This window comes from Ideonella sp. FW305-24 (genome assembly GCF_058788035.1).
The window spans coordinates 357278-470415 of record NZ_JBYTAI010000002.1 but is presented as its reverse complement, the minus strand read 5'-3'; the positions used below and the strand labels follow the sequence as shown (position 1 = coordinate 470415).

At 67.2% G+C, this 113138-nt stretch carries 92 protein-coding genes, 2 tRNA genes, 3 rRNA genes, 2 pseudogenes and 1 riboswitch (1 of these 100 cut by a window edge); of the genes and pseudogenes, 66 read left to right on the top strand and 33 right to left on the bottom strand.

Features of this window, described 5'->3' with window-relative positions:
• The 5 genes from AC3WR5_RS07760 to AC3WR5_RS07740 form a co-directional block, all read right to left on the bottom strand.
• Nucleotides 1–237, bottom strand: partial view of a sulfotransferase family 2 domain-containing protein gene (locus AC3WR5_RS07760; protein WP_141286267.1) — the 5' portion only. Its footprint begins 453 nt before the window's first position; the window shows 237 of its 690 coding nt (coding positions 1–237); it begins with the start codon at nt 235–237; its stop codon lies beyond the left edge, outside the window.
• Between the two features lie 6 nt (nt 238–243).
• A complete protein-coding gene (locus AC3WR5_RS07755; protein ID WP_492483258.1) occupies nt 244–1134 on the bottom strand; it encodes a sulfotransferase family 2 domain-containing protein in 891 nt (296 codons plus the stop codon).
• 24 nt (nt 1135–1158) lie between these two features.
• Nucleotides 1159–2070: a sulfotransferase family protein gene (locus AC3WR5_RS07750; RefSeq protein WP_492483256.1), complete on the bottom strand. Its 912-nt coding sequence runs from the start codon at nt 2068–2070 to the stop codon at nt 1159–1161.
• A 294-nt stretch (nt 2071–2364) separates the two neighbouring features.
• Nucleotides 2365–3366: a hypothetical protein gene (locus AC3WR5_RS07745; protein ID WP_492483254.1), complete on the bottom strand. Its 1002-nt coding sequence runs from the start codon at nt 3364–3366 to the stop codon at nt 2365–2367.
• 6 nt (nt 3367–3372) lie between these two features.
• Nucleotides 3373–4428 carry a hypothetical protein gene (locus AC3WR5_RS07740; protein ID WP_492483252.1) on the bottom strand — a complete coding sequence of 352 codons (1056 nt, stop codon included), beginning with the start codon at nt 4426–4428 and terminating at the stop codon, nt 3373–3375.
• Nucleotides 4429–4886: 458 nt separating this feature from the next.
• On the opposite strand from AC3WR5_RS07740, the gene AC3WR5_RS07735 reads away from it, so the two are divergent.
• The 9 genes from AC3WR5_RS07735 (at nt 4887) to AC3WR5_RS07695 (ending at nt 18308) form a co-directional block, all read left to right on the top strand.
• Nucleotides 4887–6335, top strand: coding sequence for a mannose-1-phosphate guanylyltransferase/mannose-6-phosphate isomerase (locus AC3WR5_RS07735; RefSeq protein ID WP_231010275.1), 1449 nt, complete (start codon nt 4887–4889; stop codon nt 6333–6335).
• Nucleotides 6336–6411: 76 nt separating this feature from the next.
• Nucleotides 6412–7302, top strand: a complete 891-nt coding sequence (locus AC3WR5_RS07730; RefSeq protein ID WP_141286257.1) for a hypothetical protein — start codon at nt 6412–6414, stop codon at nt 7300–7302.
• Nucleotides 7292–8521 carry a glycosyltransferase family 4 protein gene (locus AC3WR5_RS07725; RefSeq protein WP_492483249.1) on the top strand — a complete coding sequence of 410 codons (1230 nt, stop codon included), beginning with the start codon at nt 7292–7294 and terminating at the stop codon, nt 8519–8521. The genes AC3WR5_RS07730 and AC3WR5_RS07725 overlap by 11 nt, the downstream gene beginning before the upstream one ends.
• The gene (locus tag AC3WR5_RS07720; RefSeq protein WP_231010274.1) at nt 8518–11208 is read left to right on the top strand and encodes a glycosyltransferase; all 2691 of its coding nucleotides are present in this window, start codon (nt 8518–8520) and stop codon (nt 11206–11208) included. Before AC3WR5_RS07725 ends, AC3WR5_RS07720 begins: the two co-directional genes overlap by 4 nt.
• A gap of 136 nt (nt 11209–11344) precedes the next feature.
• Nucleotides 11345–11626 carry an HU family DNA-binding protein gene (locus AC3WR5_RS07715; RefSeq protein WP_141291881.1) on the top strand — a complete coding sequence of 94 codons (282 nt, stop codon included), beginning with the start codon at nt 11345–11347 and terminating at the stop codon, nt 11624–11626.
• A gap of 95 nt (nt 11627–11721) precedes the next feature.
• Nucleotides 11722–14670 carry a glycosyltransferase family 61 protein gene (locus AC3WR5_RS07710; protein ID WP_492483246.1) on the top strand — a complete coding sequence of 983 codons (2949 nt, stop codon included), beginning with the start codon at nt 11722–11724 and terminating at the stop codon, nt 14668–14670.
• 103 nt (nt 14671–14773) lie between these two features.
• The gene (locus AC3WR5_RS07705; protein WP_492483244.1) at nt 14774–15877 is read left to right on the top strand and encodes a DegT/DnrJ/EryC1/StrS family aminotransferase; all 1104 of its coding nucleotides are present in this window, start codon (nt 14774–14776) and stop codon (nt 15875–15877) included.
• A gap of 109 nt (nt 15878–15986) precedes the next feature.
• The gene (locus AC3WR5_RS07700; protein ID WP_492483242.1) at nt 15987–16790 is read left to right on the top strand and encodes a methyltransferase domain-containing protein; all 804 of its coding nucleotides are present in this window, start codon (nt 15987–15989) and stop codon (nt 16788–16790) included.
• Nucleotides 16791–16799: 9 nt separating this feature from the next.
• Entirely contained in the window at nt 16800–18308 is a 1509-nt protein-coding gene (locus AC3WR5_RS07695; protein WP_492483240.1) for a radical SAM/SPASM domain-containing protein, read from the top strand.
• Here the strand turns inward: AC3WR5_RS07695 and AC3WR5_RS07690 are convergent.
• Complete coding sequence (locus AC3WR5_RS07690; protein ID WP_231010704.1) at nt 18286–18687, bottom strand: sugar 3,4-ketoisomerase; 402 nt, start codon at nt 18685–18687, stop codon at nt 18286–18288. The two genes, AC3WR5_RS07695 and AC3WR5_RS07690, sit on opposite strands and share 23 nt — an antisense overlap.
• Nucleotides 18688–18700: 13 nt before the next feature.
• The gene (locus AC3WR5_RS07685; RefSeq protein WP_492483238.1) at nt 18701–19714 is read right to left on the bottom strand and encodes a GNAT family N-acetyltransferase; all 1014 of its coding nucleotides are present in this window, start codon (nt 19712–19714) and stop codon (nt 18701–18703) included.
• A 100-nt stretch (nt 19715–19814) separates the two neighbouring features.
• On the opposite strand from AC3WR5_RS07685, the gene rfbB reads away from it, so the two are divergent.
• The 15 genes from rfbB to AC3WR5_RS07610 all read left to right on the top strand — a co-directional run bounded on the left by rfbB (nt 19815) and on the right by AC3WR5_RS07610 (nt 37050).
• On the top strand, nt 19815–20879 hold the full coding sequence (gene rfbB / locus AC3WR5_RS07680; RefSeq protein WP_141290311.1) for a dTDP-glucose 4,6-dehydratase: 1065 nt from the start codon (nt 19815–19817) through the stop codon (nt 20877–20879).
• Nucleotides 20876–21772, top strand: a complete 897-nt coding sequence (gene rfbD, locus AC3WR5_RS07675; RefSeq protein ID WP_492483236.1) for a dTDP-4-dehydrorhamnose reductase — start codon at nt 20876–20878, stop codon at nt 21770–21772. Before rfbB ends, rfbD begins: the two co-directional genes overlap by 4 nt.
• Nucleotides 21769–23952, top strand: coding sequence for a glycosyltransferase family 61 protein (locus AC3WR5_RS07670; protein ID WP_492483234.1), 2184 nt, complete (start codon nt 21769–21771; stop codon nt 23950–23952). Before rfbD ends, AC3WR5_RS07670 begins: the two co-directional genes overlap by 4 nt.
• Nucleotides 23953–23985: 33 nt before the next feature.
• The gene (locus tag AC3WR5_RS07665) at nt 23986–24960 is read left to right on the top strand and encodes a hypothetical protein (RefSeq protein WP_492483232.1); all 975 of its coding nucleotides are present in this window, start codon (nt 23986–23988) and stop codon (nt 24958–24960) included.
• A 3-nt stretch (nt 24961–24963) separates the two neighbouring features.
• The gene (locus tag AC3WR5_RS07660; RefSeq protein ID WP_492483230.1) at nt 24964–26013 is read left to right on the top strand and encodes a sulfotransferase family 2 domain-containing protein; all 1050 of its coding nucleotides are present in this window, start codon (nt 24964–24966) and stop codon (nt 26011–26013) included.
• A 92-nt stretch (nt 26014–26105) separates the two neighbouring features.
• Nucleotides 26106–27449 (top strand): UDP-glucose dehydrogenase family protein, encoded by a 1344-nt coding sequence (locus tag AC3WR5_RS07655; RefSeq protein ID WP_492483228.1) that lies wholly within the window; start codon nt 26106–26108, stop codon nt 27447–27449.
• Nucleotides 27446–28456 carry an NAD-dependent epimerase gene (locus AC3WR5_RS07650; RefSeq protein WP_492483226.1) on the top strand — a complete coding sequence of 337 codons (1011 nt, stop codon included), beginning with the start codon at nt 27446–27448 and terminating at the stop codon, nt 28454–28456. Before AC3WR5_RS07655 ends, AC3WR5_RS07650 begins: the two co-directional genes overlap by 4 nt.
• 62 nt (nt 28457–28518) lie before the next feature.
• On the top strand, nt 28519–29406 hold the full coding sequence (gene rfbA / locus AC3WR5_RS07645; protein ID WP_492483224.1) for a glucose-1-phosphate thymidylyltransferase RfbA: 888 nt from the start codon (nt 28519–28521) through the stop codon (nt 29404–29406).
• A 2-nt stretch (nt 29407–29408) separates the two neighbouring features.
• Nucleotides 29409–29948, top strand: coding sequence for a dTDP-4-dehydrorhamnose 3,5-epimerase (gene rfbC, locus AC3WR5_RS07640; RefSeq protein ID WP_492483222.1), 540 nt, complete (start codon nt 29409–29411; stop codon nt 29946–29948).
• A gap of 16 nt (nt 29949–29964) precedes the next feature.
• Entirely contained in the window at nt 29965–30405 is a 441-nt protein-coding gene (locus tag AC3WR5_RS07635; RefSeq protein WP_141287501.1) for a hypothetical protein, read from the top strand.
• A 56-nt stretch (nt 30406–30461) separates the two neighbouring features.
• On the top strand, nt 30462–32993 hold the full coding sequence (locus tag AC3WR5_RS07630) for a glycosyltransferase (RefSeq protein WP_492483220.1): 2532 nt from the start codon (nt 30462–30464) through the stop codon (nt 32991–32993).
• A gap of 22 nt (nt 32994–33015) precedes the next feature.
• On the top strand, nt 33016–33855 hold the full coding sequence (locus tag AC3WR5_RS07625; protein WP_492483218.1) for a sulfotransferase family 2 domain-containing protein: 840 nt from the start codon (nt 33016–33018) through the stop codon (nt 33853–33855).
• Nucleotides 33856–34084: 229 nt separating this feature from the next.
• Nucleotides 34085–34831 (top strand): hypothetical protein, encoded by a 747-nt coding sequence (locus AC3WR5_RS07620; protein ID WP_492483216.1) that lies wholly within the window; start codon nt 34085–34087, stop codon nt 34829–34831.
• A 79-nt stretch (nt 34832–34910) separates the two neighbouring features.
• Nucleotides 34911–36167 (top strand): hypothetical protein, encoded by a 1257-nt coding sequence (locus AC3WR5_RS07615; protein ID WP_492483214.1) that lies wholly within the window; start codon nt 34911–34913, stop codon nt 36165–36167.
• On the top strand, nt 36160–37050 hold the full coding sequence (locus tag AC3WR5_RS07610) for a WcbI family polysaccharide biosynthesis putative acetyltransferase (RefSeq protein WP_492483212.1): 891 nt from the start codon (nt 36160–36162) through the stop codon (nt 37048–37050). The genes AC3WR5_RS07615 and AC3WR5_RS07610 overlap by 8 nt, the downstream gene beginning before the upstream one ends.
• Nucleotides 37051–37078: 28 nt before the next feature.
• Here AC3WR5_RS07610 and AC3WR5_RS07605 read toward each other — a convergent pair whose 3' ends face one another.
• The 4 genes from AC3WR5_RS07605 to cysD form a co-directional block, all read right to left on the bottom strand.
• On the bottom strand, nt 37079–38623 hold the full coding sequence (locus AC3WR5_RS07605; RefSeq protein ID WP_492483210.1) for a DUF1501 domain-containing protein: 1545 nt from the start codon (nt 38621–38623) through the stop codon (nt 37079–37081).
• An 8-nt stretch (nt 38624–38631) separates the two neighbouring features.
• Nucleotides 38632–40551 carry a DUF1800 domain-containing protein gene (locus AC3WR5_RS07600; protein WP_492483208.1) on the bottom strand — a complete coding sequence of 640 codons (1920 nt, stop codon included), beginning with the start codon at nt 40549–40551 and terminating at the stop codon, nt 38632–38634.
• Between the two features lie 328 nt (nt 40552–40879).
• A complete protein-coding gene (cysN, locus tag AC3WR5_RS07595) occupies nt 40880–42784 on the bottom strand; it encodes a sulfate adenylyltransferase subunit CysN (RefSeq protein ID WP_492483206.1) in 1905 nt (634 codons plus the stop codon).
• Nucleotides 42785–42828: 44 nt separating this feature from the next.
• Entirely contained in the window at nt 42829–44316 is a 1488-nt protein-coding gene (gene cysD / locus AC3WR5_RS07590) for a sulfate adenylyltransferase subunit CysD (RefSeq protein WP_492483578.1), read from the bottom strand.
• A 491-nt stretch (nt 44317–44807) separates the two neighbouring features.
• Between cysD and cysQ the strand changes: the two genes are divergently transcribed.
• The 3 genes and pseudogenes from cysQ to AC3WR5_RS07575 form a co-directional block, all read left to right on the top strand.
• Nucleotides 44808–45596: a 3'(2'),5'-bisphosphate nucleotidase CysQ gene (gene cysQ / locus AC3WR5_RS07585; protein ID WP_141291934.1), complete on the top strand. Its 789-nt coding sequence runs from the start codon at nt 44808–44810 to the stop codon at nt 45594–45596.
• 37 nt (nt 45597–45633) lie between these two features.
• Complete coding sequence (locus tag AC3WR5_RS07580) at nt 45634–47736, top strand: capsule polysaccharide biogenesis protein (protein WP_492483204.1); 2103 nt, start codon at nt 45634–45636, stop codon at nt 47734–47736.
• Between the two features lie 367 nt (nt 47737–48103).
• Nucleotides 48104–49216: pseudogene (locus AC3WR5_RS07575) on the top strand (capsule polysaccharide biogenesis protein); the annotation flags it as partial.
• A 56-nt stretch (nt 49217–49272) separates the two neighbouring features.
• Here AC3WR5_RS07575 and metH read toward each other — a convergent pair.
• A complete protein-coding gene (gene metH, locus AC3WR5_RS07570) occupies nt 49273–51993 on the bottom strand; it encodes a methionine synthase (protein ID WP_492483576.1) in 2721 nt (906 codons plus the stop codon).
• Between the two features lie 137 nt (nt 51994–52130).
• Nucleotides 52131–52207, bottom strand: a riboswitch (S-adenosyl-L-homocysteine riboswitch).
• Nucleotides 52208–52412: 205 nt separating this feature from the next.
• On the opposite strand from metH, the gene AC3WR5_RS07565 reads away from it, so the two are divergent.
• Nucleotides 52413–53429, top strand: coding sequence for a DUF3466 family protein (locus AC3WR5_RS07565; protein ID WP_141288615.1), 1017 nt, complete (start codon nt 52413–52415; stop codon nt 53427–53429).
• Between the two features lie 169 nt (nt 53430–53598).
• Nucleotides 53599–54201: a cyclic nucleotide-binding domain-containing protein gene (locus AC3WR5_RS07560; protein WP_141288616.1), complete on the top strand. Its 603-nt coding sequence runs from the start codon at nt 53599–53601 to the stop codon at nt 54199–54201.
• A 19-nt stretch (nt 54202–54220) separates the two neighbouring features.
• Here the strand turns inward: AC3WR5_RS07560 and AC3WR5_RS07555 are convergent, their stop codons facing one another.
• Nucleotides 54221–55672, bottom strand: coding sequence for an HD domain-containing phosphohydrolase (locus AC3WR5_RS07555; RefSeq protein WP_492483201.1), 1452 nt, complete (start codon nt 55670–55672; stop codon nt 54221–54223).
• 137 nt (nt 55673–55809) lie between these two features.
• On the opposite strand from AC3WR5_RS07555, the gene AC3WR5_RS07550 reads away from it, so the two are divergent.
• Nucleotides 55810–56574 carry an alpha/beta fold hydrolase gene (locus tag AC3WR5_RS07550; protein ID WP_492483199.1) on the top strand — a complete coding sequence of 255 codons (765 nt, stop codon included), beginning with the start codon at nt 55810–55812 and terminating at the stop codon, nt 56572–56574.
• Nucleotides 56575–56595: 21 nt separating this feature from the next.
• Here the strand turns inward: AC3WR5_RS07550 and AC3WR5_RS07545 are convergent, their stop codons facing one another.
• Nucleotides 56596–57660, bottom strand: a complete 1065-nt coding sequence (locus AC3WR5_RS07545; protein ID WP_492483197.1) for a homocysteine S-methyltransferase family protein — start codon at nt 57658–57660, stop codon at nt 56596–56598.
• A 162-nt stretch (nt 57661–57822) separates the two neighbouring features.
• On the opposite strand from AC3WR5_RS07545, the gene AC3WR5_RS07540 reads away from it, so the two are divergent.
• From AC3WR5_RS07540 to AC3WR5_RS07515, 6 genes and pseudogenes are all read left to right on the top strand, one after another.
• Complete coding sequence (locus AC3WR5_RS07540) at nt 57823–59133, top strand: cyclic di-GMP phosphodiesterase (protein ID WP_492483195.1); 1311 nt, start codon at nt 57823–57825, stop codon at nt 59131–59133.
• The gene (locus AC3WR5_RS07535) at nt 59130–61256 is read left to right on the top strand and encodes an EAL domain-containing protein (RefSeq protein WP_492483193.1); all 2127 of its coding nucleotides are present in this window, start codon (nt 59130–59132) and stop codon (nt 61254–61256) included. The genes AC3WR5_RS07540 and AC3WR5_RS07535 overlap by 4 nt, the downstream gene beginning before the upstream one ends.
• A gap of 60 nt (nt 61257–61316) precedes the next feature.
• Entirely contained in the window at nt 61317–61634 is a 318-nt protein-coding gene (locus AC3WR5_RS07530) for a DUF1840 domain-containing protein (protein WP_492483191.1), read from the top strand.
• A gap of 2 nt (nt 61635–61636) precedes the next feature.
• A complete protein-coding gene (locus AC3WR5_RS07525) occupies nt 61637–62296 on the top strand; it encodes a histidine phosphatase family protein (RefSeq protein ID WP_492483189.1) in 660 nt (219 codons plus the stop codon).
• Between the two features lie 147 nt (nt 62297–62443).
• Nucleotides 62444–63532: a sterol desaturase family protein gene (locus tag AC3WR5_RS07520; RefSeq protein WP_492483574.1), complete on the top strand. Its 1089-nt coding sequence runs from the start codon at nt 62444–62446 to the stop codon at nt 63530–63532.
• A gap of 118 nt (nt 63533–63650) precedes the next feature.
• Nucleotides 63651–64682 (top strand): annotated as a pseudogene (locus AC3WR5_RS07515) (sterol desaturase family protein); the annotation flags it as partial.
• Nucleotides 64683–64772: 90 nt separating this feature from the next.
• Here AC3WR5_RS07515 and AC3WR5_RS07510 read toward each other — a convergent pair.
• The 6 genes from AC3WR5_RS07510 to AC3WR5_RS07485 form a co-directional block, all read right to left on the bottom strand.
• Nucleotides 64773–65564 (bottom strand): L-iditol 2-dehydrogenase, encoded by a 792-nt coding sequence (locus tag AC3WR5_RS07510; protein ID WP_492483187.1) that lies wholly within the window; start codon nt 65562–65564, stop codon nt 64773–64775.
• 96 nt (nt 65565–65660) lie between these two features.
• A complete protein-coding gene (locus tag AC3WR5_RS07505) occupies nt 65661–66899 on the bottom strand; it encodes a hypothetical protein (protein ID WP_141289539.1) in 1239 nt (412 codons plus the stop codon).
• A gap of 199 nt (nt 66900–67098) precedes the next feature.
• Nucleotides 67099–68595 (bottom strand): choice-of-anchor tandem repeat GloVer-containing protein, encoded by a 1497-nt coding sequence (locus tag AC3WR5_RS07500; RefSeq protein ID WP_492483185.1) that lies wholly within the window; start codon nt 68593–68595, stop codon nt 67099–67101.
• 368 nt (nt 68596–68963) lie between these two features.
• A complete protein-coding gene (locus tag AC3WR5_RS07495; RefSeq protein ID WP_492483183.1) occupies nt 68964–69842 on the bottom strand; it encodes an EamA family transporter in 879 nt (292 codons plus the stop codon).
• On the bottom strand, nt 69839–70402 hold the full coding sequence (locus AC3WR5_RS07490) for a phosphonate degradation HD-domain oxygenase (RefSeq protein ID WP_492483181.1): 564 nt from the start codon (nt 70400–70402) through the stop codon (nt 69839–69841). Before AC3WR5_RS07490 ends, AC3WR5_RS07495 begins: the two co-directional genes overlap by 4 nt.
• Complete coding sequence (locus AC3WR5_RS07485) at nt 70383–71087, bottom strand: phosphonate utilization associated transcriptional regulator (RefSeq protein ID WP_492483179.1); 705 nt, start codon at nt 71085–71087, stop codon at nt 70383–70385. The genes AC3WR5_RS07490 and AC3WR5_RS07485 overlap by 20 nt, the downstream gene beginning before the upstream one ends.
• Nucleotides 71088–71222: 135 nt before the next feature.
• On the opposite strand from AC3WR5_RS07485, the gene AC3WR5_RS07480 reads away from it, so the two are divergent.
• The 6 genes from AC3WR5_RS07480 to AC3WR5_RS07455 all read left to right on the top strand — a co-directional run bounded on the left by AC3WR5_RS07480 (nt 71223) and on the right by AC3WR5_RS07455 (nt 78924).
• Nucleotides 71223–72257, top strand: coding sequence for a putative 2-aminoethylphosphonate ABC transporter substrate-binding protein (locus tag AC3WR5_RS07480; protein ID WP_141290867.1), 1035 nt, complete (start codon nt 71223–71225; stop codon nt 72255–72257).
• Between the two features lie 17 nt (nt 72258–72274).
• On the top strand, nt 72275–73402 hold the full coding sequence (locus AC3WR5_RS07475; RefSeq protein ID WP_492483177.1) for a putative 2-aminoethylphosphonate ABC transporter ATP-binding protein: 1128 nt from the start codon (nt 72275–72277) through the stop codon (nt 73400–73402).
• 12 nt (nt 73403–73414) lie between these two features.
• Nucleotides 73415–75157, top strand: coding sequence for a putative 2-aminoethylphosphonate ABC transporter permease subunit (locus AC3WR5_RS07470; RefSeq protein ID WP_492483175.1), 1743 nt, complete (start codon nt 73415–73417; stop codon nt 75155–75157).
• Nucleotides 75158–75197: 40 nt separating this feature from the next.
• Complete coding sequence (locus AC3WR5_RS07465) at nt 75198–76310, top strand: TIGR03364 family FAD-dependent oxidoreductase (protein WP_492483173.1); 1113 nt, start codon at nt 75198–75200, stop codon at nt 76308–76310.
• Nucleotides 76311–76329: 19 nt separating this feature from the next.
• Nucleotides 76330–77160 (top strand): phosphonoacetaldehyde hydrolase, encoded by an 831-nt coding sequence (phnX, locus tag AC3WR5_RS07460; protein ID WP_492483171.1) that lies wholly within the window; start codon nt 76330–76332, stop codon nt 77158–77160.
• A gap of 63 nt (nt 77161–77223) precedes the next feature.
• Nucleotides 77224–78924, top strand: coding sequence for a Na/Pi cotransporter family protein (locus AC3WR5_RS07455; RefSeq protein ID WP_492483169.1), 1701 nt, complete (start codon nt 77224–77226; stop codon nt 78922–78924).
• A 238-nt stretch (nt 78925–79162) separates the two neighbouring features.
• On the opposite strand, the gene ruvB is transcribed toward AC3WR5_RS07455, so the two are convergent.
• Nucleotides 79163–80227: a Holliday junction branch migration DNA helicase RuvB gene (ruvB, locus tag AC3WR5_RS07450; protein WP_492483167.1), complete on the bottom strand. Its 1065-nt coding sequence runs from the start codon at nt 80225–80227 to the stop codon at nt 79163–79165.
• 221 nt (nt 80228–80448) lie between these two features.
• Here ruvB and AC3WR5_RS07445 point away from each other — a divergent pair, with 221 nt between their 5' ends.
• Entirely contained in the window at nt 80449–81879 is a 1431-nt protein-coding gene (locus tag AC3WR5_RS07445; RefSeq protein ID WP_492483165.1) for a serine hydrolase domain-containing protein, read from the top strand.
• A 35-nt stretch (nt 81880–81914) separates the two neighbouring features.
• On the opposite strand, the gene AC3WR5_RS07440 is transcribed toward AC3WR5_RS07445, so the two are convergent.
• Both AC3WR5_RS07440 and AC3WR5_RS07435 read right to left on the bottom strand, forming a co-directional pair.
• The gene (locus AC3WR5_RS07440) at nt 81915–82283 is read right to left on the bottom strand and encodes a FlxA-like family protein (protein ID WP_492483163.1); all 369 of its coding nucleotides are present in this window, start codon (nt 82281–82283) and stop codon (nt 81915–81917) included.
• A 96-nt stretch (nt 82284–82379) separates the two neighbouring features.
• A complete protein-coding gene (locus AC3WR5_RS07435; protein WP_492483161.1) occupies nt 82380–83393 on the bottom strand; it encodes a LacI family DNA-binding transcriptional regulator in 1014 nt (337 codons plus the stop codon).
• Between the two features lie 400 nt (nt 83394–83793).
• Here AC3WR5_RS07435 and AC3WR5_RS07430 point away from each other — a divergent pair, with 400 nt between their 5' ends.
• On the top strand, nt 83794–84450 hold the full coding sequence (locus tag AC3WR5_RS07430) for a Crp/Fnr family transcriptional regulator (RefSeq protein ID WP_492483159.1): 657 nt from the start codon (nt 83794–83796) through the stop codon (nt 84448–84450).
• A 51-nt stretch (nt 84451–84501) separates the two neighbouring features.
• Nucleotides 84502–84990 carry a copper chaperone PCu(A)C gene (locus AC3WR5_RS07425; protein ID WP_492483157.1) on the top strand — a complete coding sequence of 163 codons (489 nt, stop codon included), beginning with the start codon at nt 84502–84504 and terminating at the stop codon, nt 84988–84990.
• A gap of 12 nt (nt 84991–85002) precedes the next feature.
• Here the strand turns inward: AC3WR5_RS07425 and ruvA are convergent, their stop codons facing one another.
• On the bottom strand, nt 85003–85575 hold the full coding sequence (ruvA, locus tag AC3WR5_RS07420) for a Holliday junction branch migration protein RuvA (protein ID WP_141287093.1): 573 nt from the start codon (nt 85573–85575) through the stop codon (nt 85003–85005).
• A 36-nt stretch (nt 85576–85611) separates the two neighbouring features.
• On the opposite strand from ruvA, the gene AC3WR5_RS07415 reads away from it, so the two are divergent.
• Together AC3WR5_RS07415 and ybeY are read left to right on the top strand one after the other, a co-directional pair.
• A complete protein-coding gene (locus AC3WR5_RS07415) occupies nt 85612–86607 on the top strand; it encodes a PhoH family protein (protein ID WP_141287095.1) in 996 nt (331 codons plus the stop codon).
• The gene (ybeY, locus tag AC3WR5_RS07410; RefSeq protein ID WP_492483154.1) at nt 86607–87077 is read left to right on the top strand and encodes an rRNA maturation RNase YbeY; all 471 of its coding nucleotides are present in this window, start codon (nt 86607–86609) and stop codon (nt 87075–87077) included. Before AC3WR5_RS07415 ends, ybeY begins: the two co-directional genes overlap by 1 nt.
• Nucleotides 87078–87087: 10 nt before the next feature.
• Here the strand turns inward: ybeY and AC3WR5_RS07405 are convergent, their stop codons facing one another.
• Together AC3WR5_RS07405 and hemB are read right to left on the bottom strand one after the other, a co-directional pair.
• Entirely contained in the window at nt 87088–88230 is a 1143-nt protein-coding gene (locus AC3WR5_RS07405; RefSeq protein ID WP_231013158.1) for a magnesium transporter CorA family protein, read from the bottom strand.
• Nucleotides 88231–88240: 10 nt separating this feature from the next.
• Complete coding sequence (gene hemB / locus AC3WR5_RS07400) at nt 88241–89239, bottom strand: porphobilinogen synthase (protein WP_492483152.1); 999 nt, start codon at nt 89237–89239, stop codon at nt 88241–88243.
• Between the two features lie 329 nt (nt 89240–89568).
• Between hemB and AC3WR5_RS07395 the strand changes: the two genes are divergently transcribed.
• The 7 genes from AC3WR5_RS07395 (at nt 89569) to AC3WR5_RS07365 (ending at nt 94729) form a co-directional block, all read left to right on the top strand.
• Entirely contained in the window at nt 89569–90009 is a 441-nt protein-coding gene (locus AC3WR5_RS07395; protein WP_141291068.1) for a CopD family protein, read from the top strand.
• A gap of 13 nt (nt 90010–90022) precedes the next feature.
• Nucleotides 90023–91240: a VanZ family protein gene (locus AC3WR5_RS07390; RefSeq protein WP_231013159.1), complete on the top strand. Its 1218-nt coding sequence runs from the start codon at nt 90023–90025 to the stop codon at nt 91238–91240.
• Nucleotides 91241–91272: 32 nt separating this feature from the next.
• Entirely contained in the window at nt 91273–91599 is a 327-nt protein-coding gene (locus AC3WR5_RS07385; RefSeq protein WP_141287197.1) for a (2Fe-2S) ferredoxin domain-containing protein, read from the top strand.
• 26 nt (nt 91600–91625) lie between these two features.
• Nucleotides 91626–92246: an alpha/beta hydrolase gene (locus tag AC3WR5_RS07380; protein WP_492483149.1), complete on the top strand. Its 621-nt coding sequence runs from the start codon at nt 91626–91628 to the stop codon at nt 92244–92246.
• Nucleotides 92247–92296: 50 nt separating this feature from the next.
• Nucleotides 92297–93457 (top strand): D-alanyl-D-alanine carboxypeptidase family protein, encoded by a 1161-nt coding sequence (locus AC3WR5_RS07375; protein WP_492483147.1) that lies wholly within the window; start codon nt 92297–92299, stop codon nt 93455–93457.
• 31 nt (nt 93458–93488) lie between these two features.
• Nucleotides 93489–94379: a D-amino acid aminotransferase gene (locus tag AC3WR5_RS07370; RefSeq protein WP_492483145.1), complete on the top strand. Its 891-nt coding sequence runs from the start codon at nt 93489–93491 to the stop codon at nt 94377–94379.
• A gap of 71 nt (nt 94380–94450) precedes the next feature.
• A complete protein-coding gene (locus AC3WR5_RS07365) occupies nt 94451–94729 on the top strand; it encodes a DUF493 family protein (protein WP_231013160.1) in 279 nt (92 codons plus the stop codon).
• Between the two features lie 43 nt (nt 94730–94772).
• Here AC3WR5_RS07365 and AC3WR5_RS07360 read toward each other — a convergent pair whose 3' ends face one another.
• Nucleotides 94773–95474, bottom strand: coding sequence for a tetratricopeptide repeat protein (locus tag AC3WR5_RS07360; protein WP_492483142.1), 702 nt, complete (start codon nt 95472–95474; stop codon nt 94773–94775).
• A 72-nt stretch (nt 95475–95546) separates the two neighbouring features.
• Between AC3WR5_RS07360 and lipB the strand changes: the two genes are divergently transcribed.
• Complete coding sequence (lipB, locus tag AC3WR5_RS07355) at nt 95547–96257, top strand: lipoyl(octanoyl) transferase LipB (RefSeq protein ID WP_492483140.1); 711 nt, start codon at nt 95547–95549, stop codon at nt 96255–96257.
• A gap of 77 nt (nt 96258–96334) precedes the next feature.
• Nucleotides 96335–97339 (top strand): lipoyl synthase, encoded by a 1005-nt coding sequence (lipA, locus tag AC3WR5_RS07350; protein ID WP_492483138.1) that lies wholly within the window; start codon nt 96335–96337, stop codon nt 97337–97339.
• A 116-nt stretch (nt 97340–97455) separates the two neighbouring features.
• Here the strand turns inward: lipA and AC3WR5_RS07345 are convergent, their stop codons facing one another.
• From AC3WR5_RS07345 to AC3WR5_RS07335, 3 genes are all read right to left on the bottom strand, one after another.
• A complete protein-coding gene (locus tag AC3WR5_RS07345) occupies nt 97456–99603 on the bottom strand; it encodes a TonB-dependent receptor (protein WP_492483136.1) in 2148 nt (715 codons plus the stop codon).
• Nucleotides 99604–99781: 178 nt separating this feature from the next.
• On the bottom strand, nt 99782–100096 hold the full coding sequence (locus AC3WR5_RS07340; RefSeq protein WP_492483134.1) for a hypothetical protein: 315 nt from the start codon (nt 100094–100096) through the stop codon (nt 99782–99784).
• 123 nt (nt 100097–100219) lie between these two features.
• Nucleotides 100220–100732 (bottom strand): TlpA family protein disulfide reductase, encoded by a 513-nt coding sequence (locus AC3WR5_RS07335; RefSeq protein ID WP_492483133.1) that lies wholly within the window; start codon nt 100730–100732, stop codon nt 100220–100222.
• A 15-nt stretch (nt 100733–100747) separates the two neighbouring features.
• Between AC3WR5_RS07335 and AC3WR5_RS07330 the strand changes: the two genes are divergently transcribed.
• A complete protein-coding gene (locus AC3WR5_RS07330) occupies nt 100748–101428 on the top strand; it encodes a DUF4197 domain-containing protein (RefSeq protein ID WP_492483131.1) in 681 nt (226 codons plus the stop codon).
• A gap of 112 nt (nt 101429–101540) precedes the next feature.
• Here the strand turns inward: AC3WR5_RS07330 and AC3WR5_RS07325 are convergent, their stop codons facing one another.
• On the bottom strand, nt 101541–102677 hold the full coding sequence (locus tag AC3WR5_RS07325; RefSeq protein ID WP_492483129.1) for a hypothetical protein: 1137 nt from the start codon (nt 102675–102677) through the stop codon (nt 101541–101543).
• A 127-nt stretch (nt 102678–102804) separates the two neighbouring features.
• Between AC3WR5_RS07325 and AC3WR5_RS07320 the strand changes: the two genes are divergently transcribed.
• From AC3WR5_RS07320 to AC3WR5_RS07310, 3 genes are all read left to right on the top strand, one after another.
• Nucleotides 102805–103296 (top strand): hypothetical protein, encoded by a 492-nt coding sequence (locus AC3WR5_RS07320; protein ID WP_492483127.1) that lies wholly within the window; start codon nt 102805–102807, stop codon nt 103294–103296.
• A 165-nt stretch (nt 103297–103461) separates the two neighbouring features.
• The gene (locus tag AC3WR5_RS07315) at nt 103462–103911 is read left to right on the top strand and encodes a PTS sugar transporter subunit IIA (RefSeq protein WP_141286253.1); all 450 of its coding nucleotides are present in this window, start codon (nt 103462–103464) and stop codon (nt 103909–103911) included.
• Nucleotides 103880–104149, top strand: coding sequence for an HPr family phosphocarrier protein (locus AC3WR5_RS07310; RefSeq protein WP_141286251.1), 270 nt, complete (start codon nt 103880–103882; stop codon nt 104147–104149). The genes AC3WR5_RS07315 and AC3WR5_RS07310 overlap by 32 nt, the downstream gene beginning before the upstream one ends.
• A gap of 55 nt (nt 104150–104204) precedes the next feature.
• Here AC3WR5_RS07310 and AC3WR5_RS07305 read toward each other — a convergent pair whose 3' ends face one another.
• Entirely contained in the window at nt 104205–105065 is an 861-nt protein-coding gene (locus AC3WR5_RS07305) for a GNAT family N-acetyltransferase (RefSeq protein WP_492483124.1), read from the bottom strand.
• Nucleotides 105066–105199: 134 nt separating this feature from the next.
• Here AC3WR5_RS07305 and ptsP point away from each other — a divergent pair, with 134 nt between their 5' ends.
• From ptsP to rrf, 6 genes are all read left to right on the top strand, one after another.
• On the top strand, nt 105200–107014 hold the full coding sequence (gene ptsP, locus AC3WR5_RS07300) for a phosphoenolpyruvate--protein phosphotransferase (protein ID WP_492483122.1): 1815 nt from the start codon (nt 105200–105202) through the stop codon (nt 107012–107014).
• A gap of 379 nt (nt 107015–107393) precedes the next feature.
• Nucleotides 107394–108922 (top strand): 16S ribosomal RNA (locus AC3WR5_RS07295).
• A gap of 212 nt (nt 108923–109134) precedes the next feature.
• Nucleotides 109135–109211, top strand: a tRNA-Ile gene (locus tag AC3WR5_RS07290).
• Nucleotides 109212–109251: 40 nt separating this feature from the next.
• Nucleotides 109252–109327: transfer RNA gene (locus AC3WR5_RS07285), tRNA-Ala, on the top strand.
• A 335-nt stretch (nt 109328–109662) separates the two neighbouring features.
• A 23S ribosomal RNA gene (locus tag AC3WR5_RS07280) occupies nt 109663–112535 on the top strand.
• 300 nt (nt 112536–112835) lie between these two features.
• Nucleotides 112836–112948 (top strand): 5S ribosomal RNA (rrf, locus tag AC3WR5_RS07275).
• Together the 16S, 23S and 5S rRNA genes with 2 tRNA genes alongside form the textbook arrangement of a ribosomal RNA operon.
• Here the strand turns inward: rrf and AC3WR5_RS07270 are convergent.
• Nucleotides 112943–113138, bottom strand: a 196-nt coding sequence (locus AC3WR5_RS07270) for a hypothetical protein (RefSeq protein ID WP_492483120.1), incomplete at its 5' end; no start/stop codon positions are given. The two genes, rrf and AC3WR5_RS07270, sit on opposite strands and share 6 nt — an antisense overlap.

Below are 113138 nucleotides of genomic sequence, written 5' to 3'. Positions count from 1 at the left end.
TACGCCGCAAAACTTGAAGGCCTGCTGCACTTGCGACTCGGTCAGCAGCTTGTGGTGGATCAGCATCTTGGTCGTCGTGTGATGCTTGCTCAACACGATCTTGCCGTTGCGCAAGATGCCTTGCGAGGGGATTTGTTGACCGTCGAGCTTCTCCAGCAAGGTCTTGGCGATGGCCTTGCTGCCGGTTTGCGGGCTGGCGAGAAAAAGGTAGTTGCGCTTGGCTGAGTAGACGGCCATGACTCATCAAACCACAGACGCGGCGATGGGGGCAGCAATTTCGGTGGACGTGCCGATGGGCAATTGCGCGGATTGCAGGGCAGCAGCCGCTTCCTGCTGCACGGCAGACTTGCGGTCAACGTGGCGTTGCAGGGGCGCAGGCAGGGTGTAGCCGAAGATCCGGAAATCCCGCAGGCAGTGGCGCTTGATCATGGCCCAGGCCAGCGACGAGAGGTCGTCCTCATGCCAGCCGCGGCGCGGCGCGGCGGCCTTGATCGGTTGCGGGGCCGCTTCCTGGCCCGTGCCCAGGCTCTTGTTCTGGACACCGATGGGCGCCGTGATGCCCATGCGGTTCTGAACCTTTTGCCAGTCCTTGTCGATGCGCTCGACATGGCCCACGAACTTGACCAGGCGCTGGCCGTGCTCGTCGCACAGGCTCTGCCATTGCGGTTTGGCGCCGTCGTCCTGCCAACAGCGAGGATCGCGCAGGAAGGCGTCGAAATTCTTGCTGGCAAAGGCGGCCTGCGCGGCCTTGAAGCAATACGGCGGACGGTCTGGCAACGCGCCGTTGAGTGCGTAGGCCTCGGCCTCGGTCAGGGTCATCGGCTTGCGTTCAAGCTGGCCCAGCGCATAGGTGTAGAGCGAATACAAGCGATCGATCGGATGGCGGACGAAGCCGAAGGTGTAGAAGTTCTTCCAGCGCTCGGCACCGATCAGCGCGCGCGCTGCTGCCGCGCCCGAGTGCTTGTGAAGCCCCACCATTTCCCCAAGCAGCTTCTTGTGCTTTTCCCCTTCCGAGGTGGAGCCAATGATCAGGTCATTGGCTGCCAACAGCGGCGCCAGGGCTACCTCGATGCTGGTGCCCGCACACTTGTGGACGTGGACAAAGACGAAACGGCGATTCAGGGAGAGGATCATGGCGCAAACAGCTCACATAGCGCGTTAACCGCCTCCTGCAATTATCGCGCCAGGGGCGGCAATCCCGGTGCTTGTGCCAGGTGTGTCCCACAGCGGCATCTGTTTTGCCATCTGCTGCCGAATCATGGCCTGCGTTTGTGCATCGACAAATTGATCGCTTTCTGAAGCCCGCTTGGAGATGGGCCTGGAGAGCATTTCGTCCACCTTGCGGTCCGGTACCTCCTGGGGCTTCAGGACTGCGTCCACAAAAGGCAGGCCGGCGAACTCGCAAAGCCGCCGCATGGCGATTTCCGGATCGTTGGTGATCCAGGCATAGGGTGCCACAAACACTTGTTCGGGCCAGCGCTGCCGGGCGGCACTGATGTGTTCGGACACGGTGTGGAAATGGGCCAGCAATTGTTCGGCCGTTCGGTCCAGCCAGCCCCACTCATCGCGCGAGCGGCCGAGGGACTGTTCCTTTTTCAGGCGCTTGCGATAGCTGGCCACGACGTCCACCGGGTCGCGCGTGCAGACAATCACCCGAGCTCTCGGGAAGATCTCCAGCATCCGGGCCAGCCTTCTGACGTGGGAAGGCGTCTTTTCGAGCGGCTGCCGCCCCGGGTAGACCTGGTGGGCGCAGTACCAGAAGAAGGCCCGGATGATGTCCGCCTCGGACAACTCCGCGTTGCCCACGCGCAAACCGGCGCACAGTTCGCGGAAGCGCTTGGCATGTTCATCGCCCTGGAGATAGGCTTTGGTCATCGCCGGTGCACGCACTTCCAGTGCCGAGCGCGGATTCGCGAAGATGAAGGTCTCGTAGACATCCTTCACCGGAAACAGCTGCGGATGACGCGAAAACGACACCTGCAAGATCGAAGTGCCCGAGCGCTCCAGCCCGCAAATAAAAACCGGCTGCGCATGAACAGCCCAGGCGCGGATGTCCTGCAAAGTCCTCATTCCTACGTCCCTTGATTCACACGATGTGCGTCGCGCTCTCACCTTCTGACCGGTGGTGGCTTCGCAGCAAGTCTGGCGCAGCGGGTGCCTGGTACCCGGCCACGCGCAGGCGTTAACGTTAAAAGTGTCAGCTTATCAGTCCTTGAACAAAGGACAAAACGGGGCTTGACACGATTTCGTGGCATATGGCAGCAATTTGGCTGGCCATACCACAGCTTGTGATTTTGAACCGCACCGGGGTGACAGGCGGCTGCATGGAGCACCGCAGCGGGAAATGCTGCTTGGCAGCAGCGCTCAGTGCTTGCCGTTCAGGTAGCTCAAATCACCCAGCGTGATCATGCGCATCGCCCTGGCGATGTCGTAGTCGCGCGCCGCGGCGGTGTCGAGGATCAGGTCGTAATCTTCCCGCAGGGTGGCGAAATCGGGAAAAAGCGAGCCCGCCATGGCGCCGCTGCGCTCTGGAATCTCGACGCCATATCGGTCCAGCAAGACCTTGCGATCTCCCTTGTACATGCCCGCCACATAGGCCACCAGCGGGGCATCGACCTGCATCGCGCCGAGAAATTCCGGCTTGAGCTTGGCCAGTTCGGTGGTCTCGTTGACCATGTTGGAGGCCGTGGCCTTGTCCAGCAGATTGTTCAGCAGGCGCTTGATGAACAGCAGATTGCCGGTGACGGACGGGTTGTTTTCATAACGCTTGCGCTGGAAGCGTTCGAGATCGCCCGGCACGCCGACGATTCGCACGAAATCCAGCAATACATCACCACCGGTGAGGGCCTTTCGGTCATAGAGGCGCAAGAACATGTTCTCGCGACCCATGGACTCGGTCCAGGCGTCGGCCAGCGTGTGCAGCGGCTTTCGCGTCAAGTGGCAAAACGTATCAAAGCTGCATGACAAGTGCGAGGCCTGCACATTCTGTTGGTACCAGCTTGCCAGGTAGCTCAGGTGTTCGCGCACATAGAACACCACTTTGACCTGATGACCCGCAAACAGGCGTTTGAGGATGCGCGCTCCCCGCGCGCCATGGGTATGCAGGTCCTCGGAAGAAATGACCACCTTGCTGGCGCCTGCGATCTCCTTGCGCATCGCCAGCACCATGGGCGATTGCTCGAAGTTCCGGTCCGGCTCAGGTGTGCCCAGCCAATAAGACAGCGCGTGATGGGCGGCGCCATCCAGGCCTGCGCGCGGATAGCAGATGCCCTCCTGCGCCATGGCCTCGATGTTGAGGAAGAAGAAATCCTGGATCGACGAGGTGCCGGTCTTGTTCAGGCCAATGTGCAAATAAACGTCAGCCATGGGGACTCAGGATAGGGACATCGGATTGGGTGCGTGCAGGCTGCCGGGATGGCTGAGTCCTGGCACATGCATGGGCGCCTTCAGCGCCACACCCTTGGACAGCACCCTGGCGGCCGTGGCAAAGCCGAAACCGCGAACCTCCGCGGTATGCATGATCAAGGCCCAGTCTTCGGCGAAAGCGTCCAGGTCCGGGGTGGCATGGCCTGCGCGCACGCCGCTGAGTTCGGGAATCTTTGCACCGTATTTGTGCGCCAGGATCCGGCGGTCCTGCTTGTAGCTCTGCACCACCGCGTCGACCACATCGCCTGCGACCAGCATGTGGCCAGAAAAAGTGGGCTTCAGCTTGGACAGCGCCGACACCTCGTGGACATACGAGGCCGCCTGCGACTTGTCGCAGAAGTTGTTGATCAGGCGCTTGGCAAACAGCAGGTTGCCGGAGACCGACGGATTGCTTTCATACGGCTTTCTCTTCAATTTCGCGACGTCCAGCCGTGGATTGACTTGTTCGAGAAAGTCCTGGACGATGTCACCGCCCAGCAATTGCGCACGGTCATAGACACGCACCGAAACATGCTGCTTTCCAAAAACCGCGGCCCAACGGTCGACGATGGCGTGCAAGGGTTTTTTGTTGAAATAGCAGAAGGTGTCAAAGGCGCATGACAGATGAGTGCCCTGCACGTTCTGCTGATACCAGCTCGCCAGGTAATTCAAATGCTCGCGCAGGTACACAACGACCTTCACGCGATGATCCTTCAGGATCTCCTTCATCATTTCCACGCCACGGTCCGTCAAGGTATGGAAATCTTCTGACGACAGCACGGTGATTCTGGTGCCCTCGATTTCCTTGCGAAGCGACTTCACCATTTCGCTCTCAAGCGCCGCCGGATCGTCCTTGTTGACCTTGATCCAGCGTGACAGCGCGTGATGGGCCGTGCCATCGCGGCCGGTGGTCGGATAGCACATGCCATGACGCAGCAGCTTGGCCGCATTCATGTTCATGAAATCCTGAATCGACGAGGTGCCCGTCTTGTTCAGGCCGATGTGCAAAATGATGTCGGACATGGAGAATTCAGCTGCAACAAGAGATTGACACGCGGACCGCCGGCAGGGGCCACATGGTGACTATACGTGAGCGAGCCGCGGGTCGGCGTGTGGCTTCCCCTGCGGCAGGCATGTGCTGGCCGCTGCAGGCAGGTTCCGTGAAAAACGCGCGCTTGCGAACAGAACAGGACAGGACGGATGCTCGCGACCGCTGCCTGTCGCTGTCCCTTCTTGTGGGCTGGTGTCCACGAAGTTGCCCGGCCCAAGCGCGGCAGGGCAGGGGCTCGCTGCGGAGGCGAGGGGGCCTCATGGTATGGTCAAGTCTGCGCCATACTCGACAACATCGGCTGTTATTCAGCGTCCAAAGGGATGGCGCGCGGCTTTGATTTGTTCGATAGTTTTCTCCCGCCGACGTGCTGCCGGCCAGGTCGTGCGAGCTCATGCCGGCCGTGTACATAAATCCACAGCGAGTTTTTTTCATGTCATCTCCCATTCCTGTCCTGCCCGTGATCATGGCTGGCGGCAGCGGCACGCGGCTGTGGCCGCTGTCGCGAGCAGGCTTTCCCAAGCAGTTTCTGGTGCTCTCGGGAGACGACAGTCTTTTCCAGCAAGCGGCGCAGCGCCTGGCCGGCCTGGCAGCAGATGACATCGCCGTGGCGCCGCTGGTGGTGGTCGGCAACGCCGAGCACCGTTTCCTGACGCTGGAGCAATTGCGTGAGATCGGCCACGAGCCGACCGCCGTGCTGCTGGAACCGTCTGGCCGCAATACCGCACCCGCGTTGACGCTGGGTGCGCTGCAGGCACTGGAAGGGGGCGTCGACCCGGTTCTGGTTGTCACGCCGGCCGACCAGACCGTGGCCGATGGCGCCGCCTTCACCGTGGCACTGCAAGACGCGGTGCGCGCTGCGGCCGATGGCGCCATTGTTATCCTGGGCATCACGCCGGACCGGCCTGAAACCGGCTACGGCTACATCCGCGCCGAGGCGTGTGCCGATGGTCTGCACAAGGTGGCGCGCTTCGTCGAGAAGCCGGACGAGGAAACCGCCCGCCGCTACCTGGCCGAAGGCGACTACACCTGGAACAGCGGCATGTTCGTGTTGCGCGCCTCGACCTGGATGAAGGCGCTGGACAAGTTCCGCCCCGACATCGCCACGACCACCCGCGCCGCCTGGGCCGTGCGCCAGCACGACGCCTGTTTTGTGCGCCCCGGCAAGGCAGAGTTCGCCCACGTGCCGTCCGAATCGGTCGACTATGCGGTGATGGAGCAATGCCCGGGCAGCGAGTTCGACATCCGCATGGTCGCACTGGACGCCGGCTGGAACGACCTGGGTGCCTGGGACGCCGTCTGGCAGGCCGGTACCAAGGACGCGGCCGGCAACACCACCACCGGCGACGTGATGCTGGAAGATACCCGCAACACGCTGGTGCATGCCACCAGCCGACTGGTCAGCACCGTGGGCCTGTCCAACATCGTCGTTGTCGAGACGCCGGACGCCGTGCTGGTGGCCGACCGCTCGCGCAGCCAGGACGTCAAGCGCATCGTCAACAGGCTGACCGAAAAAGGCCGCGGCGAGCACACGCTGCACCGCAAGGTGCACCGGCCCTGGGGCTGGTACGACAGCATCGACAACGGCGGCCGTTTCCAGGTCAAGCGCATCATGGTGCACCCGGGCGCTTCGCTGAGCCTGCAGATGCACCACCACCGCGCCGAGCACTGGATCGTCGTGACCGGCACAGCAGAAGTTACCTGCGGTGACAAAAAAGTGTTGCTGACAGAGAATCAAAGCACCTACATCCCCTTGGGTGAGGTGCACCGGCTGGCCAACCCTGGCAAGGTCGATCTGGAAATCATCGAGGTCCAGTCCGGCAGCTATCTGGGCGAAGACGACATCGTGCGCTTCGAAGATACGTACGGCCGTACCAGCTGAGGCTGGCCCTTCGCCTGTGCCGACCTGCCGGGCCCGCCGGCCGGCAACGGCAACACGCTTGCACAGGATCCTGGCTTTGAAACCACAACGCTTGCCGGAACGCGTGAAGCGCTTCACCTTGAGTGAGCTGCTTCACGGCGACATCAACGGCTTCATCATCAATGCCTACCTGGCGATCCAGCACCAGTGGCCGGACGAGGGCGGCTTTCGCCACTACCACTACCTGCTGGTCACCCAGCCCGAGGCCCGCCCGCGGGTGCTGCGCGAACTGGCTTTGTCCACCAGTGCCAAGCGCATCGGCACCGAGCTGGAAGACGACCTGCCGCCGGACCTGCCTTACGACCCGGCCAACAACGACCTGAGCACCTACCTGCGCGTGACGCAGAAGCTGCAGTTGCTGCATGTCATCCACGACGCGCGCGACCTGCGCGAAGCGGTGTCGCGCATCACGCTGGAAGGCATTTCGGAGGCAGTCCAGCTGGTGGTCGAAACGGCCATGGCTTCGCTTGCGCAGATGGACTCCCGCATTGCCCAAGCCGAAGCCGACGTGGCTGCGCTGCGCCAGGTGGTGACCGGGGCGGCCATCGGGGAATCGCCCGAAGCGCGGGTGGCGCCGGCGGCGCTCGCGGGTGGCGATGATCCCGAGCGGGCCTGGCTGCGGCACGAGGTGCTCAGGCTGGGCCGGCGGCTGCACATGCTGGAGCAGCAGGGCGGCGTGGTGTCCCCGGCTGGCGCGCCTGACGCTGCTGCGCCTCAGGCCAGCGTGCCGCAGATCGGCCGGCTGGAAGGCGATCTCGCCGACCTGCGCAACGTCCTGATGCCGCTGCACCAGTTCACCACGGTGGACCTGAAGCGCCACCTGGCGGACTACGTCAACGCGCTGGTGCTGGCCCATGCCAACGCCACCACCTTCGATCCGCCTGGTTTCCCTGGCGCCAGCCCGCAGAAAGTGGACGATGTCCTCTAACCCCCCGACCACCGCGCAGACTGACACCCTGGTCATGTTCTCGCCGCTGCCGCCGCGCAAGTCCGGCATCGCGGCCTACACCGCCGAGCTGTTGCCTTCGTTGTGCCTGAAGCGCCGCGTGGTGCTGGTCAACGAGGAAGGCCTGACACCCGAAGTGCAGGCCGAGCTGCCGTATTGCGGCGACGCGCTGCGCGTGATCTCGCCAGCCGAATACGAAGCCGACAGCAGCCTGGCCGCGCTGCCGCACGTCTACCAGATCGGCAACAACCGCGATCACGTCTTCGCCTACGAAGCCTTCAAGAAGCGCCCCGGCGTGCTGGTCCAGCACGACTTCAACCTGCACTACCTGGTCGAGGACGCGACGCTGGCGCGCGGCGATGCCGTGGGCTATCGCGATGTGCTGCGCGAGGAATACGGCGAACCGGGCGCCGTGCTGGCCGACCTGCGCCGCATCGGCGTGTTCTCCGAGGCGCAGAAGCAGACACTGCCAGTCAACCGCCACCTGCTGCACCTGGCCACCGGTGTGATCGTGCACAACCACTGGGTTTATGACCGGCTGCCAAACGAGGTGAAGGCCCGCACGCTGGTCATCCCGCACCACTTCTCGCCGCTGGTGATCGAGGTCGAAGGCCTGGAGCGCGCCCAGGCCCGGGCTCAGCTCCAGCTGCCCGGGCAGGGCTTCATGGTGCTCTCGCTGGGCTTCATCACGCCGCCCAAGCAGATCCAGGCCACGCTGGCTGCGCTGGCCCGCCTGCGTGATCAGGGCCTGAACTTCTTTTTCGTCATTGCCGGAGAACGCAATGCCGGCTTCGACATCGACGCCGTCATCCGGCAGCACCGGCTCGAAGAGCGTGTCGTCGTCACCGGCTATGTGCCGGAATCGGCGTTTTTCCAGTACATCGTCGCTGCCGACTGCCTGGTCAACCTGCGCCACCCCACGGTCGGCGAAAGCTCCGGCACGCTGGCGCGTGCGTTGGCGCTGGGCTTGCCGGCGGTGGTCCACAACTTCGGCCCGTCCTCCGAATTTCCGGATGACGTGGTGCTGAAAGTGCCGCTGGAACTGGGCGAGCCGCGCCAACTGGCGGCCACGATGGAAATGCTGATGCACAGCGCCGAGCTGCGGGCCGCCCGAGGCCGGCGGGCCGAGCAGTACATGCGGCACCACTGCTCGGTGCAGCACTCGGCCGCGGCGTACCTGCACTTCATCGATCAGCTATGAATGAGCCGGGACCTGCCGACCTGAGCTCTGCTGCACCGCTGCCAGACGCTGCGAGTCCGGCTTCCGCCGCTGCGGGCAGCCCGCCGCCCTCGCTCGAAGCCCTGGCCACCGGCGAAGACCTGCGCCAGCTCTACCGTGCATTCCTCGGGCGCGATCCAGAAGCGCAGCTGATCAAGCGCGGCGGCACGCGGCCGCTGCGCGGGTTGGTGCGGGAAATGGCAGCCAGTGCCGAGGTCAACCAGCAGGTGCTGCATGCGCTGGTGCAACAACGCCCGCTGCCGCACCGCTTGTTGTCGACCGAGGCCCTGGCTGCGCTGGAGGCCTGGCTGGCGGACCGCCTGGGCCTGGAGCCCGCGGCGGACGCAGCGCCACGCAGCCTGCCGGCGCTGCTGCTGGCGCTCTACCAGTTGCCGCAGGTGGCGCCGCACATGCTGCTGGCCCATGGCGGGCTGCACACCCAGGCGCTGGAGGACCTCGCGCTGCTGGTCCAGGCTGGCCACCGGGACCTGACCGGCAAGATCGAGTTTGCCAACCGCGAGTTCATTGCCGGCTGGCTGATGGACCGCCACAGTGGCCAAGGCCAGCTGCCGCTGGAGATCCGCCTGGACGGCAAGCTCATTGCCGCCGGCAGTGCCCACAGCTACCGCGCCGACATCCACCAGCACCATGGCGGCGACGGCATGGTGGGCTTTCGCGTGCGCTGGCACCCGGGCAGCCACCCGGCCGGCCGGCCGCTGGAGCTGCGCCTGCACGAAGCCAGCACCGGCGTGCCGGTCGGTCTGCCCTACAAGTTCAAGAACAGCTTTGTCGACCAGCTCAGCGTGGGCGAACTGCTGGCCAAGGAACTCGAAGAGATCAAGCGCCGGCTCGACACGCTGGCCGGCATGGTGCCGCAAGCGCTGAGCTACAGCGCCTTCCCGCTGGAACACTACGACCTCTACCGCCGCACCCACCGCGTGCCGCCGCCGCCCTGGCGCGTGGCTGCCGAGCAGCCCGGTGGGCGCAAGCCCGGCTGGCGCACTGCCTTCACCGTGCTGCTGGACGCCAGTGCCAACGACCCGATCGCCGTGCGCCAGAGCGTGGACGCGCTGCGCAACCAGGGCTGGCCGAACTGGCAGGCCTGGATCCTGGGCGGTGACAGCCTGATCGACCAGGTCGTGGCCCTGCTTGGTGCCGCCGACCGCCGGCTGCAGCGCGTGCCGGACGGTGAAGCCTTGCGTGGCCTGCTGCATCGCCGCGCCGCCGAACCCGACCATTGGGCGGTCCTGCTGGAAGCGGGCGAACTGCTGAACAGCCAGGCCTTGCCATGGCTGGTGCAGACGGTGCAGCGCAGCGACGCGCTGGCGCTGTACTGGGACGAGGACCAGCTCGAATACCTGGGCGGCCGCCTGCCGCGGCGCGTGCCTCGGCATGTCAACCCCATCCTGCGCGCGCCATTCGACCCGGATGCGATGCTGGAGCTCAATGTCGTGGGCACCAGCTTCGCGGTGCGCGTCGACGCGCTGGAAGCCGCGCTGGGCGCGGTCGCCAAGGCGCCGGGCGGCGATGTGGCCGAACCCGAGGCCGGCCTGGCGCTGGCCGAACGCGAGCGCCTGGTCTGGGCCATCGCCTTGACCGGACCGATGGTGCACATTGCGCAGCCGCTGCTCAGTCGCCCGCTGGCCGGCCGGGCCGAAGACAGCAGCCCGGACCTGACGCGCCTGATCGCCCGTGCCACACCGCAGGCGCTCGCACCGCTGCTGCCGCCTGGCTGGCGCGAGCGCAACTGGACCCGCTTGCCCGACCCGCTGCTGGCGGCCCAGCGCCCGGGCGCCAAGCCGCTGGTGCACTGGCAGGCCACGCAGCCGCAGGCGGTGATCAGCGTGCTGATCCCGACCCGCGACTACGGCGAGCTGGTGCGCGACTGCGTCGACAGCCTGCGCAGCTTCGCGCGTCACCCGGACGCGCTAGAGATCCTGATCGCCGACAACGGCAGCACCGACCCGGACACGCTGGCCTACCTGGCCCAGGCCGAAGCGGCTGGCGAGTTGCGCGTGTTGCGCATTGACGAGCCGTTCAACTGGAGCCGGCTGAACAACCAGATGGCCGCCGCCGCGCGCGGCCCGCTGCTGCTGTTCCTGAACAACGACACCCGCATGCTCACCCGGCACTGGGACGACCTGCTGCGCGGCTACCTGTCGCGGCCCGAGGTGCGCGCGGTCGGTGCCCGGCTGCTGTACGAGGACATGACGCTGCAGCACGCCGGCGTGGTCTTCGGCACCGAGGATTTTGTCGCCCACGAACACATGGGCGCCGCGGTGGACGCACCCGACAACCTGCTCAACACCCAGCTCACGCGCCGCGTCCAGGCCGTCACCGGCGCATTCATCGGCTGTACCCGAGAAACCTTTGAGGCCGTGGGCGGTTTCGACGAAACCCAGCTGACCGTGACCTTCAACGACGTGCAGTGGTGCCTGCGGGCGCAGGATGCCTCGGCGGCAGCCTGCATCCTGTACGCGCCGGCCATCAGCCTGATCCACCTTGAATCCAAGAGCCGCGGCTTCGACTTCGAGGACCTGGACAAGCAGCGCCGCGCCAACTACGAACGCGACGCGCTGGAAGCCCGCTGGCGGCCACAGATGACGGCCGCCATCCGGCTGCACCCGGCGCTGAGTCGCTGGACCTCGGCCGGCACGGCCCTGCGTTAGCGGCCGAGTTGCCACAACATGGGATTGGCTTTGCCCGTTTCGATGGGATGATGCGAACCCGAATTCGATCGCGCCCGGCCACTGCGTGGCACCAGCAGGGCGCTTGTCTTGCCCTACCCACTGACGGAGTACCCTCATGAAAATCGCTGAACTCGCTGCCCAGATCAAGGAAAAGAACCCCGCCGCCGTTGGCAAGCTGGCCGACAAGGCGCTGGAGCGCCTGCTGCGCATTGCGCTGGTTCAGGTCCGCAGCGCGGTCGCCGAGGCCGAAGACAACGTGCAGATCGAAGGCCTGGGCCGCTTTGCCGTGCGCAATGTCGACAAGGTCGTCAAGGGCGAGAAGGTGCCGACCCGCCGCGTGATCTATGTGGCGCCCAAGCCCAAGGCGGCTGCTGAAGCCGAACCCGCGGCTGAATAAGCTGCGCTCGCCCGGCGCCTGTCGCGCCGGTGCCGAGCATCCTCCGGCCGGTCGCCTCGTGCAGGCCGCGGAGGATTCTGGAGAGCCCGCGCCGCATGTCACTGGCCGATCCTGCCGAACCTGGCCTGCCGCTGACGGACCCGGCCTGGCTGCCCGAGGCGCTGCCACCCGCGCTGAAGGCGGCCCTGCGGCAGTCCGGCGCCATCGCGCCCAAGGACTTCCCGGGCGGCCTGGAGCTGCTGCAGCGCCTGCAGGTGCCCAAGCCCGCGCCGCCGGTCTGGATGCGCCTGGCGCATGCGCTCAACGGCGGACCGCTGCGCGGCAAGCCGCACCCCGAAGCCCACTGGTGCCAGGCCTTCCTCGAAGTGCTGGCGCTGGCCTGGGTGGGCCTGAGCGAGGACCAACGCCGCGCGCACGGCCTGTACCCACAGGCGCTGCGCTGCGCCGGGGAACTGCAGCACACAGAATGGCTGGACCAGCAGGTCACGCTGCATGCGCAGGCCTGGCGTGCGGGCGAGCAGCCCGCCGCGGCGCTGGTGCTGCTGCGCATGCTCAAGCGGCTGCAGCGCCTGCAGGCTTGCCAGGCCCTGGTCGAACACCTGGGCACCTGGCTGGCCAGCGTGCCGGCTGGGCAGGTGGACCCGCCCATGGCCGACTGGCCTGCAGAGCTGGCCGGCGGCATCGCTGCCGTGGCGCGCGGTGCCGAATCGCTGGACACGCTGCACTGGGCCCAGGCCTGGCTGCCGCGCCTGCTGCCGAAACTGCTGGCGCGTCTGGCCGAGACGCCCCCTCCCGCTGCCGCAGACCCTGACGCGCCGCCCCCGCACTGGCTGCTGCACCGCGACCTGGCCGTGATCGCCCTGTGCACGCTGGACCTGCCGGTGCTGCGCCAGCTCAGCGAGTTGCTCTGCCGGCGCCCGCAGCTGCCCACGATCTGCGTGCCGATGCTGGTCGACATGCTGGGCCGGCTGGCCCAGTTCGACGCCGCGCAGGACGCCGAAGCGCTGCTGGCGCTGGCCGCGTCAAGGCTGCCACGCCACCCGGTGCTGGCGCTGGAGCGGGCCAAGCGTGCGCTGCTGGACGGCCTGGACGAGCTGGCGCTGTCGCCCTTCTTCGAGCCCATGGACCCCGGCCTGCCCGGCTACCACGCGGCCTGCAGCTGGTTCGCCTCTCAGCTGGCCCAGGCCGGCGCCGAAGCGCTGGCGATGGACTGGTACCGCCGCATCGAGGCGGTTGCGCCACTCAGCAGCCTGGACCAGTTGCGCCTGGCCCAATTGCAGGCGAGGCATGACCCGAACACCCAGGCCGCGCCCGAGTCGCCGCTGTTCGACGAAGGCGTGACGCCGGTGCTGCAGCAAGCGCTGGCCGGCCTGGTCGCGCTGCTGGGCGAAGACCCGTTCCACAACCCCGCGCTCAGCCGAGAGGCCTGGGCCAGCCGCTGCGCCGCCAGCCTGCCGGCCTTTGCGCAGGTGCTGGCCGCGTTGCCGCCGCAGCCGGTCGGCGATGTGCTGGTGGCCGTGCGCCAGCTGCGCCTGCTGGAGCGGGCCCACGCCAGTGCCGCGATGTGGCAGCAGAGCTTCCCGTTCGAATTCGAGCCGGCGTACGGCCGGGTCGACCCCTTGCGCTACCTGGCGCTGCAAGAGGCCTTGTGTGGCCACCTGGTGGCATTGGCCGACCATGTGCTGCGCGGGCCGGCGCCGCTGCACGGCGGCGGCGGGCGCTTGCGACAGCTGATCGAGCTGTTGCGTTTCCGCTGCGAAGGCGCGCTGTCGCAAGACCGGCCGGCCGACGCGCTGGCCAGCGTGAACCGGCTGGCCGAGCGCATTGGCACGATGGCCGAGGCCTACCTGCAGGCCTTGCGCGAACGCTGCGCACTGGCCGAGGGCGACCTGGCCACGGCAGCCGAACTGAGGGCCGGTCTGCGCTGGGGCCGCGAAGCCGAGCTGCAAAGGCTGAGGCCATGGCCCGCATGGCTGGCGGCCGAAGGCGCGGCCGAGCAGCGCGTGCTGGAAGCGCCCGCGGTGCCCGGCCACTTCGAATCGGTGCGGGCCGATGGCGTGGTGCAACGCTTCCCGCACGCCACCGTGGCCACCCGGCTGTCGCTGGTGGCCCTGCGCGAGCTGCGGGTGCGCAATTCGTACCTGCTGATCGCCCGCGAGGGCGGCATGCTGCTGCCCGAGCCCTGGCACCTGTCGATGGGCGACTACCCCTACGAGCACCTGCAGGTGCTCAACCGTGGCCGCCTGGCCTGTTCGCTGCAGCCCTCGGGCGAGACCCGCCGCATCACCGAGCCGGTGCTGGTGCTGGCCAACCTGGACGCCACCTACCACCGTAACTACTACCACTGGATGGTGCTGATCCTGTCGCGCGTGCGCTGGCTGCAGGCTGAAGGCTGGCTGGACCGGCGCCCACTGCTGATGCCGCGCGAGCTCTCGGGCTGGATGCGCAGCTCGCTGCAGGACATCGGCGTGCGCCCGGAGCAACTGGTCGAATACGCCGACGGCGAGACCCTGCAACTGGCCGATGCGCTGCTGCTCTCGCCGCTGGAGTACGCCTGCCGCCCGCTGATGGACGACCTGTGCCGCCACCTGTGGCGCGCAGCCGGGCTGGACCCTGACCAGCCGCCAGCGCCGCAGCGCCTGCTTTACATTTCGCGCCTGAGCGCGCACCGTCGGCCGCTGGTCCACGAAGAAACCATCATGGCGCAGGCCAAGGCGCTGGGCTTCGAGCTGCTGGCGCCGGAAACGCTGAGCCTGCTGGAGCAGGTGCGCTTGTTTGCCAACGCACGTGGCATCGCCGGCCCGCCCGGTGCGGCCTACACCAACCTCAGCTGGTGCCAGCCCGGCACCCGCGTGCTGTCCATCTTCAAGGAAGAAGTCAACTTGCCGACCTTTGTCGACATCTCGGTCCAGCGCGGCCAGCAACACCGCTGGCTGCTCGGCCACAACCTGCCTGGCTTTGATCGCACCCGCGTCGTCGCGGCGCCGTTCAGCGTGTCGCTGGAACTCACGCAGCGCGAGCTGGCCTGGGTGGCCGGCGCATGAGCACCGCTGTGGACGCGTGGCGGGCCGAGCGCCGGGCCGCCCCAAGCCGGTCCGCGCTCCCCTCGGGGGGCCGGCCGACGTACCCGTCGGACGAGGGGCTGACATGATCCCTTTTCTCGACCTGCGTGCGATCTACCAGCAGGACGCCGAAGCCTACGACGCCGCCTATCGCCGCGTGATGGACAGTGGCCGATGGATCCTCGGCCCGGAGCTGGCCGCGTTTGAGGCCGAGTTCGCCGCCTTTTGCGGTGCCGAGCACGCGGTGGGCGTGGGCAACGGGCTGGACGCGCTGACGCTGTCGCTGCAGGTCGCCGGCATTGGTGCGGGCGACGAAGTGCTGGTGCCGGCGCACACCTTCATCGCCACCTGGCTGGCGGTGCAGCAAAGCGGCGCCACGCCGGTTCCGGTCGAGCCGGCTGGCGGCAGCTTCAATGTCGACGCAGAAGGCCTGGCCGCTGCGATCACGCCGCGCACCCGCGCGGTGATGCCGGTGCACCTCTACGGCGAGCCGGCAGACCCGGCGGCCATCGCGGCCTTGTGTGCCCAGCGCAGCCTGCTGCTGATCGAGGACGCCGCGCAGGCCCACGGTGCGCTGCACGACGGCCGCCCGGCCGGCAGCTTCGGCGCCTTGGCCGGCTTCAGCTTCTACCCCGGCAAGAACCTCGGTGCCTTCGGCGACGCAGGTGCCGTCGTGACCCGCGACCCGGCACTTGCCCAGGCGCTGCGCGAACGGCGCAACTACGGCAGCCTGGCGCGCTACCAGCACGCATCGGTTGGCGTGAACAGCCGGCTCGATGAACTGCAGGCCGCCTGGCTGCGCATCCGGCTGCAGAAGCTGCCGGCGCACAACCAGCGCCGTCGGGAGATTGCCGCGTTCTACCAGCAGCGCCTGGCCGATCTGCCGGGCATTGAGACGCCGCAGGTTGCCGCCGGCAACGAACCGGTCTGGCACCTCTACGTGCTGCGCTGCGCCCGGCGCGACGCGCTGCAGGCCGCCCTGGCGGCCGAAGGCATCGAAACCTTGATCCACTACCCGAAACCCGTGTACCGGTTCCCGCCGTTTGCAGCGATGGCGCCAGCCACGCGAAGCCTCAGCGACCAGATTTGCGACGAGGTGCTGAGCCTGCCGATCGGCCCGCACCTCAGCGACGGCCAGGTCGAGCAGGTGATCGAAGCGGTGCGCCGTGTGGCGGAGGCGCTGCGATGAACGGTTGGAAGATGACAGGCCTTACGCGGGCCGAGCGCCGGGCCGCTCCCAAGCCGGCCCGCATCCCCTTGAGGGATCGGCCGGCGTATTCGCGGGGCGAGGGGCAGGCATGACCCAACCGCTTGGCAAACCGCTGGACGCCGACGAATACGCCAGCCGCCACGACGCTCAGATGGACGCCTCGGCGGCCGACTTCGAGTCGGTCTGCCTGCTGGCGCGCCAGCAATGCAACCGCCGCTGGCTGGACAGGCTGCAGCCGCGCCAGGTGCTGGAAGTCGGCTGCGGCCCGCTGCTGCTGGCGCCGGACTGGCTGGCCACGCAGCCGGCCGACAGCCGCTGGGTGGTGGTTGAGCCCGCCGCGCGCTGGGCCGAGGTGGCGCGCGCCGCCGCGGCGCGCGACGACCGCATCAGCGTGGTGCAGGACTACATCGAAAACGCCGCGCCCGCACTGCAGACGCTGGCCGCGCTGCGCGGCGGCACACCGGAAGTCGACCTGGTGCTGGTGTCCGGCGTGATCCACGAAACTGCCGAGCCCGAGGCCTTGCTGCACGCCGCGCTGGCGCTGCTGAGGCCGGGCGGCCACCTGCTGGTCAGCGTGCCGAATGCCGGTTCGTTCCACCGTTTGCTGGCGGTGCAGATCGGGCTGATCCCGGCGGCCAACTCGCTGGGCGAGCGCAACCGCCTGCTGGGCCAGCCCATGGTCTATGGCGCGGCCGAGCTTCGCGCGCTGGTGCTGGGGCTGGGCCTGGAGGAAGCCGGCTTCGAAGGCTATCTGTTCAAGCCCTTCACGCATGCGCAGATGGCGCCGCTGATGCCGCAGCTGGGCCAGGCCGGGCTGCAAGGCCTGATCGAGCTGGGCCGCCAGTTCCCGGACCAGGCAGCCGAGATCTGCCTGGTGGCACGCAAGCGCTGAGCACGTCCCATGGATGCAGCCGCCGCAGCACCCCTGCCGGAAGCGCCCCAGCGCAAGCACCAGGCCGAGGCCGTGGACCCGCTGTTTGCCGCGGCCTTCCAGCAGGCCGTGGCCGGCAACATCGCGGCCGGCCGGGCAGGGCATCTGCGGCTGCATCCGGAAATCTTCTGGCTGCCGGTCAGCGAAAACTGCAACCTGCGCTGCATTGGCTGCGATGACGTCATCACCGGTTTCCGCAAGGAATACCTGGCGCCGGCCGATGTGCGGCGGCTGCTCAGCGCCAGCGCCGGCCAGGCCAGCTTCAGCGAGATCGACCTGACCAGCGGCGAGCCGCTGCTGCACCCGCAACTGAGCGAGGTGATCGACATCTGCCACGAGCTGCATCCCAAGGCCGTTGTCTCGGTGGTGTCCAACGGCACGATTCCCGTGCGTGGCAAGTACCGCGAAGCTTATGCGCGGCTGGACAGCATCGGCCTGTCGATCGATGGTGCCACCGCCGAGGTCTTCGAGGCGGTGCGCGTGGGCGCCTCGTTCGAACGCTTTGTGCAGACAGTCAAGGACGTGGTTGCGCTGCGTGACCAGACCGGCCGGCCAGCCGAGATTCAGCTCTGCTTCACTGCCTGCGCGATGAATCTGCACCAGCTTCCAGAGGTCGTGCGCCTGGGCAAGTCCTGGGGCGTGAACTCCGTCTACGCGCAGCCGATGGAGATGAACATCGCGCCGATCCGCGACGCCATCGGCCACCTGCACCTGGACCACATGGACCCGGCCGAGCGCACCCGCTGGGTGGACGAGGCGGTGGCGCTGGGGCGCGAGCTGGGGCTGGAGGTGGCGGCGTCCGACGGGCTGTATCCGCGCCCGAAAGACGAGGAAAAATCGACCGAACCGCAGGCCGGCCCTTCGCTGGCCTTCGAGGAGAAAGTCGCCAAGCTCGGCGTGGGCGTGCGGCGCCGCTCGCCGGATGGCGAGCTGACGCTGCCGCATGTGCGCCAGTGCCAGTATCCGTGGACCCAGGCGCCCGGCATCCGCAAGATGGGGGCCGCCTGGCACACGACGCTGTGCTGCTACATGAGCGAGGCGGCCAACACCGAGCTGGCCGCGCGCTACGACCTGCACGACATGGATCAGCAGTCCATGCTGGACCTGTACAACGGCGCTGGCTACTGGCAGTTCCGGGAAGACCTGGCCGCCGGTCTGACGCACGAGGCCTGCGGCGACTGCGCCGCGGCGCTGACGCACGGGCCCTCGCTGCTGCAGCACCTGGCCTGGCGCATTGATGCGCTCTGCGTCGAACATGGCTTGAGCTTTCCAGGTGGGGACGCGCTGCGCGAACAGCTGATGCAGCCGCAGGCCACGGTGCACCAGGCGCGCAAGCTGGTGAATCATTTGCACCAGGCCTGGTGGCAACCGCATCCGCAGCCGCGGCCCGTGTGGTTGCAGGAGCTGATGGCGGCGGCGCGCGAACTGGGCCCGCCGAAAGAGACGGCTCCGGCCGCTAGCGGTTCACCCAGCGCATGAAGTCCGCGTGCTCGCGGATGTAGTCGGCCTCGTCGAACAAGGCCGAGGCCAGCACGAGCAGGCCGGCGCCAGGCGTGAAGTGGTGCAGCTCGCGCCAGATGCCGGGCGTCATCAGCAGGCCTTCGCCGGGGTGGGTCAGGCGCACGGTGCGCTGGTGCGTGCCGTCGTCCATCGAGACGTCGAAGGCCCCCGTGACGGCCACGTAGAGCTGGTGCAACTGCAGGTGGGCGTGGCCGGCGCGCGAGGCGCCCGGCGGCACGCCATAGGTCCAATAGGCGCGCAGGATGGGGAAGTCGAAGTCGACGCCGGTTTCGGCAAACGAGATGGAGCCCCGCTCGTCGTGGATGGTGCGGATTTGCACCAGGCGGCAGTCGTCCACATGGGCCAAAGCATCAGTCTCCGTTGTGTGTTTCGGGGGGCGCAGGGCAGGTTAGCAGGTAGTGCTCGTGCACCACCGCAGTGGCGCCGAAGCTTTCCTTGTAGAAAGCCAGGCCTTCGTTCAGCATCCGTCCGCCATCTTCGTTCGAATGGCCGAAGTCGAACCACTTGCCGCGTGCCTGGGCGTGCACGATGGCACGTTCCACCAGCTGATCCAGCGCCGCGCAGCGGCGGGATTGCGCATCGGCCGCCATGTACTGCATGTGGCAGACCGTGGCGGTCTCGAACATCACCAGCCCGGCGCAGACCACGCCTGACCAGCGCGCCAGCTGCAGGCTGATCTCCACAGGGAAACGGCTGGCCAGCAGCCGCAGCTCGGCCTCGCTGTGCGTGGGCCGGCTGGCATGACGGGCCTGCAGCTCGGCCTGCAACACTGCCCAGAATTCGGCCCAGCCGGCGCCTTCGCCGCCGCGCGTTTCCTCGAAGCCCAGCTCGGGCCGCTGCCGCATCGCTTGCGTGATCTGCCGGCGCTGGGCCTTGGGCCAGTGCGCGGCGGTCGGGCCAATCGCGCTCATCACGTCGCAGCGCACCCGCTCGGCGCCACAGCGGAACAGCGCGTAGCGGTCGGCCTCGCTGGGCTGGCGCTGGTAGATGTGCGGCAGGGTCTTGTAGAGCAGGGACGAAATGCCTTGCGAGGGCAGCCAGCGCTGCAGCGCCTGCATCAGCGCCAGCACCTTGGCGGCACCCAGCGGCCGCGCCAGCAGCCAGCCGCCGTAGCTCAGGCCCCCGTGGCTGACGAGCCGTTCGCCCACGCGGTGCGCCGGCAGCAGTGCCAGCAGCGTCTCGCCCTGCCAGGCCAGCAGCGAGTGCTCGTCGAAACGCTCGGCGTGGTAGTCCATGTAGCCGCGGTCGAACAGGAAGCTCTGTGTCGGGCTGGCGGCCACGGTGGCGTTCCAGCGCGCGGCGTCGGCCGCGGTGTAGCGCTGGAAACGAATGGCAGGCGGTGTGAGGTCTTGCGGGGCAGGCACGGTGGCATTGTCGCGTCGGCCACCGGTTTCTGGCGACAATCGCGGTCTGACGCGGGGCAGCGCCGGCTGGGCGCACTCGCAGCATGCAACGGGAGATTCCATGATTCTTGTGACCGGCGGCGCCGGCTTCATCGGCAGCAATTTCGTCCTCACCTGGCTGGCACAAAGCCAGGAGCCAGTGCTCAACCTGGACGCGCTGACCTACGCCGGCAACCTGGCCAACCTGGCCTCGCTGCAAGGCGATGCGCGCCACACCTTTGTGCAGGGCGACATCTGCGACCGTGCCTTGATGGACCAGCTGCTGGCCTCGCACCGCCCGCGGGCCATCGTGCATTTCGCCGCGGAGAGCCATGTGGACCGCTCCATCCACGGCCCCGGCGCGTTCATGAAGACCAATGTTGACGGCACCTTCACGCTGCTGGAAGCCGCGCGTGCCCACTGGAGCAGCCTGCAGGGCGACGAGAAGGCGGCTTTCCGTTTCCACCACGTCAGCACCGACGAGGTCTACGGTTCCCTCAAGCCCAGCGACCCGCCGTTTGCCGAGACGAACGCCTACGAGCCCAACAGCCCGTACTCGGCCAGCAAGGCCGCCAGCGACCACCTGGTGCGCGCCTGGCACCACACCTACGGCCTGCCGGTGGTCACGACCAACTGCTCGAACAACTACGGCCCCTATCACTTCCCCGAGAAGCTGATCCCGCTGATGATCGTCAACGCACTGGCCGGCAAGCCGCTGCCGGTCTATGGCGACGGCCAGCAGATCCGCGACTGGCTGTACGTCGAAGACCACTGCTCGGGCATCCGCGCGGTGCTGGCCGGCGGCAGGCTGGGTGAGACCTACAACATTGGCGGATGGAACGAGAAGGCCAACCTCGACATCGTGAAGACCGTCTGCGCGCTGCTCGACGAGCTGCGTCCCGACCCGGCCGGCCCCTACAGCCGCCTGATCACCTACGTCACCGACCGCCCCGGCCACGACCGCCGCTACGCCATCGACGCCCGCAAGATCGAACGTGAACTCGGCTGGCGACCGGCCGAAACCTTCGACACCGGCATTCGCAAGACGGTGCAGTGGTACCTGGATCACCCCGAATGGGTGGCGCAGGTGCAAAGTGGCAGCTACCGCGACTGGCTGGCGACCAACTACACCGGACGCAGCGAATGAACCGCATCTTGCTGCTGGGGCCGAACGGCCAGGTTGGCTGGGAGCTGCAACGCGCTTTGGCGCCATTGGGCGAACTGCACCTGCGCGACCGCCATCAAGGCGGCGACCTTGCAGATGCCGATGCCTTGGCTGCCACGGTGCGTGAACTCAGGCCCGACGTGATCGTCAATGCCGCCGCACACACTGCCGTCGACAAGGCCGAGAGCGAACCCGCGCTGGCCAGTCGGCTGAATGCCCAGGCGCCGGCGCAGCTGGCCGAGCTGGCGCTAGCGCTGGGCGCCACACTGGTCCACTACAGCACCGATTACGTCTTCGACGGCAGCGGCGACCAGCCGCGGGACGAAACCGCGGCCACCGGCCCGCTCAGCGTCTACGGCGCCACCAAGCTGGCCGGCGAACAGGCCATCCAGGCCAGCGGCTGCCGCCACCTGATCTTCCGCACCAGCTGGGTCTACGCCGCCCGCGGCGGCAACTTCGCCAAGACCATGCTGCGCCTGGCTGCCGAGCGCGATCAGCTGAAGGTGGTGGCTGATCAGGTTGGCGCGCCAACCGGTGCCGAATTGATCGCCGACGTCACCGCGCACGCCTTGCGCACCCTGAGCGCGCAGCCGCAGCTCGCCGGTCTCTATCACCTGGCGGCTGCAGGCGAAACCAGCTGGCACGGGTACGCCAGCCATGTGATTGCGCTGGCAAGGCAGCAGGGCCAGGCGTTGCGGGTGGAATCGATCCTGCCGCTGCCAACGGCGGAGTACCCCTTGCCAGCCGTGCGGCCGCTGAACTCGCGGCTGGACACCGCCCGCCTGCGCCGGGTTTTCGGGCTGCGGCTGCCTGCCTGGCAGCAGGGCGTGGAGCGGATGCTGCGCGAGGTCTTGTCGACCGTGGGGGTCGCATGAGCGACCTGACCAGCCCGCTGCTGACCATGCAGCGCTATTGCGACATCCTGATCTCGCCCGTCGCGCAACTCCTGGCCAGCCCGGGGGGCGGGCGCGAGCACTGCGCCGGGCCGGTGTATCCCGATTTCGAGCAGCAGGGCGCAGCGCGCCACTGCCGCGGCAATGGACCGATTGACCACTGCCCCCCGGTCCCGCCGCCCGCCCAGCCCATTCCGGTGCTGGACGAGACCTTGCTGTGGGGAGGTTGCCTGGTCGCGCATTTCGGTCATTTCACGGCCGAGTTCATCCACCGCCTGTTGCCGTCGGTGCAAGCCTGCCCGGACTTGCGCATCCTCTATGTGACTTCGCCTGGCGAGGCGTCCAAACCATGGCCGGCGTTCATTCAGGCGATCTTCGAGTACCTGGGCGTCGCAGACAGGATTCTGGTGCTGGACCGCTACACGCGCGTCAAGACCTTGCTGGTGATGCCGCAGCAGGAATGCCTGGGTGGGCGGCATGCGCCAAGTGCCGAGTACCTGGCGCAGCTGCGTGCACGGCAGGCCTTGCTGCCTGCGGTGCCGGCCCAGCAGGAAGGCGGCGTGTTGTTCGTCAGCCGCGGACGGGTGGGTAAAGGCTTGCTGGCCGAGTGGGCGCTGGACGAGTTTTTCGAGTCGCTGGGGGCCAAGATCTTCCACCCCGAGCTTCACTCGCTGGAGGCCCAGCTGGCGGCTTACCTGTCGCATGCCAGCCTGGTGTTTTCTGAAGGCAGCGCCTTGCACGGGCTGCAGTTGCTCGGTTCGGTGCCGGCCGATGTCGCGGTGCTGGTGCGGCGCCCCGGCAGGTTCGGCGAGGTGTTCCTGACCCCCCGCGTACGCTCGCTGCGCTACGTGTCGGTCAACGGGCCGGCGGTCTATTGCGAGAGCATGGACGGGCATGAGGCGCGATGGGATGGCCTGGTCTTCATCGAGACGAGCCAGCTTCATGCCCTGGCCCAGTCCTTGTTCCCGACACTGCCAGAGGCCCGGATCGAAGAGGCGCTGGGGGTGCTGCAGCAGGCTTTGCACGCTGCGGAGCAACCCGCGGTGCGCCAGATCCTGAGCGAGAAGCGCCACAACCGGTTCTGGGCAAATTCGGCTCGCCTGCAGCGGAGCCTGGCCAAGCTGCAGCGTTTTCCGCTGGGCGTGCGGATGTCATTTTCCGCGGCGTTGGCAGGCGTCAGCCTGCAGGACCAGGGCGATGGCTGTGAGTCGCAATGCATCGATGTGCGGGCCATGCGCAGCAGCACCGCGCCAACTGCCTGGCTAGCGTTGTTGGCGCAGGTGGCGGCCGGGGACTTGGATCTCGGGTACTGGCGGGCACAGCGTCCGCTGGCGACCCTGGAGTGGATCCGCAGCGATCTGGAAACCGGCATCGTGCTGTGCTTGCTCCACGGGCCGGGCCAGGCCCGGCTCGACCTGAGCTTCATCGCGCTGAACCTGCTGCGTGAGCCCGCTCGCTGGCAAGCGTATCAAGCCATGCTGCGGCGGCTGGTGCTGTTATGGGTTGCGTGTCCCGGGCGCGTGCGTGTCGATCACCAACTGAGCCTGGACGAGGCCCTGGCCGAGGCCCTGCGCAGCAGTGCGCTGCCGACCTGGCAGCGGGTGCTGGTGGCGCTGTTCTATCTGCTGCCGGGTCTGGATGCGCGCAGTGGCGAAGCCGAGGATTGGGCGGGCGCGATGGAGCGCCTGGCCGGCTTGCCCGACCGGCAGGCCGCTGAGCTGGCACCGGAGGCGGCTGCTGCGGGCTTGCAGGCCCTGGAGCACCTGAGCTGGGCGGAACCGCGGCCTGCGAGCCTGTCCCGGGCCTGGGCGCTGCATGCCGGCTCGCCGCGGGAGCCGGCCGCCCATGCGGCCATCTCTCGCATCCACCAGCGGCAGGGCCAGCCGCTGGCCGCGTTGAGCCTTGCGTTGGCGGGCTGGCTGGACGGGGACGGCACTGCCGGAAGCGCGCATCTGGCGGCTTGCCTGGGTGATGCCGGGCACCTCGCGGCGGCGCATCAATTCTGGCGACTGGCCTGCCGGCAGCATCCCGACAGGCCTCAATATGCGCATGCCATGTACGCCATCAGCCAGCGCTTGCTGGCCAGCCGCATGGCCGCTGCGGCCGTCGCGCAGCCAGTCGTGCCGCAAACCGAGCATCGAGATGACACTGATGGCGCATGATTTGCCGGACCACATGCTGGCCGAGATCCTGGCATGAGCAAAATGGTGCCGACGCCCTGGTTGTTCGTGCACGTGCCGAAGACGGCCGGCACCAGTCTGACCCAGGCGGCGCTGCAGGCCTTTGGTGAAGACGGTTGCGAGTTCGACTATGGCGTCGGCAACCCGCACACCACCGCGCGTGTGGCCGAGCTGTCGCACCAGGCCAATGACCTGTTCCGTCTGCGCGAGCGGCTGCAGCAGGACCAGGTGGCGATGCTGGCCGGCCATGTGCCGCTGCCGCGGTATGCGCCGATGTTCCCGGCCACACGCATCGTCAGCTTCCTGCGCGAGCCGCTGGCGCAGCTGCTGTCGCACCATGCGCACATCAACCGCGAGCAGACGCCGCGGTCCTTCGAGGAATTCATGCGCCGGCCGCAAGGTGCGGGCCTGCAGGCTCGCATGTTGACCAACGTGCCGCTGGAGGCGCTGGGCGTGATCGGCATCACCGAGCGCTACGACGACAGCCTGCGAGTGCTCAACGCCAGCCTGGGGTTGGACCTGCAGCCGCAGCAGCTGAACCAGAACCCGCAGCGCGAAAGCGTCACGCAGCCGCTCTACGAACTCCCGCCTGGCCAGGCTGCGCAGGTGGACGCGCTGTTGCGCGACGAGCGCCAGCTCTACGCACGCGCCAACCGCCTGCTGGACAGCCGGCTCGCGATGCTGGATGCCGGCCAGCCCTTTGCCAACGGCGCTGTCAGCGAATGCTCGGCGCAGCAGGTTTCCGGCTTCGCGTTCTGGGCCGAACAACCGCGGCCGGTGGCGCTTGAGCTGCAGCGCAACGGCCAGCCCGTGGTGAACCTGCTCGCCACGCAGCACCAGGCCCGGCTGCGCATGCTGAATGCGCCGCGAGAGGGCTGTGTCGGCTTCGAGCACCGGTTCTCCAAGCCGCTGCAGCCGGGTGACAGCGTGCGCGTTGCAGTGGCCGAAACCGGTCAGCTGCTGGGCGAATGGCGCATGCCGGAGGTCTGAATCATGACGCTGGAAGACCTGCTGGCCCGCATCCAGGCCAGCGAACCCGAGGCCTTGGCCGGGCTGCCAGCGGGCGCGGCGCAGCGGCTGGTGCGTGCCGCCCTGCGTGAGTTGCGGGAAGGCTTGCTTGCTCAGTCCGACGCGGTTGATGAGCCGGTGCAGGTGCCGGTGCTGGGTCGCTTCCGGCGCGTGGCGCCGCCGGGGCAAGGCTGGCGCTTCATCCCGCAGGCCGGAGGCCAGGCTGTGCGCTCCCTGGCTGCCGCAGACGCCGTGCCGCTGTCGCCCGGCCAGCGGGCCTGGCGCCAGGCCTGCAACAGCAGTGAGCCGGCGCTGATCCATCCCGAGCACCGTTTTGTGTTGCTGTTCTCGCCGAAGTCAGCCTGCTCCAGCGCGGTGATCTGGTTCCTGCACACGCTGGGCCTGGCCGAGCAGGCGCGTGCCTACCATGAATGGCCGCACCAGTACCGCATCCACGAACTCATGCAGAGCGACGCCCAGCGTGCGACGCGGCGCCTCCCACCCGAGCAACTGACGGTGCTGCGCGTGGTGCGCGACCCGCTGGAGCGCGCCGTTTCCAGCTTCCGCCATGCGCTGGGCACTGGCTATGCCCGAGCCCAGATCCACGCCCGATTGGGGCGCGACATCGCGGTGCAAGGCCTGTCGTTCCAGCAGTTCATTGACTTCCTGGTGCTGGAAGACTTGGATCGCTGTGATGGCCACCATCGACGCCAGTGCCATGCGCTGGAGCGGATGCGTGCGCCCGATGTGCTGATCAACGTCAGTCAGCAGGATCTTTACACCGAGTTGAATGCCTTCGAGCGCCGCCAGGGCATGCCGGTGACCGACTTTGCCGCGCTGCGCTGGCTGCATGAACTGCAGAGCACGCGCGTGCCGAACCGGGTCGATGACGGGCAGCCGGCCGACCGTGTGGAGCTGACCGCTGCGCATGCCAAGTTCGGCCCCTGGCCGCGTCAATTGCTGACGCCGCTGGCCCGCGAGCGCTTGAGCGCGCTGTACGCAGACGACATTGCCCGCTACGCAGTGCCTCACTGATGCCCGCATTGCCCCTGCCGGTGCCGTCGCCAGTGCAGTGGCCCGAAAACGCTGCGCGACAATTCCGTCCCTGAGCCCCCAAGGAGAAATCAATGAAAGTAACCGTCGTTGGCACTGGCTATGTGGGCCTGGTGACCGGGGCCTGCCTGGCCGACATGGGCAACCACGTGATGTGCCTGGATGTGGATGCCCGCAAGATCGAGATCCTGAACGGCGGCGGCATCCCGATCCATGAGCCGGGCCTGGACGAAGTCGTGCGCCGCAATGCCGCCGCCGGCCGTCTGCAGTTCACGACCGACATCCCCGCCGCGGTGGCACACGGCACGATCCAGTTCATTGCCGTGGGCACGCCGCCGGACGAAGACGGCTCGGCCGACCTGCAGTACGTGCTGACGGCCGCGCGCAACATCGGGCGCCTCGCGACCGACTACAAGCTGGTGGTCGACAAGAGCACGGTGCCGGTGGGCACGGCCGACAAGGTCAAGGCCGCCATTGCCGACGAACTCGCCAAGCGCGGCCTGGACCTGGCGTTTTCGGTCGCCTCCAACCCAGAGTTCCTGAAGGAAGGCGCAGCGGTCGAGGACTTCATGCGGCCGGACCGCATCGTCGTCGGTGCCGAGGACGAGCGCGCGGTCAACCTGATGCGTGCGCTGTATGCGCCGTTCCAGCGCACGCGCGACAAGCTGGTGGTGATGGACCTGCGCTCGGCCGAACTGACCAAGTACGCCGCCAACGCGATGCTGGCCACCCGCATCTCGTTCATGAACGAGCTGGCGCTGCTGGCCGAGAAGATGGGCGCCGACATCGAGCTGGTGCGGCAAGGCATTGGCTCGGATCCGCGCATCGGCTACCACTTCCTCTATGCCGGTGCAGGCTACGGCGGCTCGTGTTTCCCCAAGGACGTGAAGGCCCTGATCCGCACCGCCGCCGACCAGGGCCAGGGCCTGAAGGTGCTGCAGGCAGTGGAAGACGCGAACGACGCGCAGAAGCGGGTACTGGTCGACAAGGTCGTGGCCCGTTTTGGCGCCGACCTGAAGGGCAAGCGCTTTGCCATCTGGGGCCTGGCCTTCAAGCCGCAGACCGACGACATGCGCGAGGCGACCAGCCGCGTGGTGATCGCCGAGCTGCTGGCGCGCGGCGCCACGGTCAGCGTCTACGACCCGGTGGCGATGGATGAGGCCAGGCGCATCTTCGGCGACGAGCCCCGCATTGCCTATGCCAGCGGGCCGATGCAGGCCGCCGCCGGCGCCGAGGCGCTGCTCATCGTCACCGAGTGGAAGGAGTTTCGCAGCCCGGACTTCGAAGGCCTGAAGGCCGCGCTGAAGACGCCGGTGATTTTCGACGGCCGCAACCTCTACGAGCCGGCGCTGGTGCGCGAGTTCGGGCTGGATTACGAGGCCATCGGCCGGCCCGCCGCCGTCAAGCCGGCAGCATGAAAGTCCTGGTGACCGGTGCGGCCGGTTTCATCGGCATGCACGTCGCGCAGGCGCTGCTGGCGCGTGGCGACGAGGTGGTCGGCATCGACAACCTGAACGACTACTACGCGGTGCAGCTGAAGCACGACCGGCTGGCACAGCTCACGCCGCTGCCCGGCTTCCGCTTCCAGCAGCTGGACATTGCCGACCGCGACGGGCTGATGGCGCTGTTCGTCGGCGAGCGTTTCGATCGCGTGGTGCACCTGGCCGCGCAGGCGGGGGTGCGCTACTCCATCACGCATCCGCAGGCCTACGGCGAGGCCAACCTGGTCGGCTTCCTGAACATGCTGGAGGCCTGCCGCCAGCACCCTGTCGCGCACCTGGTCTACGCCAGCAGCTCCAGCGTCTACGGTGGCAACCAGAAGACGCCGTTTTCGGAGGCCGACGCGGTGGACCATCCTGTCAGCCTCTACGCGGCGACCAAGAAGGCCAACGAGCTGATGGCCCACGCCTACAGCCACCTCTACGGCCTGCCGACGACGGGGCTGCGCTTCTTCACCGTCTACGGGCCCTGGGGCCGGCCGGACATGGCCTACTTCAGCTTCACCAAGGCCATCCTCGAAGGCCGGCCGATCCAGGTCTTCAACCAGGGCCAGCTGCGGCGCGACTTCACCTACATCGACGACATCGTGCGCGGCGTGGTGGCGGTGCTGGACCGCCCGGCCGAGCCCGACCCCGCGTTCGATGCGATGGCGCCGCACCCGGGCCGCAGCAAGGCGCCGTACCGCGTGTTCAACATCGGCAACCAGGACCCGGTGCCGCTGGGCGAGTTCATCGCCACCATCGAGGCCGCGCTGGGCCGAGCGGCGAACAAGGTCTACCTGCCGATGCAGCCGGGCGACGTGCTGGCCACGCATGCGGATGTGACGTCCTTGACCGAATGGACTGGCGAGCGTCCCGCGACTCCGCTGGCCGAGGGCATTGCCCGGTTCGTGGCCTGGTTTCGCCGCTACCATCGACTGGATTGAAAAGCCACGCCTCTTGCGCCGGCCCCCTCTGTTCCTTTTGCCCACCTCACAGGGCTCTTCCCATGAAGCAACAACGCAAAGGCATCATCCTGGCCGGCGGCAGCGGCACCCGGCTGCACCCCGCCACGCTGGCGATCAGCAAGCAGCTGATCCCGGTGTACGACAAGCCGATGGTGTATTACCCCTTGAGCGCACTGCTGCTGGCCGGCATCCGCGAGATCCTGCTGATCAGCACGCCGCAGGACACGCCGCGCTTCGAGCAGCTGCTGGGCGGCGGCAGCCGCTGGGGCCTGAACATCCAGTACGCCGTGCAGCCCAGCCCGGACGGCCTGGCCCAGGCCTTCCTGATCGGTGAGCAGTTCCTGGCCGGCGCCCCCAGCGCGCTGGTGCTGGGCGACAACATCTTCTACGGCCACGACCTGGGCCGCCGCCTGGAAGCCGCCTCGGCGCGAGAAGACGGCGCCACGGTGTTCGCCTACCCGGTGACCGACCCCGAGCGCTACGGCGTGGTCGAGTTCGACGCGCAGGGCCGTGCCGTGAGCCTGGAAGAAAAGCCGCTGCAGCCCAAGAGCCGCTACGCCGTCACCGGGCTGTACTTCTACGACAAGCAGGTGGTGGAGCATGCCAAGGCCTTGGCACCCAGCCCGCGCGGCGAGCTGGAGATCACCGACCTGAACCGGCGCTACCTGGAAGCCGGCCAGCTGGACGTGCAACTCTTCGGCCGTGGCGACGCCTGGCTGGACACCGGCACCCACGACAGCCTGCTGGAAGCCAGCGCCTTTGTGCAGACGCTGGAAAAGCGCCAGGGCCTGAAAGCCTGCTGTCCGGAGGAGATCTGCTGGCGCAATGGCTGGATCGGCGATGAACAGCTGGCCGCACTGGCCGCGCCGTTGGCCAAGAGCGGCTACGGCAAGTATTTGCAGCAAATCATGACCGACAAGGTGTTTTGAGCATGAAGGTCATCCAGACCGAAATCGAAGGCGTGTTGATCTTCGAACCCAGAGTGTTCGGCGACAGCCGCGGCTTCTTCTACGAGAGCTTCAACCAGAAGGTCTTCGACGACGCCACAGGCGGCGGTTTCAGCTTCGTGCAGGACAACCATTCGCGCTCGGCACGCGGCGTGCTCCGTGGCCTGCACTTCCAGCACGCCCCGCACGCCCAGGGCAAGCTGGTGCGCGCGGCGGCCGGCGCGGTGTTCGACGTGGCGGTCGACATCCGCAAGGGCAGCCCGACCTTCGGCCGCTGGGTTGGCGCCGAGCTGAATGCCGAGAACCACCGCCAGATGTGGGTGCCGCCAGGCCTGGCGCACGGCTTCGTGGTGCTGAGCGAAACGGCCGACTTTCTGTACAAGACCACCGACTATTACGCCCCGCAGGCCGAGGGCGCCGTGCGCTGGGACGACCCGGACCTGGCGATTGCCTGGCCCGATGTCGGCGGTCCGCCGCAGCTCTCCGGCAAGGACGCCGCGGCGGGATGGCTGAGGGATCTGTAGTCAAGAAGGACTCGACATGAAACTGCTGCGCTTCAACGAACCCATCCGCTTCGGCAGCGAAGGCAATGTGCGTGACTACGCGCTCAGCGGCTGGTCGCTGGACGAAGGCAATGCCTCGCTGAGCTGGACGCAGGCGCTGGAGGCCAAGCTCGAATTCACCGCCCAGGCCACCACCTCGCCGATCACGCTGCAGCTGACGGGCATCCCCTTCCTGGGCAACGGCAAGCTGCCGCGCCAGCAGGTCTGGGTGCACCTGAACGGCCTGTACTGCGGCATGTTCGACGCGGCCGACAACTTCGACGTCGCCATGCCGATCCGCCACAGCTGGCTGGAGCCGCGCCACAACGTGCTGGTGCTGACGATGCCGCTGTCCGCCTCGCCCGAGCAGCTGGAACTGGGCGAGGACCGGCGCCGCCTGGGCGTGGCGATGCAGAGCATCACGCTGCAGCTCGGCTGACACCGGCAGCCGGCACCAGGCTGCGGCTGCCCTTCATTTCCTGAACACGGCTTTCAATGAGCACCTCTCCCACCGTTGCACCGCATGCCGTGGCCGCCCAGCACGGGCTGGGCATCGTCGATGCGATCAGCTTCAACCACATCAGCGGCTGGGTCTGGAACCCGGACTGCCCCGACGAGCCGGTGCAGATCGAGGTGCTGGATGGCGACACCCAGCTGGCCGTGGTGCTGGCCGAGCTCTACCGGCCCGACCTGCAGAAGCTGGGCATGGGCAATGGCCGGCACGGCTTCTCGTTCAACTTCGGCCCGACCATCCTGCCGCTGGCCCGCCACACGCTGCGCGTGCGCCGGCTGTCCGACGGCAGCGACCTCAGCGGCTCGCCACGGGTGCTGGAGCGCGACGGAGGTGCGCTGGATCGCAGCACCCGCATCTACATCGAGCAGCTGATGCAGGCCGAGGTCGCGGTGGCCCGCACGCCCGAGGACCTGAGCTTCGCGCTGGCGCTGCTGGCCGAGCAGATGGGCGTGGTCACCCGCCGCCAGCTGGAACTGGGCCAGTCTCTTGGCCAGGGCCCGGACCTGGGCGTGCTGGGCGAACTGCTGGACCAGGCCGCGCCGGCGCAGTGGATGGGCGCCACCCAGCTGGCCATGTCGCAGCGCTACCCTGCCGTGCTGCTGCCCAGCTTCGACAAGCCCAAGGTCTCGGTCATCATCCCGGTCTACGGCAAGTTCCAACTGACCTACGACTGCATCCGCTCGATCCAGCAGCACCTGCCGGAAGACAGCTTCGAAGTCATCGTGGTGGATGACTGCTCGAAGGACGAGACGCTGCTGGCGCCGCTGGTCTTCGGCGGCACGGTGCGCGTGGTGCGCAATGAGACCAATCTCGGCTTCGTCAAGGGTTGCAACCGCGGCGCCGAGCTGGCCCGCGGCGAGTACCTGTTCTTCCTGAACAACGACACGCTGGTGCACCCTGGCTGGCTGGACACGCTGACGCGCACCTTCCGCGATGTGCCGGATGTCGGCATTGCCGGTTCCAAGCTGCTGTTCGGCGACGGCACGCTGCAGGAAGTCGGCGGCATCATCTGGCGCATGGGTGACGGCTGGAACTGGGGCCGCAATGCCAACCCGGACGAACCGCGCTTTTCCTACCTGCGCGACGCGGACTACGTTTCCGGTGCCGCGTTGATGATCCCTGCTGCGCTGTTCAACGAGCTGGGCGGCTTCGACCTGCACTTCGCACCGGCCTATTACGAGGACACCGACCTGTGCTTCCGCGTGCGCCAGGCGGGCAAGCGGGTGGTCGTGCAGCCGGCCTCGGTCATCGTCCACCTGGAAGGCCAGACCTCGGGCACCAGCGTGACCGGCAGCGGCATGAAGCGCTTCCAGGCCGTCAACCACCGCAAGTTCTACGACCGCTGGAAAGCCGTGCTGGCCACGCACCGCTTCAACGGCCAGCAGCCCGAGCTGGAGTGCGAGCGCACGGTGACCAAGCGCGCGGTCTTCATCGACGACAGCGTGCCCACGCCGGACCAGGATGCCGGCTCGAATGCCGCGATCCAGCACATCAAGTCGCTGCTGCGCCTGGGCTACAAGGTCACCTTCATCCCGGCCGATAACCTGGCCCGCATCGCGCCCTACACCGAGGCCCTGCAGTCGCTGGGCGTGGAGTGCCTGTACCACCCGCACTACTGGAGCGTGGAGGAGTTCTTCCGCAAGAACACCGCGCCGATCGACCTGGTCTACCTGCACCGCTTCAACAACGGCACCAAGTACACCGGCCTGATCCGCCGCCACCAGCCGCTGGCCCGGGTGCTCTACAACGTGGCCGACCTGCACTACCTGCGCATGGAGCGCGAGTCGCAGATCACCTGCGACAGCGCGCTGGCCTTCAAGGCCTCTGCCGTCAAGCGCCAGGAGCTGGCGGCGATTGCCGCGGTGGATGCAACCATCGTGCATTCGGCCACCGAACAGGAAGTGCTGGCCGAGGCCTTGCCCGGCGCGCCGGTGCACGTCGTGCCCTGGGCCTACCCGCTGCGCCCGGTGCAGACGCCGGCGGCCCAGCGCCGCGGCGTGGTCTTCGTTGGCGGCTACCGCCACACGCCCAACGTGGACGCCGCGCTGTGGCTGGTGCGCGAGATCATGCCGCTGGTCTGGCAGACGCTGCCCGACGTGCCCTGCGTGCTGGTCGGCAGCAACATGCCCGACGAGGTCAAGCAGCTGGCCGGCCCGCGCGTGCAGGCAGTCGGCTATGTGCCAGACGTGGCCGAGGTCTACGAGTCGGCCTTGATCTCGGTTGCGCCGCTGCGCTACGGTGCCGGTGTCAAGGGCAAGGTGCTGGAGGCGTTTGCCGCCGGCGTGCCCTGTGTGATGACACCGACTGCCGCCGAAGGCGTGCTGCTGACGCCCAACCTGCGAGGCCTGGTGGCCGAGGACGCTGCCGGCCTGGCGCGGATGATCGTGCTGCTGCACAGCCAGCCGGACCGGGTGGCGGCGGCTGCCAAGGCGGGCCAGGCGATGATGAGCACCGCCTACAGCAACGATGCGGTCGACCACGCCATCCAGGCCGCGCTGGCCATTCCTGCCTGAGCTCCCGTTTTCCTTTTGCGCCATGTCCCGCACCGTCATCCTCCACTACCACCTGTTCAAGAACGCCGGCACTTCGCTGGACCAGGTGCTGAAGCAGAACTTCGGCACGCGCTGGGTCACGCGCGAATTCGAGGCCAGGGCGAATGCCGCAACGCATGCGCAGGAAGTCGCGCAGTGGATCAAGGCCAACCCCGACGCGGTGGCGTTTTCCTCGCACACCATGGAGTTGCCGCCGCCCGAGATGCCGGGTGTCAAGATCGTGCCGCTGATCTTCGTGCGCCACCCGATCGACCGCGTGGCCTCGGCCTACAGCTTCGAGCGCAAGCAGGGCGGCAAGGGCTTTGGCTCGGTGCTGGCGCGCCACACCACACTGGGCGGCTATTGCGAGGTGCGGCTGTCAATGCCGCGCGACCGCCAGTGCCGCAACTTCCAGGCTTCGCGCTTCTCGCGCATGTTCGCCCACGAACAGGGCAGCGAGCTGGAGCGCTCGCTGAAGGCGGTGCGCACGCTGCCGTTTGTCGGCGTGGTCGAAGACTTCGATGTCTCGATGGACAAGCTGGCCGCGCTGCTGCAGCTGGACTTTCCGGATTTCCGCGGCGCCCAGGTGGCTGCCAACGTCAGCCGCGACGTGAGCCGCAGCCTGGCGCAACGGGTTTCCGAGCTGCAGGCTGAACTGGGCGACGAGGTCTACGACCAGCTGATCGCCGCCAACACCGACGACCTGCTGCTGCACCAGGCCGCCACCGAACGCGGCCGGCGCGGGATGGCAGCCGCCGCTGCTGAGGGCGGCACTGAAGCCGTCGATGCAGCCCCTGCGGCACCCGCGCCAGCGTCGGACGAAAGTCAAGCGGGAAGGGCCTGAGGCGGTAAACCCGCAATCCAGCTGAAACAGAAGGTATCTGTCGGCTTGGCGTCGTAACGGACAGGTTTCCGACGGGTATGCTCGGCATACAAGTTCGGCTTCGCCTGCACCCGGTGCGGCCAGGATTCCGTTGCCGGGCGCTCCATCCAGCGCGCCCCGGCCGGCAAGCTGCACCGCAGAGTAGACAGCCCCCGGCCATTCGTTGCCCTGAGGGAGAGGTCTCCGCCGTATGTCGCGCTTGGTCCTGTTTCACTACCACCTGTTCAAGAACGCAGGCACTTCGGTCGACAAGGTCCTGCACGAGAACTTCGGCAGCCGCTGGCTGACCCGCGAGTTCGAGGACAGGCCGGCAGAAGAGCATGCGCAGGAAGTGCAGGACTGGCTGGAAGCGTCACCCGACGCGCTGGCCTTTTCTTCGCACACCGCGCTGCTGCCGCCGCCTCGGCAGCCCGGCCTGCAGGTCTTTCCGCTGGTCTTCCTGCGCCATCCGCTGGACCGCATTGCGTCGGCCTACAGCTTCGAGCGCAAGCAGGTCGGTGACCACGGTTTTGGCGCGATGCTGGCGCAAAGCACATCGCTGGCGGGCTACGTCAGGACGCGCATGGCCATGCCGCAGGACCGCCAGTGCCGCAACTTCCAGACGGCCCGCCTGGCCCCGATGTATGCCGTGGAGGCTGGCAGTGAGCGCGAGCGCGCGGTGGCCGCGCTTCAGCGCCTGCCCTTCGTCGGCATCGTCGAGCACTTCGATGCCTCGATGGCGCAGCTGACCCAGCTGATCGCGCCGGCCTTTCCCGAATTCCGCAGCTTCTCGGTGATGGAAAACAGCTCACGCGGCGCCGACCTGGATCTGCCGGCCCGCCTGGCCCAGCTGAGAGAAGCTGTGGGCGACGAGGTGTACGCCCTGCTCGAAGCCAGCAATGCCGACGATCTCGTGCTGTATGACGCGGCCTGTGAGCTGATGGCCGAGTTCGCCTGAGCGGGCCGGCCGCGGCTGGCTGGCCGCGTGTTAGGGTGAGGGTTGATCCGCCGCGCATGGTGCGCAGCCGCCTTTCCGCATGAGCTTGTTGATTTCGCTGGGCTTCGACGACCGCATCGAGGCCGACTCCTATGAGGCCGGCCCGCTGAGCTGCCTGAACGCCGCCGCGCTGTGGCGCGAGCAGGTGCTGCAAGGCAAGGCGCTCGAAACCCGGCTGGAAGCGGGCATGGACGCGCTGATGCGCGCCAGCCCAGCGGCCGAGCCACAGCGTGCGCTGATGTCCAACGAGCCCTTGCAGCAGGACCTGCGCGCTGCACTGGCGCGTGGCACGGCCGCCGAGCCGGCCTTGCAGCATTGGCTGCAGGACCTGGTGGTGCTCTACACCCACATCGTGCGAAAGCGCCAGTTGCGCACCGAGGCCTTTTTCGAAGTGCCCATGCCGGCGACCGAGCGCTGGGAACCGCGCTTCTACGCCCGCTACGGCAATGTCGAGCTTCGCGTGATCCAGAACTGGATCGAGCGCCAGCCCGAACTGCGCGAGGCATTGCAAACCGTGCAGGCCGGGCTGGACGACACGAACAGCATGTACGCGCCGCGCAAGCTGGGCCGTTGGCTGAGCGCCGATGACCTGGCCTTCAACCTGCGTGCCCTGATGACCAACGCCGGCTTCTACGCCAACCTGGACCAGCCCTGGCGCTCGCTGGCGCCGTGGTGCGAGACCTACCTGGCCGCGCTCGGCGGGGCCGATCACCTGTTCCCTTATCCCGGCGCGTACCCGAACTTCTGGCCAGTGCAGGCCCACCTCTGGCAGCGCGATGGCCGCGTGGCCGGCCCGGTGCGCTTTCCTGCGCCGGACCGCTTCTACGCCACGCTGGCTGGCCGCAAGCTGCTGTTTGTCACGCCCTTTGCTGACGAGATCGCCGGCCTGCGGGACAGCGGCAGGCTGTTTGGCCTCTACAAGGACCTGCCCATCCCCGACTTCGCGCTGCAGACGCTGCCGGCGCCGATGTCGGTCTACCCGCAGCGCCCGGATGCCGGCTGGCACGACAGTTTCGAGCGCCTGAAGCAGCAGGTGGACGAGGCCTTTGCCCGCCACGAGTTCGACCTCTTTTTTGCGTCCTGCGGCTGCTATGGCCTGCCGCTGACCCACCATGTGCATCGCACACACGGCTGCGCGGCGGTCTACTACGGCAACCACCTCAACACCTTGCTGGGCGTGCGACAGAAGTGCAATGACGGCTTCCTGACCGAGCGGCGGCTGGACGCCAACTGGGCCGTGAGCCGGCTGGGCGAGATGGAGAACCTGGCGCGCATCGACGGAGGCCGTTATGCCTGATGCCGAGCTGAAGATTGCCGTCGTCGGCAACTGCCAGGCCAGGCCGCTGGCCCAGTACCTGGGGCAGCTGAGCAGCCGGGTCACGGTGCACAGCGTGGCCGTGGTGCACTTGCTGAAAGATGCCGACGAGTCGGTCTACACGCCCGAGTTCGAGGCTGCGGACCTGATCCTGGCGCAGCAGGTGGCCGACGGCTACCCCTGCGGGTTCGTCACCACCAGCGCCTTGCAGGCCAGGTACGGGGGCAAGCTGCGCAGCTGGATCAACCTCTATTACGCCGGCTACAACCCGGAGCTGACCTACATCCGCCCCAGCACCGGCGGTGCGCTGCATGGTCCGCTGGGGGACTACCACCACCGGTTCATCTTCGAGGGCTGGAAGTCCGGGCAGTCGGTGGCCGAATGCGAGCAGCGATGCCTGGACGTGGCGCTGCACGGCAAGCGCTTTGCCGACGCCGCCGAGGCCCCATGGCCGGAGCTGGAGCGGCGCGAAGCCACGGCAGACGTGAAGATCCTGGACTACCTGCGCGAGCACGTGCTGCGCAGCCGGCTGTTCCACACGATGAACCATCCCACGCGGCAATTGCTGCTGGAACTGGCGACCCGGGTGCTGAAACTGGAAGGCCTGGCGGTGGATGGTGTCGGGCCTGGCGCAGCCGAGCCGCTGGGCCAGTTCCGCCTGCCGGTGAATCCGTTTGTGCGCGCCAGCCAGGCGCCCGGATTCGATGGACCCGACCACTACCGTGGCCTGGCTGCCCAGGAAGAAGGGGGGCGCATCATTGGCTTCAAAGGGCCACACGAGTACGCGCTGGCAGCGCTGATCGAAGGCTTCTACCGCCTCTACGACCAGCGCGCCGAGGTGCTGAAGAACGCCCGCATCCGCTGAAGCGGACGTCGGCGCGGCACCGCGAAGTTCAGCCCAGGAAGCCCAGCGTGCGGTCCGCTGCGGACCAGTTGCCCAGGCGCGGCAGCATGTCCAGCAACTGGGCGTCGCTCAGGCCCAGCCAGCGGCCCATGGTGGCGGCGTAGCGCTCCACCGGCATCGAGGGCAGCAGGGCGCCCTGGCTGAGTTGGTCCGGGCTGTCGAACACGCCGTTGCCGCTGGACTTGCCGTAGACCGGCAGCGTGCCGTAGACATCGCCGCCGCGCACCGCGCCGCCCATCACGAAGTGATGCGCGCCCCAGCCGTGGTCCACGCCGTCGCCGTTGCTGCTCAGGTTGCGGCCGAAGTCGCTGGCGGTGAAGGTGGTCACGCCGTCGTCCACGCCCATGGCTTGCAGCGCCTTGTCGAAATAGCCCAGGCCGTGCGAGAGGCGGGCGAGTGCGAGCGCGTGGCGGTCGGGCTGGGTGTCGTGGGTGTCGAAGCCGCCGATGCCGACAAAGAAGACCTGGCGCGAGACGCCCAGCGTCTGCCGCGCGGCGATCATGCGGGCCACCGCCTGCAGCTGCTGCGCCAGCGGGTTCACGGCCATCGCGCCGGTGCTGGGGTTGGCATGCATCAGCAGCGCGTCGGTGGCCTGGTTGGTGCTGCTGCCCCAGGGGCCGGCGTCCATCGCCGGCAGGGCGTTGCGCAGCGTGCCTTCGGCGGTGGCCGAGCGGCCCACGACCGCGGCATATTCGCGCTCCAGCACCGAGTTGTTGCGGCTGCTGCTCATCAGCGACACCAGTTTCTGTTGCACCGTGGTCGAGCCGAAGGCGGCGCCCGAGCTGCTGCCGATGCGGATCGCGCCGCCCTGCGAGAGCTGGTAGGCACGTGCCTGCTGGCCGGCCAGCCACACGGCGTTGCCGTAGATGGAGGTGGCGGTGAACATCGAGTTGCCGTTGCCGCTCAGCAGCTGGTCGGCCATGCGGCCGCCCCAGCCGGCGGTGGCGCCTTCGGTGGCCAGCGACTGCCAGGTGCTTTGCTGGTCGTTGTGCGAGAACAGCTTGACCGGCTTCTGGCCGGTGCCGGCCATGTACTGGGCCTTGGTCAGCGGTGCGACCAGCGGGCCGACATTGGCGACCACGCCGGCACGGCCCTTGTTGAACAGCGCGGCCACTTCGGTCATCGCCGGGTGCAGCGCCAGCGTGCGGCCTTGCGCATGCACCGGGTTGATGGGCAGCACACCGCCCAGGCGGGTGTGCACGGCGGTGCTGGTCGGGTCGGCCGGCGTGCCGGCGGCGCCCAGCACCAGTGCGTTGTTGGACGCGCTTCGCGCGGCGGCGTAGTTGGCCCAGGAGGCGCTGTCGGTCGCCAGCACGGTGTTGTAGGCGTCGTTGCCGCCGTACAGGAAGACGCAGACCAGCGCGCGGTAGCTGCTGCCGACGGCGGCGCTGGCCTGGCTCATCGCGGCCAGGTTCAGGCCCAGGCCGCCAGCGGTGGAGCCGGCCAGGCCCATGGCGCCAAAGCGCTTGAGCAGTTCGCGGCGGGTGGTGCGGGGCAGGGCGTCCAGCGGGGATTTGGCGGAAGACGAGGACATGATGCGGCTCACTTCTGGACGATGAATTCGGGACTGGTCACGGCCAGCAGCAGCGCAGCGCGCACCCGGTTGAGCTTGGCGGCCGCCACCTTGTCGGCATTGCTGGCGGTGGCCTTGGGAATGGCAATCGAGTTGATCGCCTCGGTCATGCCGGTGATCAGTGCGGCCGGCGGCGTGCCGGTGATCAGCCGGTCGCAGACCTTGCGGGCCAGCGTGTCGGCGTTGGCGGCCAGCGCTACGTCGGCGCTGTAGTCGGTCTGCACGTCCAGGCCGGTGGTCGTGCCGACGGTGACCTTCACGCCGGCGCCGTTGGCCAGGATGTTCATCATCGCGGTGGCATAGCCGGCCACGCTGGTTTCGGTCGTGGCCTGCATTTCCGGCAGCGTCAGGCTGCGCTGGGCCGCTTCGCCGCCTGGCGGCACATAGCCTGGCCGGTAGAAGTTGAAGACCGAAGGCGCCTGCAGCGGCACCTGGCCGATGGTCGCGGCCGGATCGTCCCAGGCGCCGGTCTGCATCAGGCCGCTCAGGGACCTGGTCGGGTAGGCTCGCAGCAGCGCGGTCAGGCGCAGCACAGGCTCGCGCAGCTTGCCGTAGGCATCGCCGCCAGCCAGCGTGACGGAGCGGGCTTCGTCGTCGATCAGGATGGCGCGCACGACGGCCTTCAGGTCGCCGCGCACGCCAGCGCCGTTGTTCGTGAAGACCTTGGCCACGCGCTGCACGTAGGCGGTGCTGGGGTGGCTGGTGACCAGGCGCTGGATCAGCTGGCGGCCAATGAACGGTGCCACGTTGGGATGGTTGAACAGCGTGTCCAGCGCGGCCTTGCGGTCGGCGGCCATGTCAGGCGTGGCCTGCGCGGCTATGACGCTGCCCAGGATGCGCTTCTCGACCGTCGAGTGCTGGCTGGCGTAGGCCTGCATCGGCAGGATCAGCCGGTTGGGCGACAGCGTGACGCCGGAGGCATAAGGGCCGAAGGCGTTCGGGTCGGTGGCGGCCCAGTTGTAGCCGGTGAACACGGCCGACATGCCGAGGATGTCGTCGGTGTTGTAGGTCTCGATGGCGCGGCCGTTGGCGTCCAGCTTGGGTGTGCCGTCCAGGTTCAGCTGCAGCAGGCCGATGGAGAACAGCTGCATCAGTTCGCGGCCGAAGTTCTGGTCCGGCGTGCTGCCGGTCTTGGCATTGGCCTTCTGGCTGCCCAGGTGCGACAGGTACAGACCCATCGCGGGGTGCAGGGCGACGTCGTCCAGCAGCGTGCGGAAGTTGCCCAGCGCGTCGCGGTTGAGCATGTCCAGCCAGCTGGCCACGGCCTGCGAACGGCCGGCGCTCAGCTCCTGCATCGAGACGACGAAGATTTCCGACAGTGCAAACGCCACGCGCTGGCGCAGCTGGTCGTCGTTCTTCAGCGCGGCCGTGTAGAAGGACGCGGCAATGGTCGGGTTGCTGGCGGTGCTCTTGGCGTTGGCGGCCTGGATGCTGGTGTTGTCGCTGGCCCAGCGCGTGGTGTGGGCGGCGCGCACCGGCTTGGCCAGCTGCTCGTCCAGCCAGGCGGCCTGGCCAATGCTCATCGCGCGGCTGAGGTCGGCGTCGGTCGGGCCGAAGCTGGCCTGGGTCAGCAGGCGGAAAGCCTGCGGGCGGGTCGCCGGGCCGCTGTAGGGCGTGGCCGTGGCGGCGGCGACTTCGCTGACCTGGTTGTCCTGGGCCGCGGTGTCGACCGGGGTGTCGGTGGGGGTGGTCTCGGTGGTCGTCGTCGTGCCGGACGTGTCACCGGTGGCCACGGTGCCGGGGTCTGTGCCCGTGGTCGGCGCAGGGGTCGGCTCGGTGGGCGTCGACGTGCCGGCGCTGGCTTCGCCGCCGCTGCTGGCGGTTGCGGTGCCGGTGCCGGCGTCACCGCCGCCGCCGCAGGCGGTCAGCACGGCACACACGGTGGCCATCAGGGTCCAGCGCCACGGTGGGGCGCTGGGGCGCAGGGAGGAAGAAAGGTGGTGCAGTGTGCCGGCCATGAGAAACCCCGGGGTAACAAGAACCTGGGGGCACACATGGGCTGGCCCCCGACCCTTGTGGTTTCGGCGGCGGAGGGTGGTGACTGAAGTGCCGCGGGCGGCAACAGCGGGCCGGTGCGGTCAGATTGCACGCGGCCGGCCGGTACGCAGCCGGCATGAAAAAACCCCGCCGCGGCCAGGGCCGGGGCGGGGTTTGGGGTCAGGGCGTGCCGCGGGGGCCGTGCCTGGCAGCGGTGGCGGGCAGGCCCGCCAGCGGGTCTCAGTCGATCATGCCCAGTGTGCGCAGGCGGGCGATGATCTCGTCGGCGGCCTGGTCGGCGCTGATGACGGCGGTGTTGACGCGCATTTCCGGGTTCTCCGGAACTTCGTATGGCGAGCTGATGCCGGTGAAGTTGGCGATCTCGCCGCGGCGGGCTTTCTTGTAGAGGCCCTTGACGTCGCGGTCCTCGGCCACGTTCAGCGGCGTGTCGACGTGGATCTCGATGAACTCGCCATCACCCAGCAGGCCGCGGGCCATTGCACGTTCGGACTTGAACGGCGAGATGAAGGCGGTCAGCACGATCAGGCCGGAATCGACCATCAGGCGCGCCACTTCGGAGACGCGGCGGATGTTCTCCACGCGGTCGGCCTCGGTGAAGCCCAGGTCCTTGTTCAGGCCGTGGCGGATGTTGTCGCCGTCCAGCAGATAGGTGTGGCGGCCCATCGCGTGCAGCTTCTTCTCGACCAGGTTGGCAATCGTCGACTTGCCGGCGCCCGACAGGCCGGTAAACCACAGCACGCCTGGCTTCTGGCCCTTGGCGGTGGCGCGCGCAGCCTTGTCCACGTCCACGGCCTGCATGTGGATGTTGTGCGAGCGGCGCAGCGCGAAGTGCAGCATGCCCGCGCCGACCGTGTTGTTGGTCAGGCGGTTGATCAGGATGAAGCCGCCGGTGTCGCGGTTCTGGGTGTACGCGTCAAAGGCGATCGGGCGGTCCAGCGCCAGGTTCACGACGCCGATTTCGTTGACCTCCAGCTGCTTGGCAGCCAGGTGCTCCATCGTGTTGACGTTGACCTTGTACTTCGGCTCGGTGACGGTCGCCGTCACCAGCTGGGTGCCGATCTTCAGCAGGTAGGGCCGGCCCGGCAGCATCGGCTCGTCGGTCATCCAGACGATGGTGGCTTCGAACTGGTCGGCCACTTCGGCGGGAGACTCGGCGGTCGAGATCACGTCGCCACGCGAGATGTCGATCTCGTCTTCCAGCGTCAGCGTGACGGACTGGCCGGCCACGGCCAGCGGCAGGTCGCCGTTCATCGTGACGATGCGCTGGACCTTGCTCTCCTTGCCCGAAGGCTGGGCGCGGATGCGGTCGCCCGGCTTGATCATGCCGCCGGTGATGACGCCGGCGAAGCCGCGGAAGTCCAGGTTCGGGCGGTTGACCCACTGCACCGGCATGCGGAACGGTTCCTTCTGCAGGCGCTCCTCGTCGATTTCGCAGGTTTCCAGGAAGCCCAGCAGCGTCGGGCCGTGGTACCAGGGCGTCTTCTCGCTGGCGACGATCATGTTGTCGCCCTTCAGGCCGGACAAGGGGATCGAGGTGATGTCGTTCAGGCCGATCTGCTTGGCGAACTCGCGGTATTCCTCGTCAATCTGCTTGAAGACCTTCTCGGAGTAGTCGACCAGGTCCAGCTTGTTGATCGCCAGCACCACCTTGCGGATGCCGATCAGGCTGACCAGGTACGAATGGCGGCGGGTCTGCGTCAGGATGCCCTTGCGCGAGTCGACCAGGATCACGGCCACGTCGGCGGTCGAGGCGCCGGTGATCATGTTGCGGGTGTACTGCTCGTGGCCGGGGGTGTCGGCGACGATGAACTTGCGGCGGTCGGTCGAGAAGAAGCGGTAGGCCACGTCGATCGTGATGCCTTGCTCGCGTTCGGCGGCCAGGCCGTCGACCAGCAGCGCGAAGTCGATGTCGCCGCCTTGCGTGCCCCATTTCTTCGAGTCGTTCTCGATGGCGGCAAGCTGGTCTTCGAACAGCATCTTCGACTCATACAGCAGCCGGCCGATGACGGTCGACTTGCCGTCGTCCACCGAGCCGCAGGTGATGAAGCGCAGCAGGCTCTTCTGCTCGTGCTGCTTCAGGTACTTCTCGATGTCGACCGAGATCAGGTCCGAGGTGTGGGCCATGGTGATTCCTTGAATTTGGTGCGGTAAAGAAGAACGGGCCCGGCTTAGAAATAGCCTTCCTGTTTCTTCTTTTCCATGGACGCGGCGCTGTCGTGGTCGATCATCCGGCCCTGGCGCTCAGAGGTCTTGGTCAGCAGCATTTCCTGGATGACGTCCGGCAGCGTGGCGGCTTCGGATTCGACGGCACCCGACAGCGGGTAGCAGCCCAGCGTGCGGAAGCGCACGCTCTTCATCATCGGCACTTCGCCTTCGCGCAGCGGGAAGCGGTCGTCGTCCACCATGATCAGCGTGCCGTCGCGTTCCACGACCGGGCGCTTGGCCGCGAAGTACAGCGGCACGATGGGGATGTTCTCCATGTAGATGTACTGCCAGACGTCCAGCTCGGTCCAGTTGGAGATCGGGAAGCAGCGGATCGACTCGCCCTTCTGCTTGCGGCCGTTGTACAGGCGCCAGAGTTCCGGGCGCTGGTTCTTCGGGTCCCAGCGGTGCTGTGCCGAGCGGAACGAGAAGATGCGTTCCTTGGCACGGCTCTTCTCTTCGTCGCGGCGGGCGCCGCCGAAGGCCACGTCGAAGTTGTACTTGTCCAGCGCCTGTTTCAGGCCTTGCGTCTTCCACATGTCGGTGTGGATGGACGAGCCGTGGGTGAAGGGATTGATGCCCATCTCCATGGCTTCCGGGTTGTGATAGACCAGCAGGTCCATCCCGGTCTCGGCCGACATGCGGTCGCGCAACTCGTACATCGCCCGGAACTTCCAGGTGGTGTCCACGTGCAGCAGGGGGAAGGGCGGCGGGGCCGGGTAGAAGGCCTTCCGGGCCAGGTGCAGCATCACCGCTGAGTCCTTGCCAACGGAGTAAAGCATCACCGGGTTGTCGGCCTCGGCGACGACCTCGCGCATGATGTGGATGCTCTCGGCTTCCAGGCGCTGCAAATGGGTCAAGCTCATGGTGGTGGTATCCGTGGTGGGCTGGGAAAAGAGAGAAGGGACAGCGGCCGCCGCCGGGCGGGCCGGAAGGATCGCTGGGTGCGGGCGCGGCGCCAGGAAGGCGGCCGCGGTCTTGGTTGCCACGGCTGGGGCCGCGGACGTGGGTTTGCTGACCGCCGGCACAGCATCTGCTGCGCGCGGCGGCACCTCGGCGGCGCTGCGGGCCTGCGGTGCGACCGGGCAGGTGTGCAGCGCCAGGCGGGCTTGATGCGCGGCCTGCCAGGCCGCGACCGACGGTGCGCGGCTCAGGTCGGGCCCTTGCAGGTAGACGGTCCAGTGGCCGGGCGTGGCGCGCAGCAGCCGGTCGAGAAAGTCGAGGTAGGTGTCGGCCGAGGCCAGCTTGGTCACCGGCAGCCAGCTCAAGGTGCCACGCGGCGAGATCGCGACGATCAGGCCGCCGGGCGCCGGCCGGTCCGGATGGTTCAGCGTGCCGGCCCAGGCCAGGTGGCGCTGGCGGCTGCGGGTGGCGTGCAGCGCCGGATCCCACTGCTCGGCCACCCAGGCGCGGCCGGCTTCGCTTTGGGCAGCCAGTTCGCGCAGCGGGTGCATCGCCAGGCCCCAGCGCTCCAGCAGCCGGGCCAACGCACGCGGCTGCAACTGGGCGCCAAAACGCTGCCCGGCCAGCGCCTGCACAGCATTGGCATCCCATAACAGTGACGGGCTACCGGCTTTTTCGGGTGGCTGGCCCAAAGCGGCGGTGCGCAGTGCCTCTTCCTGTTGCAGACTCAGGACCCGGCCATCGCCCTTGGGCCGTCCGCGGGCGCCGACGTCGATCGCCGCCCAGCCGCCCGCCGTGAAGGCCTGGCAGGCCTTGATGATGGTGGGCACGCTGAGGCCGGTCTCGGTTCGGATCTGCGCCAGGCTGCGGCCGTCCACCCGCAACTGCACCGCGCGGCGACGGCGCAGGTTCAGTTGTTGCATATCGGGGGTGGAGGCGGGCACGAACTGAGGTCAATAAATGTTTTAGGGAGTTTATTCTGCCACTCGACATGCACAATGCCGTATCCCTCATTTGAAAACCTCATCTGAAAGTAACTTCCATGAGCATTGCTACCGCTGACGCCGCCGGCCTGTTGTCCCAACTGACGCCCCTCATCCGCGACGCCGGCAAGGTGATCATGGACATCTATGCCACCGACTTCGATGTGACCAAGAAGGGCGACGAGTCGCCGGTCACCCAGGCCGACCAGAAGGCGGAAGACGTCATCCTGGCCGGCCTCGCGAAAATCGCGCCAGGCGTACCGGTCGTTGCCGAAGAAGCCGTGGCCGCCGGCAAGATTCCCGATGTGAGCGATCGCTTCTTCCTGGTCGACCCACTGGACGGCACCAAGGAATTCATCAGCCGCAACGGCGAGTTCACCGTCAACATCGCGCTGATCGAAAACGGCAAGCCGGTGCTGGGCCTGGTGTTCGCGCCCGCTGTCGGCGGTGCTGCCGGCCGCCTGTTCACCGGCGCGGCCGGCCTGGGTGCCTGGCTGGAAGACGCCGAAGGCAAGCGCGAGATCAAGACCCGCGCGGTGCCGGCCGAAGGCCTGACCGTGGTGGCCAGCCGCTCGCATGGCGACGAAACCGCGCTGGACGCTTTCCTGAACGGCCGCACCGTGGCCTCGCGCACCAACGCCGGCTCGTCACTGAAGCTGTGCCTGGTCGCTGCCGGCGAGGCCGACCTGTACCCGCGTCTGGGCCGCACGATGGAATGGGACATTGCCGCAGGCGACGCCGTGCTGCGCGCTGCCGGGGGCCGCGTCACCGTGGTGGCCGATGGCGCCGACCTGCGCTACGGCAAGCCCGGCTTCGACAACCCGCACTTCGCGGCCTCGGGGTTCTGATCGTTTCCGCGGCCCGCCTCGCGGTGGGCCCTCTCGTGTGACTTCGCCTGACCTGTTGGCTTCGCTGCGCTGTGCCGTGCTGCACGGTCGCGGCGTGGCCGGTGTCAGCACGCTGCCGGCGCTGCTCGCGGATCTGCAACTGGTCCCGCCGCGCCAGGCCGCCACTGCCGGCGCACAGGCCGTGCTGGCCTGGGGCCGCAAGCCCAGTGCCGAGCGGGCGCTGGCCTGGGGCCGGGCGCACGGCCTGCAGCCGTTGTGGCTGGAAGACGGCTTTGTGCGGTCGATCGGCCTGGGTGCCGACGACCCTCCGCTGTCTGTGGTGCTGGACGACGAAGGCATCTATTACGACGCCAGCGGACCGTCAAGGCTGGAGCGGCTGATCCGCCAGCCGCTGAACGATGCGCAACGCACGCGCGCGCTGGCGCTGCAGGCCCAGTGGCAGGCGGCAAGGGTCTCCAAATACAACCAGGCCCGCGAAGCCTTGCCGGCCGGCTTGCGGCTGGACGGTGGCGAGGTGCTGGTGGTCGACCAGACGGCGGGCGACGCCTCGATCGGCTTTGGCGCCGCGTCCGCCGCCAGTTTCGCGCGCATGCTGCAGGCGGCGCTGGATGAGCATCCACATGCGCGCATCCTGCTGAAAGTGCACCCCGACGTGGTGGCCGGCCGCAAGCGTGGCCACTTCGGGGCCTTGAGCGCTGCGCTGCGCGGTCGCGTCACGCTGCTGGGCGAGTCGCTGCACCCGGCCGCGCTGCTGAGCCAGGTCGCAGCGGTGTATGTCGTCACCTCGCAAATGGGTTTCGAGGCCTTGCTGTGGGGCAGGCCGGTGCGCTGCTTCGGCCTGCCGTTTTACGCCGGCTGGGGGCTGACCGGCGATGACCAGCCGGTGCTGGCCCGGCGCCAGCCGGCCGAGGCCGCGGCGCTGGTGCATGCCGCACTGGTCGACTACCCGCGTTACCTGGACCCGGAAACCGGCGCCCGCTGCGAGCCCGAGCGCCTGCTCGCCTGGATGGGCCTGCAGCGGGCCGAGCGCGAGCGTTTCCCGCCGCGCTTGCACGCGGTCGGCTTTTCCGGCTGGAAGCGGCCGGTGCTGCGGCGCTTCCTGGCGGGCAGCGAACTGACCTTCACGCGTGCCGGTGCGGCAGTCGCCAGTGGCGAGCCGGTCGTCGTCTGGGGCCAGCGCGAACTGCCGGCGCCGCCGCCCGGCCGGCCGGCGCCAGCGGTGATCCGGGTCGAAGATGGTTTCCTGCGCTCGGTTGGCCTGGGGGCGGACCTGGTGCGCCCGCTGTCCTGGGTGCTGGACGACCTGGGCCTCTACTACGACAGCAGCCGCCCGTCGGCGCTGGAGCGCTGGTTGAACCAGGCCAGCTTCTCGCCGGCGTTGCGCGAGCGCGCCGCGGCGCTGCGCGCACAGTTGCTGGCGCTGGGCCTGACCAAGTACAACCTGGGCGGCGGGGGCTGGGTCCGGCCCGCGGGCGCCGCGGGCCGGCGGGTTGTGCTGGTGGTCGGGCAGGTCGAGTCGGACGCTGCCATCGTCCACGGTGCGCCCGGAATTCGCACCAACATGGGGCTGTTGCAGGCGGTGCGCGAGCAGCGACCGCAGGCCTGGCTGGTCTACAAGCCGCACCCGGATGTGGTTGCCAAGCTGCGCGCCCAGGGCGACGGCGAGGGCGAGGCCAGGCGTTGGTGCGACGAAATCCTGCCGCAGGCGCCGATGGACACCTTGCTGCGCCAGGTCGATGAGTTGCATGTGCTCACTTCGCTGGCGGGTTTCGAGGCTTTGCTGCGCGAGGTGCCGGTCGTGACCTGGGGCTGCCCGTTCTACGCCGGCTGGGGCCTGACCGAAGACCGGCTGCCGCAGCCTCGGCGCGAGCGCCAGCTGTCGCTGGATGAGCTGACCGCCGCGGTGCTGATCCTGTATCCGCGCTACGTCAGCCGCCGTTCCGGCGCCTTTGCTTCGCCGGAATCGGCCGCCCAGGAATTGCAGGACTGGCGCGACAGCAGCGTGGCCCAGGCCGGCCCGCCCAGCCTGGGCCGGCGCGGCCTGCGTCTGGCCTTGCGCTGGCTGGTCGCCCTGCGGCGCAGCGGGGTGCCGCTGCGCCAGCGCCCGGCGCTGCCGCCGCCGGACACAAAAGACAGCTGAATTTCGCCAGAAGTCTTCACGAGCTGGCGGCTTGTGTCGATAAGCCCCATGAGGGTATCGGCGAATCAGGATTTGTCTGACATGGACGAAAGTCAAGCTCTGACACAGTTTGCATTGCTTGCGTCCCGGTACACCTATTTGAGGGATCGTCAGCACCACTTGCCGCGCATAGACTGCAATCAGTGCTGACTAGAGGGTGTTCCCTTGGTTTGTCGACCCTTCGCAAGGGTTTTGTGAGGTTTTTCGCGTCTGCTGCGGATCATCCCGTGGGTTGAGCCAGCAGTCGGGCATGTTTGTCGCTTTGCGTTGACGCGGCCTTTCCGGCCGCGTCTCGTGGGCACGCTGGTCACACCGTTTTGTCGTTCGCATGATTCCGATTTCCCTAGACCGCCTGCTGTCTCAGCGTCGCACGCTGCTGCTGCAGGGCCCCATGGGCCGGTTCTTTGCCACCTTGGCGAAGACGCTGCGCGACCATGGGCAAACGGTCTGGAAGGTCAATTTCAACGCGGGTGACGAGTTCTATTTTCCCGAACAGGATGGCGCCTGGGCCTTCAATCAGCCACCGGCGGAATGGCCTGCCTGGCTGCGTGAACGCCTGGTCTCGCATCAGATCGACGCGCTGGTGCTGTTTGGCCAGACCCGCGCGATGCATGACACGGCGCTGGCCGAAGCGCGTGCGCTGGGCATCACCGTCTATGTGTTCGAGGAAGGCTACCTTCGGCCGGACTACGTGACGCTGGAGATCGGCGGCGTCAACGCAGAATCGTCCATCCCGCGCGACGCGGCCTTCTACCGCCGGCTCAACATCGAGCCGCAACCGGCGCCGCAGCCCACGCATCAGCAGTTTGGCGAAGTGGCCGACATTGCGATGACCTATGCCACCGAGCTGTGGAAAGGCCGTGCGCGTTACCCGCATTACGAGCACCACCGCTGCCTGCATCCGGTCCGCGAAGGCCTGCGCTGGGTTCGGGGTGGCATGCGCAAGTGGAAAAACCGCTGGCTGGAAAGCGACATGCTGGGCTTCCTCAGCCACCCAGCGCAGCATAAGCGCTACATGCTGGTGCCGCTGCAGGTCCACAACGACAGCCAGATCATCCACCACTCGCGTTTTGGCACCGTGCCGAACTTCATCGAAGAGGTGATGGCCTCGTTCGCGGTGCATGCGCCGGCCGATCAACTGCTGGTCTTCAAGCATCATCCGCTGGACCGGCCGTACAACGACTACCGCCGCCTGATCGCCCGCCGGGCGACGGCGCTGGGCGTGGCGCACCGGGTGCACTACATCCATGACCAGCACCTGCCAACGCTGCTGATGCACGCTGCCGGCGTGGTCACGGTCAACAGCACCACCGGCCTGCAGTCCATGTACCACAGCACGCCGGTGATCACGCTGGGCGAATGCTTTTACGCGGTGCCGGGCATGGTGCATGCCGGTCCGCTGTCCGAGTTCTGGCGCCACCCCGGCACGGTGGACAAGCGCCTGTTCGCGCGCTTTCGCGCCCACCTGCTGCGCGAAACCCAGCTGAACGCCAGCTTCTACGCCGAAACGCCTGGCCTGCCGTCCAGCACCGAGACCAACCGCCGCCGCGCGCTGTCTTCGTCCATGCCCAACGCGTCGGCCCAGGCTGCCAGTTGGTCCTCGCCGACCGTGCCGACGTTGAAATAAGTCGCCTTCGGGTGGGCCAGGTAAAAGCCGCTGACGCTGGCCGCCGGCGTCATCGCCAGGCTTTCGGTCAGGCCCATGTCGATCTCGCCACAGGCCAGCAGCTCGAACATCGGGCCCTTCACGCTGTGGTCCGGGCAGGCCGGGTAGCCCGGCGCCGGGCGGATGCCGCTGTACTTCTCGGCGATCAGCTCGGCATTACTCAGCGCCTCGTCCGGTGCGTAGCCCCACAGCTCCATGCGCACGCGCTGGTGCAGCCGCTCGGCAAAGGCTTCGGCCAGCCGGTCGGCCAGTGCCTTCAGCATGATGGATGAATAGTCGTCCTGCGCGTCCTCGAACTGCTTGGCGCGCGCGTCGGCGCCCAGGCCTGTGGTGACCGCGAACAGGCCGATGTAGTCCGGCTGCGTGCCCTTGGGCGCGATGAAGTCGGCCAGCGAGCGGTTGGGCCGTTTCACGCCATCGACCACCGGCCGCACCGTCTGCATGCGCAGCGGCGCCCAGCGCATCAGCACCTCGCTGCGCGTTTCGTCGGCATAGACCTCGATCACGTCGTCGTCCACCGTGTTGGCCGGCCAGAAGCCCAGCACCGCGTTGGCCTGCAGCCAGCGGCCGTCGATGATGCGCTTGAGCATGGCCTGGCCGTCGGCCAGCACCTTGCGTGCCTCGACGCCGACCACCGCGTCGTCCAGGATTGCCGGGTACGGGCCGGCCAGGTCCCAGGTCTGGAAGAACGGGCCCCAGTCGATGCACTGCGCCAGCTCGGCCAGGTCGTATTGCTTCATCACGCGGCGGCCGAGGAAGCGCGGCTTCACCGGCGCCTGCGACCAGTCCAGCGGCGTCTTGTTGGCGCGGGCCTCGGCCAGCGTCACCAGCGGCGTGGCCTTCTTGTTCGCATGCAGCTCGCGCACGCGCTGGTAGTCGGCGTTCAGCGTCTCGATGTAGGCCGCGGCGCGGTCGTCGCTCAGCAACTCGGCGCACACGCCCACGGCGCGCGAAGCGTCCGGCACGTAGACGATGGGACCGGCGTAGTGCGGCGTGATCTTCACCGCGGTGTGCACCCTGCTGGTCGTGGCGCCACCGATCAACAGCGGCGTGCCGCGCTCGCGGAAATACGGGTCGCGCTGCATTTCGGCGGCCACGTGCTGCATTTCTTCCAGGCTGGGCGTGATCAGGCCCGACAGGCCGATGATGTCGGCGCCTTCCTCGCGCGCCTTGGCCAGGATGTCCTGGCAAGGCACCATCACGCCCATGTTGACGACCTCGAAGTTGTTGCACTGCAGGACCACCGTGACGATGTTCTTGCCGATGTCGTGCACGTCGCCCTTGACCGTCGCGATGACGATCTTGCCCTTGGCCTTCGCGTCGCCGCCAGCGTCCACCAAGGCCTTCTTCTCGGCCTCGATGTAGGGCAGCAAATGGGCGACAGCCTGCTTCATCACTCGGGCGCTCTTCACGACCTGGGGCAGGAACATCTTGCCGGCGCCGAACAGGTCGCCGACGATGTTCATGCCGGCCATCAGCGGGCCTTCGATGACATGCAGCGGCCGGCCGCCATCGGCCTGGATCGCCTGCCACACCTCTTCGGTGTCCTCGTTGATGAACTCCGTGATGCCGTGCACCAGCGCGTGTGAGAGCCGCTCGGTCGCCGGCGCCGCGCGCCAGGCCAGCCGGGCGCTGTCGTCCTTGGCCGCGCCCTTGACCTGCTCGGCCACTTCCAGCAGCCGCTCGGTCGAGTCCGCGCGGCGGTTCAGCACCACGTCTTCCACGCGCTCGCGCAGGTCCGCGTCCAGCTGGTCGTACACGCCGACCATGCCGGCGTTGACGATGCCCATGTCCATGCCCGCCTGGATCGCGTGGTACAGGAAGACCGTGTGGATGGCCTCGCGCACTGGCTCGTTGCCGCGGAAGCTGAACGACACGTTGGACACGCCGCCGGAGACCTTGGCACCGGGCAGGTTTTGCTTGATCCAGCGCGTGGCGTTGATGAAGTCCACCGCGTAGTTGTTGTGCTCCTCGATGCCGGTGGCAATCGCGAAGATGTTCGGGTCGAAGATGATGTCTTCAGGCGGGAAGCCCACGTCTTCGACCAGCACCCGGTAGGCGCGTGCGCAGATCTCGGTCTTGCGCGCGAAGGTGTCGGCCTGGCCTTGCTCGTCGAAGGCCATGACCACGGCCGCAGCGCCATAGCGCCGCACCAGCGTGGCCTGGCGCTTGAACTCGGCCTCGCCTTCCTTCAGCGAAATGCTGTTGACGATGCCCTTGCCCTGCAGGCACTTCAACCCGGCCTCGATCACGCTCCACTTCGACGAGTCCACCATGATGGGCACGCGCGCGATCTCCGGCTCCCCGGCAATCAGGTTCAGGAAACGCACCATGGCGGCCTGGCTGTCCAGCATCGCCTCGTCCATGTTGATGTCGATCACCTGCGCGCCGTTTTCGACCTGCTGGCGGGCGACGGCCAGCGCCTTCTCGAACTCGCCGGCCAGGATCATGCGGGCGAAGACCTTGGAGCCGGTGACATTGGTGCGCTCGCCGATGTTGACGAACAGCGACTGCGCGTCGATGGCCACAGGCTCCAGCCCGGACAGGCGCATCGGCGGCGGTGCCACGGCGGTGTCAGAGCTCGAATCGGGAACGTCGGGAAGGTCGGCAGAGGCGGAGGGCATGGCGCGGTCGTGCGGCAACACGAGGAGATGAAGAAAATCGGCCCGAGCGGGCGGAGCTCACCCAGGTCGGGTGAGCGTCGTTGTCATCTACCCAAGCCTGACAGCGCGGGATCACCGCGCTGCTGCAACGCTCCTTGGAAGCCTGATTTTAGCGGCCTGCGACCCGACGTGCCGGCGCTCGCCCCACCCCCACGATCCAGTGCGGGTCAGCTACCCTTTCGGGTAGGCCGCTCGACGCAGGGGGCTCCTACACTTTTTGGCAGGTCTCCACCCACGTTTTTCACATCAAGGAAACTGCCATCAAACCCCTCACCGCCCCCCTGGCCGCCGCTGCGCTGGCCTGCCTGATGCTCGCCGCCACCTCGGCGCAAGCTGCACCCACCTACCGCATCAAGGACCTGGGCGTCGGGCCGGATGGCTACTCCAGCCAGGGCCTGGCGATCAACGACCAGAACGTCGTCGTCGGCTGGATCCAGAAGGAACAGTACGGCGCCCACATCGCCGTGGCCTTCCAGCCCGACGGCAGCATCGTCACCCTGGGCACGCTGCCCGGCGACACTTCCAGCTTCGCCACCGGCATCAACAACGCCGGCCAGATCGTCGGCTACAGCGGACCGTCCGACTCGCCTGGCGCCTTCCTTTACGACCCCGTGACCGGCATGCAGGCGCTGGGCAGCTTCGACCCCGCGCACCGCTACAGCATGGCCGCCGGCATCTCGGACAACGGCACCGTCGTTGGCCAGAGCAACACGGTGGACGGCGTGCCGCATGCCTTCACCTGGACGGCGGCCACCGGCATGGTCGACCCGTTCCCGAAGAAGGGCGCGGCGGACGCCTCGGGCATCAACGCCAGCGGCCAATGGGTGGGCCACTACGACAAGACCGACGCGACCATCGGCGTGCGCGTCAGCGCCGAAGGCAAGGTCAACCAGCTTGGCGCCTTCAGCCCGCTGGCGCCCTACAGCTACGGCAAGGGCATCAACAGCAAGGGCCAGGTGGCCGGCTACAGCGCCGACCCCGACACCCTCACCAGCCGCGCCTTCCTGTGGGACAAGAAGAAGGGCATGATCGACATTGGCGTGCTGCCCGGCGGTCTCTACAGCAATGCGCTGAAGGTCAATGACGCCGGCCAGGTCGTCGGCATTGCCGACAAGCCCGCCCGCCGCGGTTCCACCAACGTGGCGTTCTACTACGACAAGAAGACCGGCATGGTGGACGTCTCCACCCTGATCGACCCGGCCGACCCGCTCTACGGCAAGGTCCAGTTCGACGCCGGCCAAGGCATCAACAACAACGGCGTCATCGTCACCAACGGCATCCAGGGCGAGGACTATCACGCCTATCTGCTGATCCCGGTGAACTGAAGTGTCACGGGCGGGTCGGTCCGCCTCTGTCCGTAAACCGGTACAAATCGGCGCCATCGCACACTGCGCTGGCGCCTGCTGCGCTTTCGGACCAGTCCAGCCGCTAACCTGACGGGATGTGTGCCTGCCGGGGTTCCGGCGCGAGAATGGGCGCGCCTTGCCGTTGCCCATGAACTCCACCTTACCCGCCGCCCACGACCCCTACCTCATCGAGCTGGCTGCCGAGCTGTTGCGCCGGCCCAGTGCGCTGGCCGACCTGCAGGCCGAGGAGGCCCGCACCGTCGTCAGCTACATGCGGCTGTGGCAGTGCGACGAAGGCGCGGTGCTGCTGCGCGAGGGCGAGCAGGCCGACACCGGCCACATGCTGCTGGTGATCGACGGCGAGGTCAGCGTCGAGAACACCGTCGTCAGCCGCACCGATCCGCTGATCGTCACCGTGCTCGGCCCTGGCAGCCTGATCGGCGAGATGGGTTTGCTGGACGGCGCGCCGCGCGCGGCCTCCTGCATCGCGATGACGCCGGTGCAGGCCGCCTCGCTGTCACGCGGCGCCCTGCGCCGGCTGATGATCGACGAACCGGCGGTGGCCGCCAAGCTGCTGGCCAACATCTCGCAGGGCATGGCCCAGCGCCTGCGCGAAGCCGGTCGCCAGCAGCGCGTCTACAGCCAGCTGGTGCGGGCCATGCAGGAAGAGATCAACGAGCTGAATCACCAGCTGCAGCAGGTGATGGGCGGCGCGTTGAACCGCGCCGCGCGCCAGTCCGACCAGGACTGATCGCTCCAGGCGCCGCGGGCTACAGCAGCCCCAGCGTGAAGGCCTTCAGCGTGGCGGCCGCGCGGGTCGAACATTCGAGCTTGCGGAATACGCTCTCAATGTGGGTGCGCACCGTGCTCGGGCTGATGCTCAGCGCCCGCGCCACCTCCTTGTTGCTTTCGCCCAGGCTGATGCGCCGCAGCACGTCCGCCTCGCGGCCACTGAGTGTCACCGCCGCGCGGGCTGGTGCGCGCGGACGGGCGCCAGCCGCGGCGGCGATGGCGGCTTCAACCACGGCCGGGTCGAACATGCCACGCGTCGCCTCGCCGCACAGCAGCTGCGCAGCGGCGGCAGCGTCATGCGCCAGCCGCCACGGCCGCGGTGAGCGCAGCGCCACCAGCGCGGCTGCGGTGGCCAGCACCCGCTGCGCTTGCGACAACGCGGCACCGGACAGGCTGCGGAAGGCGCCGCTGCCGTCCAGCTTTTCCCAGGCATGCGACGCCAGCTCGGCCTCGGTCTTCAGCCGCTGGATCGCGCCGGCGGCGCGGAAGGTCCAGTAAGGCATCAGCCGCAGGCGTTCGCGCTCGCCGGCCAAGAGCCGGCCCGCCTTGTTCCACAGGTGATTGGGCAGCGCGGCGCGGCCAATGCCGTGCAGCAGGCCGGCGCGGTGCAGCTGTGCCGCGGCGTCTTCGTCCAGTCCGAGCAGGCGCGCGGTGGCCTGCGCCGCTTCGGCGACCTGGCGCGACTGGCCGGCCAGCCAGGGCAGCTTGAGGTCGGCCACGTCGGCCACCAACGCCAGCGGCACGCGGCGATCAGCCTCGTCAACCGTTTCGCGGGCTGGGCTGGGCTCATCGAGCGCCGCCAGCCAGTCCGCCGCCGCGCTGCAAGCCAGCGTGGCCAATGCCGCCGGGTATCGGCTACCGCCCGCGGCGCGCACGCGGGCCAGCGCCTCGGCCTGCCCGTGCACCTGCGAAAGGATTTCCAGCTCGCTGGCAATCGCCACCTGGTAGACCACCGCCGGCACCGCTTCGCCGCCCAGTTGCCCCGGCTGTCCGCCGCCGTCCCAGCGCTCGAAGACCTGGCGCAGGCCGGCTTCCACCGCGGCGCCCATGCCGAGCTGGCGCGCGATGTCGCCAGAAACCTCGCAATGGATCTCGGCCAGCGGCGCCACCGCGCGCTGCTCCTGCAGGCTGAGCGGTCGCAAGGTCTGGGCGAACATCTGCTCGCGGCCGGCCACGTCGTCGCCCAGCAATTGGTCGAAGCCGGCCGCGTTGGCAGTGCAGCCGGACCAGCGCAGCAGCGCCACCGCCTCTGCCGCCTGCTGCTCGGCCGCCTGGCCACCAGACGCGAGCGCCAGCCAGCCGGCCAGGCGCGCGGTGCGGTGGGAATGGTCGGTCGGCCGGCCCATGCTGAGGTCGCCGATGAAGGCGAAGGCGCGCACGGCGTCGCTGACCGCCACGTCGGGGGTGGCCACAGGGGAATCGGCAGGCATGGGGGAGGGAAGCGGAATGCGGCGGAGGGGCGCCAGCCTCGGTCAATCGACCGATGCCGGAAATGCGCCGGAATTTCGACACTGACGGCACGCGTTCAGAACGACGCGCACTCTAACCTCCTCACCGGAACCGCATCATGAACACCCGTCTCGCGCTCTCTTCCCTCGCCCTGGCTGCCGGTCTGATCGGCGGCGCTGCCCCGGCCCTGGCGGCCGAGCTGCCTTCCGTCGTGCTGGTGCATGGCGCCTTTGCCGATGGCTCCGACTGGGCCAAGGTCATCCCGCTGCTGCAGGCCCAGGGCGTGCACGTCACCGCGGTGCAGAACGGCCTGGAGTCGCTGGCCGGTGACGTGGCCGCCACGCAGCGCGCGGTGGCCCTCCAGAAGGGCAAGGTGGTGCTGGTCGGTCACTCCTGGGGCGGCCAAGTCATCACCGAAGCCGGCGTGAACGACAAGGTCGGCGCGCTGGTCTATGTGGCCGCGTTTGCCCCCAGCGTGGGGCAGGCCGCAGGCGAGCTGGGCCAGGGCTACCCCACGCCGCCCGGCATCGCCAAGCTGGTGCCCGACGCACAAGGCTTCCTGTCGCTGCCGCCGCAGGCCATGGCCGAGGACTTTGCGCAGGACGTGCCAGCCGCGCAGGCTGCGGTGATGGCGGTCACCCAGGGCGCCATCCAGGCCAAGGCCTTTGGCGACAAGGCGACCGTGGCGGCCTGGCAGACCCGCCCGTCCTGGTACATCGTCAGCGCCAACGACCGCATGATCGACCCAGACCTGGAGCGCGCGATGGCCAGGAAGATCGGCGCCACCGTGACCACGCTGCCCACCAGTCACGTGCCGCAGCAGTCGCGCCCGGCTGAAGTCGCCGCGGTCATCCTGCAGGCGGTGCAGGCGGTCGCCCGCTGAGCTTGCAGGCCAGCCCTCAGCTCAGGCGGCTTCTTTCAGCAGCGGGCTGAACAGCTTGTCCTGCACATGCCGCGGGCGGTAGTTCTTGACCTGCTGCGCGATGGCGGCGATGTGCGCTGGCGTGGTGCCGCAGCAGCCGCCGACGATGTTCAGGAAGCCTGACCTGGCGAACTCGCCCATCAGCGAGCCCGTCACGTCCGGCGTCTCGTCGAAGCCGGTGTCGCTCATCGGGTTGGGCAGGCCGGCGTTCGGGTAGCAGCTGACGAAGGTGTCGCCGGCAATGCGGCTCAGCTCTTCGATGTAGGGCCGCATCAGCGCCGCGCCCAGCGCACAGTTCAGGCCCACGGCCAGCGGCCGCGCATGGCGCACCGAGTGCCAGAACGCGCCCACGGTCTGGCCCGAGAGGATGCGGCCCGAAGCGTCGGTCACGGTGCCGGAGATGATCACCGGCAGGCGCTCGCCGGTGGCTTCCATCAGCTCGTCCAGCGCGAAGATGGCCGCCTTGGCGTTCAGCGTGTCGAAGATGGTCTCGACCAGGAACAGGTCGCAGCCGCCGTCCATCAGGGCCTGGGCCTGCTCGTAATAGGCGGCGCGCAGCTCGTCGAAAGTCACGTTGCGGGCGCCGGCATCGTTCACGTCCGGGCTGATGCTGGCGGTGCGCGGTGTCGGGCCGAGCGCGCCAGCCACGTAGCGCGGATGCTCGGGCGTGCTGATCGCGTCGCAGGCCTCGCGCGCCAGCCGGGCGGCGGCCAGGTTCATCTCGCGCGCCAGGTGGCCCAGGCCGTAGTCTTCCTGGGCGATGCGGGTCGCGCCGAAGGTGTTGGTCTCGATCATGTCCGCGCCGGCCTGCAGGTACTGGTCGTGGATCTCGCGGATCACGTCCGGCCGGGTCAGCACCAGCAGGTCGTTGTTGCCCTTCAGGTCTTTCGGGTGCCCGGCCAGCGCGGCATTGCGGAAATCGGCTTCGCCCAGCTTGTAGCGCTGGATCATCGTGCCCATCGCGCCGTCGATCAACACGATGCGCTGGCGCAGCAGCGCGGGCAGCGCCTGGGCGCGGGTGTACGGGGCGGCATTCGTGGCGGTCATGCCGCGATTGTAGGAAATGAAGCCAGCCCCTTGGTCAGCGGGTTTGTGCAGCCTGTCCGCCAACGGTTCATTGCCGGTTCAAGTTTTCCCTGCCGCTGGCCGATCTACTGCCCGACGGGACCGCATTTCGCAGCGGTCCGTGACAGGGACAGGGACAGGCACATGACAGCGATGGTGGCGATTCAGGATTTGCGCGTGGGGATGTTCATTCATCTGGACCTGGGCTGGATGTCGCACCCGTTCCCGCTTTCGAGCTTCAAGATTGGCTCGGTCGAACAGATCGAGATCATCCGCGGGCTGGGGCAGAAGCAGGTGCGCTGGAGCCCGGAGCGCAGCGACGAGGCCGTGGCCAACGCGGGCAACGCTGCCGAGGTCCAGGCCGCCGAAGCCGCCGCGACCCAGGCAGCAGTCGCCGCCGCTGCCAAGCCGCCGGTGGATCCGGCCACCGAGGCGCGTCGCCTGGCCGCCGCGCGCCAGGCCGCCGAGGTGGCCGCGCTGCGCCAGTGCGAGCGCCAGTACGGCGAGGCTTGCCGCGACCTGCGCCGCATGACCGATCGGGTTGCCGCCGCGCCCGAAGAGGCCCGTGACCGTGCCCAGCAGCTCACGCGCGCGATGCTGGACAAGATGCTGCAGGACGGCGAACTGTGCGTGCGGGTGCTGGGCGAGCCGTCTGGCGACCGGGCGACCGCGCATGCGATGAACGTCACCGTGATTTCGCTGCTGCTGGCCCGTTCGCTGAGCATGAGCGAACCCGACCTGATGGACCTGGGCACCGGCGCCTTGCTGCACGACATCGGCAAGATCCAGCTGCCTGACCGGGTGCGCCTGCCGCGTGACGATTTCTCCGCCGCCGAACAGGCGCTCTATCGCGACCACGTGGCCCAGGGCGTGATCCTGGGCCGGCGCATGGGCCTGCCGACCGGCGCGCTGCTGGTGCTGGCCCAGCACCACGAGCATGCCGACGGCAGCGGTTTTCCGAAGGCGGTCAAGCTCGACGCGATCTCCCCGGCGGCGCGCATCGTCGCGATGGTCAACCGCTACGACAACCTCTGCAACGCCGCGCTGCCCTCGCAGTCGCTGACGCCGCACGAATCGCTCTCGCGCATGTTCGCGCAGTCGCGCAACCGCTTCGACGCGGCCATCCTCAGCGGCTTCATCCGCTTGATGGGCATCTACCCGCCGGGCTCGCTGGTGCAGCTCAGCGACGAACGCCATGCGATGGTCATCTCGGTCAATGCCGCACGGCCGCTGAAGCCCAGGGTGCAGGTCTTCGAGCCGCGCCCTTCCGGTGACCGCATGGTGCACCTGGACCTGGACCATGTGCCGGACCTGGGCATTCGCCGCAGCCTGAAGGCAGAGCACCTGCCGGCCCGCGTGGCCGAGTGCCTGACGCCGCGGCTGCGGGTGGCGTATTTCTTTGACGTCGAACCGGCGCAGGCGCAGGGCGAAAAAGCGCTGGCGGAGGCCGTGTGAGCGCGAGCCCGACGCTGCCCGGCGCCGACTGGCTGGCCGCGCTGGACGAACCGGCCTGGCTGGTCGACGCTGCGCAGCTGACGCTGCTGCAGGCCAACCCGGCCGCCGCCGCCTGGCTGGGCCAGCCGCTGGACCAATTGACCGGCCGCGCAGCCGATGAGCTGCTGCCCAGCCTGGAGGACGCCGTCTTCTGGGCCGACGTGCGCGCTGGTCGGCCGGGCCGGCTGGTGTCCGACACCGAGCTGCCGCGGGGCGACGGCCAGGTGGTGCAGATCCACCGCCGCATCGTGCCCCTTGGCCCGCAAGGGGAGCCTGCCGCGTGCTACCTGGTCAGCTTGCGCGACCGCAGCGCCGACAGCCGCGTGGCCCGCGAACGCGAAACCCTGCTGGCCGAGCTGCGCGCCACGCTGGAAGCCACGGCCGACGGCATCCTGGTGGTGGACATCGCCGGCCGCATCCGTGCCTTCAACCGGCGCTTCGCCGCGATGTGGGACCTGCCTGCCGCGGTGCTCACCGAGCAGGACGACCCGGCGGTGCTGGACTGGATGCGCCAGTCGGTGCTGCAGCCGACCGACTACCAGCGCCGGCTCGACGAGATCGACGGCCAACTGCTGCTCAGCGCCACCGACACCGTGCCGCTGCTCAACGGCACGCTGCTGGAGCGCCACACCCAGCCGCAATGGAGCGCCGGCCGGCCCATCGGCCGCGTCTACTCGTTCCGCCCGCTGCACCGTGGCCGTGCCGCGTTGCCGCGCGAGGAAGAAGCCGTGCTGTCGTCCGGCGAAGACGAGCTGACCGGCTGGCCCAACCGCAGCGCGCTGCTGACCTGCCTGGACGAGGCGGTGATCCGCGCCCGCACCAGCGGCCAGTCGCTCACCGTGCTGTGCGTCGAATACGACCGCCAGGCCTTGTTCGCGGTGGATGGCGATGCCCGCGCCCGTGTGATGGCCGACCTGATCGAAGGCCTGCGGGCCCACCTGAATGCCTCGCAGCGCGTGGCCCGGCTCGGCGCCGCACGTTTTGCCATCCTGCTGCCGGACGCCAGCGAAGCCCGCGCCGCGCCGCTGGTGCACCGCCTGCTGGACACCGCGCGCCGCTCGGCCCAGGGCCTGCTGGCCACCGCTGGCGTGCCGCTGCAGATCGGCATGGCCGTCTATCCGCAGTCCGGCCTGGGGGCGGACGACTTGCTGCAGCACGCCGAACAGGCCTTGCACCGCGCCCAGGCCCAGGCCGGTGCGGATGCGGCAGATCCGCTGGCCTGGCTGCAAGTCCACCAGCTGACTGCCCAGCCGCTGCCCGACGGCCGCCGCCAGCAGCGCCTGGAGCGCGCGGTGCACGAAGGCCTGGCGCACCCGGCTTTCCGGCTGCACTACCAGCCGCGCGTGGACAGCCACACCGGCCAGGTCCAGGCGGTTGAGGCGCTGCTGCGCTGGCAGGACCCGGAGGACGGCCTGCTGCTGCCTGCGCTGTTCCTGCCGCTGGCCGAACGTGCCGGGCTGATGGGTGCGCTGGACGACTGGGTCATGGAGCACGCGCTGCGCCAGGCCGCAACCTGGCGCGCCGCCGGCTGGGTCCAATCCTTGACGGTCAACGTCAGCGCTGCCGCCTTGTGCCAGCCGGCCTATGCGCGCCGCGTGGCCGCGCTGCTGGAGGCCACCGGCTGGCCGGCCCGGCTGCTGGAGCTGGACCTGCAGGAAGCCGCGCTGCAGCGCGACCCGGAAACCGCGCTGTACAACCTGCAGGCCTTGCAGCGCCTGGGTGTGCGCCTGGTGCTGGACGACTGGGGCACTGGCGACTGCTCGCTGGGCCTGTTGCGCCGCTACCCGTTCCACGCCGTCAAGCTGGACCGCAGCCTGATCCGCCAGGTGCCGCGCCAGGCCGCTGAAAACGCCATGGTGCAAGGCCTCGTCTCGCTGGCCCGCGCGCTGGGCCTGCAGGTGCTGGCCGAGGGCGTCGAACACGCCTCGCAACGCCAGTTCGTGACCCAGGCCGGCTGCGACGGCTGGCAAGGCCTGCTGGCGTCCGCTGCGCTCGACGCGCGGGCCTGTGAACGCGGGGTGTTGGCACGGGCAGCGGCCTTGGCTCAACGTGTTCAAGCGCCACCGCGCGCGGCCAACGAATAAGTAAAGCCCGGGCGGCACAATGCGGGCATCGCTTCCGAGCGCAACCCGTGGAGAGCCGCGATGTACAAGTTCAAGAGCAAGGCCACCGCCGACCTGATCATGCTGGCGCCCAATGGTGACCAGGTGCTGAGCCTGATCGGCAAGGCCCCCGCCGCCCAGGGCATCATCGACGTGGCCGACCTGCCGGCTGCCATCGACGCACTGACCCGCGCCGTCGAAGCCGAGGAGGCTGTTGGTGGCGGGAAAGACGAAGCCGAGACCGATGAGCCGGCCAAGGCCTCGACCGATTCGGTCTCGCTGCGCCGCCGCGCCTGGCCGATGATCGAGATGATGAAGCGCAGCCTGGCCGAAAAACAGCCCGTGGTCTGGGGCGTTTGAGCATGCACGATGTGACCCGCGTCATTGCCGTGCGCCATGGCGAAACCGCCTGGAACGTCGACACCCGGCTGCAGGGCCAGCTCGACGTGCCGCTGAACCCACGCGGCCGCGAGCAGGCTCGCCGTGCCGGCCTGGCGCTGGCGCACGACAAGCCCGACGTGATCTACGCCAGCGACCTGTCGCGTGCCTTCGACACCGCGCAGGCGATTGCCGACGCGGTCGACATGAAGGTGCTGCCGGACCCCGGCCTGCGCGAGCGCCACTTCGGCATCTGGCAGGGCCACACCTATGCCGAGGTCGAACAGACCTGGCCGGACCTGAGCGCCAAATGGCGCGCCCGCCTGCCGGACTTCGGCCCGGAGGGCGGCGAAACCCTGCTGGGTTTCTACGAGCGCAGTGTGGCCACCGCCGCCCGCCTGGTCAGCCAGCATCCGGGCCAGACAGTAGTGCTGGTGGCCCATGGTGGCGTGCTGGACTGCCTTTACCGCGCCGCCTCGCGCATTGCGCTGAACGCGCCGCGCACCTGGGAGCTGCCCAACACCGGCATCAACCGCCTGCTGTGGACCGGCGACGGCTTCACGCTGATCGGCTGGGCCGACGTGCACCACCTGGACGACGACGCCCGCGACGAATCGGCCGACCGCGTGGGCCACGCGGCCTGAGCCTCGGCCACCCCGCGCCCCGCCGCGGCCGGTTGCCATTTCTTGCACCTTCGCGGCTGCGCCGTTTGGCGAGCGCCGCTAGCATGCCGCGAGACCCACTTCGTGGCGGCCGCGGCTGCCCTTGCCATCATGCTTCGGCCGTTGCAAGTGATTGTGCTGGTCACGCCGCTGTTCTTCCTGCTGATGGCCCTCGAGTGGTGGGTGGGCCGCCGGCGGGGCGTGGCCTGCTACCGATTGAATGACGCGATGGCCGCTGTCGGCCTGGGCGTCTGCAGCCGGCTCACCGGCCTGTTCACCAAGCTCTTCACCACCGGCATCTACGTCTGGGCCTGGAGCACGCTGGCGCCGTGGAAGCTGCCGAACAATGCCTGGTGGGTCTGGGTGCTGGGCATGCTGGTCTACGACTTCTGCTACTACTGGCTGCACCGGGCCAGCCACGAGGTCGCGTTCTTCTGGGCCTCGCACGTGGTGCACCACCAGAGCGAGGACTTCAACCTTTCCACCGCGCTGCGCCTGACCTCCGGCGGCTGGCTGGGCAGCTGGCTGTTCTACCTGCCGATGGCATTGCTGGGCTTCTCGCCGCTGGTCTTCGTCACCGCCAGCCTGCTGGACCTGGTTTACCAGTTCTGGGTCCACACCCGGTTGATCGGCAAGCTTGGCTGGTTCGACCGCTGGCTGTGCTCGCCAAGCAACCACCGGGTGCACCACGCGGCGAATGACCGCTACCTGGACCGCAACTACGGCGGCATCCTGATGGTCTGGGACCGGCTGTTCGGCAGCTTCGCCGAGGAAGACGCGCACGGCCCCATCGTCTATGGCACGCGCAAGCCGCTGCGCAGCTGGAACCCGGTCTGGGCCAACCTGGAAGTGTTTGCCGCACTGGCCCGCGACAGCTGGCACACACAGGCCTGGGGCGACAAGCTGCGCGTCTGGCTCAAGCCGCCGGGCTGGCGGCCGGCGGACGTGGCGGCACGCTTTCCCAGCGCGCCGTTCGAGCTGCAGCGGCCGCCATACGACCCCCACTTCAGCCGTGCCGCGATGTTCGGCGCGCTGGCGCTGTTTGCCGTCTCGCTGGTCCTCAGCGGCGTGCTGCTGTGGACGGCGCACCGGCAGGCGCCGTGGGTGCTGGTCAGCGGCGTGGCGCTGGTTTTGGCTTGCCTGGTGCTGGCGGGGCGCTTGTGCAGCGGCGCACCCAGGGCTGCCCGGGCGGCCACACTCACCGCTGAAAGTGCGTGACCTGACCCCTCATTGCGTGACGTAAACGTCAGGCTTTCCCCGCTGGCGCGACGGGGCGTGCAGCGCCAAGATCCGGCGACTGTTTTTTCGTTGCGGCCGCCTTGCAGCCGCTCGCGCCATGACGCTGCAACCCGCCCAAGTCATCGTGCTGGCCACGCCAGTTTTTTTCGTGCTGATCGCCATCGAGTGGTGGGTCGGCCACCGCCGCGGCAAGCTGAGCTACCGGGTCAATGACGCGATTGCCAGCGTCGGGCTGGGCATCTTCAGCCAGTTGACGGGGCTGTTCACCAAGCTGTTTGCGCTGGGCCTGTATGCCTGGGTGTGGGAGCACTGGGCGTTCTGGCAGCTGCCGGACAACGCGCTGTGGGTCTGGCTCAGCGGCCTCTTGCTGTACGACTTCTGCTACTACTGGCTGCACCGCGCCGGCCACACGGTGGCCTTCTTCTGGGCCGCGCACGTGGTGCACCACCAGAGCGAGGAATACAACCTGTCGACCGCGCTGCGGCAGACGTCTTCCGGCTGGCTGGGCAGCTGGCTGTTCTACCTGCCGCTGGCGCTGCTGGGCTATTCGCCGCTGGTGTTCGTCACCGTGGGCCTGATCGACCTGCTGTACCAGTTCTGGGTCCACACGCGGCAGATCGACCGCCTGGGCTGGTTCGACCGCTGGCTGTGCTCGCCAAGCAACCATCGCGTGCACCACGCCGTGAACGACCGCTACCTGGACCGCAACTACGGCGGCATCCTGATGGTCTGGGACCGGCTGTTCGGCAGCTTCATCGAAGAAGACAACGTGGAGCCCACCGTCTACGGCACGCGCAAGCCGCTGCGCAGCTGGAACCCGCTGTGGGCCAACCTGGAGGTGTATGCGGCGCTGTGGCACGACAGCCGGCACGCCGCGTCCTGGGCCGACAAGCTGCGCGTGTGGTTCAAGCCACCCGGCTGGCGGCCGGTGGACGTGGCCGAGCGTTTCCCCGGCGAGCCGTTCGAGCTGCAGCGCCCGCTGTACGACCCGCCGGTCAGCCGCGGCGCGCTGTGGGCCAGCGCAGCGCTGTTTGTCGCCGCGGTGTTGCTGACCTCGGTGCTGCTGTGGACCGCGCACGAGCAGGCGCCTGGCGTGCTCTGGGGCGGTGCGGCTGGCGTGCTGGCCTGCCTGGTGCTGGCCGGCCGTTGCCTGGGCCGGCCGCTGGACGAAGCGGCCCAGGCCAGCCGCAGTCCGGTTGCCAAAGGTGCCTGAACCCGCTCAGCTCATCCAGTTGCCGCCGTCGACATTCAGCGTCTGCGCGGTGATGTAGCGGGCCTCGTCGCTGGCCAGGAAGACGGCGGCCCCGGCAATGTCCTGCGGCGTGCCCATGCGGCCCAACGGCACGGCCTTGCCCACCGCGATCTTCTTTTCGCCCAGCGCCAGGCCTTCGTACTTCGCGAACTGGGCGTCCACGTGCTGCCACATCGGCGTGTCGACCACGCCCGGAGCAATGCCGTTGACGCGGATGCCGTGCGGCGCCATCGCCAGCGCGGCCGATTGGGTGTAGCTGATGACCGCGGCCTTGCTGGCGCAGTAATGGGCCACCAGCGCTTCACCACGCCGGCCGGCCTGTGAGGACATGTTGATCACGCTGCCGCGCACGCCGCGCGCCACCATCTGGCGCAGCACCGCCTGCATCGTGAAGAACATGCCTTTCACGTTGATGTCGAACAGGCGCTGGTACGAGGCTTCGTCGGCCTCCAGCACCGGGGCCATGTCGAACACCGCGGCGTTGTTGAACAGCACGTCGATGGCGCCGAAGCTGGCGCAGGCCGCTTCCACCAGCGCCGCGATGCTGGCGGACTGCGCCACGTCGGCTTGCTGGTAGCGCAGTGTTTCGGGATGCGCGGCCTGCAAGGCCTGCACGCCGGCGGAAGCTGCGCTGCCGATGTCGGCAATGGTGCAGCGCGCACCCTCGGCCAGGCAGGCCTGCGCAACAGCCAGTCCGATGCCGCCGGCGGCGCCGGTCAGCAGCACATGTTTTCCCGCCAGGCGGCCCGTGGTGTCCATGTCGTCTCCTTGGTTCGGCTGGGGTGCCGACTTGTCCGACGATAGGAACTCTGGATGTTTTGTGCCGGTACTTTGCCGCCGGCTTGCCGATACTTCTCAGTCGAGCAGCCGGAAGGCCATGCCGATTTGCGAGCCGTAGATCGGGTAGCGGACCTTGATGCGGTAGCCGCGCAGCTTGCTGGCGTCCCACTCGCGCTCGGCGCAGGCCAGGCGGATCAGCTCCGGGTAGCGCGCATATTCCGGCAGCCGGAAGGCTTCCGGGCCGCGGCCGAGGAACTGCACGGTTTCGACCATGTCCATGCGGTCGCCGAAGCGGCTGGGGTCGTCCGGGTGGGCAATGCCGCGGATCACCGTGTCGTACAGCCGCAGCTCGGGCTGGATGTCGGGCCAGACGTCGTCGTGCAGCAGCGCGTCGATCACGCAGCACTCGGTCGGCGGCTCGGCGTGGGCGGCCATGCCGCTGGTCGGGCCACCGGCGCCGCGGCGGGCCCGGTGGGCGTTGTTGTAGACCTGCACGTAGACGATGTCGTGGCCGCGGCCCTGCTCGCGGCTCAGCGGCAGGCCGAAGACGGAGGTCTGGATCACGCGGCCGTTCTGTTCGGTCTGCAACTGCTCGGGCTGCACGCTGGAGAACTGGCGCAGCAGCAGGTCTTCCATGCCGGAGACCGGCTGGCCGTTCAGGCTCAGCGCCTTGAAGCGGCTTTCTTCCGGGCTCAGCGAGGAGAAGTTCAGCCGCAGCAGGCCCGAAGGCTTCAGGCGCCGGCAGCCCAGCAAGGCGTCGATGCCGAGGCCGTCATGGCGCTCGGGGTTGTCGCGCGAGGGGTAGACGATGCCGGTGGACAGCACCAGGTCGGCCTGCACGCCGCGCAGTGCGCTGGTGGCCTTGAAGGCCAGCGTCTTCTGGCGCAACTCGATCGCGGCGCGCGACTCCAGCACCCATTCGCTGAGCACCGTGTCCAGCGTGGCGCGGTCGCCGAACTGCACGTCGACAAAAGTCTCGAAGGCCTGCACCGCGGCGGCAGCGCGCGAGAGGTGGCCAGGATCGAGCTTGGTGCGCTCGGCGCCGCGCAGCATCTGGGCCAGCACCTGGGCGCCGGGGATGTTGACCAGCGTGGTCAGCGGGTCGCCGCTGCGCACCGAGGACAGCAGCCGGGAGACGGCAGATTGGCCCAGGCCGAGTGCAGCCTGGAAGGCTTTCTGGTCGCGAGCGCCCTTGTCTTCGATGGCGGCGAGCAGCGCGCCGACGGCAGTCTGCAGTTCATTGCCCAGCGCTTCGGTGTGGCGGCGCAAGGCCAGGTCGGCTTCACTGGCCGAGGACGGAAACTGGGAGTTCATGCCGGCGAGGATACAAGCAGGAGCAGGCGCGCCGGACGCTCCGCCTGGCGTGGCGGGGCGCCCGGCGCGGACGAACGGCGCCGCGCGAGGGCGAGGGAACCGTTCGGACGTGGTTGCGTGAGGAAACGCCGGGCCGTCCCAAGTTTCCTCATCCCCCTCGGGGGGCGGGCCGGGCAAAGCCCGGTCCTTGGGGGCACGCTCAGGGCTTGGGCAGCACGTGCAGGACCTGGGTCGAGCTGGTCGAGCCTTGCGCGTTCGAGCAGGTCAGCACGTAGGGGTAGTCGCCCAATTCGGTCTGCCTGATGGTTTTGGTGCCTTCAGTCGCCACCTGGCCCGAGTCCCAGGTGCCGGTGACGGCGCACGAGTCGGCGTATTGCGAATACCAGGCCAGCTTCATGAGTTTGCCCGGCGTCGTGTTGCTGGTGGTCATCGGCGGGTTGATCTGGTCGATGTAGAACTGCACCGCCGGCTTGGGCAGGATGGGGGCCGGGAAGGCCGCCGGGTCCACCTTCAGGATCGCGCCAGCGCTGTTGGCGCCGCCAGCATAGGCGGGCACGTACAGCATGCCGTCGCTGCCTTTGGTCAGGCCAGCCTGCACCGCAAAGGCGCTGTCGGTCAGCGAGACCACGCCCACCAGCTTGCTGGTGGCGGGGTCGATTTCGATCAGCGTGCCGTAGCTGCGGCTCGGGCCGCCGTAAGGCGCGCTGCCGTACAGGTGGCCGTTCGGGCCGACGACCAGCGGCGAGGTCGGGAATTCGCCGTTGGTGATGTCGTCGAACTTCAGCACGGTCTGGAAGTTGCCCGCGCCGTTGAAGCGGTACACCGAGCCGTAGTCGGCGCCGTTGCTGTTGGTCGTGCCGTACACATAGCCGTCGGCCGGGTTCGTGACCAGGCTGGCCTGCGGGTTGATGCTTTCGACGGTGCTGTCGAACGAATGCAGGACCTGGAAGCCGCTGCCGTCGCGGGCCATCTTGAAGGCCACGCCTTCGCCGGTATTGCCGCCGCTGGAGGTCACGCCGTAGAGCAGGTTGTCGGTGCCCAGCGCCAGGCCATGCGGGTTGCCGCCGGAGGCGTCGCCAGCGAAGCTGTGGATGACGGTGAACTTCTCGCCGCTGGGCTGCATCTTGAAGATCGCGCCGCGGCCGAACTCGCCGCCGCCGATGGCAAAGCCATACAGCAGGCCCTTGCTGTCCTGCACCAGCGCGCCGCCGGGGTAGGCGCCGTCGCTGCCGTTGAACACGTGCAGCAGCTTGAACTTGCCGCCGGGCACGTACTTCCACAGGCTGCCGTATTGCGCTGCGCCCTGGCCGGTCGAGGCATTGCCGTAGACCGAGCCGTCGCTGCCGACCATCAGGTCACCGCGCGGCGAGCCGCCTTCGGTCGAGCCGTCAAAGGCGTGCACCACCTTGTAGCCGCTGCCGTTGGTCTTGACGCGGAACACCAGGCCCCAGCCGCTGTCGGGCGAGTTGGTCAGCGCGGTGCCATACACATAGCCGTCCGGTGCCTGGACCATGGCGCCGTAGGGCTGGGCGCCCTTTTCGGCGCCGGGCATGGAGGCGATGACCGTGGTCGGGTCGGCCGCCAGCGCGGTGCCGTGCAGGCCCCACGAAGTGATGGCCAGCAGGCTGGCAAGGGTCAGGCCCGTGAATCGGCGCTTCGACCCGCCGAGAACGACATCCGCAATGTTTCGAGACACAAGGAACTCCTAGGGGTTGGGGGAGGTGCTGCCCGCTTGTTGCGGGTCGGCTACCGCTCGCGTGTTTGGGGTGCGCGACGGCCGGGAGCAAGCCGGCGCCCTCATGGGGCGCAGACCAGCCAAGAAGCAGACGCTGACGCGAGGAATCGTGTCCCTTGCACGCTGGCCCGGCACCGCGCTGCCGTGAGGGCAGCAGCGGGCTCGTGTCAGCGTTGTGTCAACGCCATGAACGTCAGCATAAAGCCTTCGCCACAGTTCCACAAGATTTCTAACGTATATGCATCACATATTTTTGGGGAGGGAAAACACGCCAGAAATCAGCGGGTTCAGACGTAAGCACGAGGCGTGCCGGCGGCCCCGGCTGGCCCTCAGTGCAGCCGCAGCACGATGATGCCGGCGACGATCACCGCGGTGCCGCCAGCGCGCTGCCAGCCGAAGGGTTCGCGCAGCAGCAGCGTGCCGATCAGCGCGGCAAACAGCACCGAGGTCTCGCGCATGGCGGCCACCATCGCCACCGGCAGCAGCGTCATGGCCCACAGCGCAATGCCGTAGCTGCCGAGCGACGCGACCGTGCCGCCCAGTGCAACCGGCCAGCGCGCCGTCATGTAGGCGCGCGTGGCGGGCCATTGCGCGCGTCGCTGCCACAGCACCAGCGAAAGGTAGGGCAGGCCATCGAGCAGGAACAGCGCGGCGACATAGCGCCCGGCGTCACCCGAGACGCGCACGCCCATGCCGTCCACCAGCGTGTAGCCGGCGATGAACACGGCGTTGAGCAGCGCAAAGCGCAGCGCCTTGCGGCGGCGCGCCGGGTCGCCTTCGTGTGCATGGCGTGACAGCCCCAGCGCCAGCACGCCGGTGCAAATGGTCAGCACACCGGCCCAGCCCATGAAGGACAGGCTTTCGCCGATCAGCGCATGGCTGCAAAGGGCGACCAGCAACGGCGCGCAGCCGCGCATCAGCGGATAGGTCAGCCCCAGGTCGCCGTGCTTGTAGGCGCCAGCCAGCGCGATGTAGTAGCCGATGTGGATCGCCGTCGAAGCCAGGATGTAAGGCCAGGCCGAAGCATCCGGCAGGCCCAGCCACAGCATCAGCGGCGGCGCCACCAGCGTGCCCAGGCCGTGGATCAGTCCGGTGTCCAGCGCCTTGTCGGTGGACGACTTGATCAGCGCGTTCCAGCTGGCATGCAGCAATGCCGCGCCCAGCACGGCCAGCAGCACCCAGCCGCTGCCGAGGGTGCCGGTGCTCAAGGCTGCACCGCCAGCAGGCAGCGCTGTGCGCGGGCCAGGTAGTGCGCCAGGTCAGGCGTGGACAGGCCTGCGGTCTTGGCTGCGTCGTCCCAGCGGCGCAGCTGCACCGCCTCGGCGGCCCCCGGTGCGGCAATGAAGGCCCGCGCCTGCTGCGCGCTGAACACGCCGCCCTGCAGCGCCAGGCTGCGCACCGAGTCGGCCGACAGCTGTTCGCGGTAGCCATCGTCCGTCGCGCAAAGGTAGCGCTTGGCGTTGACGTGGCCGGCGATGGCGCGCAGCACGCGCGGGCCGAACAGCGGCTTCAGGTGCGGCAGCACGGCGGTCTGGTGCTGGTCGTCCACGCCCTGCAGCGTGGGCGTGTCGCCATGCGCTGCGGCCGTCAGCAAATGGCCAAGGTCGTGCAGCAGCGCGGCCGTCACCAGTTCGTCGTCGGCGCCGGCCTGCTCGGCCAGCCAGGCGGTCTGCAGCGCGTGCTCGGTCTGCGTGACCGGCTCGCCGCTGTACATCGTGCCGCCATGCGCTGCGAACAGTGTTTCGATGTCAGCCAAGGTGAGCGACATTCGCAGCCCCTTGCGCTTGCTGCGCCTTCAGGTGGTTCTGCAGCGTGCGCTCACGGCTGTTCATCGTGTGCTGGAACATGGCATCGCCCGCGGCCTCGGCGTCGCCCACGGCAATCGCCTTGACGATCTGCCGGTGCTCGCGGGCGTAGATCGCCATCGACTCCGCCGTCAGGTTTTGCCGGCGGTGCAGCGAGAGTTCGTTGATCAGCTTGCGGTAGGTGGCCGTCAGCTTGGCATTGCCGGCCAGCTCCAGCAGGCGGTCGTGCAGCTGCAGGTTGAGCTGGTGGAAGTCGTTGGCGTCGCTTGCCTTGGCGGCGCTGTCCATCGCGTCGACCAGCTTGCGCAGCTCGCGCACCTCGGGGGCCTTCAGCGTGGTGGCCAGCTTGCGGCCCACGTACTGGTCCATCATCGCGCGCACCTCGAAGATCTCCAGCACTTCGGCGATGGGCAGCTCGCGCACGAACACGCCGCGGTTCTTCTCGGTGCGCACCAGGCCGGCCTGCTCCAGCATGCGAAAGGCCTCGCGCAGCGGCCCGCGCGAAACGCCCAGTTGAGCGGCCAGCGCGGCCTCCGGCAGCTTGGCCCCGGCGCCCAGCTCGCCGCTCAGGATCATGCGTTCGATCTCGGTCTGCACCAAGCTTGGCAGCGAGGTGCCCTGAAGCTGTGCAATGGTCGGTGTGCTCATGCCGGAATCTTAGGGGAACTCGCGCCAGTTTGGAGATTGTCAACAATCTTTCATCTTCAATCCGCAGAATGCGAGGCTGGTCTTGATCTTGCGAGCACCGTCGCAAGGACCGTTCATTCATCTGCAGGAGTTTGCATGCGCTTTCTGAAATCGATGTTGGCTGCCGTGATCGGCCTGGTGGCCGCCACCGGTGCCCTGGCCGAGAAGACTTCGTTGACCGTCTACACCGCGCTGGAGACCGACCAGCTGAAGGCTTACCAGGCGGCGTTCAACCAGGTCAACCCGGACATCGAGATCAAGTGGGTGCGCGACTCCACCGGCGTCATCACCGCCAAGCTGCTGGCCGAAAAGGCCAATCCGCAGGCCGACGCGGTCTGGGGCGTGGCGGCATCCAGCATGGCGCTGATGGCGCGCGAAGGCATGCTGGAAGCCTACGCGCCGCTGAACCTCGACGCGATCATGCCGCAGTACCGTGACAAGAAGTCGCCGCCGGCCTGGTGGGGCATGGACGTGTTCGGTGCCACCGTCTGCTTCAACACCGTCGAGGCCAAGAAGAAGAACATTCCCATCCCCACCAGCTGGAAGGACCTGACCAAGCCCGAGTACAAGGGCCAGATCGTGATGCCCAACCCGGCCTCGTCAGGCACCGGCTATTTCGACGTGGTCGCCTGGCTGCAGCTGTGGGGCGACGATGCAGGCAAGGGCGGCGGCTGGAAGTACATGGACGCGCTGCACGAGAATATCGCGCAATACACCCACTCCGGCTCCAAGCCTTGCAACATGGCGGCGGCCGGTGAGTTTGTGGCCGGCATTTCGTTCGAGTACCGCGGCCAGTCCAACAAGGCCAAGGGTGCGCCCATCGAGCTGGTGTTCCCCAAGGAAGGCCTGGGCTGGGACCTGGAATCGTTTGGCATCCACAAGGGCACCAAGAACCTGGCCGCCGCAAAGAAGCTGGCCGACTGGGCTTCGAGCAAGGACGCGATGCTGCTCTACGGCAAGAACTTCGCGCTGACGGCCCAGCCCGGCGTCGCGCCCAAGCTGCCCAACATCCCGGCCGACTACGAGTCCCGCCTGATCAAGATGGACTTCGAATTCGCCGCGGCGAACCGCGAGCGCATCCTGGCCGAGTGGACCAAGCGCTACGACGTCAAGAGCGAAAAAAAGAAGTAAGCCAAGACTGGCCCGCGATGCTGCAAGCCCAAACCCAAGCCCCGGCAGGCGACGTGTCGGCAAGCCGCGAACCTTGTCTGTCGCTGCGCGGCGTGGCCAAGCAGTTCGGCGCCTTCACCGCGCTGGAAGACATTGACCTGGCCATCGCGCCAGGCGAGTTCGTCTGCTTCCTTGGGCCTTCGGGCTGCGGCAAGACCACATTGCTGCGCATCATTGCCGGGCTGGAAACCCAGAGCGCCGGCACGCTGGTGCAGGCCGGGCGGGACATCTCCCGCCTGCCACCGGCCGCGCGCGACTACGGCATCGTCTTCCAGTCCTACGCGCTGTTCCCCAACCTCAGCATTGCCGACAACGTCGGCTACGGCCTGGTCAACCGGCGCCTGCCGCGCGCGCAAGTGGCCGCGCGGGTCGAGGAACTGCTGGCGCTGGTTGGGCTGCCGGGCAGCGGCGCCAAGTACCCGGCGCAGATGTCGGGCGGCCAGCAGCAGCGCGTGGCGCTGGCTCGGGCGCTGGCCACGTCACCTGGGCTGCTGCTGCTGGACGAGCCGCTGTCGGCGCTGGACGCCATCGTGCGGGTGCGGCTGCGTAACGAGATCCGCGCGCTGCAGCGCCAGCTGGGCCTCACCACCATCATGGTCACGCACGACCAGGAAGAGGCCCTCTCGGTGGCCGACCGCATCGTGGTGATGAACCGCGGCCGCATCGAGCAGGTCGGCACGCCGCTGCAGATCTACCGCGAGCCGGCTTCGGCCTTCGTGGCCGAGTTCGTTGGCAAGGTCAACCGGCTGCCAGCGGTGGCGGAGGGCGACCGCTGGTTCCGCTGCGGCGCACACCGTTGGCAATGCCCCGCAGGCCAGGGCAGCGACTTCCGGCCCGGCGCGCCAGTGCTGCTGTACCTGCGGCCGGAGGACCGCGTCGTCGGCCCACTGGCGGCTGACACGCCTGGTCTGTGCGGAGGCCGGGTCGAGCACGTCGAGTTCCTGGGCGGCAACTGCCTCGCGACGATCCGCGTGGACGGCCTGACCGAGACGCTGCTGCTGCAGTTCTCGCTGAACCAGATGGACGAGTTCGAGGTGAGCGAAGGCCGCACGCTGCGCTTCGCCTTGCGCACCGATCGGCTGCGCGTCTTCCCGGCGGTCGGCTGAAGCTGGGCCTTCATGTTGCTCAAACGATGGCTTTTTCCCTCCCAGGCCGGTGCCGTGCTGGTCGCCAGCGCCCCGCGCCAGCAGGTGCACTGGACCGACCGCATCGCCCACCTGGGCCTGCTGGCGGTGGCTGCGCTGCTCGCGGTTGGACTGCTCGGCCCGTTGCTGGCGCTGCTGGCCCAGGCTTTCAGGCCCACGTCTGACGACAGCAGCCATTGGGGTGCCTTTGTCAGCTACCTGGGCTCACCCGCGCTGCTGCAAAGCCTGGGCCACAGCGTCTTCGTGTCGGTGCTGGTGGTGCTGCTCACGCTGCCGCTGGCGTTTGGTTTTGCCTATGCCTTGACCCGCAGCATGATGCCGCTCAAGGGCCTGTTCCGCACCATCAGCCTGCTGCCGCTGCTGGCGCCGTCGCTGCTGTCGGCCATCTCGCTGATCTACTGGTTCGGCAACCAGGGCATGGCCAAGGACTTCTGGCTTGCGCTGGGTTTCGACGGCATCTACGGCGCGTCCGGCATCGTGCTGGCCGAGTGCTTCGCGGTGTTCCCGCACACGCTGATGATCCTGGTGACCGCGCTGTCGCTGGCCGATGCCCGGCTCTACGAAGCGGCCGACGCGCTGGGCACCACGCGCTGGCGCAGGTTTTTCACCATCACGCTGCCAGGCGCGCGCTACGGGCTGATCTCGGCCGCGATGGTCACCTTCACGCTGGTCATCACCGACTTCGGCGTGCCCAAGGTGGTGGGCGGCGACTACAACGTGCTGGCCACCGATGTCTTCAAGCTGGTCATCGGCCAGCAGGACTTCCAGCGTGGCGCGGTGGTCGCGCTGCTGCTGCTCGCGCCCGCCGTGCTGACCTTCGTGGTCGACCACTTCGTGCAGCGCCGGCAGATGGCTTTGCTGAGTGCGCGTGCCGTGGCGCTGGTGCCGCGCCGCGCGCCGGGTTTCGATGCGCTGATGACCGCCTACTGCGGCTTGATCGCCGCGCTGATGCTGGCCATGTTCGGCATGGCCGTGTTCGCCTCCTTCGTCAGCTTCTGGCCCTACAACCTTTCCTTGAGCCTGCAGCACTACACCATGGGCCTGGTGGACGCCGAGCTTGGCGACGCACTGATCAACAGCCTGAAGCTGGCCGCCAGCACTGCGCTGATCGGCCCGGTGGTGGTCTTCATCGGCGCCTACCTGATGGAGAAGACGCGCGGGCTGGACGCGCTGCGCCCGCTGCTGCGGCTGATGGCCATGCTGCCGATGGCGGTGCCTGGCCTGGTGCTGGGCCTGGGCTGCATCTTCTTCTTCAACGCGCCGGGCAACCCGCTGAATGGCCTGTACCAGACCTTTGCGCTGTTGGTGCTGTGCACGGTGGTGCACTTCTACACCACCGGTCACCTGACCCTGGTCACCGCGCTGAAGGCCATCGACCCTGAATTCGAAGCCGTGTCGGCCTCGCTGAAAGTGCCGTTCTACCGCACCTTCTGGCGCGTCACGCTGCCGATCTGCCTGCCGGCGCTGATCGACGTGTCGCGCTACTTCTTCGTCAACGCGATGACGACGATCTCGGCCGTGGTCTTCCTCTACACGCCCAATTCCAAGCTGGCCTCGGTGGCCATCCTGAACCTCGACGACGCGGGCGAGATCGGCCCGGCCTCGGCCATGGCGGTGCTGATCGTTGCCACCTCCACGGTGGTCAGCCTGCTGTACATGGCGCTGTCCGCCTGGGCCCAGCGCCGCACCCAGGCCTGGCGGGCACCTGCACATTGAGACGCCTGAATCGAACGTGACCTGCTCTTCAACTCACCCATTGCATTACGACCTCATCGTCGTTGGCGCCGGCATCGTCGGCCTGGCCCACGCCTACACGGCCGCGCGCCGCGGCCTCAAGGTCTGCGTCGTCGAGCGCGACGCAGCCTGCGTGGGCGCGTCCGTCCGCAACTTCGGCTTCATCACCGTCACCGGCCAGGGCGCGGGCGACACCTGGCGCCGCGCGCGCCGCGCCCGCCAGGTCTGGGGTGAGGTCGCGCCGCAGGCCGGCATAACGGTCGTGCACCAGGGCCTGTACCTGACGGCTTTCCGCCCGCAGGCGCTGAAGGTGGTCGAGGCTTTCCTGCGTACCGAGATGGGCGCGGGCTGCGAGTTGCTGGACCTGCCGGAGGCCGCGCGCCGCGCACCCTCGCTGCAGCTGGACGGCGCACAAGGCGTGCTGTACAGCCCGCACGAGATGCGCGTCGAGTCGCGCACCGCCATCGCGCTGCTGGCGCAGTGGCTGGCCGAGGTCCTCGGCGTGGTGTTCCGCTTCGGCGAGGCGGTGCTGGAGGTGGCCACGCCGCGCGTGCGCACCTCGCGCGCCGTGCTGCATGCCGAGCGCGTGGCCGTCTGCACCAACACCGAGCTCCACGGCCTGTTTGCCGAACGCATTGCGCCTCATGACCTGCGCCTGTGCCAGCTGCAGATGTTGCGCGTGCGGCCCGAGCCGGGCTTCCAGCTGCCGGGCTCGGTCATGGCCGACCTGAGCCTGGTGCGTTACCACGGCTACAGCAAGCTGCCGGAGGCCGCGCCGCTGCTGGCGCAGATGCAGCATGAGGAGGGCGAGTCGCTGCAGCATGGCATCCACCTCATCGTGGTGCAGAGTGCCGACGGCTCGCTGGTGGTGGGTGACTCCCACCACTACGGTGCCGCGCCGCTGCCGTTTGCCGACCAGCGCGTGGACGACATCATCCTGCGCCACCTGCGCGAGACGCTGAAGCTGCGCGAGGCCACGGTGACCGAGCGCTGGGTCGGCCTCTACCCCTCGTCCGCCAGCACCGACTGCCTGATCGACAGTCCTGACGAAGCCACGCGTGTCGTGCTGGTCACCAGCGGCACTGGCGCCAGCACCGCCTTCGGCATCGCCGAGGATGTTTTCGGTGATTGGTGAGTCCCTCGCAGAACATCCCATGACATCGAACACATCCCTCCCTGCCACCGATCCACTCAAGGCCGTCGTCTTCGACTGGGCCGGCACGCTGCTGGACTTCGGCTCCTGCGCGCCGATGGGCGCGTTTGTGCGCCTGTTCGAGCGCTACGGCGTGAAGCTCGGCATCGACCAAGCCCGCGGCCCGATGGGCATGGCCAAGTGGGACCACATCCACGCGCTGGGCCAGTTGCCGGAGGTCGCGGCCCAATGGCTGGCGCGCCACGGCCAGCCGTTCAGCGACGCCGACGTGGATCACCTCTACGAAGTCTTCACGCCGATGAACGCCGCCGTGGTGGCCGACTTCGCCGAGGCCATTCCCGGCGCGCCGCTGATGCTGGCCGCGCTGCGCGCACGCGGCCTGAAGATCGGCTCCACGACGGGCTACAACCGGCCCATCATGCAAGTTCTCACGCCACTGGCGCAGGCCCAAGGCCTGGTCGCCGACAACCTGGTCTGCGCCGGCGACCTGGCCGAGGGCCGGCCTTCGCCGCTGATGATGTATCGCTGCTTTGCCGACCTGGGCGTGTGGCCGCCACACAGCGTGGTCAAGGTCGACGACACCGGCGTGGGCCTACAGGAAGGCCTGAACGCCGGCACCTGGGCCGTGGGCGTTTCGGTCAGCGGCAATGCGATGGGCCTGTCGCTGGCCGAGTGGCAATCGCTGGGCGTTGCAGAACAAGCCCGGAGGCGTGAAAAAGCCGCATCCCAGCTGAGCGAAGCGGGGGCACACTACGTCATCGACAGCGTGGCCGAGTTGCTGCCTGTCATCGATGACATCCAGGCCCGCTTGTCGCGAGGTGAGCGGCCCTGAGTCCTTCCAACAGGCTGGCCCTTCGGCCGGCCAAGCCAGGCAAAAAGGCACACGTTTCTCGTCATGCTGTACCTGCTGAACCTGCTGGCGGCGATTGCGCTGCTGGTGTGGGGCACTCACCTGGTCCGCACCGGCATCCTGAAGGTGTTCGGGGCAGGGCTGCGCCGGCTGATCCAGGCCAGCACCGGCACGCGCGCCAGCGCGGCGCTGGCAGGGCTGGGCGTCACCGCGCTGGTGCAAAGCAGCGGGGCCACCAGCCTGATCGCGTCATCTTTCGTCAGCCAGGGCCTGATGTCGCTGTCGACCGCATTGGCAGTGCTGCGCGGCGCAGACGTCGGCACCGGCCTGGTCACGCTGCTGTTCTCCTTCAACCTGGCCTGGCTGTCGCCCTTGTTGCTGCTGGCTGGCGTGGTGTTGCACCTGTCGCAAGAGGGCAGCACCGCGGGCCGCCTGGGCGGCGTGCTGATCGGCCTGGGCATCATCACCTTGGCATTGCGCCTGATCGGCCTGGCGACCGAGCCCTTGCTGGCCGCGCCGCAGATGAAGATGCTGCTCGGCGGTGTGCGCAACGACGCGCCGCTGGAGCTGCTGGTCGGCGCGGTGCTGGCGCTGATGAGCTACTCCAGCCTGGCCGCGGTGCTGCTCACCGCCGCGCTGGCTGGCACCGGCATCGTCTCGCTGGAAGTGGCGTTTGGCCTGGTGCTGGGCGCCAACGTGGGCAGCGGCCTCAGCAGCCTGCTGACGACCATGCACGCGCCCATCGAAGGTCGTCGTGTGCAGCTGGGCAACTTCCTGTTCAAACTGGCGGGCGGCTTGCTCGCCGCGCCTTTTGTGCACGGGCTGGCGCAGTCGCTCGGGCCGCTGCGGCCGGGCGCCGCTTCGTGGGTGGTGCTGTTCCACCTGAGCTTCAACCTGGCCTGCGCGCTGCTGTTCCTGCCGGCCACCGGCGCGATGGCGCGGCTGGTGGGCCGCTGGGGCGAGACGCCACCTGTCTCGCCGAATGCGCTCGCGCTTCACGCCACTGGCCCGCGCCACCTGGACCCGGAGGTGCTGGACACACCGCAACTTGCCATGTCCTGCGCCGCGCGCGAGGCTTTGCACCAGGCCGACCTGGTCGAGACCATGCTGCGCGGCCTGCTGCCGGTGATGCGCGACAACGACCTGGCGCTGTCGGCCGAGCTGCGCCGCCTGGACGACCAGGTCGACACGCTGTATTCGGCCATCAAGTACTACCTGACCAAGATCCAGCGCAGCTCGCTGTCCGAGCGCGAGGGCCGTCGCTGGGCCGACATCCTGGCCTTCACGATCAACATGGAGCAGATCGGCGACGCGGCCGAGCGGGTGCTGCAGGACCTGGAAGACAAGAAGATCCGCCCCGGCCGCAACTTCTCCGAGGCCGGCATTGCCGAACTGGCCGAGCTGCACGGCCAGCTGCTGAGCAATCACCGTCTGGCGATGAGCGTCTTCCTCAGCGGCAACGAACAGGAAGCCCGCGACCTGCTGGCCCAGAAACGCCGCTTCCGCGACCGCGTGCAGGCCTGCGCCGCCAACCACTTCGACCGCCTGCATGGCAACACACCGGAGAGCATCCAGACCAGTTCGCTGCACCTGGACCTGCTGACCGAGCTGCGCCGCATCAACTCGCAGCTGTGCTCGATTGCGTATCCGACGCTGGAGGCGGCTGCAGCGAGGGACACCGCGCAGCCGATGCAGCCGGCGGTGCTGACAGCGGCGCCACGGCCGCTGCCGTCAAGGCCGGATTGAGCCGGCGATGCGCGACATGGGTCGACGAGGGATCGAGGCGGCGTTGGCTGTTTTTTGCCCGTCATGCTGCGCTGAGGTGGAGCGCAGAAAAATGGGGTCAGAGTCAATTTATCCAGCCAGGAGCGAGGCCTTGCATTGAGGTATCTCAGGATAAATTGACTCTGACCCCATTTTTCCGAGGCACGGGCGTGGCTGTGCACCGGCTCTTAAACAGCAGGACGGGCGGTCGCCGACTGGGTCAGGCTTCGAACAGATCGCTGCCCCGCTGCGGTGGCGTCAAACCCAGATGGCGGTACGCCATCAGTGTCGCCACCCGCCCACGCGGCGTGCGCTGCAGGAAGCCCTGCTGGATCAGGTAGGGCTCGATCACGTCTTCGATCGTGCCGGGCTCTTCGCCAATCGCGGCGGCCACGTTTTCCAGGCCGACCGGGCCGCCGTCGAAGCGGTGCACCACGGCTTCGAGCAGCTTGCGGTCCATCAGGTCGAAGCCGCGTGAGTCCACGTCCAGCATCTTCAGCGCGGCGTCGGCCATTTCGCGGGTGATGCGGCCGGTGCCTTTGACGTCGGCGTAGTCGCGCACGCGGCGCAGCAGGCGGTTGGCAATGCGCGGCGTGCCGCGGCTGCGGCGGGCGATTTCGGTCGCGCCTTCCACGTCGATGGGCGCGTTCAGCAGCCGCGCCGAGCGGGTCACGATGCGGGCCAGTTCCTCGTCGGTGTAGAACTCCAGCCGGGTGACGATGCCGAAGCGGTCGCGCAGCGGGTTGGTCAGCATGCCGGCGCGGGTGGTGGCGCCCACGAGCGTGAAGGGTTGCAGGTCCAGCTTGATCGAGCGGGCGGCCGGGCCTTCGCCGATCATGATGTCGATCTGGTAGTCCTCCAGCGCCGGGTACAGGATTTCCTCGACCACGGCCGAGAGCCGGTGGATCTCGTCGATGAACAGCACGTCGTTCTTCTCGAGATTGGTCAGGATGGCCGCCAGGTCCTTGGGCTTTTCCAGCACCGGACCGCTGGTCTGGCGCAGGTTCACGCCCAGCTCATTGGCAATGATGTGGCTCAGCGTGGTCTTGCCCAGCCCCGGCGGGCCGAACAGCAGCACATGGTCCAGCGCCTCGCTGCGCTTCTTGGCCGCGCCAATGAAGATCTCCAGCTGTTCGCGCGCCTTCAGCTGGCCGACGTATTCGTCCAGCCCCTTGGGCCGCAGCGCGCGTTCCTGCGCTTCTTCCTGCGGCGTCACCGGCTGCGCGGTGACCACACGGGCCGGCCGGCTGGCGGCGGGGCCGAAATCGTCGGTCTGGATGGACATACAGGGATTATGGCCGGCCGGGACCGTGGCGGGGCTCAGTCTTGCAGCGGACCGGCCGCGAACATGCAGCGGTCTCTGGATGGGGGGGGCTTGGCAGATGCCGGGCGGCGCCGAAAGCTCGTCGCGGCTCGTCCCTTTCATTGCCCGTTTCGTCGCAGGCGGCTTGAAGCGCCCATGTCACGGTGGGAGGCTTGGCATCTTCCATGTCTGGCCAAAATCCCATGCCTACTCACAACCTTGTGCCCGCCCGTCGCCGCTTGTTCGGCCATGGCATCCGGCTCGCTGCAGTCGCGGTCATTGCCTTCAGTCCCGTCCTGCAGGTCCTGGCGGCTGCGCCGGCACCTGCCGAGCTGCGCGCGCAGCTGGACACGCTGCTCGCCAACGCAGTGCCGGCCGACGGGCCCGGCGCCGTGATGCTGGTGGCCCGTGGCGAGACGGTGCTCTACCGCAGCGCGCGCGGCATGGCCAGCATCGAGTTGGGCGTGCCGCTGTCGCCGGACCAGGTGCTGCGCATCGGCTCGGTGACCAAGCAGTTCTCGGCGGCGGCCTTGCTGCAACTGGTGGACCAGGGACTGGCGAAGCTGGACGATCCGCTGTCCAAATACCTGCCGAGCTACCCCGGCGCAGACGGCATCACGCTGCAGCAACTGCTCAACCACACCTCGGGCGTGAAGAGCTTCACCAGCCTGCCGCGCTACATGGGCAATCCCATTCGGCGGGACCTGAGCACCGCGGAGATGATCGCCGAGTTCAGCGGCCAGCCGGTGGACTTCGCGCCCGGCGCGTCCTGGGCGTACAACAACTCCGGCTACGTGCTGGTGGGCGCGGTGATCGAGGCCATCACGAAGAAGGTCTGGCACGCGCAGGTGGCGGCCATGCTGCAGCCGCTGGGTCTGGGCCGCACCCAGTATGACGATCCGGATCGCGTCATTCCCGGCATGGTGTCGGGTTACAGCAGCGGCGCCGCGGGCGTGGAGCGTGCGGGCCTGGTGAGCATGACGCAACCGCACGCGGCCGGGGCATTGGTCAGCACGGTGGACGAACTCTGGCGCTGGAACCTGGCCCTGCACCGTGGCCAGGTGCTGAAGCCGGCGACCTACCTGCGCATGGTCACGCCCGAGGGCGCCCCGGCGCAGAAGGCGGCCTACGGCGATGGCATTTATGCCGAGACGCTGCGCGGCCAGCCCATGCTGCAGCACGGCGGCGGCATCCACGGCTTCAAGTCGGTGCTGATCTGGCTGCCGGCGGAGCAGCTCAGCGTGGTGGTGCTGCACAACAGCGACAGCAGCGCGCTGAACGTCGGCAACCTGGGGCGGCGAGTGGCAGCCATTGCCCTGGGCCAGCCCTTTCCGGATGGCCCCAAGCTGGACCTGCCGGTGAGTGAACTGGAGAAACTGCAAGGCGTGTGGCGCGCCGCTGGCAGCTCGGCCGCGGCGGATGACCGCTTGCTGCGTGTGAAGGACGGCGCCTTGTATGCGCAACGCGGTGAGGGGCGGCCACTCAAGCTGCGGCCCATCGCCGGCGGCCTCTTCCTGTTCGAGAACGCCCTGCACCGCCTGGAGACCGCGCCTGGCAGCGAGACGCTGCGCTACTTCGAGGGGGGCGAGGGCGACGGCGAGACCTGGCGCCGGGTCGGTCCGTTGCCGCCCTGAATGCATCGGGCGGCCTGCGGGCCTGCGGCCGCGGCTCAGGCGTAGGTGTCGATCTGCAGGCCCAGGCGGCGGGCGGGATCTTCGTCCTTCTTGCCTGCCTGCGTGTCCTTCGACTCGCTGGACTTGGCTTCGCTCGCCTTGCGCCTGGCCTCGGCGTCCTGCGTGGCCTTGTTCTGCAGCGCGGTGATCTGCTGCTGCACCGACTGCATCTGCATCTGCAGCAGTTGCTGCTGCTTCTGCTTGTCCTCGGCACTCAGCGTGTCGTCCTTGGCCAGGTCCTTCAGGTCCTGCGCCAGGGTCTGCAACTGTTTTTGCAGCGCGGCGATCTGCGAGGCGGTGGTGGACGAGCTGCCGCTGCTGGCGCTGGCGGCATTGGCGACGGTGGTGGAGGCAGCGACTTGCATGACCAGGATTTCGGTCTGGCTGTCTTGAAGCTGTACGTGATTTACGCAGTCGACACAAAGGAAGCCGCTGGCCGGGCTTGCACGGGGAGGCGGCGTTCAGCCAGGGGCCGGCCCCAGCGAGTTGCGCAGCACCAACTCGGGCTGGAATTCGTGGGTCAGCGGCAGCGACATGGCGTAGCACTGGTTCAGCAGCATGCGGCAGGCGTTCAGGCCCATGTTGTCGATGGCGATGCGGATGCTGGTCAAGCTGGGGCTGAGGTAGGCGGCCATTTCGTCGGCGTCGTCGTAGCCGATCACCGAAACCTCTTCCGGCATGCGCTTGCCGGCGGCGTGCAGCCGGGCGATGGCGCCCATCGCCATCAGGTCATTGCAGCAGAACAGGCCGGTGAATTGCGCGCCGCCGGCCAGCAGCGCGCCGGTGGCCTCTGAGCCGCCCTTGGCGGTGAAAAGCCCGTCCACGCAGGGCACCTGCTCGCGGGCGATGCCGGCCGTGGCCAGCTCGTCGAAAAAGCCCTGCAGGCGCTGCCGGTTGTCCGGTGCCTCGGCCAGCCCGGCAATCACCGCCAGCTGCCGGTGGCCGTGGTCCAGGAAGGTCCGCGCGGCCAGCCGGCCGGCGGCGTGGTGATCCACCGAGAAACATGCGGCCTTCATGCGTGCCACTTCGCGGTTGACCACGGCCACATGCGGGAAACGCTCCTGGAGGGCCAGCAGGTCTGCATCGGTCAGCGCGTTGGTGGTCACCAGGATGCCGTCGCAGCCGCGGTCCATCAGGAAGCGCACGCCGTCCTGGGCCTGGCGGCGCATGCTGGCCTGGCCGCAGCCATTGGCCGCGACCATGTGGCGCTCGTGGCTGCGCAATTCGCTTTCCACCGCATGCAGCATCGGGCCGTAGAACGGGCCCTTGAAGTCCGGCACATAGACGCCGATGGTGCCGCTGACCTGGGTGACCAGCGCGCGGGCAATGGTCGACGGCCGGAAGTCCAGCGTCTGCACCGCCGATGCCACGCGCGCTGCCGCCTTGGCCGAGAACGAGCCGCGGCCGGAGAGCACCCGCGAAGCGGTGCCCACGCCGACGCCGGCGAGCTGGGCCACATCCTTGATCGTCGGCATCGTGTCTGTTTGAAAGCGGAATCGCTGGGGTCATTCACCGCCCGCCTGTTGCGCCGCAGCGCCTGGATCGCCTTGCTGGCGATCCTCGGTCAGGCCGTGGTGCCGACGGTGTCACGCCTGCCGGTGGCGGGCAATCCCACGTTGAGCGGCTGGGCCGGACTCTGTACACCTCGGGGTACCCGCCGGGTGGCCCTGGCGCCAGACCCGGGGCGCCGTCCAGCCCGGGGCTCGCCGGCAGCAGCGTGGGCAGGCGCATGCATTCGGCCGGCAGGGTCGGGTGCAGGCTGTCTACAATGATTCAGTGTTTTCCCTGAGTTAGCTTGCTGCCGTTTGTTGATCTTCCGCAACCCACGCTGCCAGCCCTTGTCGTACCAATGGAAGCCGTCTGGGACGGATCGTCATGACCTTTGATTCACGAGTTTCGCTGCGCGATGACCCGGTGCAGCAGTTGGCCTGCGGTGATGTGTTGTTCGAGGCCGGTGGCATGGGCACGGTCTGGCAGCTGACGGCAGGTGCATTGCGCCTGGACCGGGCCACGGTGGACGGCCAGCGCTTCATGCAGATCGTGCTGCCTGGCGACCTGATCGGCCTGGAACTGCTGGCGGCCTACCCGTATGCCAACACCGCGCGCGCCATCGTGCCCAGCGAAGCCCGCCGGCGGGTGCTGGCCAGTGACGCCGAGCGCCGGCTGGTCCTGATGGAAGGCCTGCTGCAGCAGCAGCGCCGCGGCGAGGACCTGGTGGCGCTACGCAGCAGCTCGGCGCAGGACCGGCTGAAGGCCTTGCTGCTGATGCTGGCGCCGGAGGACGACGCGCCGTGGATGGGCGAGGAGGCCCACACGCCCCTGCCGACCATCAAGGACATGGCAGCCATCATCGACACTTCGCCCGAGACCGTCTCGCGCATCTTCGCCAACCTCAAGCGCACCCAGATCCTCGATGGCCGCGAGCGCCAAAGCGCGCGCTTCAGCCGCGCCCGCCTGCGCGAAAGCGAATGGCCGGCCGGCATGACGCGCAGCGACGGTGGGGCCCGGGTGCGCGATCATCTGGGGGCCTGAGCGGCTGCGGCTGCATCTCATGGCCACCCGACAGCAGGAGACAAAACACCGATGCAAGCTTTCAAGACCCCGTCCTTCTTCACCCGAGCCACATGGGCGCTGGGCCTGCTGGCTGCCAGCGCAGCAGTGCTGGCCGAGCCGCCCGCGGTGACCGACTTGTGGGTGCGCGGCACCGTCGCCCAGCAAAAGGCCACCGGGGCCTTTATGCAACTGCGCTCCGCCCAGGGCAGCCGGCTGGTTGGCGTGACCACGCCGCTGGCCGGCATGGCAGAAGTGCACGAGATGAAGATGGTGGGCGACGTGATGAAGATGGGCGAAGTGGCGGGCGGCCTGGAGCTGCCAGCCGGCAAGGCCGTCAAGCTCCAGCCCGGTGGCTTCCACGTCATGCTGATGGACCTGAAGCAGCCGCTGAAAGTCGGCGACCAGGTGCCGCTGACGCTGACCTTCAAGAACGCTGACGGCAAGACCGAGCAGTTGACGGTGCAGGCGCCGGTGCGCGCGCTCGGCGCTTCAGCGCCCGGCCCTGCGCTGGAACATTGAGCCCGAAGGGCCTCAGCCCAGCGACTTCAACGCCAGCTTGATGCCTTCGCTGACGCCCACGTCCGGCGGCAGCTTCTTCAGCGCCGCCGCCGCGTCCTTCTCGTTGTAGCCCAGCGCCATCAGCGCCTGCACGATGTCGGCCTGCGCGTCGGTCGCCACGCTGGCGCCCACGCCCGGCAGTTCGGCGCCCAGCTTGCCCTTGAGCTCCAGCAGCAGCCGCTCGGCGGTTTTCTTGCCAATGCCCGGCACCTTCTGCAGCCGCGCGCCTTCCTGCCGCGTCACCGCGCCTGCCAGGTCCGAAACCGACAGGCCCGACAGGATGGACAGCGCCGTGCGCGGCCCGATGCCGCTGATCTTCACGACCTCGCGGAACGTGGCCCGTTCTTCTGCCGTCAGGAACCCGTAGAGCAGGTTCGCGTCCTCGCGCACCACCTGGTGCACCAGCAGCGTGACCTTCTCGCCCAGCCCCGGCAGGTTGTAGAAGGTGCTCATCGGCACGTCCACCTCGTAGCCGACGCCCTGCACGTCAATGAGCACCAGCGGAGGGGACTTTTCCGCAATCAAACCCGTGAGACGACCGATCATGTGCGGGATTATCGTTTGGCTCACAATCGCGCCCCAATGATCCTCCGCCACACCTTTTCCCCGCTCGACAACACACGGCTGGCCCACCTCTGCGGCCCGTTGGACGAGCACCTGCGGTCCATCGAGGCCATGCTGCCGCTGAGCATCACGCGGCGGCAGGGCGCGTTCAAGATCGATGGCAGCAAGCGCGACGCCGAGCGCGTGCTGGCGATGCTGGAGATGCTCTACGAGCGGGCGAAAAAGCCCATCACCGCCGAGACCTTCCAGCTGGCGCTGGACGACCTGCGCCGTGGTGGCGCGCCGGTGCACCTGCCGGACGCGGCCGAGGGCGACATCGTGCTGCACACCCGGCGCGCCGACCTGACCGCGCGCACGCCAAACCAGCTGCAGTACCTGCGCCACATCATGGCGCACGACATCAGCTTCGGCATCGGCCCGGCCGGCACCGGGAAGACCTTCCTGGCGGTGGCCGCGGCGGTGGACGCGCTGGAGCGCAGCTCGGTGCAGCGCATCGTGCTGACGCGCCCGGCGGTGGAAGCCGGCGAGCGGCTGGGTTTCCTGCCGGGCGACCTGACCCAGAAGGTCGACCCCTACCTGCGCCCGCTGTACGACGCGCTGTACGACCTGATGGGCTTCGACCGCGTGACCAAGGCCTTCGAGAAGGCCACGCTGGAGATCGCGCCGCTGGCCTTCATGCGCGGCCGCACGCTCAACCATTCCTTCATCATCCTGGACGAGGCGCAGAACACCACGCCCGAGCAGATGAAGATGTTCCTGACCCGCATCGGCTTCGGCTCCAAGGCGGTGGTGACCGGCGACGTGAGCCAGATCGACCTGCCGCGCGGCATGCCCAGCGGGCTGATCGACGCAGCCGAAGTGCTGCGCGACGTGAAAGGCATTGCGATGACCCGCTTCACCTCGGCCGACGTGGTGCGCCACCCGCTGGTGGCCCGCATCGTCGACGCTTACGACAGCCAGCGCGAAGAGCGCGAGCGCGTGCATGAACGGCAGCGCAAGCTGGAGACGCGCTGATGGCCGGCGTCAAGCCCGCAGCAAAGCCCGAGCTGAGCCTCTCGCTGCAGTTCGCCAACCCGGCGCACCGCGCCCAACTGCCGCGCCACAAGGTCATGCGCTGGATCCGCGCCGCGCTGGAGGCGCCGGGCGAGATCACGGTGCGCATCGTCGGCGAGGAGGAAGGCCGTCGCCTGAACCACGAGTTCCGTCACAAGGACTACGCGACCAACGTGCTGACCTTCGACTACGAGCACGAGCCGCTGGTGATGGCCGACCTGATCCTCTGTGCGCCGGTGGTCGAGAAGGAAGCCAGGGAACTCAAGCTCCCCGTGGCCGACCACTACGCCCACCTGCTGGTGCACGGCACGCTGCACGCCCAGGGCTACGACCACGAGGACGACGACGTCGAGGCCGAGGCCATGGAAGCCCGCGAAACCGAGATCCTGCTCGGCCTGGGCCTGCACGATCCGTATCCGGACAAGCGCTGAGCGACTGCGGTCACTGCCGCGAGCGCGTGCCCAGGTAGCGCTTGCGCCAGAAGAACAGCCCCAGGCCGATGCCGATGCCCAGCATCACGGCCACGGCGATCCAGAAGCCGTCCTGTTTGTGGATCAGCGGCAGCCACTCGAAGTTCATGCCGAAGATGCCGGTGATCAGGTTCAGCGGCAGGAAGATCGCGGTCAGCACGGTCAGCGTGCGCATGATGTCGTTGGTGCGCTGGCCCAGGGCCGAGAAGTGCATCTGCACCGCGGCTTCGGCTGACTGCTCCAGCCGGCGCACATGGCTCAGCACGCGCTCGATGTGCTCGAGCACGTCACGCGAGCGCACCCGCAACAGCTCGCGCTCGCGCCGCTCGGCGACCGAAGCGGCCTCCGGCCATTCGTCCAGCGCGTCTATCCATTCCTGGATCGCGCTGCGCTGGTCCTCGCAGGTGTCTTCCAGCAGGTGCAGTGCCTCGCGTGAGCTGAGGATGAGCTGCCAGTCGGCAAAGCGGCTGTTGGCCTTCAGCAGCTCGGCCTGCAGCGTGCCGAGGTGGCGGGTGAGCAGGCGGCGCAGCTCCAGGTAGCTGTCCACCATGTAGTTCACCATGCGCAGCATCAGGTCGGCCGGGCTGGTGGGCAGGCGCGCCGAGCCGCGCAGGTCGGACTCGCGGGAATGCTGCTGCAGCCGCTGGGCGAAGTATTCGCGCACCATGCAGTCCGCGGGGTGAACGGTGATCAGCACCTTGTCGAACACGGCAAAGCCGACCGGGCTGGTGTCGATCGCGGCCAGTGCCTGGTGTGCTGCGGCCAGCGTGCCGACTGCGTGCGGCGCCGCCGGCGGGCGGCCCATCGCCGGCACGGGGGTATTGGCCGGCAGCGCGGCGCCGCCGGCCCCGGCGGAGAGGCGTCGGAAGACCAGCATGTCGTACCAGGAGGTGTCGTCGTAGTGCGAGGGCAACTGGTTGTTCAGCAGGTCGCTGACGTGCAGGTCGACCAGGCCGGCGCCTGTCCAGTGCTGCAGGTGCCGCTGCAGTTCGCCGACCCGGGCCTCGAACTCGCGCCTGGCGTTGCCGATCCAGAGGTAGCCATGGGCCGGCAGCGAGGTCGGCAGCTGTTCGAGCTCGGTGAAGTGCTCGTTGTCGATGTGGAAGATGCGCATTCGCCTTGGCTCAGCCGGCCTTCAGCAGCCGGGCCGCGTCGAGCGCGAAGTAGGTCAGCACGCCATCGGCGCCTGCACGCTTGAAGGCCAGCAGCGCTTCCATCATCACCGCGTCGTGGTTCAGCCAGCCGTTGGCGGCGGCGGCCTTGATCATCGCGTACTCGCCGCTGACCTGGTAGGCGAAGGTCGGCACGCGGAACTCGGTCTTCACGCGGTAAACGATGTCCAGGTACGGCAGGCCGGGCTTGACCATCACCATGTCGGCGCCTTCGGCGATGTCCAGCGCCACTTCGCGCAAGGCCTCGTCGCTGTTGGCCGGATCGATCTGGTAGGTGTATTTGTTGCCCTTGCCGAGGTTGCCTGCCGTGCCCAGCGCGTCGCGGAACGGGCCGTAGAAGGCCGAAGCGTACTTGGCCGAATACGCCATGATGCGGGTGTGCACATGGCCGCCGGCTTCCAGCGCCTGGCGGATCGCGCCGATGCGGCCGTCCATCATGTCGGACGGCGAGACGATGTCGGCACCAGCCTCGGCATGCGAGAGCGACTGCCTGACCAGCGCCTGCACCGAGATGTCGTTCAGGACATAGCCCGAGTCGTCGATGATGCCGTCCTGCCCGTGGGTGGTGAATGGATCGAGCGCCACGTCGGTCATCACGCCGAGTTCCGGCAAGCGGCTCTTGAGTGCGCGGATCGCGCGCTGGCACAGCCCTTCCGGATTCCAGGCTTCGGCACCATCCAGGCTCTTGGCCGAAGGTGTAATCACAGGAAACAGATCCAGCGCTGGAATTCCGAGTTCCAGCGCCTGTTCGCCAACCTTCAGCAATTCATCAATCGACAAACGCTCCACGCCAGGCATGGACGAAATCGGTGCGCGGCCTGGCAGTTCGTGAATGAAAACCGGAAGAATGAAGTCCGCCGGCGTAAGCAGGTGCTCACGAACCATGGCGCGGCTGAAGGCGTCCCGGCGCAGGCGGCGCGGGCGATGGGCAGGATAGGCAGACAGGTTCACGACAGGGCCATGTAACAGGTTGGTGGGCGTGCGCAACAACTCGCGCGCAACGTGACGTTTTGCGGGGGTTCTGTATGGTACCCAGCGCGGACAGAGTGTTACAGTTCGTTCTGAGCGTTGCCCGCAAGGGTAGCGTTCCCTGCTTTTCCTCCCTGAGCAGGTGCCTTCACGTGATGACAGCGTCAAGGCTTTTCAGCCCCGGCCCCTGGCCGGGGCTCTTTCTTTTCTGGCCCCGGTTTTCTCCGGTAACTGCCAGGTAACTGGATCTCTGCGCCGGTTCTTCAATCGACATTTCCAGGCCATTCTCCGCGCAGCCCATAATTCTCCGCATGAGTCATGCGTATCTGTGGGTCAAGGCGTTTCATCTGATTTTCGTCGCGAGCTGGTTTGCCGGGTTGTTCTATCTGCCCAGGCTGTTCGTGAACCTGGCGATGGTGCCGGCCGACAGCCATGCCGAGCGCGAGCGTTTGCTGCTGATGGCGCGCAAGCTGTACCGCTTCTGCAGTTTCCTGATGGTGCCGGCGCTGCTGCTGGGCCTGTGGCTGTGGCTGGGTTTTGGCGTGGGCAAGGGCCCGGGCAACGGCTGGCTGCATGCCAAGCTGGCCTTGGTGGTGGTGGTGATCGGCTACCACCACATGTGCCGCGCGCTGCTGCGCGACTTCGAGCAGATGGCCAACAAGCGCAGCCACCGGTGGTTCCGCGTGTTCAATGAGGTCACGGTGCTGCTGTTCATCGCCATCGTGCTGCTGGTGGTGGTGAAGCCTTTCTGAGGTTCGCACGGCCTTGACCGACCCCTTGCCAGCTCCAGCCTCTGCCGCGGCGAACAGCCGGCATCGCAGTTCCGCGATTCCGCTGGCCGCGGCCTATACAGGGCTGCTGGTCTACGCCAGCCTCTATCCGTTCATCGACTGGCGCTGGCCTGGCGCGCTGGGATGGCTTGAACTGTTCCGCCTGCCGTTCCCGCCCTGGCGCGACCATTTCGACATGTGGGCCAACCTTCTGGGTTACATGCCGCTGGGCGGCCTGCTGTGCCTGGCGGTGATGCGCAGCGGCGGCCGTGCGCGCTGGGCCTGGCTGCTGGCGGTGCTGGGCGGCTCGGCGCTGTCGTATGCGATGGAGGTGACGCAGCAATTCCTGCCGCGGCGCTATCCGTCCGGGCTGGACTGGGCGCTGAACAGCGCCGGGGCGCTGGCCGGCGCCTCGCTGGCGGCACCGCTGCAGGCGCTCAGGCTGATCGACCGCTGGCAGGCCACGCGTGACCGATGGTTCTGGCGCCGCAGCGGCAGTGCGCTGGCGCTGCTGCTGCTGTGGCCGCTGGGGCTGTTGTTCCCGGCGCCGTTTCCGCTCGGCATGGGCCTGGGCTGGGAGCGGGTGCAGGACGAACTGGTGGGCTGGCTGCTGGACGTGACCTGGGCTCAGCAGGTGCTGGAAATGGTCAGCGACATTCCGGCGCCGACCGAGCGCTTGCCGCTGGTGGTCGAAGGCCTGGGCATGGTGCTGGGGCTGCTCGGGCCTTGCCTGCTGGCCTATTCGATCACCCGCACCGGCTGGCGCCGGGCGGTGATGGCGCTGGGCGCGCTCACGCTGGGGCTGGCGGCGACCACGCTGTCGGCCGCGCTGAATTTCGGCCCTGGCCATGCGGCGGCCTGGCTGGCGCCGGGCGTGGTGCCGGCGCTGCTGATCGGCCTGCTGCTGGCGCTGGCGCTGCTGATGGTGCCGCAGCGGCTGGCGGCAGCGCTGGGCATGGCGGCGCTGCTGCTGCTGGTCACGGTGGTGGCCCAGGCGCCGGCCGACCCGTATTTCTCGCTCAGCCTGCAGGCATGGGAGCAGGGGCGCTTCATCCGCTTCCACGGGCTGGCGCAATGGATCGGCTGGTTGTGGCCTTACGCGGCCATCCTGTGGCTGGCCGGGCGGGTGGCTTCGGCCGAACACATGCGGCCGATGGAACAAAGCAAGCCCGCCAGCACTCGCAGACAAGCCCGCGAGCGTGCTTCACGCTGAGCTGCACTGCCCCCACTGCCTACAATCCCGCAATGAGCTACTACAAGCATCACGTCTTCTTCTGCCTCAATGAGCGCAGCAATGGCGAGGCAAGCTGCGCCCAGCACGGCGCGCAAGCCGGCTTTGATCACTGCAAGAAGCAGGTCAAGGCACAGAAGCTGGCGGGCGTGGGCGGCGTGCGGGTCAACAAGGCCGGCTGCCTGGACCGTTGCGCCGGTGGCCCGGTCATCGTCGTCTACCCGGAAGAGACCTGGTACACCTTTGTCGACAACGAGGACATCGACGAGATCGTCGAATCGCACCTCAAGAACGGCAAGCCGGTCGAGCGCCTGAAGCTGGCACCCGAGGTCGGCCGGTGAGCGCCGCTGCGGGGCTGGCGCCGCGCATGAGCGCCAACACTCAGCCGCTGCGCATAGCCGGCCCGGCCGGCGTGCTGGTGGGGGCGGTGGATGAACCGGCGGCCGGCGTTGCGCTGCGCGGCGTGGTAGTGATCTGCCACCCGAACCCGCAGCAGGGCGGCACGATGGACAACAAGGTCGTGCACACCCTTGCCCGCGCTTTCCTGCAACTGGGCTACCGCGCCGTGCGCTTCAACTACCGCGGCGTGGGCGGCTCCGAAGGCGAATGGGACGAGGGCCGCGGCGAGATCGACGACGCGCTGGCGGTGATCGCCGCGCAGCGCGACCCGGCGCTGCCGCTGGCGCTGGCCGGCTTCTCGTTTGGCGGCTACATCGTCTCGCATGCTGCCCAGCGTCTGGCCGACGATGCCAAGGCCGAGCGGCTGGTGCTGGTCGGCCCTGCGACCTCGCGCTTCGACATGACCACCGTGCCGGCCGACACGCTGGTGATCCACGGCGAGACCGACGACGTCGTGCCGCTGTCGGCCACTTTCGACTGGGCCCGCCCGCAGTCGCTGCCCGTCGTGGTGGTGCCTGGCGTGGGCCATTTCTTTCACGGGCAGCTGCCGCTGCTCAAATCGCTTGTGGTGAACGCCTGGCGCGCTTGAACGCGCCTCGTCGACTGCCCGGGCTTTGACGACCTTTTGGGTCCTTGCTGATGAAATCCCTGCATTCCCTGTTGCTCGGCGCCACCATGGCGCTGGGCGTGACCCTGAGCGCCCATGCCCAGGCGCCACAGCCACCCGAAATCGCTTCGCGTGGCTACCTGCTGATCGACATGACGGCCAACCAGGTGCTGGCCGAGCGCAATGCCGACGCCCAGGCCGAACCCGCCTCGCTGACCAAGCTGATGACGGCCTACGTGGTCTTCGGCGCGTTGCGGGAAAAGAAGCTTTCGCTGGAGCAGCGCCTGCCGGTTTCGGAGCGAGCCTGGAAGGAGAGAAAGGGTGGCGGCTCGCTGATGTTCATCGACACCACGATGACGCCAACGGTAGACGAACTGTTGCGCGGCCTGATCGTGCAGTCGGGCAATGATGCTTCGGTGGCGCTGGCCGAAGGCGTTTCCGGCAGTGTCGAGGCCTTTGTGGCGGTGATGAACCGGCAGGCCCAGGCCTGGGGCCTGACGCACACCTCGTTCAAGAACGTGACCGGACTGACCGAAGCCGGCCACTACAGCACGGCGCGCGACCTGGCAGTGATCGCCCAGCACATCATCCGCGACTTTCCCGAGCGCTACCCGTACTACTCGATGAAGGAGTACACGTACAACAACATCAAGCAGCCCAACCGCAATCTGCTGCTGGGCCGCGACGCGACCGTTGACGGCATGAAGACCGGCTACACCGACGCGGCAGGCTATTGCCTGCTGGCCTCGGCCCAGCGCGACTTTCCGAACGGCAAGCGCCGGCTGATGTCGGTGGTGATGGGGGCCGAGTCGATGCAGGGCCGGGCCAACGAAAGCCAGAAGCTGCTGAACTGGGGCTACACCAACTTCGACGCGGTGCGCCTGTTCGAAGCCGGCAAGGCCATGGCCACGGTGCCGGTGTGGAAGGGCAAGAGCCCGGAAGTGAAGCTGGGCAGCGAAGGCGCGGTGTTCGTGGCCGTGCCAAAAGGCGAGGGCGACCGCCTGAAGACCAGCGTCGAACGCACCGACCCATTGGTCGCGCCGCTGACCCAGGGCCAGCGCGTCGGCACGCTGAAGGTCACCACGGCCGGCGGTGCGCCGGTCGCTTCGGTTCCGCTGGTGGTGCTGGAAGAAGTGCCGCAGGCCGGCATCTTCGGCCGTGCCTGGGATGCCATCCGCCTTTGGATCAAGTAATCTCCAGGCCTACGCCCCTGCGGAGATCCCGATGACCGTGCTGCCCGATACCCTGTGCGAGCTGAACGGCGAGCTGCTGCCGCTGTCCCAGGCCAAAGTTTCGGTCATGGACCGCGGCTTCCTGTTCGGCGACGGCGTCTACGAGGCCATGCCGGTCTACGGTCGCCAGCTGTTCCGCTTCGACGAGCACATGGCACGGCTGGCGCGCAACCTCGACAAGCTGCGCATGGCTTCGCCAACGGATCGAGACGGCTGGCTGGCGCGGCTGCGCCGGGTCATCGCCGCGCATCCGGCCGAGGACCAGGTGGTCTACCTGCAGGTCACGCGCGGCGTGGCGCTGCGCGACCATGTGATGCCGGTGGACATAGCGCCCACGGTCTTCATCATGAGCAACGCCATGAAACCGGTGCCGGCCGAGTTGCGCCACCAGGGCGTGGCCTGCGTCACCGCACGCGACTTCCGCTGGGAGCGGGGCGACATCAAGAGCATCTCGCTGCTGGGCAATGTGCTGGCGCGCCAGGTCTCAGCCGATGTGGGCGCCGCCGAAACCCTGCTGCTGCGCGACGGGCTGCCGGGTGGCCCGTGGCTCACCGAAGCGTCCACCTGCAATGCCTGGATCGTGCAGGAGGGTGCGCTCTTGGGCCCGCCGATGAACGAACACGTGCTGGAAGGCATTCGAGTGCAGCTGCTGCGCGAGCTGTGCGAGGAAGAAGGCATTGCCTTCAACCTGCGGCCGATCAGCGAATCCGACCTGCGTGCCGCCGACGAAGTGCTGCTCAGCTCCACCGGCAAGGAAGTGCTGGCCGTGACCAAGCTGGACGGCGAGGCCGTGGGCCACGGCGCGCTGCGCGGCAAGCCCGGCCCGGTCTACGGCCGCCTGTACGAAGCCTACCAAAGGGCCAAGCGCGAACAGTGCGCCTGAGCGGGGCTGCGGCGCGCCAACTTGCAAGTCGCCACGGCGGCCTTATCTATCCGGTCATGTCGACCAACACCATGTCTTCCTACATCCCGCCCGAGCAATCGCTGATCGAGTACCCGAGCGCCTTCCCGATCAAGGTGATGGGCGCGCACGTCGACGGTTTTGTCGACGCCATCGTCTCGGTGGCGCTGCAGTTCGATCCCGGCTTCGACCCCGAAACCGTCGAGAAGCGGCCCAGCAAGGGTGGCAACTACCTGGGCGTCACCATCACCGTGACGGCGACCAGCCGCGAGCAGCTCGACGAGCTGTACCGCACGCTGACCACGCACCCGATGGTCAAGATCGTGCTCTGAGCGCTTTTGGCGGTCCTGGAAAGCGGCGCTTCGGCGCCGTTTTTCAATTCGGCGCAGTCGCTGCTTCGGCCGCCGCCTTGGCGTCCAGCTCCTTGACCTTGTACGGCGCGGCCTCGTCGCCGGCTGCCGCGGCCCCGGCGTACCAGTAGCGCGCCAGCCGCAGGTCCTGCGTCACGCCGTCGCCCTTCTCGTACAGCGAGGCAAGGATGTACATCGCGCCCATGTCGCCGCCATTGGCGGCCTGGCGGTACCACTGCGCAGCCTGGCTGCTGTCCGCCGGCGTGCCGCGGCCCATCAGGTAGGCGGTGCCGGCAGCGACCGCGCCGTCCACGCTGCCGGATTCGGCTGACAGCTGGTACCAGGCCAATGCCTGCACCAGGTCCTGCTTGCCCAGCTTGCCGCTCTCGAACAGCTCGCCCAGCGCGTATTGCGAGGTCACGAAGCCGCGCTGCGCGGCCATCAGCAGCAGTTCGCGCGCGGTTTCAACGTTGCTGTCCGGCAGTTCACCGCGCAGGTGCATCGCGGCCAGGTCGTGCATCGCGCCTGGGTGGCCTTGTTTCGCCAGCACGCCGAAGGCCTGCGCGGCGCCGGTCAGGTCGCCTTGCACATACAGCGTCAGCGCCGCATCGAATGGGTCCGGCACGGCGGCCTGCGCGGCACCGGCCTCGAGCGGCAGCGCGGCCATGGTGACGAGGGCGGCAGCGCTCAGCAGGCGGCGGATTCGTTCGGTGGCTTGCGGCAACATGCCATGACGATAGCGCGGCTGGCTTGACCTTCGCCGGCGCCCGGTTGGTCCGATGTCGGACAATTGCAAGCCATGTCGACCGCCACGCTTGCTCCGTTCCCGCCGCCGCTGCTGCGTGACTGGGGCCGCGTGCCATATGAGCAGACCTTTGCCGCGATGCGCGCCTTCACCGAGGCCCGCGGCCCGGACACGCCAGACGAGTTCTGGCAGGTCGAGCACCCTCCTGTCTTCACCCAGGGCGTGGCCGGCAAGCCCGAGCATGTGCTGGGCGCTGGCGACATCCCGGTGCTGCAGAGCAACCGTGGCGGCCAGGTGACCTACCACGGGCCCGGCCAGGTGGTGGTCTACCCGCTGGTGGACCTGCGCCGGCTGGGCATCTTCGTCAAGGAGTACGTGTTCCGCCTCGAAGCTGCCGTGATCCAGACGCTGGAACGCTTCGGCGTGCTGGGCTTTCGCGTGAGCGGCGCGCCGGGCATCTACGTGAACCTGGCCGACCCGTTCAACGCCGCGCTGCCCGCCGGCCCGCGCGAAGATGAATTCGCCGGCCTGGGCAAGATCGCCGCCTTGGGCATCAAGGTCAGCCAGCACTGCACGTACCACGGCGTATCGCTCAACGTGGCGATGGACCTGGAACCGTTCCGGCGCATCAACCCCTGCGGCTACGCAGGGCTGCAAACGGTCGACCTCGCTACACTGGGCGTGCGTGCAAAGCCGGCCGAAGTCTCGGCCCTGCTGTGCGAGCGGCTGCGCCAGCACCTGAGCCCACCCGCTTCGGCGCCCTGAGTGGCACCACCTGCCAGCCGCCGCCAGCCCCGTCCCTGTCCTCCAGCGCCTCGCGCGCCAGCCCTTGCAAGGCCCCCATGTCCACCGACAACGTCATCACCCACGAAGCCAAGACCGGCGCCGACTACGATGCCAGCGCCAAGCAGAAGGCCCAGGCCAAGACGGCGCGCATCCCGATCAAGATCGTGCCGGCCGGCGAGATGCTGAAGAAGCCGGACTGGATCCGCGTCAAGGCCGGCTCGCCGACCACGCGCTTCTACGAGATCAAGCAGATCCTGCGCGAGCACAAGCTGCACACCGTCTGCGAAGAGGCTTCTTGCCCGAACATTGGCGAATGCTTCGGCAAAGGCACGGCCACCTTCATGATCATGGGCGACAAGTGCACCCGGCGCTGCCCGTTCTGCGACGTGGGCCACGGCCGGCCCGATCCGCTGGACGCGGACGAGCCGATGAACCTGGCCAAGACGATTGCCGCGCTGAAGCTGAAGTACGTGGTCATCACCAGCGTGGACCGCGACGACCTGCGCGACGGCGGCGCCGGCCATTTCGCCGATTGCATCCGCCAGGTGCGCGAGCTGTCGCCGCAGACGCAGATCGAGGTGTTGGTGCCCGACTTCCGCGGCCGCATGGACCGCGCGCTGGACATCCTGAAGGCCGCGCCGCCGGACGTGATGAACCACAACCTCGAAACCGCGCCGCGCTTGTACAAGGAAGCGCGCCCGGGTTCGGACTACCAATTCAGCCTGAACCTGCTCAAGCGCTTCAAGGAAGCCGTGCCGGGCGTGCCGACCAAGAGCGGCATCATGGTCGGCCTGGGCGAAACCGACGAAGAGATCCTGCAGGTGATGCGCGACATGCGCGCGCACAACATCGACATGCTAACCATTGGCCAGTACCTGGCGCCCAGCGGTCACCACCTGCCGGTCAAGCGTTACGTGCACCCGGATACTTTCAAGATGTTCGAAGAGGAGGCCTACAAGATGGGCTTCACGCACGCTGCCGTCGGCGCGATGGTGCGTTCCAGCTACCACGCGGACCAGCAGGCCGCGCATGCCGGCGTGGGCACCATCGAAGCGAACTGAGCGGCGGTCCGGACGCAAACCCGGACCTGGGGCACTCTCAAGAAAACGCCGGGCCGCTCCCAAGTTTTCTTGACCCCCTCGGGGGGCCTGACGCGAAGCGGCAGGTCTGGGGGCGCTCAGAATGACTTGCTGATGCCCGCCAGCACCGTGCGGCGCTGCGCATATTGCGGCGCACCGACGCCAATGCCCGAGCCGTCGCGGATCTGGTAGACCCGGTCGAACACATTCAGCGCCGACAGGCGCAGGTCCACCGGGCCGACCGCCGTGCCCAGGTCGAAGCTGCGGTGCGCCGACAGGTTGACCTGCGTGTAGCTCGGCAGGTGGCTGCTGTTGGCAAAGCCGTTGCGCAGGCCGCTGCCGAACAGCAGGTCGGCCGAGGTGGCCAGGCCATTGGACCATTGGTAGCTGGCGCCGGCTGAAGCCGTAGTCGCCTGGTCGTGGTCCAGGTGCACCCAGTTCGAGTTGATGTAGTCGATCTCGTCCTGCTCGAAGTTGAACTGGCCGGTTTCCAGCCCCTTGCCGAGTGCCCGCGCAAACGCCACGTTGGCGTAGGCGCTGAAGGCTTCGTCGCGGTAGCTGGCCGAGAGTTCCAGCCCGTAGACGCGGGCATGGCTGTAGTTGAAGGCCGAGTAGATCAGCGCGTTGCCGAACTGGCCCTCGTCCTGCAGGTGGCGCACCTGGCGGTAGTAGCCGTCCATGCCCACGGTCAGGTGGCTGTCGATCTGCCGCTCGAGGCCAATGTCGTAGTAGTTCGAGCGCTCGGAGCGCACGGCGGTGTTGGCGTCCGACGGCAGTGCGTTGGTCGTGCCCTGGAATTTCTGAATCGAGGTCTGGTCGATCTGCTCGGTGGGCGGCGGCGTGAAGTAGCGCGAGTAGCCGGCGTGCACGCGCGTCATCGCGTCGATGTCGTAGACCAGGCCGACGCGCGGGCTGAGCTGCTGCTCGTCGACGACGGTGCGCACCTGGTCGAAACGCAGGCCGTAGTTGACCGTCAGCGCCTTCACCGGTTGCCACTGGTCCTGCAGGTAGACGCCCCAGGTGTGGCCCTTGAGCTGTGCATCGTCGGAGATGCTGAGCGGCTGGTCGCTGGTCTGGTTGCCGTCCGCATCGGCCGGGAAGACCAGCGAGTCGTTGCGCGTCGCGCCTTTTTCGGACTGGTAGAACACGCCGCCGCGCAACGTGTGGGTGGCATTCAGGTGCCAGCTGGCATCGGCCTGCAGGCCGGCCGCGCGGTTGCTGCGCGCCACGTCGGCGGCCACGCCGTTGAAGGCCAGGTCGCCGGCCTCGTCGGGGCGGTAGTGCACGTCGGTGTAGCGGCTGAACAGGGCGACCTGGTAGTCCACGTCCTGGCCCAGGCTGCTCTGCAGCGACAGCACGCCGAAGTGGTTGCGCTCCTTCTGCCGCGCGTCCAGCGTCGCGGAGTCGATGTTGTCATGGCCGGCGAGCGAATAGTCAGGCGTCTGGCCGGCGACGTTGGGGATCTGGAAGCGGTTGTTGGCCGCACCCAGGATCAGGTTCACGCGGGTCTCGGGCGTCAGCACATAGGATAAATAGCCAAAGCCGTTGCCCTGCTCGGTCTTGTCGTGCAGCGCGTGGCGCGAAGACGTGGGGTTCTCGATGCCCTGGTCGTCGTGCATCGCCGAGCCGACCATGTAGTAGCTCAGCGCGCCGACGTTGCCGCCCAGTTCCAGGCTGCCTTCGCGGTGGCCGTTGCTGCCGCCCAGCAGGCTGATCTGCCCGCCGTTCTGCTGGTTCGCGCCTTTGGAATGGATGTCCACCACGCCGGCCGTGCGGTAGCCGTACTGCGCCGGCAGCGCGCCGGTCAGCACCTGGATCTGGTCGGCGAAGCGTGTCTCCAGCGCCTGGCCGAAGCCGCCGATGGCTTCTGGGATCACGATGCCGTCGATGCGGTACTGCAGATCCGCGTGGTCACCGCGCACGTGCAGCTGGCCGTAGGAATCCTGCACCACGCCGGGCGCCTGCAGGATGACCTGGTTCAGCGGCGTGTCGGCGCCCATCGGCAGCTTGGCGATGTCCTGCTGGTCGAAGCGGTAGATGGAACTGCCGGTGTCGGGCGACAGGCCGTTGCGCGCGGCGTCCAGGCGCTGGCGCTGGGAGGAGATTTCGACGCGCTGCGGCGCAGGGGTGGGGGAGGTGGTGCCGCCATCTGTGGCGGCGACGGTCTGCGCGCGGACGGGCAGGGCGAGCAAGGGATAGGCGAGCGCCAACGCGAGCGCCAGGCCCGTGCGAGAAGGGGTGAACATGCAAACAGCTCCTCTGTCGCGGGCCTGAGTGGAGCGGCCCGCGAGCAGTCGATTCATCGAGTGAGGTGCACCGCGGCGCAGCGCTTGGCCCGCCCGAAAACAGGGCAGGCGAGCGGCGCGCGCAGGTGCAGACAGCGCCCGGCACTGGTGAAGCACCAGACCGGGCGTCAGGACGACTTCAGAGGAGGATCGGAGGGTCCCGGGCGCTGTGCGCGGGGACGTCGGCGTCGCGGGCCCGGAAGGTCTGTGAGGTGACCCACGGGTGCGTGGCGGGCGGCAGTTGAAGCGACGGGACCGAGGTCGCGACGAAGCTGGCCACTTGCGCGAAGGCCAGGCAGTCGTCGCAGGCGCTGCCCGCGACATGCACCTTGCCGGTCAGATCAGACGCCGACTGCGGGCTGGTGGCCAGGTGGCCGATCTCGTGCAGCACCGCGCCCTGCTGAGCCAACAGCAGGAACAGCGAGAGCCACAGGGAAGACCAGATCTTGCGCACGGCCGGAATTGTGCCCGCAAGGCGCAGGCAAGGTGAACTCAAAGTTTCCGACGCTCGTGGGGGGGATGGCCCACGGATGCACGATGTGCCGAATGGCGGGGCCGCGCCAGGCGGCGCGCGACCTCAGGCGCTCTTCTCGGCGATCAACTCGCCAATCAGCTGGTGCAGCGAGGCGAAATCGGGCTCGCCGACGAATTTCTTGACGATGCGGCCCTGCTTGTCGATCAGGAAGGTGGTGGGCGTGAGCTGTACCTTGCCGAACTGCTGGGCGATGGTGCCGGTGTTGTCGATGGCCACATTGAACGGCAGCTGGCGCGACTTGGCGAAGTTGTCGACGTACATCGGCGGGTCGTAGCTCATGGCCACGGCCAGCGTGTCGAAGGCCTGGCCCTTGAACTTCTCGTGCGTGGCGATGATGTTGGGCATCTCGTGCACGCAGGTCGTGCAGCTGGTGGCCCAGAAGTTCACCAGCATCACCTTGCCGCGCTGGCCGGCGAGATTGGCCTGGCGGCCATCCAGCAGGGTGTAATGCACGTCAGGCGCGCTTTCGCGTGCCGCGCAGCCGGCCAGCAGGCCACTGAACGGCAGCGTTGCCAGCAGGCTGGCACTCAGAGCAAGATGACGGCGTCTGTCCATGGGGAGAACCTTCGAATGAAGCGCAGAGAGTTTACGGCGACGGCCGGCATGCTGCTGGCCGGCATGGGCGGCACCCGCGTCGCCGAGGCGGCTTTCCTCAGCGAGGCCGATGCTTCGCTGGGCGTGAAAACCGCGTTGCAGCGCGGCGCGGAGGCTGCGGTCGGCCTGCTGGGCCAGACCGATGGCTTCCTCGGCAACCCGAAGGTGCGCATTCCGCTGCCCGGCATCCTCAACGATGCGGCACAGCTGCTGAGGCTTTCGGGCCAGCAGAAGAAGGTGGATGAATTGATCACCGCGATGAACCGAGCGGCCGAGACCGCCGTGCCGCAGGCGCGCGAGCTGCTGGTGGCGGCGGTGAAAGGCATGTCGGTGCAGGACGGGCTGAAGATCGTGCGCGGCGGCGACACCTCGGTCACCGACTTCTTCGCCACCAAGACACGCCAGCCGCTGGGCGAGAAGTTCCTGCCCATCGTCACGCAGGCGACCGAAAAGGTCTCGCTGGCCAGCAAGTACAACGCGGTTGCCGGCCAGGCCATGGGTTTTGGCCTGGTGAAGAAGGAGGACGCCAACGTGCAGGCCTACGTGACGCGCAAGGCGCTGGACGGGCTGTACCTGATGATTGGCGAAGAGGAAAAGAAGATCCGACGGGACCCGGTCGGCACGGGAAGCGCGATCCTGCAAAAAGTCTTCGGCTAGAGGGTGGGGCACCCGGCCTCGGGAGTACCTGAGACCACCCGCCGGGCGGGTTGCGCAGGCCGCCTTGGGGCGGCCCGGCGCCGGCCTGCGGGCGCGCGCTCGTCTCGCCAACTCAGCTGTTTCGCGTCAGCTCGAAGATCAGCGCGGAAGGCAGGTACTGCAGCACCGCGTGGCGGCCGATCTGGGCCTGGCGCTGGGCGCTGTCGGTCGAGAGCTGGCAGTGGTCGCCCTCTTCGGCGATCTCGATGCAGACGAAGTCGGGCTGCTCGGCGGCCAGCAATTCGCGCAGGCGGGCGAAGCGCTGGCCGGCGAGCACCGATTCGCAAATGATGCCGTGCGGCAGCGTTTCGCGGCAAAAGCGTTCAGCCTCTTCGACCGAACTCACAAAGTCCAGCACCAGCCCCATGTGACGCACGGCTTCGCGGATGTCCGAGCGCAGGTCGCGCCGGCCGGCGAGCACCAGCAAGTGGCTGCCGGCCAGTGGCTTGGAGTCCAGCGAGGGGCCGAAGCCGGAGGACAGCGGGTCCGGATCGGGCGCGGATGCGCTGACATCCGGCGCGGCGGCTTGCAGCGTGTGGGTGAACTCCAGCAGCAGCGTGCAGCTGCCGGGGCTGTCCAGCCGCTCGATGCGCAACTCCAGCGCCCAGGCGATCTGTTCGACCAGGCGCCACGCCAGGCCATTGGGCGGGCCCGGGTGGCGCAGTGGGAAGTGGCAGCGCAGGCAGGCGTTGGGCGGCCAGGGCAGCAGCTCCAGCCGGCATTCGATGTGGCCCTGCGCGTGCGGGAGGGCCCAGTCCAGCATGGCCTGCAACAGTGCGTGCAGCAGGCTGGCGTCGGCCAGCACCGAGGCTGGTTGCATGGCGGGGCGCAACTCGATGCCGCTGGCGCTGGCGGCCGGGCCGTGTTGCTGCAGCAGCTCGCGCAGCGTCTGCGTCAGGTTCACTTCCTCGGCGCTTTGGTTCACACCGCCGGAGGCGATGCGCGAGAGCTGCTGGCCGACCATGCCAAGGCGGCGCGCACGGCCGATCTCTTCTGTCAGCTGCTGCAGGCCGTTGCGGTCGATGCGGCCAGTGCTGGTCAGCTGGTTCACGCGTTCCAGTGCGTCCGACATCGTCTGCCCGACTTCGCTGCCCATCTCGTCAATGACCTGCAGCCAGTGCGAGGGCAAGGCTGCGGCCTGGCCTTCTGGCAGGGTGTTCGTCGCGGCGAGGTGCAAGCCGCCGGGCAGCGGATTGTTCATCGTGGCCATGGTCTAGGGAAGGGAGCCAAGCAGTGTGCGCCCCTGGGTGGACGCTTGCCAAGCGCTTACATTCCTACGAATGAGGGATGCGACGCTGCGGAAGCGGACTTTGTTCACGGTTGGCGCTTGCTTGGCGATGAGCGGCTGCTCGCCGGCGCTGGATTGGCGCGAGGGCCGTGTGGTCGATGCCAGCCTGCAGTTTGTGCTGCCGTGCCGGCCCGACCACCACGAGCGTGTGCTGCCACTGGCGGGTGTGCCGGTGCGTCTGCAGATGCAGGTCTGCGAGGCCGAGGGCCAGACCTTTGCGGTCAGCGTGGCCGACATGGGGGAGCCGGCCAGGGTCGGCCCGGCGCTGCAGGACTTGCGCGTGGCGTTCGAGCGCAACCTGGGGCAACCGGCAGCCGCGGCCCCCTCCGCGCCGGCCTGGCTGCCGCCAGGCGCAACGCCGCAGCCCGCGGCCGGCCGCTGGCCTTTGCTGGGCCAGACGCCGGCTGGCGAGGCAGTGCATGCCGAGCTGGCGCTGGCTGCGCGCGGGACCTGGGTGGTGCAGGCCACGGTGCTGGCGCGCCGGCCGCTGTCGGCCGAGGCCACGCAGGCTTTCTGGGAGGGCTTGCGCTTTGCGCCTTGAGCCCGCTGGCCACAAAAGACCGCACCGATGCGCGGGGCAGGGCAGGTGCGGGCGCTTTGTTGATAATGGCCGCCTCTGCGCGGCAGGCGCCTGGTCCAGCCGGTCGGGTGTTGCCGGGTGTCGCGTCCGGTGCCGGGCGCTGTTTCAGTTGCTTTGGATCACCTCATGCCCGGTCTCCTGATCATTGCCCATGCGCCGCTGGCGTCGGCGTTGTATGGTGTGGCCGCGCATGTCTATCCCGACGGCCTGACCGGGCTGGCGGCGCTGGACGTGCCGCCGGATTGGCCCGTCGAACGGGTCGAGCAGGCGGCCCGCGAGGCGCTGGCCAGCGTGCGAGATCCGCAAGCGCTGATCCTGACCGATGTTTTTGGCGCCACGCCTTGCAACGTGGCGCAGCGCCTTGCCGACGGCAACGAGGTTCGCCTGGTCACCGGTGTCAACGTGCCGATGATGTGGCGCGCCCTGAGTTACCTGCGCGAGCCGGTGGATTCGCTGGTCACCCGCGCGGTGGCGGGCGGCACCCAGGGCGTGATGCAGGTGGCCGCGCAGCGACCCCAGAACCAGACCCAATCTTCACGACTGCATGATCAAGACCACGCTCACCATCAGCAATAAGCTGGGCCTGCATGCCCGCGCCTCGGCCAAGCTGACCAAGCTGGCCAGTGGCTTTCAATGCGAGGTGTTCATGAGCCGCAATGGCCGGCGCGTCAATGCCAAGAGCATCATGGGCGTGATGATGCTGGCCGCCGGGCTGGGCGCAGAGGTGGAGCTCGAAACCGAGGGCGCTGACGAGCAGGCGGCCTCGCTTGCCATTGCTGCGCTGATCGCCGACAAGTTCGGCGAAGGTCAATAGGGCAAAAGCTGGCCCTCACGGCCGGCTGTTGCCATCCAAGCTTGCCAGCTTGGCTTCAGATCGAGCCGAGGAAGTGGCGGCGGTAGCGGCTGGGCAGGTCCTGCAGGCGCATCAGCATGGGCAGGTCGGCGGTGTTGAAATCCGGGTCCCAGGCCGGTGCACCCAGCACTTTGGCGCCGCAGCGCAGGTAGCCTTTGATCAGGGCCGGCGCTTCCACCTCCAGCGCACGGTTCAGCTCCTGCACCGGCAAGGCCAGGCGCGGGCGCACCTGGTGCTCCAGTCCCACGAGGTGGGTCTGGCTCAGGCGGTTCCACAGGCTGGCAGCGGTGTGGCCGCCGTCGCGCATGCTGATGCTGGCGCAGCCGACCATGGTGTCCAGGCCGTTGCGGTCCATGAAGGCGGCGAGTGCGCCCCAAAGCGCCAGGATCACGCCGCCGGCACGGTGGTCCGCATGCACGCAGGAACGGCCCAGTTCGGCCATGCGCTCGCGCAGTGGGCGCAGGCGTGTCAGGTCGAACTCGGTGTCGCTGTAGTAGCCACCGGCGCGCCGCGCGGCGCCTGGCGTCAGCACCCGGTAAGTGCCAACCACCTGGCCGGGCTGGTCGCCTTCTGGCAGGCTGCGCACCAGCAGGTGCTCGCAGAAGTCATCAAACAGGTCCACGTCCAGCCCGGCGGGCGTGCCGGCCGGTGGTTGCAGGCGGGCGCCCATTTCCTCGGCGAAGACGTGGTGGCGCAGGCGCTGGGCCTCGCGCACTTCGTCCTGATGTCGGGCCCAGCTGACGGTGTAGGGCGTGTCCGCCATTGCCGCTGGTGGCGCCATGGCCACGGCGGGCTGGGCGACAGGCGTGGCGGTCCGGCGGGCGCGCAGCGGCAGCATGCCGATCAGCGGGAAGGTGGGGGTCGGCAGCTCTCTCATCGGGGGCATCTCCGTGGTCATGGGGGTGATGCTCGCCAGAGGCGATGACCCGCGCATGACGCATGCATGACCGGTCGATGACGCCCCGTTTTCCCTCACTGCGCCGGAGGCGGCTGGCTGCTACATTGGTCCGCATGAGCATCCAGGTTTTTGGTCTGCCAGTGTCTCGCGGTGTCGCCATCGGGCGCGCCGTGCTGGTGGCATCCAGTCGGGTCGACGTGGCCCACTACTTCATCGACCCGGCCGATGCCGAGCGCGAGTACGAACGCTTGCGCGATGCGCGCACCGAGGTGTCTGCCGAGCTGATGGCCCTCAAGCAGGAGGTGCCCGAGGAGGCGCACGCCGAGCTTGTGGCGCTGCTGGATGTGCACTTGATGATGCTGCAGGACCCGATGCTGGTGGAGTCTGCCCAGCCCTGGATTGCCACCCGGCACTACAACGCCGAATGGGCGCTGTCGGCCCAGCTGGAGGTGCTGACGCGGCAGTTCGACGAAATGGAAGACGACTACCTGCGCGAGCGCAAGGCGGACGTGGAGCAGGTGGGCGAGCGGCTGCTGAAGGCGCTGACCCGTGGCACCGGGCTGTCGCCGGGGGCGCTGGCCAATGCCGGCGCGCGTGACTTCGCTGGTGAAGATCCGCTGGTGCTGGTGGCCAACGACATTGCGCCGGCCGACATGCTGCAGTTCAAGCGCAGCGTGTTCACCGGCTTTGTCACCGACGTGGGCGGGCGCACCTCGCACACGGCCATCGTCGCGCGCAGCATGGACATCCCGGCGGTGGTCGGCGCGCGCGAGGCCAGCCGCATCGTGCGGCAGGATGACTGGGTGATCATCGACGGCGACGCCGGCATCCTGATCGTCAACCCGCCGCCGATGGTGCTGGAGGAGTACCGCTTCCGCCAGCGCCAGGTCGAACTGGAGCGGGCGCGGTTGAGCCGGCTGCGCCATACGCCGGCCGTCACGCTGGACGGGCAGACGGTCGAGCTCTTGGCCAACATCGAGCTGCCACGGGATGCAGCCGCGGCGCTGGAAGCTGGCGCGGTTGGCGTGGGCCTGTTCCGCAGCGAGTTCCTGTTCATGAACCGTGCCGGGCGCCTGCCAGACGAGGACGAGCAGTTCGAGGCCTACCGCGCCGTGGTGCTGGCGATGGGTGGCATGCCGGTGACGATTCGCACGGTGGACGTGGGAGCGGACAAGCCGCTGGACCGGGCGTCCTCGCAGGAGCCGCGGCACGACCACATGCTGAATCCGGCGCTGGGGCTGCGGGCGATCCGCTGGAGCCTGTCCGAGCCGGACATGTTTTCCGAGCAGTTGCGGGCCATCCTGCGAGCCAGCGCATTTGGTCCGGTGCGCATCTTGATCCCGATGGTTGCGCACCTGTCCGAGGTGCAGTCGGTCAAGCAGTGGATGGAAAGGGCGCGCGAGGATGTGACCGCCCGGGGCCAGGCGATTGGCGAGGTGACGCTGGGTGCGATGGTGGAAGTGCCGGCAGCCGTGCTGATCCTTCCCAGCCTGCTTCGCACCTTCGACTTTGTATCCATCGGCACCAATGACCTGATTCAGTACACGCTGGCCATTGACCGCGCCGACGAGGCGGTCGCCCACCTCTATGACCCTTGGCACCCGGCGGTGCTGCGCTTGATCGCGCAGACCATTGCCCAAGCCAATGCGATGGGCAAGGGGGTCAGCGTGTGCGGCGAGATGGCGGGCGACCCCGCCTTCACCGAGTTGCTGCTCGCCATGGGGCTGCGCAGCTTCTCGATGCATCCGGCGCAGATCAGCAGCATCAAGCAGCGCGTGCTGCGCGCGGATGCGCGGACGCTGCAGCTGGCCCTGCCTGCGGTGCTGGACGCCGACGAGCCGCAGCAGGTGTGTGAAGCCGCGATGCGAACTTCTTCCAAATCTGGTGCGGAAAGGCTTGCGGCCAGTTCCAGAACGGTGCTACAGTAGAGGGCTTCGCTGCTCACAACTGATGACTGACTTCGGTGAGTGTGACGTTTTCATTGGCAGTGAAGAGGTTTGAGATTTCGACGGATTTTGGTCCGGCGAGTTTTGTTTGCCTCAGGGCGCAAAACTTGAATCGAAAAAGAAAATGAAGAATAAGCCTTGACGGCGAATTCAACAGAGTACAAAATCTCGCCTCTTCGCTGCTAACGCAAACAAAGCAAACGCAGCGAATTGATCGCAAGATCATAGCTCTTTAACAAGTAACAGCCGATAAGCGTGGGCGTTTGAGTCGAGTGCTGGTGCCGCAAGGTACCAAGTCTCTTGGACTTTAAACGCTCATGGAAGTGAAGTTCACTTCAATTCTTTGAGCAAATTCAAGATCGAACTCAAGAGTTTGATCCTGGCTCAGATTGAACGCTGGCGGCATGCCTTACACATGCAAGTCGAACGGTAACGCGGGGCAACCTGGCGACGAGTGGCGAACGGGTGAGTAAAGCATCGGAACGTGCCCAGTAGTGGGGGATAGCCCGGCGAAAGCCGGATTAATACCGCATACGACCTACGGGTGAAAGGGGGGGATCGCAAGACCTCTCGCTATTGGAGCGGCCGATGTCAGATTAGCTAGTTGGTGGGGTAAAGGCCTACCAAGGCGACGATCTGTAGCTGGTCTGAGAGGACGACCAGCCACACTGGGACTGAGACACGGCCCAGACTCCTACGGGAGGCAGCAGTGGGGAATTTTGGACAATGGACGCAAGTCTGATCCAGCCATGCCGCGTGCGGGAAGAAGGCCTTCGGGTTGTAAACCGCTTTTGTCAGGGAAGAAATCTTCTGGGTTAACACCTCGGGAGGATGACGGTACCTGAAGAATAAGCACCGGCTAACTACGTGCCAGCAGCCGCGGTAATACGTAGGGTGCGAGCGTTAATCGGAATTACTGGGCGTAAAGCGTGCGCAGGCGGTTATATAAGACAGAGGTGAAATCCCCGGGCTCAACCTGGGAACTGCCTTTGTGACTGTATAGCTTGAGTGCGGCAGAGGGGGATGGAATTCCGCGTGTAGCAGTGAAATGCGTAGATATGCGGAGGAACACCGATGGCGAAGGCAATCCCCTGGGCCTGCACTGACGCTCATGCACGAAAGCGTGGGGAGCAAACAGGATTAGATACCCTGGTAGTCCACGCCCTAAACGATGTCAACTGGTTGTTGGGAAGGTTCCTTCTCAGTAACGAAGCTAACGCGTGAAGTTGACCGCCTGGGGAGTACGGCCGCAAGGTTGAAACTCAAAGGAATTGACGGGGACCCGCACAAGCGGTGGATGATGTGGTTTAATTCGATGCAACGCGAAAAACCTTACCTACCCTTGACATGTCTGGAATCCTGAAGAGATTTGGGAGTGCTCGAAAGAGAGCCAGAACACAGGTGCTGCATGGCCGTCGTCAGCTCGTGTCGTGAGATGTTGGGTTAAGTCCCGCAACGAGCGCAACCCTTGTCATTAGTTGCTACGAAAGGGCACTCTAATGAGACTGCCGGTGACAAACCGGAGGAAGGTGGGGATGACGTCAGGTCCTCATGGCCCTTATGGGTAGGGCTACACACGTCATACAATGGCCGGTACAGAGGGCTGCCAACCCGCGAGGGGGAGCCAATCCCAGAAAACCGGTCGTAGTCCGGATCGCAGTCTGCAACTCGACTGCGTGAAGTCGGAATCGCTAGTAATCGCGGATCAGCTTGCCGCGGTGAATACGTTCCCGGGTCTTGTACACACCGCCCGTCACACCATGGGAGCGGGTTCTGCCAGAAGTAGTTAGCCTAACCGCAAGGAGGGCGATTACCACGGCAGGGTTCGTGACTGGGGTGAAGTCGTAACAAGGTAGCCGTATCGGAAGGTGCGGCTGGATCACCTCCTTTCTGGAAAATACTTCGAAAGCGATTCATGTTGCGCAAGCGATGTGGAGCGAAGAGTAGAAGTCAAATGGTGCTTGATTCTTGCGCCCACACTTATCGGCTGTGAAACACACAACAGTGATGAACATGGTGAATGTGTGAGCTTGGGCAGAGCGTCAATTGGCCTCGAAGCCAAGTGAGCCTGTGCCAGGAGCCATGCGTTCCAAAGAATGCGTGGGTCTGTAGCTCAGTCGGTTAGAGCACCGTCTTGATAAGGCGGGGGTCGTTGGTTCGAATCCAACCAGACCCACCAACCATTCGAGGCGACGGTGTCGTCCGGTTCAGAGATAGACGGGGGATTAGCTCAGCTGGGAGAGCACCTGCTTTGCAAGCAGGGGGTCGTCGGTTCGATCCCGTCATCCTCCACCATCGTGACGGCCAATGCCATCTGTTCTCACTTCTGCGTCGGGTACAAACCCAAGATTCTGCTGGGATCTTGGGTTTGTCTTCGAAAGAAGGCTGTTGTTCTTTAACAATTCAAAGAGTCGAAAATCAGCGTTGTCGACGGAAAGCGGCTCAGGGGTAAAGCCTGAATCGCACCGTGCCGTCGATGACATTAGATGATTGCGTCACCAAACTTCAACTCTTTTAAAAGAGACATGAAGAACGGCATAACGTGAATACTCAAAAACCGATCGCTCTAGCGTTGAGCGATTGGGACCAGTCCTTGATCGATGTCTGAAGCATTGACATCAAAGTTATAGGGTCAAGTGACTAAGTGCATGTGGTGGATGCCTTGGCGATTACAGGCGACGAAGGACGTGATAGCCTGCGATAAGCTTCGGGGAGCTGGCAAATTAGCTTTGATCCGGAGATTTCCGAATGGGGAAACCCACCCTTAGGGGTATCGCATGATGAATACATAGTCATGCGAGGCGAACCGGGTGAACTGAAACATCTCAGTAGCTCGAGGAAAAGACATCAACCGAGATTCCGAAAGTAGTGGCGAGCGAAATCGGAACAGCCAGTGCTCTTTAGCATTCTTCTTATCAAAACGGAATGGAAAGTCCGGCCATAGTGGGTGATAGCCCCGTATGAGAAAAGTCGAATGTGGAACTAGGTGCACGACAAGTAGGGCGGGACACGTGAAATCCTGTCTGAAGATGGGGGGACCATCCTCCAAGGCTAAATACTCGTAATCGACCGATAGTGAACAAGTACCGTGAGGGAAAGGCGAAAAGAACCCCGGGAGGGGAGTGAAATAGATCCTGAAACCGCATGCATACAAAAAGTCGGAGCCGCAAGGTGACGGCGTACCTTTTGTATAATGGGTCAGCGACTTACATTCAGTGGCAAGCTTAACCGAGTAGGGAAGGCGAAGGGAAACCGAGTCCGAATAGGGCGTCTAGTCGCTGGGTGTAGACCCGAAACCAGGTGATCTATCCATGGCCAGGATGAAGGTGCGGTAACACGCACTGGAGGTCCGAACCGACTAGTGTTGCAAAACTAGCGGATGAGCTGTGGATAGGGGTGAAAGGCTAAACAAACCTGGAGATAGCTGGTTCTCTCCGAAAACTATTTAGGTAGTGCCTCAAGTATTACCATCGGGGGTAGAGCACTGTTTAGGCTAGGGGGTCATGGCGACTTACCAAACCTATGCAAACTCCGAATACCGATGAGTACAGCTTGGGAGACAGAGCACCGGGTGCTAACGTCCGGACTCAAGAGGGAAACAACCCAGACCGCCAGCTAAGGTCCCCAAAATTGGCTAAGTGGGAAACGAAGTGGGAAGGCTAAAACAGTCAGGATGTTGGCTTAGAAGCAGCCATCATTTAAAGAAAGCGTAATAGCTCACTGATCGAGTCGTCCTGCGCGGAAGATGTAACGGGGCTAAGCCAGTTACCGAAGCTGCGGGTGCATATTTATATGCGCGGTAGGAGAGCGTTCTGTAAGCCTGTGAAGGTGGGTTGTGAAGCCTGCTGGAGGTATCAGAAGTGCGAATGCTGACATGAGTAGCGTTAAAGGGGGTGAAAAGCCCCCTCGCCGAAAGCGCAAGGTTTCCTACGCAACGTTCATCGGCGTAGGGTGAGTCGGCCCCTAAGGCGAGGCAGAGATGCGTAGCTGATGGGAAACAGGTCAATATTCCTGTACCGATCTATGGTGCGATGTGGGGACGGAGAAGGTTAGCTCAGCCAACTGTTGGATATGTTGGTTCAAGCCTGTAGTCATGCCTGGTAGGCAAATCCGCCGGGCTTAGATGAGGGGTGATAACGAGTCTGCTTGCAGACGAAGTGAGTGATACCCTGCTTCCAGGAAAAGCCACTAAGCTTCAGCCATAGACGACCGTACCGCAAACCGACACTGGTGCGCGAGATGAGTATTCTAAGGCGCTTGAGAGAACTCTGGAGAAGGAACTCGGCAAATTGACACCGTAACTTCGGAAGAAGGTGTGCCTTTGGTAGGTGAACCATTGACTTGGGGAGCCGATAAAGGCCGCAGAGAATCGGTGGCTGCGACTGTTTATTAAAAACACAGCACTCTGCAAAGACGAAAGTCGACGTATAGGGTGTGACGCCTGCCCGGTGCTGGAAGATTAATTGATGGGGTGCAAGCTCTTGATCGAAGTCCCAGTAAACGGCGGCCGTAACTATAACGGTCCTAAGGTAGCGAAATTCCTTGTCGGGTAAGTTCCGACCTGCACGAATGGCGTAACGATGGCCACACTGTCTCCTCCAGAGACTCAGCGAAGTTGAAATGTTTGTGATGATGCAATCTCCCCGCGGAAAGACGGAAAGACCCCATGAACCTTTACTGTAGCTTTACATTGGACTTTGAACAGATCTGTGTAGGATAGGTGGGAGGCTTTGAAGTAGGGACGCTAGTTTCTATGGAGCCAACGTTGAAATACCACCCTGGTGTGTTTGAGGTTCTAACCTTGGTCCCTTATCGGGATTGGGGACAGTGTATGGTGGGCAGTTTGACTGGGGCGGTCTCCTCCCAAAGTGTAACGGAGGAGTTCGAAGGTACGCTAGCCACGGTCGGAAATCGTGGTGATAGTGCATTGGCATAAGCGTGCTTGACTGCGAGACTGACAAGTCGAGCAGGTACGAAAGTAGGACAAAGTGATCCGGTGGTTCTGTATGGAAGGGCCATCGCTCAACGGATAAAAGGTACTCTGGGGATAACAGGCTGATACCGCCCAAGAGTTCATATCGACGGCGGTGTTTGGCACCTCGATGTCGGCTCATCTCATCCTGGGGCTGTAGCCGGTCCCAAGGGTATGGCTGTTCGCCATTTAAAGAGGTACGTGAGCTGGGTTTAAAACGTCGTGAGACAGTTTGGTCCCTATCTTCCGTGGGCGCTGCAAGATTGAGAGAGCCTGCTCCTAGTACGAGAGGACCGGAGTGGACGCACCGCTGGTGTATCGGTTGTCATGCCAATGGCATTGCCGAGTAGCTAAGTGCGGAAGAGATAACCGCTGAAAGCATCTAAGCGGGAAACTCGTCTCAAGATGAGTCTTGCCGGGGCCTTGAGCCCCCTGAAGGGTCGTTCGAGACCAGGACGTTGATAGGCTGGGTGTGGAAGCGCAGTAATGCGTTAAGCTAACCAGTACTAATTGCCCGTGAGGCTTGACCCTATAACTTTGATGTTGATTCGGTGTAGAATCGAGATCGAGTTTGGATTGGGTTGAGTATTTATAGTTTGCCGTTGTTCATGTGCATGAATGCGGTGAGCGCAATCATCTGAAAAGTTCAGCCAGGAAGTGGTTGAGCCAACGCTGATGAGTCGACTGATCCATGTGCTGCCAGGCCAAGTTGCCCGGCGGTGAGTGTGCCCGGCGCATGCTGCACATGGATCAGTCGAGTCTGTCGATTCTTTGAATTGGCCTTCTCGGCCCTGCGCTCACCCGCGCACCCGAGCCGGCAACAAGTTGAAGCCTGATGACCATAGCGAGGTGGTCCCACTCCTTCCCATCCCGAACAGGACAGTGAAACGCCTCTGCGCCGATGATAGTGCGGATTCCCGTGTGAAAGTAGGACATCGTCAGGCTACTAATACCAGAGTAAAACGCCCGGTCTTTGCCGGGCGTTTCTTCTCTGAAGAATGTGATCGTGCTATGATCCCATCCTTCAGCGATAAGTTGAACGAGTCGAAGGACTCCTGCTCTTTAACAAGTAACAGCCGATAAGCGTGGGCGTTTGAGTCGAGTGCTGGTGCCGCAAGGTACCAAGTCTCTTGG

What these genes read in the sequence shown, in the direction of transcription:
- AC3WR5_RS07660 (WP_492483230.1), top strand. Translation starts at nt 24,964, where the DNA reads ATGACGCTGGAAGACCTGCTGGCCCGCATCCAGGCCAGCGAACCCGAG.
- AC3WR5_RS07480 (WP_141290867.1), top strand. Translation starts at nt 71,223, where the DNA reads ATGCGCTTTCTGAAATCGATGTTGGCTGCCGTGATCGGCCTGGTGGCC.
- AC3WR5_RS07405 (WP_231013158.1), bottom strand. Translation starts at nt 88,230, where the DNA reads ATGCGCATCTTCCACATCGACAACGAGCACTTCACCGAGCTCGAACAG.
- AC3WR5_RS07705 (WP_492483244.1), top strand. Translation starts at nt 14,774, where the DNA reads ATGATCCCTTTTCTCGACCTGCGTGCGATCTACCAGCAGGACGCCGAA.
- metH (WP_492483576.1), bottom strand. Translation starts at nt 51,993, where the DNA reads ATGCGCCTGTCCGGGCTGGAGCCTGTGGCCATCGACGCGCAGTCGCTG.
- AC3WR5_RS07670 (WP_492483234.1), top strand. Translation starts at nt 21,769, where the DNA reads ATGAGCGACCTGACCAGCCCGCTGCTGACCATGCAGCGCTATTGCGAC.
- AC3WR5_RS07700 (WP_492483242.1), top strand. Translation starts at nt 15,987, where the DNA reads ATGACCCAACCGCTTGGCAAACCGCTGGACGCCGACGAATACGCCAGC.
- AC3WR5_RS07560 (WP_141288616.1), top strand. Translation starts at nt 53,599, where the DNA reads ATGAACTCCACCTTACCCGCCGCCCACGACCCCTACCTCATCGAGCTG.
- AC3WR5_RS07485 (WP_492483179.1), bottom strand. Translation starts at nt 71,087, where the DNA reads ATGAGCACACCGACCATTGCACAGCTTCAGGGCACCTCGCTGCCAAGC.
- AC3WR5_RS07710 (WP_492483246.1), top strand. Translation starts at nt 11,722, where the DNA reads ATGTCACTGGCCGATCCTGCCGAACCTGGCCTGCCGCTGACGGACCCG.
- AC3WR5_RS07475 (WP_492483177.1), top strand. Translation starts at nt 72,275, where the DNA reads ATGCTGCAAGCCCAAACCCAAGCCCCGGCAGGCGACGTGTCGGCAAGC.
- AC3WR5_RS07455 (WP_492483169.1), top strand. Translation starts at nt 77,224, where the DNA reads ATGCTGTACCTGCTGAACCTGCTGGCGGCGATTGCGCTGCTGGTGTGG.
- AC3WR5_RS07370 (WP_492483145.1), top strand. Translation starts at nt 93,489, where the DNA reads ATGACCGTGCTGCCCGATACCCTGTGCGAGCTGAACGGCGAGCTGCTG.
- AC3WR5_RS07435 (WP_492483161.1), bottom strand. Translation starts at nt 83,393, where the DNA reads ATGCCGACGATCAAGGATGTGGCCCAGCTCGCCGGCGTCGGCGTGGGC.
- AC3WR5_RS07310 (WP_141286251.1), top strand. Translation starts at nt 103,880, where the DNA reads ATGATCAAGACCACGCTCACCATCAGCAATAAGCTGGGCCTGCATGCC.
- AC3WR5_RS07430 (WP_492483159.1), top strand. Translation starts at nt 83,794, where the DNA reads ATGACCTTTGATTCACGAGTTTCGCTGCGCGATGACCCGGTGCAGCAG.
- AC3WR5_RS07305 (WP_492483124.1), bottom strand. Translation starts at nt 105,065, where the DNA reads ATGAGAGAGCTGCCGACCCCCACCTTCCCGCTGATCGGCATGCTGCCG.
- lipB (WP_492483140.1), top strand. Translation starts at nt 95,547, where the DNA reads ATGTCGACCGCCACGCTTGCTCCGTTCCCGCCGCCGCTGCTGCGTGAC.
- AC3WR5_RS07360 (WP_492483142.1), bottom strand. Translation starts at nt 95,474, where the DNA reads ATGTTGCCGCAAGCCACCGAACGAATCCGCCGCCTGCTGAGCGCTGCC.
- AC3WR5_RS07665 (WP_492483232.1), top strand. Translation starts at nt 23,986, where the DNA reads ATGAGCAAAATGGTGCCGACGCCCTGGTTGTTCGTGCACGTGCCGAAG.
- AC3WR5_RS07415 (WP_141287095.1), top strand. Translation starts at nt 85,612, where the DNA reads ATGATCCTCCGCCACACCTTTTCCCCGCTCGACAACACACGGCTGGCC.
- AC3WR5_RS07565 (WP_141288615.1), top strand. Translation starts at nt 52,413, where the DNA reads ATGCTCGCCGCCACCTCGGCGCAAGCTGCACCCACCTACCGCATCAAG.
- AC3WR5_RS07490 (WP_492483181.1), bottom strand. Translation starts at nt 70,402, where the DNA reads ATGTCGCTCACCTTGGCTGACATCGAAACACTGTTCGCAGCGCATGGC.
- cysQ (WP_141291934.1), top strand. Translation starts at nt 44,808, where the DNA reads ATGAGCATTGCTACCGCTGACGCCGCCGGCCTGTTGTCCCAACTGACG.
- AC3WR5_RS07510 (WP_492483187.1), bottom strand. Translation starts at nt 65,564, where the DNA reads ATGGACACCACGGGCCGCCTGGCGGGAAAACATGTGCTGCTGACCGGC.
- AC3WR5_RS07755 (WP_492483258.1), bottom strand. Translation starts at nt 1,134, where the DNA reads ATGATCCTCTCCCTGAATCGCCGTTTCGTCTTTGTCCACGTCCACAAG.
- AC3WR5_RS07525 (WP_492483189.1), top strand. Translation starts at nt 61,637, where the DNA reads ATGCACGATGTGACCCGCGTCATTGCCGTGCGCCATGGCGAAACCGCC.
- AC3WR5_RS07735 (WP_231010275.1), top strand. Translation starts at nt 4,887, where the DNA reads ATGTCATCTCCCATTCCTGTCCTGCCCGTGATCATGGCTGGCGGCAGC.
- AC3WR5_RS07445 (WP_492483165.1), top strand. Translation starts at nt 80,449, where the DNA reads ATGCCTACTCACAACCTTGTGCCCGCCCGTCGCCGCTTGTTCGGCCAT.
- phnX (WP_492483171.1), top strand. Translation starts at nt 76,330, where the DNA reads ATGACATCGAACACATCCCTCCCTGCCACCGATCCACTCAAGGCCGTC.
- AC3WR5_RS07605 (WP_492483210.1), bottom strand. Translation starts at nt 38,623, where the DNA reads ATGTCCTCGTCTTCCGCCAAATCCCCGCTGGACGCCCTGCCCCGCACC.
- rfbA (WP_492483224.1), top strand. Translation starts at nt 28,519, where the DNA reads ATGAAGCAACAACGCAAAGGCATCATCCTGGCCGGCGGCAGCGGCACC.
- AC3WR5_RS07720 (WP_231010274.1), top strand. Translation starts at nt 8,518, where the DNA reads ATGAATGAGCCGGGACCTGCCGACCTGAGCTCTGCTGCACCGCTGCCA.
- AC3WR5_RS07630 (WP_492483220.1), top strand. Translation starts at nt 30,462, where the DNA reads ATGAGCACCTCTCCCACCGTTGCACCGCATGCCGTGGCCGCCCAGCAC.
- AC3WR5_RS07620 (WP_492483216.1), top strand. Translation starts at nt 34,085, where the DNA reads ATGTCGCGCTTGGTCCTGTTTCACTACCACCTGTTCAAGAACGCAGGC.
- AC3WR5_RS07550 (WP_492483199.1), top strand. Translation starts at nt 55,810, where the DNA reads ATGAACACCCGTCTCGCGCTCTCTTCCCTCGCCCTGGCTGCCGGTCTG.
- AC3WR5_RS07325 (WP_492483129.1), bottom strand. Translation starts at nt 102,677, where the DNA reads ATGGCCACGATGAACAATCCGCTGCCCGGCGGCTTGCACCTCGCCGCG.
- ruvB (WP_492483167.1), bottom strand. Translation starts at nt 80,227, where the DNA reads ATGTCCATCCAGACCGACGATTTCGGCCCCGCCGCCAGCCGGCCGGCC.
- AC3WR5_RS07615 (WP_492483214.1), top strand. Translation starts at nt 34,911, where the DNA reads ATGAGCTTGTTGATTTCGCTGGGCTTCGACGACCGCATCGAGGCCGAC.
- rfbC (WP_492483222.1), top strand. Translation starts at nt 29,409, where the DNA reads ATGAAGGTCATCCAGACCGAAATCGAAGGCGTGTTGATCTTCGAACCC.
- AC3WR5_RS07635 (WP_141287501.1), top strand. Translation starts at nt 29,965, where the DNA reads ATGAAACTGCTGCGCTTCAACGAACCCATCCGCTTCGGCAGCGAAGGC.
- AC3WR5_RS07345 (WP_492483136.1), bottom strand. Translation starts at nt 99,603, where the DNA reads ATGTTCACCCCTTCTCGCACGGGCCTGGCGCTCGCGTTGGCGCTCGCC.
- ybeY (WP_492483154.1), top strand. Translation starts at nt 86,607, where the DNA reads ATGGCCGGCGTCAAGCCCGCAGCAAAGCCCGAGCTGAGCCTCTCGCTG.
- cysN (WP_492483206.1), bottom strand. Translation starts at nt 42,784, where the DNA reads ATGGCCCACACCTCGGACCTGATCTCGGTCGACATCGAGAAGTACCTG.
- AC3WR5_RS07375 (WP_492483147.1), top strand. Translation starts at nt 92,297, where the DNA reads ATGAAATCCCTGCATTCCCTGTTGCTCGGCGCCACCATGGCGCTGGGC.
- AC3WR5_RS07650 (WP_492483226.1), top strand. Translation starts at nt 27,446, where the DNA reads ATGAAAGTCCTGGTGACCGGTGCGGCCGGTTTCATCGGCATGCACGTC.
- AC3WR5_RS07600 (WP_492483208.1), bottom strand. Translation starts at nt 40,551, where the DNA reads ATGGCCACCGTGTGTGCCGTGCTGACCGCCTGCGGCGGCGGCGGTGAC.
- AC3WR5_RS07715 (WP_141291881.1), top strand. Translation starts at nt 11,345, where the DNA reads ATGAAAATCGCTGAACTCGCTGCCCAGATCAAGGAAAAGAACCCCGCC.
- AC3WR5_RS07315 (WP_141286253.1), top strand. Translation starts at nt 103,462, where the DNA reads ATGCCCGGTCTCCTGATCATTGCCCATGCGCCGCTGGCGTCGGCGTTG.
- AC3WR5_RS07470 (WP_492483175.1), top strand. Translation starts at nt 73,415, where the DNA reads ATGTTGCTCAAACGATGGCTTTTTCCCTCCCAGGCCGGTGCCGTGCTG.
- AC3WR5_RS07425 (WP_492483157.1), top strand. Translation starts at nt 84,502, where the DNA reads ATGCAAGCTTTCAAGACCCCGTCCTTCTTCACCCGAGCCACATGGGCG.
- AC3WR5_RS07335 (WP_492483133.1), bottom strand. Translation starts at nt 100,732, where the DNA reads ATGGACAGACGCCGTCATCTTGCTCTGAGTGCCAGCCTGCTGGCAACG.
- AC3WR5_RS07540 (WP_492483195.1), top strand. Translation starts at nt 57,823, where the DNA reads ATGACAGCGATGGTGGCGATTCAGGATTTGCGCGTGGGGATGTTCATT.
- AC3WR5_RS07330 (WP_492483131.1), top strand. Translation starts at nt 100,748, where the DNA reads ATGAAGCGCAGAGAGTTTACGGCGACGGCCGGCATGCTGCTGGCCGGC.
- AC3WR5_RS07380 (WP_492483149.1), top strand. Translation starts at nt 91,626, where the DNA reads ATGAGCGCCAACACTCAGCCGCTGCGCATAGCCGGCCCGGCCGGCGTG.
- AC3WR5_RS07395 (WP_141291068.1), top strand. Translation starts at nt 89,569, where the DNA reads ATGAGTCATGCGTATCTGTGGGTCAAGGCGTTTCATCTGATTTTCGTC.
- AC3WR5_RS07320 (WP_492483127.1), top strand. Translation starts at nt 102,805, where the DNA reads ATGAGCGGCTGCTCGCCGGCGCTGGATTGGCGCGAGGGCCGTGTGGTC.
- AC3WR5_RS07625 (WP_492483218.1), top strand. Translation starts at nt 33,016, where the DNA reads ATGTCCCGCACCGTCATCCTCCACTACCACCTGTTCAAGAACGCCGGC.
- rfbD (WP_492483236.1), top strand. Translation starts at nt 20,876, where the DNA reads ATGAACCGCATCTTGCTGCTGGGGCCGAACGGCCAGGTTGGCTGGGAG.
- AC3WR5_RS07385 (WP_141287197.1), top strand. Translation starts at nt 91,273, where the DNA reads ATGAGCTACTACAAGCATCACGTCTTCTTCTGCCTCAATGAGCGCAGC.
- AC3WR5_RS07655 (WP_492483228.1), top strand. Translation starts at nt 26,106, where the DNA reads ATGAAAGTAACCGTCGTTGGCACTGGCTATGTGGGCCTGGTGACCGGG.
- AC3WR5_RS07530 (WP_492483191.1), top strand. Translation starts at nt 61,317, where the DNA reads ATGTACAAGTTCAAGAGCAAGGCCACCGCCGACCTGATCATGCTGGCG.
- AC3WR5_RS07745 (WP_492483254.1), bottom strand. Translation starts at nt 3,366, where the DNA reads ATGGCTGACGTTTATTTGCACATTGGCCTGAACAAGACCGGCACCTCG.
- cysD (WP_492483578.1), bottom strand. Translation starts at nt 44,316, where the DNA reads ATGCACCCGCTGCGCGAACTGGCTGCCCAAAGCGAAGCCGGCCGCGCC.
- AC3WR5_RS07545 (WP_492483197.1), bottom strand. Translation starts at nt 57,660, where the DNA reads ATGACCGCCACGAATGCCGCCCCGTACACCCGCGCCCAGGCGCTGCCC.
- AC3WR5_RS07695 (WP_492483240.1), top strand. Translation starts at nt 16,800, where the DNA reads ATGGATGCAGCCGCCGCAGCACCCCTGCCGGAAGCGCCCCAGCGCAAG.
- ruvA (WP_141287093.1), bottom strand. Translation starts at nt 85,575, where the DNA reads ATGATCGGTCGTCTCACGGGTTTGATTGCGGAAAAGTCCCCTCCGCTG.
- AC3WR5_RS07750 (WP_492483256.1), bottom strand. Translation starts at nt 2,070, where the DNA reads ATGAGGACTTTGCAGGACATCCGCGCCTGGGCTGTTCATGCGCAGCCG.
- AC3WR5_RS07555 (WP_492483201.1), bottom strand. Translation starts at nt 55,672, where the DNA reads ATGCCTGCCGATTCCCCTGTGGCCACCCCCGACGTGGCGGTCAGCGAC.
- AC3WR5_RS07725 (WP_492483249.1), top strand. Translation starts at nt 7,292, where the DNA reads ATGTCCTCTAACCCCCCGACCACCGCGCAGACTGACACCCTGGTCATG.
- rfbB (WP_141290311.1), top strand. Translation starts at nt 19,815, where the DNA reads ATGATTCTTGTGACCGGCGGCGCCGGCTTCATCGGCAGCAATTTCGTC.
- AC3WR5_RS07505 (WP_141289539.1), bottom strand. Translation starts at nt 66,899, where the DNA reads ATGAACTCCCAGTTTCCGTCCTCGGCCAGTGAAGCCGACCTGGCCTTG.
- ptsP (WP_492483122.1), top strand. Translation starts at nt 105,200, where the DNA reads ATGAGCATCCAGGTTTTTGGTCTGCCAGTGTCTCGCGGTGTCGCCATC.
- lipA (WP_492483138.1), top strand. Translation starts at nt 96,335, where the DNA reads ATGTCCACCGACAACGTCATCACCCACGAAGCCAAGACCGGCGCCGAC.
- AC3WR5_RS07610 (WP_492483212.1), top strand. Translation starts at nt 36,160, where the DNA reads ATGCCTGATGCCGAGCTGAAGATTGCCGTCGTCGGCAACTGCCAGGCC.
- AC3WR5_RS07365 (WP_231013160.1), top strand. Translation starts at nt 94,451, where the DNA reads ATGTCTTCCTACATCCCGCCCGAGCAATCGCTGATCGAGTACCCGAGC.
- AC3WR5_RS07740 (WP_492483252.1), bottom strand. Translation starts at nt 4,428, where the DNA reads ATGTCCGACATCATTTTGCACATCGGCCTGAACAAGACGGGCACCTCG.
- AC3WR5_RS07440 (WP_492483163.1), bottom strand. Translation starts at nt 82,283, where the DNA reads ATGCAAGTCGCTGCCTCCACCACCGTCGCCAATGCCGCCAGCGCCAGC.